This window comes from Mesorhizobium loti CJ3sym (assembly GCF_000472785.1).
In the GTDB taxonomy this organism is placed as follows: Bacteria; Pseudomonadota; Alphaproteobacteria; order Rhizobiales; family Rhizobiaceae; genus Mesorhizobium; species Mesorhizobium loti_E.
This window is the reverse complement of the sequence record NZ_AXAL01000002.1, coordinates 167,164-281,214: the sequence shown is the minus strand read 5'-3', so window position 1 is coordinate 281,214 and position 114,051 is coordinate 167,164. Positions and strand designations below refer to the sequence as shown.

The window sequence follows — 114,051 nt, the reverse complement described above, 5'->3', positions numbered from 1 at the left end:
CATCATAACCATTTGATTTTGCATCATTTAAAACGTTAACAGGCAAGCAATTCCTTGCCTGCCTGTTAACAATTGTTACGGCCCGTTAACGGCTCAGTTGGCCTGGCGGCGCAGGAACGCCGGAATCTCCAGCTGATCGTCGTCCTGAGTCGCCCTGGTCTGCGGCGTCAGGCGGCCCTGGTCATCCAGCTGGCCGCGGCGCGGTGCATAAAGCTGTGCGTCCTGGCTGGCGAGACGGCGCACTTCGGGTGCCGCCTGGCGCAGCTTGGGTTCACGCGGCTGCGCAGGCTGGAGCCGTGCCGGCTCTTCCTCGCGACGGGTCAGGCCGTTGGTCAGACGCTTCAGCAGGCCCATCGGACCGCTGTTCTCGTGGTCATGCGGACGGCTCTTGGCATCCACCTCGGCCTTTACGACCGGCGGAAAGTCCTCGACACGCGGCATGCGCTGCGGTGCCATAGCCACCGGCTGCTGGACCTCACGCAAGATTTCGCGCGGCTGCGGGGCCGGCTGCATCATCTGCTGGACGACCGGCTGCTGCATTGGCTGCGGCTGTGCTGGCGGCGCCTGGAAGATCTTGCTCTGCGGACGGAAATCGTCCGCATGCGCGACCGGAGCCGGACGAACCTGCGCCATGGCGGCGGCATTGGCTTCAGCAAGCTGGATGGCCTCGGCGACCGGATCGATGGCACGCGGCTCATACACGGCCTGCTGGACCGGCGCCTGCCGGCTTTCCACCGGGGCAACGGCCGGACGGGTGGCCTGCTTGGGCGGAGCCGTACGGATCGAGATCGGCGCGGACGCGATTTCAGCCGCTGTCTTGTCGATGCCTGTGGCAACCACGGAGACGCGGATAACGCCTTCGAGTTCTTCGTCGAACGTAGCACCCAGGATGATGTTGGCGTCCTGGTCGACTTCCTCGCGGATGCGGGTCGCCGCCTCGTCGACTTCGAACAGGGTCAGGTCGCGACCGCCGGTGATCGAGATCAGCAGGCCTTTGGCGCCCTTCATCGAGGTCTCGTCGAGCAGCGGGTTGGCGATAGCAGCCTCGGCAGCGGCCATCGCGCGGCCCTCGCCCGAAGCCTCGCCGGTGCCCATCATCGCCTTGCCCATCTCGCGCATCACCGAACGCACGTCGGCGAAGTCGAGGTTGATCAGGCCTTCCTTGACCATCAGGTCGGTGATGCAGGCGACACCGGAATAGAGCACCTGGTCGGCCATGGCGAAGGCATCGGCGAAGGTGGTCTTGTCATTGGCCAGCCGGAACAGGTTCTGGTTGGGGATGACGATCAGCGTGTCGACGCATTTCTGTAGCTCCTCGATGCCCATGTCGGCCGTCTTCATGCGGCGCTGGCCTTCGAAGTGGAACGGCTTGGTGACGACGCCCACGGTGAGGATGCCCTTCTCGCGGGCTGCGCGGGCAACCACCGGAGCAGCACCCGTACCGGTGCCGCCGCCCATGCCGGCGGTGACGAAGCACATATGGGTGTTGGTGAGATGGTCGAGGATCTCATCGATGCATTCTTCAGCGGCCGCACGGCCGACTTCCGGCTGCGATCCGGCACCGAGCCCCTCGGTGACATGCGCGCCAAGCTGGATCAGCCGACCGGCCTTCGACATGGTCAGCGCCTGCGCGTCGGTGTTGGCCACGACGAACTCGACACCGCGCAGACCAGCGGTGATCATGTTGTTCACGGCATTGCCGCCGCCGCCGCCGACACCGAACACGGTGATGCGCGGCTTAAGCTCGGTGATGTCCGGCTTCTGCAGATTGATGGTCATTGTCTCCGTCCTTTGCCTTTCACGCCGCTTCGCCGCCGCGGCCGCCTATGGGGCTGTCCCCGTCAATTAGAAACTGTCTCTCAACCACTGACTCATGCGATGCAGTTTTCCACCCGTTCCGGTCATCCTGAGACCGGAAATGCCTTTCGCCGGATGGCTTTCGAAATTCGCCATCTGCGGATAGATCAAAAGTCCGACGGCGGCCGAGAAAGCCGGTCCCTTCGCCGCTTCGGGCAGGCCCGCCACGCCGAGCGGACGGCCGATGCGCACATTGCGCCCCAGGATGCGGCGCGCCGCCTCCGGCAGGCCGGCCAGCTGGCTGGCACCACCGGTCAGCACCACACGCTTGCCGACAGCATTGCCGTAGCCGGACTTGTTCAGCCGATCGCGCAGCAGTTCGAGCGTCTCGTCGATGCGGGCGCGCACGATGCGCGTCATCACCGAACGCGGAATTTGCAACGGCACGTCGCCGTCGTCGCCAATCGGCTGGATCGAGACCAGGTCGCGATCGTCGGCGCTGCCCGGCAGCGCCGAACCATGCATGACCTTGAGCCGCTCAGCAGCGTCGAGCGAGGTCGAAAGCCCCTTGGCCATGTCAAGCGTGACATGGTTGCCGCCAATGGCGATGGCGTCGCCATGGACGAACTTGCCTTCCGAAAACACCGAAATCGTCGTCGTGCCGCCGCCCATGTCGATGCAGGCAGCGCCCATTTCCAATTCGTCGTCGACCAGGGCCGCCAGCCCGCTGGCATAGGGCGTCGCCACCATGCGCTCGACCGACAGATGCGAGCGATTGATGGAAAGCTCCAGATTGCGCATCGGCGCCGCGTCGCCCGTCAGCACATGCATGTCGACGCCAAGCGCATCGCCAACCATGCCGCGCGGATCACGAACGCCGCGCTCGGCATCCAGCGAGAAGCCCACGGGCAGCGAATGGATCACCTCGCGCTCGGCCTTCAACGCCTGCTTGGCGCCGGCGCCGAGCACGCGCTTGATATCGGCCGCGTCGGCCTCATGGCCGCCGAGATTGATGGTCGCCGAGAAGCTTTCGCTCTTCAGCCGGCCGGCGGTCATGTTGACGATGAGCGAATCGACCGTCAGCCCCGCCATGCGCTCGGCGGCGTCGACCGACAGCCGGATGGCATGTTCGGCGCGGTCGAGATCGACGACCACGCCCGACTTCACGCCCTGCGACTTCTGATGGCCGATGCCGATCACCTGGATGCGGTGCGAACGGCCGCGCAGAAGCTTGCCGTCATCGTTCGGCTTCAGCTTCGCCACCATGCAGCAAACCTTGTTCGAGCCAACGTCCAGCACCGTCAAGGTGCCGGACCGGCGCGACGCGGCATCGCCAGAACCGCCAAGCCAGCTCATATCTTCGTCTCCGGCTTGCGCTTGAGGGTCTTCGGTTTCTCGTTGAGGGCGGCCTCGCGCTGCGTCGCCGCCTCGGGCGTCAGTTCCACGACCAGCCGGTCTGTCAGGCGCATGTCGACAGCGACGATATCGCGCGACAGCAGCCCCTTGTCCTTGTCCATCTTGACGAGTTCGGCCAGCGCCTGGTCCTCGTCGTCCTCGGGCAGCTTGACGGTGATGCCGTTGTCCAGCTTCAGGTCCCAGCGCCGATCGCCAACGCGGATATAGCCTTTGACCCGGCTCGCGAGATCAGGATATTTTTCGATCTTGGCTAGGAAGTCCGGCGCCTTGGCCGGCGCGCCGTCGCCGATCAGCAGCGGCAAGAGCACCTGCTTGCCACCCGAGAACGGCGCGATGACGGCGCCATTCTTCTCGATGACCGAGAGATCATTGCCCTGCTGCCAGAGCGCGAAGGCGTCACGCTCCTCGACGCGCACTTCCAGCGTGTGCGGATAGACCTTGCGCACCGCCGCCACCTCGATCCACGGCAGGCCGGAGATGCGCTCGCGCGCGGCCTCGGCGTCGAAGCCGATCAGCGACGTCCAACCGTCGAGCTCGAGCCTGTCGAGAATGTCGATCTCGGAGGTCTGCCGGTTGCCGACCACCTTGACCTGATCAACGGCAAAACCTGTGCGGGCGGTGATGCTCTGGACGATGCCGTCGGCATGACCACCGAGATAGGCACCATAGGCGCCGCTCGAAGCAAGCAGCACCGCCGACATGATCGCAGCGGAGAAGCGCGGCGCCTCGAAGTCGCCATCGCCCAGGCGCGCCAGGATGCGCACCGGGCGGCGAAGCACGCGCGGCAGCACGAAATGGTCAAACGACAATGACAGGCCGAACAGCGACGGCACGGCCGCGCCCTTCCCCTTGCCTTGTCCCCATTTCAACGCAGACACGAAGCGTCCTCCACCATCCAACTCAACAATTCACCAAACGAATGCCCGGAATGGGCAGCGATTTCAGGCACCAGAGACGTCGGCGTCATACCCGGTTGGGTATTGACCTCGAGCCATACAACCTCGCCATTTTCGGAGTGACGATCGTCATAACGGAAGTCCGACCGGGAAACGCCCCGACAGCCGACAGCTTGATGAGCCTTGAGCGCCAGTGTCTGTATTTTTTGGTAAATATTTGATGAAACTTTTGCGGGGCATTCGTGTTTTGATCCGCCCGCGACATATTTTGAATCGTAATCGTAGAAGGAATGGCCCGTCGGGATGATCTCGCAGACGCCCAGCGCCACATCGCCCATGACAGCGCAGGTCAATTCGCGCCCATGGATGTAGCGCTCGACCATGACGGTATCGCCATATTTCCACTCGGACGACCCGACGACCTGGGGCGGATGCGACTGCCCCTCCGAGACGATGACGACACCAAAGCTCGACCCCTCATTGACCGGCTTGATCACATAAGGCGGCTTCATCGGGTGCTTGTTCTGGATGGCGAAGCGATTGGTCACTTTTGATTCGGCAACGGGAACACCGACCGATTTGACGATCTTCTTCGCCTGTTCCTTGTTCATGGCAAGCGCCGAGGCGAGCACGCCGGAATGGGTATAGGGGACGCCGAGATATTCGAGGATGCCCTGGATGGTGCCGTCCTCGCCGAAAGGGCCATGCAGCGCATTGAAGGCGACATCCGGCTTGAGTGCGGCAAGCACGGAGCCGACGTCGCGACCGACATCGACTCGGGTGACCTCGTAGCCTTCCTGCTCAAGCGCATCGGCACAAGCCTTTCCGGAAGACAAGGACACGGGCCGCTCGGACGAGAAACCACCCAGCAGGACGGCCACATGCTTGCTTTTCATTCCCCGTCATCCCCTCTCACGGCAGACCAAAAACCAAGATTTTCCGCAACATTGAGTCCGAGTCTCCCGGCAGGTTGCCCCCCAGACGGAAAACGCGGGTAACGCGTCGAACGACTCAAATCAGGAAACGCTTTAGGGCAGAGAATCAGAGAGTTGATTCACTGGCAAGTGCTTATGATTCCGAGAGATTCACTTTGTGAGAAAATGGCTGCGAAAACCGCTCGGCTGAGTCTTTGGAGCAACGGTTTCGCGCGTTTTGCGAGCGCGTTGAAGTTCATGCGTTACATGAACTTCATCAGACGCTACAGCAACTGGCCGAGAAACTCCTGGACGGCATGGCCGGGCCGGAAATTGCCGATGCGCTTGATCTCCCAGTGCAGCCGGATGCCGGAATGTTCGAGCACGCGGGCGCGCACCGTCTCGCCGAGATATTCGAGGTCGTAACCGGTCGCCGTTCCGGTGTTGATCATGAAGTTGCAATGCATCGGCGACATCTGCGCACCGCCGATCATCAGGCCACGGCAGCCCGCCTTGTCGATCTCCTTCCAGGCCGACGTGCCTTCCGGATTCTTGAAAGTCGAACCGCCGGTCTTCTCGCGGATCGGCTGCACGGTCTCGCGGTGGTTCTGCACCGCATCCATCGCCGCCTTGATCGTGGCCTTGTCCTCGGCAAAGCCTTCGAACACGGCGGAGGTAAAGATCAGTCCGGCTGGTGCGGCCGAATAACGATAGGCATAGCCCATCTCGGCATTGCTCAACGTGTGGACATTGCCCTGGCGGTCGAGTGCACGCACCTCGACGACGCGCTCGCGCGTCTCGACGCCATTGGCGCCGGCGTTCATCCTGAGCGCACCACCGATGGCGCCAGGAATGCCGTGGTAGAAATGGAAGCCGCCAATGCCGGCTTCCAGCGCCAGAGCCGCGACACGCTTGTCGGGCGTCGCGGCACCCGCCTTGATCCTGATCGGCGAAACGACTTCAGCCTCGCCAAAGCCCTTGGCCGAAAGCCGGATAACAAAACCCGGAATACCGCCGTCGCGGACCAGAAGGTTCGAACCGACGCCGACGATCGTCAGCGGGATCTCTTCGGGCACCGCACGCAGGAAGGCGGCGAGGTCCTCCTCGTCCGCCGGCTGGAACAGGGCTTCAGCCAGGCCACCGGCACGGAACCAGGTGATCTTGTCCATCTCGGCATTCGGCGTGAGACGGCCGCGCAAGCCGGCCAGCCGGTCGCCGAGTTTGTCGATCAGGGCCTGGCCGTGCATCATGAGGCGGCAAGCTCGTTGGGCAGAGCATAGGCCCATTGGGTGATGTTGCCGGCGCCGAGGAAGACGACGAAATCGCCGGGCTTGGCCAGATCGCGAATGATCGGTGCAATTGCCACGGGGCCTTCGATGTAGCGCGCATCGCGATGGCCGCCGGCGCGGATGCGCGACACCAGTTCGTCTGAGGTGACACCGTCGATCGGGTCTTCGCCGGCAGCGTACACCGGCGCCACCATCACCGTGTCGGCGTCGTTGAAGCAGGCGGAGAACTCGTTGAACAGATCATGGAGCCGGGTGAAACGGTGCGGCTGGGCAATGGCGATCACGCGGCCCTTGGTGGCACTGCGCGCCGCCTTCAGCACCGCCGAGATCTCGACCGGATGGTGGCCATAATCATCGAACACATCGACGCCGTTCCACGAACCTGTGTGGGTGAAGCGGCGCTTGACGCCAGCGAAGGACGACAGGCCCTTCTTGATCGCTTCGGCGGACAGGCCGAGCTCATGCGCGACCGCGATCGCGGCGGTAGCGTTGGAGACATTGTGGCGGCCAGGCATCGGCAGACGCAGGTCCGATATCGTTTTCTGGATGCCGGTCTTACGGTCGCGGATCACCACGTCGAATTCGGATGTCGCACCCGCCATGCGGTGGTTGGTGAAGCGCACATCGGCCTGCGCGTTCTCGCCATAGGTGATGACACGGCGGTCCTCGATGCGGCTGACCAGCGCCTGCACTTCCGGATGATCGGTGCACATCACGCCGAAGCCATAGAACGGCACGTTCTCGACGAACTGGCGGAATGCCTCGCGCACCTTGTCGAAGCTGCCATAATGGTCGAGATGCTCGGGATCGATGTTGGTGACCACGGCGATCTCGGCCGGCAGCTTCAGGAAGGTGCCGTCGCTCTCGTCGGCTTCGACCACCATCCATTCGCCGTCGCCCATGCGGGCATTGGTGCCGTAGGCATTGATGATGCCGCCATTGATGACGGTCGGATCGAGCCCGCCGGCGTCGAGCAGCGTCGCCACCATCGAGGTCGTCGTCGTCTTGCCATGCGTGCCGCCGATCGCCACAGCCTGGCGGAAACGCATCAGCTCAGCCAGCATCTCTGCGCGCCGCACGATCGGCAGCAGCTTCTCGCGCGCGGCCTTCAGCTCCGGGTTGGATTTCTTGATCGCCGTCGAGACGACCACGACCTCGGCAGCGCCGAGATTTTCAGCCTTGTGGCCAACGAAGCATTCGATGCCCTTTTCGCGCAGCCGCTGCACATTTGCGCTGTCGGCCTGGTCGGAGCCTTGCACCTTGTAGCCGAGATTGTGCAGCACCTCGGCAATGCCGCTCATGCCGATGCCGCCAATGCCGATGAAATGCACGAGGCCGATGGTCTGCGGCATCTTCATGCTTGCGTCCCCTTCCTGAAATCCGAAACGGTTTTTTTGGACGCAATAGCCTCTGTGAGATCGGCGAGCAACCGTGCCGCGTCCGGCCTGCCGGCCGATTTTGCGCCCGCCGCCATTGCTGCCAGCCGCTCGGGATTGTCCATCAGCCCGCCAATGAGGCCAGCGATGCTCTCCGGCGACAGCGAGGATTGCGGATGCACTTCGCCGCCGCCGGCTGCGGCAAGGGCTGCCGCGTTCGCCGCCTGGTCGTGGTCGAGCGCATAGGGATAGGGCACCAGCAGCGCCGGCCGACCGATGACGGCGATCTCCGAGACCGTCGAGGCGCCGGAGCGCGAGATCACCAGATGTGCCGCAGCGATTCGCGCCGCCATGTCGGTGAAGAAAGGCGAGACCTCGACGGCGACGCCAAGGGCGGCATAGGCCGCCTTCACCCGCGCCACGTCATCCGCGCGCGCTTGTTGGGTAATGACCAGCCGCTTGCGTTGCGCATCAGAAAGCAGCGCTATGGCGCCCGGCACGGCATCGGAAAAGAATTGGGCGCCCTGGCTGCCGCCGAACACCAGCAGGCGGAACGGATCTTCTCCACTCGATGCTGCATAGGGCGTCTTGGCCGCTTCCAGCACCGCAGGCCGAACTGGATTGCCTGTCGTTACCGTCTTTTCACCGGTGGCACTCGTATCCTGCGGCAGGAAGCCGCCGGCAATGGCATCGACACGGCCGGCCAGCGCCCGGTTGGCGCGCCCCATCACCGCGTTCTGCTCATGGATCAGCGTCGGCACCTTGCGCCGCGTCGCCGCGTAGAGCGGCGGCAAGGTCGGATAGCCGCCGAAGCCGACCACCGCATCCGGCTTGATCCGGCCAATGATGGCGGAGGCCTGGCGCACGCCGCGCCAGATCTTCCAGAAGGCGCCAAGCACGGCAATTGGATTTTTCGAGCCCATCGTCGCCGACTGGATCGGATGGATGGCGGCAGCCGGAAAGTGACCGGCAAACCGCTCGGCGCGGTCGTCGGTGGCCAGATGCACCGCCCAGCCGCGCTCGATCAGCTCATGCGCCAGCGCCTCGGCCGGAAACAGATGTCCGCCGGTTCCGCCCGCCGCGAGAAGGATGACACCCCTCGCCATGTCACTCCGCCGGCATGGCGCGCTGCGGCAGCGTGAAGCCCATCTGCTTGCGCTTTTCCGGCCGCTTGCGCGTCAGCGCCAGCACCATGCCCATCGAGATGGCAATGGCGATCTGCGAGGAGCCGCCATAGGAGATAAAGGGCAGCGTCATGCCCTTGGCCGGCACCAGTTGCAGGTTGACGCACATATTGATGACGGCCTGCAGGCCGAACACGGTGACGAGGCCGCCAACCGCATAGCGGGTGAAATCGTCATGCTCCTTCAGCGCCGAATTGAGGCCGCGCAGCACGATGAAGGCGAAGATCGACATGATGAAGAAGCACATGATCAGCCCGAACTCCTCGCCCGCGACCGAGAACACGAAGTCGGCATGGCTGTCCGGGATGACCCGCTTGACCGTGCCCTCGCCCGGCCCGACGCCGAACCAGCCGCCATTGATCAGCGCGTCGCGCCCCATGTCGACCTGGAACGTGTCGCCTTCGCCGGTGAGGAACTTGTCAATGCGCAAGGCCACGTGCGGGAACACCGTATAGGCGGCGAAGACACCGCCGACGCCGGCGGCGCCCAGCACGATGATCCACAGCCAGGGCAGCCCCGCCATGAAGAACATGATGCCCCAGGTGCCGGTCGTCAGCATGGTCTGGCCGAGGTCCGGCTGCGCCACCAGCAGCGACACGACCAGCACCAGGAGCAGCATGGCGAACAGATTGCCCGGAATATCGGGCTGGCGCTTGTGCTCGGCAAACAGCCAGGCACACATGATGACAAAGGCCGGCTTCAGGAATTCCGAAGGCTGGATCGACAGGCCGGCAAGCGATACCCAGCGCCGCGCACCCTTCACCTCGACGCCGATGTAGAGCACCGCCACCATCAGCACCAGCATCAGGCACAGCATGATCAGCGACATGCGCCGGATCTGCCTGGAATCGAGGAAGGACACGGCCAGCATGACGCCGAGCGCCGGCACGGTGAAGATGATCTGCCTGGTGGCGAAGTGGAAACTGTCGAGGCCGATGCGCTCGGCCACCGCCGGGCTGGCGGCGAAGGACAAGATGATGCCGAGCCCCATCAGCGACAGGAACGCCGCCAGGAACCAGCGATCGATCGTCCACCACCAGGTTGCAACCGGACTTTTGTCGAGACGGCTCTGCATTATCGTGCCCCTCCGATGGGTTTCACACCCTCGATAGCATTCGCAGCTTGCCTGAAGGCTTCGCCGCGAACTTCGAAATTCTTGAACTGGTCGAAACTGGCGCAGGCCGGCGACAGCAGCACCACCACCTCGCCGCTATCGTCCTTGGCCGCGTCATGCGCCGCATGCTCGACCGCAGCGGCCAGCGTGCCCGAGATCTCGTAAGGCACCGCCTCGCCCAGCGTCGCCGAAAAGGCGGGCGCCGCCTCGCCGATCAGATAGGCCTTGGCGATGCGCGGGAAGAAGCCGCGCAGCGGCTCGATGCCGCCTTCCTTGGGCAAGCCACCGGCGATCCAGTAGATGCGGTTGAAGCTCGACAGCGCGGGTGCCGCCGCATCGGCATTGGTCGCCTTCGAATCGTTGACGAACAGCACATGGTCCTTGCGGCCGACCTGCTCCATGCGATGCGCGAGGCCGGGGAAGCTTTCCAGCCCCGACTGGATCTCGCCGAGGTCGAGCCCGACCCTCAGGCAGGCCGTGACCGCGGCAAGCGCGTTCTGTGCATTGTGCTGGCCGCGCAGCGAGCCGATGCCTTCAAGGAAGGCGACCCGGCTGTAGCGGCCGTGCACGGCTTCCATCAGATTGCTGCCATCGGCGAAATAGCCGTCGGTCAGCGGCAGCCGTTTGGAAACGCGGATGACCTGCCGCCCTGCCCGCTCCAGCCGCTCGGCGATCTGCGCGCACCAGGAATCGTCGATGCCGATGATCGCCGTCTCGCTGCCCGCGACCAGCCGCTCCTTGATCGAGGCGTAGTGCTGCATGGTGCCGTGGCGGTCGAGATGGTCGGGCGTCAGGTTGAGCAGGATGCCGGCCGTTGGGTTGATCGAGGGCGCAAGGTCGATCTGGTAGGACGAGCATTCGACGACATAATGGCGATCGGGCTTCGGCGGATCGAGCGTCATCACCGCGCGGCCGATATTGCCGCCCATCTGGGTGTCGCGGCCGGCCGATTTGAGGATATGCGCCGTCAGCGCCGTGGTCGTCGACTTGCCGTTGGTGCCGGTTATCCCGATGAAGGGAGCTGTCGGCGCGCTGAGCGTCCGTTCGCGGCAGAACAGTTCGATGTCGCCAATCACCTCGACGCCGGCGCCACGCGCCAGTTCCACCGTCCAGTGCGGCTTGGGATGCGTCAGCGGCACGCCGGGCGACAGCACGAAGGCCGAGAATTTTGCCCAGTCGGCGCCGCGCAGATCGGCGGTGGCGATGCCGGTGGCGGCCGCCTTGGCGACGCTGTCGGGATTATCGTCCCAGGCCAGCACCTCAGCCCCACCCTCGATCAATGCCCGCGCAGTCGCGATCCCCGAGCCACCGAGCCCGAAGAGCGAAACGTGCTTGCCTGCGAAGGATGCGGCGGGAATCAAGGAGGTTTCCTATCTGAGCTTCAGGGTGGACAGGCCGACCAGCGCCAGGATGACGGCGATGATCCAGAAGCGGATCACCACCTGGCTCTCGGTCCAGCCGAGTTTTTCGAAATGATGGTGGATCGGCGCCATCAGGAACACCCGCTTGCCGGTCATCTTGAAGTAACCGACCTGAATGATGACCGACAGGATTTCGACCACGAACAGGCCACCGACAATGACCAGCACGATTTCGTGCTTGGTGGCGACCGCCACGGTGCCGATCAGGCCGCCCATGGCCAGCGAACCGGTGTCGCCCATGAAGATCGCTGCCGGCGGCGCGTTGAACCAGAGGAAGCCGAGGCCGGCGCCGATGACCGAGCCGAGCACGACAGCCAGTTCGCCGGTGCCGGGAACGAAATGGATCTGCAGATATTCGGCGAACACCGCGTTGCCGGAGAGATAGGCGATGACGCCGAAGGACGCGGCCGCGATCATGATCGGCACGATCGCCAGCCCGTCGAGGCCATCGGTCAGGTTCACCGCGTTGCCGGCCCCGACAATGACGAAGCAGGAGAACGGAATGAAGAACCAGCCGAGGTTGATGATGAATTCCTTGGCGAAGGGGAATGTCAGCGACGACGAGAACGGCGCCTGGCCGTTGTGCATGATCGCCCAGGCGGCGATGCCGGCGATGACGAATTCAAGCGCCAGCCGTGCCTTGCCGGAAAAGCCGAGATGCGACTGCTTGGTCACCTTCAGATAATCGTCGTAGAAGCCGATCGAGCCGAAGCCCAGAGTCACCAGCAGCACCACCCAGACATAGATGCTCGACAGGTTCGCCCATAAAAGCGATGAGCCGATGATGCCCGACAGGATCATCAACCCGCCCATGGTCGGCGTGCCGGCCTTCTTGAAATGCGTCTGCGGACCGTCGGCGCGGATCGGCTGGCCCTTGCCTTGCCTGAGCCTCAGCGAATTGATGATCGTCGGCCCGAAGATGAAGACGATCAGCGCCGAGGTTATCAACGCCCCGCCGGTGCGGAAGGTGATGTAGCGGAAGACATTAAAGACCGAGATCTTGTCCGCGAAATCGACCAGCAGTGTAAACATGCGCTTTCGTCCCCCGACCCTACGACTGACTGTTGGCTGTTGATTGAGCCGGGAACTTGCCCAGCAGTGCATCGACCAGTTTTGCAAAACCGATGCCCTTCGACGATTTGATCATCACCACGTCGCCCGGCTTCAGCGCGGCGAGCAGCACCGGCTTCAGTTCCTCGACGCCGGCGCGATATTCCGTCTTGATGTCGCCCGGCAGCGCTTCGGCCAGCGCCCGCATTTCGGGGCCGCCGAGAAAGATGGTCTGCGTACCGGTGCCAACGATGAGATCGGCAAGGGCGGCATGAAGCTTGGCCGAATGATCGCCAAGTTCGAGCATGTCGCCGAGCACGGCGATGCGGCGGCCCTCGCCCGTCACCGGCGTCGCGTTGAGCAGCGCCATGGCGGCGCCCATCGAGGCCGGATTGGCGTTGTAGCTCTCGTCGATCAGCGTGATCGGACCGCCGGAGTGGCGCAAGATATGCCGCTTGCCGCGCCCGCGTTCGGCGGAGAGATCAACCAGCGCGAGTGCTACCTTGTCGAGATCAGCGCCGACCAGTTGCGCCGCACCCAGCACCGCCAGCACGTTTTGCACCATGTGCCGACCGGGAGCGCCGATACGGGCGATCATGTCATGGCCGCCGATCCTGGCGGCGATGTCGGAATGGTCGGCATGCAATTCGCATTTGGTAAGCTTGAAGGTCGAGCGCGCATTCTCGCCGAAGCCATAGACATGCTCGACGCCGGCGGCATGCGCCATCTTGTCGAGAAGCTTGAAACGCGCGTCGTCGCGATTGAGGACAGCCGCACCGTCGGGCTCCAGCCCTTCGAAAATCTCGGCCTTGGCCTTGGCGATCTCGTCCAGATTGCGGAAGAAACCCAGATGCGCGGCCGCGATCATGGTGACGATGGCGACATGCGGCCGCACCATCTTCACCAGCGGCCGGATCTCGTCGGGATGGTTCATGCCGATCTCGAACACGGCGTAGTCGCAATCATCCGGCATGCGCGCCAGTGTCAGCGGCACGCCCCATTGGTTGTTGAAAGACTGCGCCGAGGCATGCACATTACCGACGGCCGACAGCACATGGCGTAGCGCTTCCTTGGTGGTGGTCTTGCCGGCGGAACCCGTCACCGCGATGATCTTGGCCTGAGAGCGGGTCCGCGCGGCGACACCGAGCTTTTCCAGCGCGACCAGCACGTCCTCGACGACAATGATCGGCGCCGTCAGCCGGCCAAGCGACGGCAATTTGCCTTCCGCCACCACCAGCACACCGGCGCCGGCCTTGATGGCCGCGGTGGCAAAGTCATGCCCGTCCATCGCCTCACCCTTGATGGCGAAGAATGCGTCACCCGGCTGCAGGCTGCGGCTGTCGATCGAAATACCCGATATGCCTTCCGGCATAGGGCCGAGCGGCCGCCCATCCATGGCGGCAACCAGCGCCTCGGATGTCCACAGCAAGCTCATGCGGCACGCTCCCGCAGCGCGTCGCGGACTTCCTCGTGGTCGGAAAAGTGCAGGGTTTGCGAGCCGATCGTCTGGCCTTCCTCATGGCCCTTGCCGGCGACGATCAGCGTGTCGCCGGCATGAAGCATCGCGACCGCCTCGTGGATCGCCTTGCGCCGGTCGCCGATCTCGATGGCGCCAGGAGCGGCGGCAAGAATGGCGGCGCGGATGGTTTCGGGCACTTCCGAGCGCGGATTGTCGTCGGTGACGATGACGACATCGGCAAGCCGGCTGGCGATCTCGCCCATGATCGGCCGTTTGCCCCGGTCGCGGTCGCCACCGCAGCCGAACACCACCATGACGCGGCCCGTCGTGAACGGGCGTACCGAGGCCAGCACATTCTCCAGCGCATCGGGCTTGTGGGCATAGTCGACATAAACCGGCGCGCCGCTGGCGGTGGTGCCGACGAGATCCAACCGGCCCGGCGCACCTTTCAATTTCTCCAATGCGGCCAAGGCCTTGGCGACAGGTGTTCCCGTGGAAATAGCAAGGCCCGCCGAAACCAGCGCGTTCGAAATCTGGAAATCGCCGGCCAGCGGCAGGTCGATTTCGTAAAGCACGCCATCGGCGTCGACCTCGGCGCGCTGGCGATGGCGTTCGTGCTCGACCCGCTTCAGCCTGAGGAAATCGCCGCGGCGGCCAACCGTCAGCACCTTGAGCCCGGCAGCTTGCGCCGCTTTGATCGTCGGCACCGACCACGGATCGTCGGCGAAAATCACGGCTGGCGCGCCTTTCGGCAGCAGCGTGTCGAACAGGCGCAGTTTGGCGCGGTGATAATCCTCGACCGTCGGATGGTAATCCATATGGTCGCGGCCGAGATTGGTGAAGCCGCCGGCGGCAAGCTTGACGCCATCGAGGCGGCGCTGGTCGAGCCCATGGCTGGAAGCCTCCATCGAGGCATGCGTGACGCCGGCATCCGCCAATTCCCGAAGCAGCTGGTGCAAGGCGACCGGATCGGGCGTCGTCAACGAGCCGTACTCGTTGCGGCCGGGCGCGACCACGCCGGTGGTGCCGATCGAAGCCGCGGCATAGCCCGCCTGCTCCCAGATCTGCCTGGTGAAGGCGGCGACAGATGTCTTGCCGCTGGTGCCGGTCACCGCGACCATGATCTCAGGTTGCTTGCCGAAAAAGCTGGAAGCACTTAGCGCCAGCGCCAGGCGCGGATCATCGACCGCCAGCACCGGAACCTGCAAGCCAGCAGCGGAACTACCTTTGCTTGTCACGATTGCAACGGCGCCACGCCTGGCCGCGTCAGCGGCATAGGCCGAACCGTCTGCCTTGGTTCCGGCAAGCGCGAAGAAGACAACGCCGGGTTTCACCTGGCGGGAATCGGACGAAATCCCGGTAACCTCCAGATCGGCGGAAGCTGTTCCTTCGACTGGCAAGATACCGGCTAAATCTCTGAGCTTCATCGAGTCCCGTTCACCGCAACAAAATAGCGCGCAGTTGCCGGCGCGCCCCAAGAATCACTGATAGGAAACCAGCGTTGCACCATTTTCATGGCTGAAATCTGGCTTCACGCCAAGCATGGCCGCCGAACGCCGGATGATATTGCCGGCCATGACCCCCGCATTGTTGGCGGCAACGTCCGTCATCCCAGGCTTTTCCGGGTGCGGAGCGTCGGCGATCGTAAACACCAGGTATTGCGGATCGTCCATCGGGAAGGCGGCGACGAAGGTGTTGAAATTCAGTTCCTTCGAGTAGCGGCCATTGATGACCTTCTCGGCCGTTCCGGTCTTGCCGCCAACACGGTAGCCGGGGACCCTGGCGTTCCTGGCCGAACCTTTCTCGGCGTTGAGCGAATAGAGGTAGCGCATGCCCTCGACGGTCTTGTCGCTCACCACCTTCTTGGCGATGGCCATCGCCTGCTCCTGCGTACGAACCAGGAAGGTCGGGTTCATCAGGAAGCCGCCATTCATCAGCGCCGCGCAGCCGACAGCCGCTTGCAGCGGCGTCGTCGACACGCCATGGCCGAAGGCGATCGTGAACGAATTGACCTGTTTCCAGACCTTCGGTTCGGTCGGGCGGGCGATTTCCGGCAATTCGGTCTGCATCCGCTCCAGAATGCCAAGGCGATGCAGGAATTCCCGGTGCCCCGCGATGCCGACCAGCTCGGCCTCCCGGGCCGACCCGATGTTGGACGAATAGAGGAACACCTCCGGCAGCGACAGCACACGGTTCTTGCCGTGGAAATCGTGGATGGCCTGATGGCCGACCCGGATTGGATGCGAGGCGTCGAAGCGGCTGTTCATCGTCGCCTTGCCGGAATCGAGCGCCATGGCCGAGGTGAAGCTCTTGAAGGTCGAGCCCATCTCATAGAGGCCCGCCGACATCCGGTTCAGCCGGTCCTTTTCCTGGGCATTGTAGGGATTGTTCGGATCGAAATCCGGCACCGAGGCCATGGCCACCACTTCGCCCGTCTTGACGTTCAGCACGACGGCGCCAGCGCCGATGGCGCGGTAGCGCTCCAGGCCGGCGGCGATCTCGTCGCGCACCACATGCTGGATACGCAGATCGATCGAAAGCCTGACCGGCTGCAGGTCCTTGGCCACCGCCAGGCCCGACGCCTGCAGGTCGCTCAGGCCCTGCTCGTCGATGTACTTCTCCATGCCGGAGATGCCCTGATTGTCGATGTTGGTCAGACCAACAACGTAGGACGAGGTTTCGCCACTCGGATAAAAACGGCGCTTCTCCGTACGAAAGCCGAACCCGGGAATGCCGAGCTGCATGATGTCGGCCTGCTGCTTGGGCGTCAGCTGGCGCTGCAGCCAGACGAAGCCGGCGCCGCTCTTGAGCTTGTGATAGGTCTGCTCGTAATCGATCTCGGGCAGCACGGTCGACAATTTCTCGATCGCCTCGTCGGCATCGACGATGCGGCGCGGCTCGGCGAACAGCGACGCCGTCTTGATGTCGGTCGCCAGCACTTCGCCGTTGCGGTCGACAATGTCGGGCCGCGAGGCGGTGATCCGGCTCTGCGGGCCGCCCGACAGGTCGGGCGACTGGAAGCCGAGATAGACCAGCCGCCCCGAAATGGTCGAGAAAATGCCGAAGAACACCGCCATCGTCATCACGATGCGCGCCTTGCCCTTGCCGCCGGTCGCCTTGCGGGCGCCCTCGACGACGATCGAGCCGTCTTCACCCGTCCTGGCACGGCGCTTCAGCAGTTTGCCGATCATTGGGCGATGTCTCCGGTCACGACGGGATCCTTGTCGCCAGACGGCGCCTTGTCGGAATTGTCAGCCATGCTGTCCTGGCGTCCTTTCAGGATGTCCTGAATGTCCAGGGCCTTGGCCGGCAGGTCGCTCAAGCCCACGATCTGGCGAGCGCTGACCGGCTCGAGGGCGAGCTGCGACTTGTAGAGTTCGGCGAGCTTCTGCAGCCGCGACGGCTGCGTGAGCAGGCTCCAGTCGGCCTTGAGCAGGTCGATCGTCTCCTCCTCATAGCGTATCTGGGTATGGATCTTCTGCACCGCCGCCAACTGATCCTCGGCCTCGCGCTTGGTCTTGTAGGTCAGGGCCGCCGCCGAAACCATGACGGCGATCAGGACAATGTCGCTGGTACGGAACACGTGCTTACCTCTCCCCCGGCAGGTTGATGCCGGGAAGCTTTGGAAGACCGAAAATCGAGAAATCACCTGCACGCGCCGGCGCTTCGGTGCGAATTGCGGCGCGCAGCCTGGCGGAGCGGGCACGCGGATTGGCAGCGACCTCGGCATCATCAGCCGTCACGCCGCCGCCAGCCTTGCGGAAGGTCGCGGTGCGCGCGTGCGCCTCGGGCAAGTGACGTGAGCCGGTGGCGACGTCGGCACGGTCGGCGATGAAGCGCTTGACGATGCGGTCTTCCAGCGAATGGAACGTCACCACGGCGAGCCGCCCACCGGGCTTCAGCGCGCGTTCGGCTGCAAACAGCGCCTTGGCCAGTTCGCCAAGCTCGTCATTGACGAAGATGCGCAGCGCCTGGAAGACGCGGGTCGCGGGATGGATCTTGTCCTTCGGCGCGCGGCCGATATGTGTCTCGATCGCGTCGGCCAGTTCCAGCGTGCGCTCGAACGGCTTCTTTTCGCGGCGCCCCTCGATCATGCGGGCGATACGGCCGGCGTGACGTTCTTCGCCGAGGAAGCCGAAGATGCGGGCAAGATCGCCCGGCTTGAAGCTGTTGACGACGTCCGCGGCGTTCAAGCCCGCCTGCGCCATGCGCATGTCGAGCGGCCCGTCATTGCGGAACGAGAAGCCGCGCTCGGCCTGGTCGAGTTGCATGGAGGAGACGCCAATGTCGAGCACGACGCCGTCGGCGCTCTCGACATGCTCATCCAGCGTCGAGAACGGCGCCTGCACCAGTTTCAGCCTGCCGCCCGACTGCACTTCCAGATCGCGCCCGGCGGCGATGGCATCGGGATCACGATCGATGGCGATGACGGAGGCTCCTGTCGCCAGGATGGCCCTGGTATAACCGCCGGCGCCGAACGTGCCGTCGATGATGATGTCGCCCACCGCCGGCGCCAGTGCCTCAAGCACTTCGCCAAGGAGGACCGGAATGTGGCGGACCGATCCGCCAACGGCGTGCCCACCTACAGCGTGAGGAAGGTCATCGCCGTGGTCCACCGTCATTCCGGTCGCTCCCCAGGCTTCGTCCCCTGCCGAAGCTGCAAAAGCCTGGCCCGCGCCTGCGCCCCATAGGCAGCAAGCCGTCCCGGCTCCCAGATCTGAAAGAAATTGCCGCGCCCGACAAAGGCCACCTCCGTTGCAATGCCGGTATGCTCGCGAATGAAATCGGTCATGGTGATGCGGCCGTCCTGGTCGAGCTTCAGGAACGTTCCATCGCCATGGCAGAAGAACGACATGTCGTCCGCCGTCTGCAGGAAGGGATCTTCCAGCGCGATGCGCTGCTCGTAGCGGTCGAGCAGGTCCAGCCCGCCGACATCCATCGCCGGCAGGTCCAGGCAACGCAGCGCATAGAGTTCCGAATAGCCGCGTTTCTGCACGACGGCACGGAAATGCGCCGGAACGGACACCCGTCCCTTCGCATCGATCCTGCTCACCGTGTTCGACAGAAACCGGTCCATTAAACGCTACAGCCGCTTGCGCCGCCGCACCCCTCTTCATCGTCTTGCACGCGCCACTGCTGCGCGTTCCCTGCCCCGCACCCATCCCGTCCACATGGCCAAGAAACGGCAAACGCGCAGCCGCCGCGGCTGCCCGATTGGCGTACGCTTTACCCTGACACGGAACGAAAGCTTGAGTGTTCGAATGGGATATCATGGGGCACTATGGGCGTCAACGGGAATAGGCTTCACAAACACGCGCATCGCGACCAATCCGAGCAGCCGTTTCGGCACGTCTCGTCTTTATGATCCATTAAGCCTAACGAAGCGTTTAGAGCGCTTTGGACCAACCGGAGGCGGCTTGCCGCGCACCGCTGCGGCGCATAGCGTCAGCCGTCTTTCTGATTAGCAACAAGGTTTGAAATCCATGTCCGAAACAGCCAGGTCACGCGCTGCGTCCCTCGCCCATCTGCGCCGCGACAGCCTTGCCAAAGGTGACCCCATTCCGTTGCCGCTGGCCATGGCCGCCATCTTCCACAACCCCGGAGATGGTGCGGGCTACAGCCAATATGGCCGCTACAGCAACACTACCTGGGATGCAGTCGAGCACATGCTGGCGCATCTGGAAGACGCGCAATGTGTCGGTTTCCCCTCTGGAATGGCGGCAATCTCGGCTGTGTTTTTCGGGCTGCTGAAATCCGGCGACCGCATCCTTTTGCCTTCGGACGGCTACCACGCCACACGGGCGCTGGCCGAACGCTTTCTGAAACCGTTCGGCATCGACTTCGACTTGCGGCCGACATCGACTTTCCTCGACGGCGGCTTCGACGGCTATCGCCTCGCCTATGTCGAAACCCCTTCAAATCCTCGATTGGACATCTGCGACATCACGGCCGTCGCCGAGGCTGCTCACCGGGCCGGCGCGATTGTCGTTGTCGACAACACGACCATGACGCCTTTCGGCCAGCGGCCGCTCGACCATGGCGCCGACATCGTCGTTGCCGCCGACACCAAGGCGCCCAATGGCCATTCCGACGTGCTGTTCGGCCATGTCGCCAGTCGCGACGAAGCGATCATCTCGGCCGTGAGAGGCTGGCGCGAGACCGCCGGCGGCATTCCGGGGCCGTTCGAAGCCTGGCTGGTGCATCGCGGCCTGGAAACGCTCGACGTGCGCTTCGACCGCATGTGTTCCTCGGCGGAAGTGATCGCGCGGCGGCTGCAAGGTCACAAGGCGGTCGGCGGCTTGCGTTTCCCGGGCCTCGAAAGCGATCCGTCGCACAACCTCGCCCGCGTCCAGATGGAACGCTTCGGCTTCCTCATCTCCTTCGAACTCGCCTCGGAGGACAAGGCCGAGGATTTCATCAACAACTGCGCGCTGCTGCAGGCCGCGACGTCCTTCGGCGGCGTCCACTCTTCGGCTGAGCGACGCTTGAAACGAGGCGATGCGGTTCCTGCCGGCTTTGTGCGCCTATCGGTGGGCTGTGAGCCCGTGGAGGAACTTTGGGCGGCGATCGAGGCATCGCTGGACGGGATCAGCGGCTGATCGAACCGATCACGACCCGAGATCGTCGGCTTCGATATTGCGACGGCCGTGCAGCACGCGAAGAATTTCGATCGCGTCGCCGCCGACCCGATACAGAGTGAGATAGTCGCCGACGACCAGATGACGGATGCCGGGCGCGATATCGTCGCGTGGCGCGCCTGAGAAGGGATGCAAGGTCAGCAAGTCCCAACGTCGTTCCAGCGCATCCACGAGCCGGACAGCGGCCCGTGGATCGTGAGCGGCGATGTAGTCACCGATGCTTTCGAGGTCGACCACTGCTTGAGGAAGCAGACGGTATCTCACTCCTGAAAGCCTTTGGCCTCGGCCATCTCTAGGTATTTGGCGCGCAGTCGTTCCATGATTGGCTGGCCGTCTTGCCCCGGCCCGCTGTCGATGCCTTCCTGCACCAGCTTGCGCAGCTCCTCCACCGTATAGCCATGCAGATCGCGACGGTCCTTCCATTGCCTCAATGCATCGCGGATGACCTCGCTCGCCGAGGCATATTCGCCGGCGGCGACCACATCGTCCACGGCTTGCGCCAGTTCCGGCGACAGCGTGATGCTACGTTTGTCGACCTGTCCCATGATAGGCTCCTGGTATCGTTGCCGAACCATGGTACGATTTAATCGCACCAGCTTCAAGCCGGGGCCGAGCCTGGTCGGTACAGGCAACACCTGAAAAGCCTTGAATCGACAGGCGCGCCCAAGGGCGCAACCTGCTGATTTCAAATGATTTCTCTTCGGGGAGAAACTGCCAGCTGGCCTGTAAGCCGGGTTCTGTATGGCCCTCGCCCCTTGCGAGACGAGAACGTGGCGGCCATTCATCTTGGGCACATGTTGCCATGCGCCTCACGCAACCTACCCGGACGGTGAGCCGGAAACAGCCCTCGAGGGTTTCCCCTCGCACCGCCCCTATTCGGTTTTGCTCCCGGTGGGGTTTACCGTGCCGCTCCTGTTGCCAGTCGCGCGGTGGGCTCTTACCCCACCCTTTCACCCTTACCCCGACAAAGTCGTGGCGGTTTGCTTTCTGTGGCACTTTCCCTGGGGTCGCCCCCGCCGGCCATTAACCGGCACCGTGTCTCCATGGAGCCCGGACTTTCCTCACTCGCGGCCTTTCGGCGTTTGCGAGTGCGGCCGCCCAGCCAGCTGGCAAGGCGTATAAAGGGGTTCAGCCGGGAAAACGCAATCGAAAAAGCCGGCTTGTCTGCCGGCTCTCGCAACTCGCAATCAAAGCGCCGCCATCTGAACCTTGACCTTGCTGCAATAGGCGGCCGAGATCGGGTTCATCCGCGTGGCGGCATGGCCGGCATTGTATTTCAGGATCGTGCCACAGGTCGTGCCACCACCAAGGTTCTGCGCCAAAGCGAGATACTTCATGCCGTATTTGATGTTGGTGTCGGGATCGAACAGCCCCTTGGCCGAGCCGCTATACCCCATCATCCGCGCCGTCGCCGGCTTGATCTGCATCAGGCCGATTTCACCGGCACCGCCGACCATGTTCGGCCGATAGTTGCTCTCAATGGTGATGACGGCATGAGCCAGCGAGACCGGAACGCCGTAGCTTGCCGCATAGCGGGCGACGATCGCGGAATACTGGCCGCTGCTGGCCACTGCTGCCGTCGGCAGCGCAACGCCCCTTGGACCGATCGATGCCGTTGTCATCATGTCGACGGTTTTGCGGCCGCGCTTCGTCTGCCTCGCGGATTTCTTCGCCTTGGTCCAGCTTGCCTTCTCCACCTTGGCGGAAGGCTGCTTCGTCGCCCTTGCACTCCTGCTGCTTTTGGCCGGAATGGCCTTGCCCTTGGCGGTCACCGCCACGATGCCCTGATCGGCCCGTGGGCTTACCGGCGCGGCGTCAGCCGCACTGAAGGCAAAAGTCATTACGCCGGCAGCAAGAGCTGCCGTTAAAACGGTCAATTTCTGCATGTGATCCTGTTCTGTCTGGGCCACGCGAAGATTTTCGCGCGGAGCTGCTTGATCAATATCGGAACATCTGGGGGCTAGAGGTCCGACAAACTGCACGGATTGCCCTTTGAAGCTCGAATTGGCGCCAATGAAGGCGTGGCAAGTCACTTTGAGTGACAGTTTGTAACTTAACGAAGGGAACGGATTACTTTGGCCGGGCCTTGACCCAGGGTCAATCCCTGGCCGAAGCAAGCAGTCTTTGCAGCGTGCGCATCGTCGAGCCGTCGGCCACGCCATCCACAAGGCGAGGCCGGAAATGCCGCTGGAAGGCCTCGACGACGATCAATGTCTGATGGTCGAAAATGCCCGATACCTCGACACCATAGCCGTAGAGCGCCAGCATCGACTGCAGCGCCTCGACATCGGCGCCGCTGTCACCGGGCTTCAGCGCGGCTCCGCGCTTCACCGGTGAGGCCGGCACGAAATGGCCGACACCGGCGCCAAACAGCACTGCCCACGGAAACTTCTCGCCCGGATCGATCTTTCGCCCCGGCGCCACGTCGGAATGCGCCAGCACCCGTTTGGCAGGAATTGCGTGCCGCGCGGCAATCCCCTTGCACAGGCCGATCACCGCCTCGATCTGGCGTCTGGGAAATCCTGGGTAACCCAGTGAATGGCCCGGATTGGCGATTTCGATGCCGACCGAGCAGGAGTTTATGTCGGTGCGTCCGAACCACGAGCTCTTGCCAGCATGCCAGGCGCGGTCGCTTTCCCTGACCATCTGCACGATGTGGCCGTTCTCATGGACGAGATAGTGTGACGAGACCTCGCTCACCGGATCGCATAGCCACGCTTCCGCCCCGGCACCCGTCGCCATGCCGGTATAGTGCAATACGATCATGTCGGGCTTGAGCGTGTCGCGCCTTGGCCCGAAATTCGGCGATACCCTGACCTCGGCGCTCGGCTCGTCGGGCAGGAAGCCGCTCATGCGTGCCGCAGGCCCCGCTCGATCATCTCATAGGCAGCGTTGATCGCCGCAACCCTGGTGGTTGCGATCTTGATGAATTCCTGCGGCAGGCCGCGTCCGATCAGCCGGTCCGGATGGTTGTCCGACACCAGCTTGCGATACCGCTTCTTGACCTCTTCAAATGGCTTGCCGCGCTCGATGCCGAGCACGACATAGGGATCGCCGGCGCCAAGATTGATGTGCCGCGCCATGATGGCTTCGTAATGCGCCTCATCGATGCGGAAGATTTCGGCAATACGGTGCAGGAAGATGCCCTCGCCCTCATGCACCACTCCGTCGGCCTTGGCGATGTGGAACAGGCCGTCCAGTATGTCTTCCAGCATCACACAGTTCGAATGCCCGGAGCCGCACATCTGCGCCATACGCTCGGCATAGATCTCGAAGCCGGCCACGTCTTGCTGGGCAAGTTCGAACAGCCGCGCCACATTGCGCGTCTCCTTCGGCGGCACCTCGAATATTTCCTGGAAGGCACGCACCTCGTCCTGAGTGACGATGCCGTCGGCCTTGGCCATCTTGGCCGAAAGCGCGATCATCGCCACCGAGAAGGCGACGCGCCGGCGCAGATCGGCATCGCCGGAGAAAACCGTGCGCACGGCCTCGACAACGTCGGCAACGCCCGACGTCGCTGAAGACGATACCCGTGTGATAAACTCGCCGAGGCGGTCCCAAATCGACATGGTCCGTTTCATAAAGCCAACCGGTCACCGCTATCAAGCCAATAACGGCGCATGGCTGCGATGTGAAGATAAGCAGCCTTGTCTGGTCGGATGGGTCGGGTCGGATGGTCGCCTCTACGAGAAAAGGCCGGCATGACGCCGGCCTTCCTCCCAAGACACGCTCTACAGGTACAAGCTACTGCGCGGGCGCAGGAGCAGGTGTTGCCGGAGCCGGCTCGGCGGGCTTGGTCGAATTGTCAGCCGGGGCCGCAGGCTTCATCGGCTGCTCGGCTGCCGGCGGATTGGTGCTCTGGGTGGTGGTTTTGTCAGTGCCGCTGTCGCTGCAGGCAGCAACGCCCATAAGGGCAATGGCGGACAAGGAAGCTAGAATGAGCTTTTTCATAACATCTCTCCTTCAATACACGCTCAAATTGCAGTGAGCGCTCGCAGAGACAATGCATCACCGGGCCATGAGTTTCGTAACGTTGCGTTTCCACATGTAACATCACCCGCACTTTTGCGATTGCCGGCCAGACAGCGCCGAACTAACACGATGCATTGAATGGAATTGAAGTGCCGGGAGCCGTCATGACCGCGAAATGGGATTTCTGGATCGATCGCGGCGGCACCTTCACCGATGTCATCGGCCGCGACCCGCAAGGCGGGCTGCATCCGCGCAAACTGTTGTCGGAAAACCCCGAGGCCTATGCCGACGCCGCCATCCAGGGCATACGCGACCTGCTCGGCCTTGAACCTGGCGCCGCGATACCCTCCGGCCAGATCGGCGACATCAAGATGGGCACCACGGTTGCCACCAACGCGCTTCTGGAGCGCAAGGGCGACCGCGTGCTCCTGCTCATCACCAAGGGGTTTCGCGACGCGCTGAGGATCGCCTACCAGGCGCGGCCGGACATTTTCGCCAAGGAGATCATCCTTCCCGAACAGCTCTATGAGCGCGTCATCGAGATCAACGAGCGCGTGCTTGCCGATGGCTGCGTCGAACGGCTGCTCGACATCGCTGCTTGCCGGCCGGCCATCGAACAGGCGAAGGCCGATGGAATCGATGCGGTGGCCATCGTCTTCATGCATGCCTGGAAATATCCCGATCACGAGAAGGCGGTGGCAAAGGTCTGCCGCAAGATTGGGTTCGGCCAGGTATCTGTCAGCCACGAGGTCTCGCCGCTGATCAAGCTGGTCGGCCGCGGCGACACCGCCGTGGTCGATGCCTATCTGTCGCCGATCCTGTCGCGCTATGTGCAGAGGGTCGCGGGAGAACTGGGCGCGGCCCCGATCTCCCAACCTGTGGGGGAGATGTCGGCGAAGCCGACAGAGGGGGGCGCTGTCCCGCCAGCGTCTCATTCTGTCACGCCCCCATCTGCCCTGCCGGGCATCTCCCCCACAAGGGGGGAGATCGGCCAATTTCCTCACCTCATGTTCATGATGTCCTCCGGCGGCCTTACCGCCGCCGACATGTTTCAGGGCAAGGACGCGCTGCTGTCAGGCCCGGCCGGCGGTGTCGTTGGCATGGTCGAGACGGCAAAGCTTGCCGGTTTCGACAAGGTCATCGGCTTCGACATGGGCGGCACCTCAACCGATGTCGCCCACTATGATGGCGAGTATGAGCGCGCCTTCGATACCGAAGTCGCCGGCGTACGCGTCCGCGCCCCGATGATGCGCATCCACACTGTCGCCGCCGGCGGCGGTTCGATCCTGCACTACGAGGCAGGCCGTTTTCGCGCCGGACCGGACTCCGCCGGTGCCAATCCTGGCCCCGCCGCATACCGGCGCGGCGGGCCGCTCGCCGTCACCGACGCCAACGTCATGCTCGGCAAACTGCAGCCCGATTTCTTCCCCGCGATCTTCGGCCGTGGCCAGGACCAGCCGCTCGACGTCGAGACCGTGCGCGCAAAATTCGTGGGACTGGCCGCCGAGATCGGTGACGGCCGCTCGCCGGAAGCGGTCGCCGAAGGTTTTATCACCATCGCCGTGGAAAACATGGCCAATGCCATCAAGAAGATTTCTGTCCAGCGCGGCTACGACGTCACCGAATATCTCCTGAACTGCTTCGGTGGCGCCGGCGGCCAGCACGCGTGCCTGGTCGCCGATGCGCTTGGCATGGAGGCGGTGCTGATCCACCCCTTCTCCGGCCTGCTTTCCGCCTATGGCATCGGCCTGGCGTCGGTGTTCGCCTCGCGCCAGCAGGCGCTGCTCAAGCCCCTTGCCGAGGAATCCAGAACGGAGATCGGCAACCTCATCGCCACCTTGAAAAAAGCCGTCATCGCGGAGCTGGCGGCGCAAGGCATCGCCGGGGATAGGGTTGCCACCAAGCCGGTGCTGCACATCCGCTATGACGGCACCGACACGACACTGCCGGTGAATTTCGAAAGTGACTCGATTTTCCAGGCCAGGCGGGATTTCGAAATTGCCCACAAGGCGCAATTCGGCTTCGTCTATGACGCCAAGCCGACGATCGTCGAGACAGTCGGCGTCGAGGGCATCGAAATCGGCGAGAGCAGCGCCGAGGCCTATGCGCCCGCCGGACCTGCAAGGGTTGAAGCTGGTGCTTCTGGAACGCGGCGCATCTACACCGAAGGCGGGTGGCATGAAGCCGGTATCCATCGTCGCGAAAACCTGCGCCCGTCCAATCTGGTCGCAGGCCCTGCGCTGATCATCGAACCGAACCAGACCATCGTCGTCGAGCCGGGCTGGCAGGCCGAAATCACCAATCTCGATCACGTCGTGATCCGTCGCACGCAAAGGAAAGCGCGCACTGCTGCCCTCGGCACATCAGCCGACCCGGTTATGCTGGAGGTCTTCAACAACCTCTTCATGTCGATCGCCGAGCAGATGGGCGTGACGCTGCAGAACACCGCCTACTCCGTCAACATCAAGGAAAGGCTGGATTTTTCCTGCGCCGTCTTCGACCACACTGGAGCGCTGGTCGCCAACGCGCCGCACATGCCGGTGCACCTCGGCTCGATGGACCGCTCGGTCGAGACCATCATCCGGCTGAACTCCGGCGACATCCACCCCGGCGACGTCTTTGCCCTCAACGCGCCCTATAATGGCGGCACGCATCTGCCTGACATCACCGTGGTGACGCCCGTCTTCGACGATGCCCAGGAAAACATCCTGTTCTGGGCGGCCTCGCGCGGCCATCACGCCGATATCGGCGGCACCGCCCCTGGCTCGATGACCCCGCTCGCCACTACGGTCGACGAGGAAGGCGTTTTGTTCGACAATTTCCGCATCGTCGATCGCGGAAAATTCCGCGAGACCGAGCTGCACAGGCTGCTCACCGACCACCGCTATCCCGCCCGCAACCCGCACCAGAACATCGCCGACCTCAAGGCGCAGATTGCCGCCAACGAGAAAGGCGTCGCCGAGCTGCGCAAGATGGTCGCGCATTTCGGCCTCGCAGTTGTCGAGGCCTATATGGGCCATGTCCAGGACAACGCCGCCGAAAGCGTACGCCGCGTGCTGGAGCGGCTGCCGGATAGCTCGCATTACGAATACCCGACCGATACCGGTCAGGTCATCAAGGTCAAGATCACGGTCGACCGGCAAAAGCGCGAGGCAACCGTCGACTTCACCGGCACGTCACCAGTGATGAAGAACAATTTCAATGCGCCGGAGCCGGTCGCCCGTGCCGCCGTGCTTTATGCCTTCCGCGTCATGGTCGAGGACATGATCCCGATGAATGCCGGGTGCCTCAGGCCGATCAACATCATCATCCCCGATGGCTGCATGCTGAAGCCCGCCTACCCCGCCGCCGTCGTCGCCGGCAATGTCGAGACCTCGCAGCACGTCACCAATGCGCTGTTCGGCGCCATGGGCGCGATGGCCAACGCACAAGGCACGATGAACAACCTCACCTTCGGCAACAAGCAGTACCAGTACTACGAAACCATCTGCTCGGGTTCGCCGGCTGGCCAGATGAATTCCGGCCGCGGCTTTGCCGGCACCTCCGGCGTCCATACCCACATGACCAATTCGCGCCTCACCGATCCGGAAGTGCTGGAACTGCGCTTTCCCGTGGTGCTGGAGGATTTCCACATCCGAGAGAACTCGGGCGGCAAGGGCAAGTGGAACGCCGGCGACGGCACCAAACGCACCATCCGCTTCCTCGAGAAGATGGAATGCGCGATCCTGTCCTCGCACCGCAACCGCCCACCGCAAGGACTGGATGGTGGCGGCGACGGCGAGGTCGGCTCGACGAAGGTTCGCCGCAAGGACGGCACGGTCGAGGTGCTGAAGGCCTGCGACCAGACGGTGCTCGATGCAGGTGAAGCCGTCATCCTGACGACGCCGACGCCAGGTGGGTTTGGCCGATAAAGGTAGGGGAATAGTTATTGGCTACACCAGACGCCAGCGCACCCAAAACTCGGTTGTTGGCTCAAGAGCACCGATAAACTCTGGGATGGCACGAAGCGCCAATGCGACGTCTACCCGCATGGCGTCATCCACTATGGGGCTAAGCTCAGTATATCGTGGCCAATCGCCGGCAAGCGCTGGATGCTTGTCACCAGGCTGGAGGTTTCCCGCGTGAAAATTCGCTTTGTATCGCTGCCAGATTAGCCAGCGTTCCTTCACGGCATTCAACTGCTCATTAGTGATCGGCGAGAGCAAGAAGGTTTCGCTCCAGTCATCACTCTGACCGTCCCACTCACATTCGTAGGCATGTGCCTTGCCACGATAGTCAGCTATGCCTTTACGCGGCCCATCATAGTAGTCGTGAAAGGTGTAAACAGCTTCCCAATCGTAATTCGGTTCGTTTTCCATCCACCAGATTAAGGTGGCTTTAGGATTGCCTGCAAGCTCGTTCGTCACCTCGACATTCGAGTCCATTGGTATTCAGCGCAAGGATTGCTTGACCGTCCTGAGGACGCGTCAACAGGCTGTCACCGGCCTGTCATGACCCTGGGGTACCCGCTTGCGACAAAGCAAATGGGGAATCACTTTGTCATGACGGACGTTTCCGCAGATCTGGTTTTTCGCCGCGGCAAGGAAGTTGGAAAAGCGGTCTACCAGAACCGCGCGCTTTCGAAAGCCGGCATCTCCGAGCGGCTGTTCGCCCTCCTGTTTTCCGGTCTGGTCTACCCACAGATCTGGGAAGACCCGGATGTCGACATGGAAGCCATGCAGCTTGGCCAGGGCCACCGTGTCGTCACCATCGCCTCGGGCGGCTGCAACATCCTGGCCTACCTCACCCGCTCGCCGGCACAGATCGACGCCGTCGACCTCAACGCCGCGCACATCGCGCTGAACCGCATGAAGCTGGAGGCGGTGCGCCGCCTGCCATCGCAGGGCGACCTGTTCCGCTTCTTCGGTGCCGCCGACACCAGCCACAATTCGGAAGCCTACGACCGGTTCATCGCGCCGCATCTCGATCCAGTCAGCCGCCATTATTGGGAACACCGCAGCTGGCGCGGCCGCCGGCGCATCAGTGTCTTCGATCGCAATTTCTACCAGACCGGCCTGCTCGGCCTGTTCATCGCCATGGGCCACCGCACAGCCAAGTTCTTCGGCGTCAACCCGGCCCGCATGATGGAAGCCAGGAACATTGGCGAGCAGCGCCGCTTCTTCAACGAGGAGCTGGCGCCGGTCTTCGACAAACCGCTGCTGAAATGGGCAACCTCGCGCAAGGCTTCGCTGTTTGGCCTCGGCATTCCACCGGCGCAGTATGATTCCCTGATCACCTCCGGCGACGGCACAATGGCCAGCGTGCTGAAGGCCCGGCTGGAAAAGCTAGCTTGCGATTTTCCCCTAGAGAATAATTACTTCGCCTGGCAGGCTTTTGCCCGGCGCTACCCTGAGCCGGGTGAGGCCGCCCTGCCCGCCTATCTGGAAAAGCAGAACTACGACACCATCCGCGGCAATATCGACCGCGTCGCCATCCACCATGCCAATCTGATCGAATTCCTGGCCGGCAAGGATGCGGGCGCTGTCGACCGCTTCATCCTGCTCGATGCGCAGGACTGGATGACCGATGAGCAGCTCAATGCGCTGTGGTCGGAAATCACCCGCACCGCTTCGGCCGGCGCCCGCGTCATCTTCCGCACCGCCGCCGAACCCAGCCTGCTGCCGGGCCGCGTCTCGACCTCGCTGCTCGACCAGTGGGACTATCAGGACGAGGCCTCGCGCGAATTCTCGGCCCGTGACCGCTCCGCCATCTATGGCGGCTTCCACCTCTATGTGAAGCGCCCGGCATGAGCACGACGGAGCTGCCGGCCAACCATGCCGAACTGATGGACGGCGTCTACCGCTGGCAGCGCCACATCTACGACCTGACCCGTAAATACTACCTGCTCGGCCGCGACCAGCTGATCGATGGGCTCGACGCGCCGAGAGGCGGCACTGTGCTCGAACTCGGCTGCGGCACCGGCCGCAACATCATTCTTGCGGCCCGTCGCTACCCCGACGCTCGCTTCTTTGGCCTCGATATTTCGGCTGAAATGCTGGAGACGGCCGGCAAGGCGATCGACCGCGAAGGCCTGTCCAGCCGCGTCACGCTGGCGCGAGGCGACGCCACCGATTTCGATGCTGGTGCACTGTACGGCATCGAACACTTCGACCGCGTCTTCGTCTCCTATTCGCTGTCGATGATACCCGGCTGGGAAAAGACTGTGTCGGAGGCACTCGCCTCGCTTGCCCCGACCGGCTCGCTGCACATCGTCGATTTCGGCCAGCAGGAAGGCCTGCCCAACTGGTTCCGCACTCTGCTGCGCGGCTGGCTCAGAAAATTCCACGTCTCGCCGCGTGAATCCCTGCGCGAGGTTCTGGAATCGGAATCTCGGCGAACCGGCGCAAGCTTCCGTTTCCGCACGCTTTATCGCGATTACGCTTGGCTGGCCGTGATCGGCGGGCAGAAGTAGGCGGTCATCAAGTCCGGGTCTTGCTGTCCGCCGTGTGCACCACGTCCCACGGAGCCAGCCAGTCTCCCGCGACCCGCAATTCGACGTTGGCGTCATCCTCGATGACCTTGCAGACGGTCATTTCGCCGGCGCTGAGACCGTAGCGTTCGCCTGCCAGCTTGAACCGGTCGTGCGTCGCACGTGTGAGTTCATTGCGCGTGCCGGTCTCGGCCATCAACTCCTCGATCAGCCCGAGATCCTTCAAGCATAGCGCGATTGGAAACGACGGATCGTAATGGCCGGCGAAGATCGACGGCACATCGTGCTGAAGCACGAAGCTGTCGGCGGCACCGCCTTTCATCACCTGCCACCAGACATCTGGCTCCAGCCCTGCCAGCTTGGCCGTCACCATCGCCTCGCCTATCGCGGCGGCATGGATTTTCCAGAGCTGGTTGTTGACCAGTTTGGCCACATAGCCATTGCCATAGGACCCGACACGTCGCAGTTCGCCCATGGCCTCGATGACCGGCCGCACCGCTTCGACATCGGCATCGGTGCCGCCAACAAACATCGGCATGTCGCCACGGATCGCGGCATCCACGGATCCGGTGACCGGCGCATCGACCGGTCCGCCACCCTTGGCCTGGAACTCAACGGCCAACGCACGCATCAGCTTCGGGCTGCTGGTGGTCATGTCGACCCAGTATTTGCCGGCACAGGACGTGGTAAGGAATCCATTTTCCCCGCGCACCACCTGTTCGATCTCTTTCGGGCCAAACACCATCGTCACCACGACGTCGCTGCGCGCCAGCACGTCGGCGGAGCTGGTGGCGGGCATCGCGCCGACGGCCGTCAGCGCATCCATCGACTGCGGACGGATGTCGTAGACGACCATCTCGAACCCGGCGCGCCTGACATTGAGCGCCGCGTTGCGCCCCATCGTCCCAAGCCCGATAAACCCCACGATCATGACGCATGCTCTCCCGGTTCCAGGACCGAGACTGCACCGTTCCAATGGGCGAGAGATAGCCTGAATGCGAATGAAAAGCGCTTATTTCAGCGCCTTCACCAACGCCCCCACCATCGCCTGCGGCCGGTAGCCGAACTTGGCGGGCGTCAGCCCCAACCGCACGATCACCAATTGCTGCGAAGGAATGATGGTGACTGTTTGCCCGTCATGCCCTTCCATCCAGAACGTATCCTTGGGCAGGCCTGCCGCGACACCGGCGCCGGGGCTGTCCTCGTCGCCAGGCCCTTCGATCCACAACTGGCCCTTGCCGTAAACTTTCGAGGCGGGTGCGGGTTCGCGCATCCAGTCGACGAAGCCGACGGGCAGCACCTGGTTGCCGTTCCAGACCCCGCCTTGCAGCAGGAACTGGCCGAAGCGCGCCCAGTCATGCGCGGTCGCATAGAGATAGGATCCGCCGACGAAGGTGCCCTGCTCGTCGGTCTCGAGCACGGCGCTGTGCATGCCGAGCGGCTCGAACAGCGCGCTGCGCGGCCATGTCAGCGCCTTGGCCTTGTCGCCGATCGCATCCTGCCACAGCCGCGACAGCATCACCGCCGTGCCACTCGAATAGGAAAACACCTTGCCTACCTCGGCCGCCAGCGGCTTGGATTCGGCAAAGCCCGCCATGTCGGGTTCGAGATAGAGCATGCGGGTGACATCGGCGACGTCGCCATAATCCTCGTTGAACTCCAGCCCGCTCGACATGGCCATCATGTCCGCAAGGCTGATGGCGGCACGGCCGTCGGCCTTCCAGGGCGCGAACAGGCCCTTGTTGTCGACCGCCATCTTGCCGTCCTTGACCAGCGTGCCGATGATCGCGGCATTCACCGTCTTGGTCATCGACCAGCCGAGCAGCGGCGTCTTGTCGGAAAAGCCATCGCCATAGCGCTCCGCCACGACGCGGCCGTTCTTGACCACCACAATCGCGCGCATCCCGGTGCCGGCCATCGCGGCATCGCCGATGATCTTCGTGATTTCGGGATTCTGCGAGGCATTGACCCGGTCTCCCTCCGGCCACAGATCGCCCTTGGCGGCGGCCGACGCTTCGGCAGGGATCGTCGTGCGCCGTGCCTTGCCGACATCGCCGTCCGGAACCGAGGCGCAGCCTAACCCCTCGCGCGCGACGGCAACGCTCTTGCCGAGGAATCCAAGCAGTCCGGCCGAGACGGTTCCCCGGTTCTTGTCGACCGAGACCCGCATCAGCCGCAGCAGCGGGTGCCCGGGCGCCTGCACGTCGACGGCAAGCACCTCGTTGGGGTCGCGCCCGGCGATGAAGACGTTCGAGCAGACGATCTTGGCCGAATAGCCGGAGCCGACGCGGATCAATTCGGGCGGCGCGATGTAAAGCCAGGCAAACAAAGCGGCGACCGCCAGCACGATCAGGCCAAGCAGCCATTTGATGATCTTGACGACGATCCGCATCTTTTCCGTCCCTGCTTTTCGGCCGCCGGTAGTTTCCGGCTCGATTTATGTCATCGATTTGCCGCCATTGCTTCCGCAAAATCGCGGCTGTTGTCGAGCGCCATCAACGGATTATCAACCATGATCGGCGATCACTAAAAATGGTATATTGAGTGATGCGTGGGGCGATCGCTCGAAGAGGCCGGATCGGCCACCAGTTCACAGACCCATCAGCGACCGGCTGATTCCGGCTTGGAAGTTGTGATGCGCCGTCTTGCGGCTCTTTTCATGCTGACGCTGCTCGGCGCCTGCTCGACCGTGGACGATCTGTCACCACTGTCGCCGTCCAGCAGCGCGACAGTCGCCGTGCGCGCGCCGCGCTTCGCCGATTCCAAGCCGCATGAATGGGACAGCGGTGCCCCGTGGAACTATGCCGTTCACGGCACCGACGTGTCCAAATACCAGACCTCGGTCGACTGGCCGACGGCCAAGGCCAGCGGCATCTCCTTCGCCTTCATCAAGGCGACCGAAGGCGGCGACCGTTTCGACGAGTATTTCAACGAGCACTGGGCGCGCACAAAGGCCTCGGGCGTTCCGCGGGCGGCCTATCATTTCTTCTATTTCTGCACCCCGGCGGCCCAGCAGGCGCGCTGGTTCATCCAGAATGTCCCGGTCGACCGCTCCGCGATGCCGCCGGTGCTCGACATGGAATGGAACCCGCAATCACCCACCTGCAAGTTGCGTCCGGACGCCGCCACGGTGCGCGCGGAAATGACCACCTTCCTCGAAATCGTCGAGCGCCACTACGGCAAGAAGCCGATCATCTACACCTCGGTCGACTTCTTCGATGACAACGAGCTGTCGAGCTTCCGCGGCTATCCCTACTGGCTGCGTTCCGTCGCCGGCCACCCGCGGGAGAAGTACGGCAGCCACCCCTTCACCTTCTGGCAATACACCGGAACCGGCATTGTTCCCGGCATGACCGGCAAGTCCGACATTAACGTCTTCAACGGCTCTGAGGCCGCCTGGAACAAGTGGCTGCGGCAGAACACCCGTTGACACCGGGCCTGCCGCCTGCTTTTCGACACAGCCAGCGGTAAAGAGTGCAACCGCGGGTAATCCAGGTCGTTGGGCTTCCCAGGCGAAGCACGATTGATTGCCTTGTTTGTTTCGAAAGGAAGCTGATGCGACTGCGTTCCCAAGCCCTCGCGGCGCTGTTCTTGTGCGCCACGGCCTTGCCGGCGATGGCGCAGGAATGCGGCGGCGATTTCGAAACCTGGAAACAGGGTGTAGCAGTGGAAGCCAAGGCGGCCGGGGTCGGCGCGGTCGGCCTCGATGCGCTGGAAGACGCCAAGATCGACGAAAGAGCCTTGGCGCGCGACCGCGCCCAGGGCGTCTTCACCCAGACCTTCATCGAATTCTCGAACCGCATGATCTCGGCCTACCGGCTGAAGCAAGGTGCGGCGAACATGAAGAAATACGCCGACGTCTTCGCCCGCGCCGACCAGCAGTTTGGCGTCCAGGCACCAGTCATCACCGCCTTCTGGGCGCTGGAGACGGATTTCGGCGCCGTGCAGGGCGATTTCCACACGCTGAGCGCGCTGGTGACGCTGTCGCATGATTGCCGTCGCCCGCAGTTGTTTCGCCAGCAGTTGGTGCCGCTTCTGGAGCTGATCGACCATGGCGTGCTGCCGGCCGACGTCCAGGGCGCCTGGGCTGGGGAGATCGGCCAGACGCAGATCCTGCCTTCGGACTATCTGGCCCGCGGTGTCGACGGCGACGGCGACGGCAAGATCGACTTGCGCAAAAGCGTGCCGGACGTGATCATGACCACGGCCAACAAGGTGCTGTCGCGCGGCTGGAAGCGCGACGAACCCTGGATCCAGGAAGTGCGCGTGCCAGACCAGATGCCCTGGGACCAGACCGGGCGCACCAACAAATTGCCGCTGACACAGTGGGCGCAATGGGGTGTCACCAATCCCGACGGCTCGCCGCTGGTCGACAAGGGCCTCACGGCTGGCCTCGCGCTGCCCATGGGCCGCAAGGGGCCGGCCTTCCTTACCTATGAGAATTTCGACGTCTATCTCGAATGGAACCAGTCCTTCACCTACGCGCTGACCGCGGCCAACCTCGCCGCACGGCTCGCCGGCGCACCGCCGCTTGATCCGCGCAACCCCGAGCCAGGCCTCAACAACGACCAGATGAAGGCGCTACAAACCAAGCTGGAAGCCCGCGGCTACGATGTCGGCACGGTCGACGGCATTCTGGGCACCAACACCCGCGAGGCGATCCGCAAGGAACAGATGCGGCTTGGATTGCCGGTGGATGGCTGGCCGACGCCAGAGTTGTTGGGGAAGTTGTAGCGAGTAGCGAGTAGCGAGTAGCGAGTAGCGAGTAGCGAGTAGCGAGTAGCGAGTAGCGAGTAGCGAGTAGCGAGTAGCGAGTAGCGAGTAGCGAGTAGCGAGTAGCGAAGAAGATAATTCCCTATTCGCTACTGGCTACTGGCTATTCCCTAATCCGCCATCGTCTCCAGACTCGCAAATCCCTGCGGCGCATCGCCCTCGTCGAAGGGCGTCGTCACCTCGACGAAGGTGTCGGGGTAAAAGCCGTTGAAGCGGGTGCGCAGCGACAGCGAATAGGCGCCGATATGGCCGATCTCAATCCAGTCGCCGGTGTCGACGGTTTCCGGCAGCCAGAATGGCCTGGACAGGATATCGACGGAATCGCAGGTCGCGCCGCAGACCTTGAATGGCACGATCTTGTTCTCATCGCCATTGCGGGTCCGGATCGCGGGATCCGGAATGAAGCGCGCCGGCAGCGTGATCTTGCCGGTCCATGAATCCGACAGCGATGCCCAGATGCCGTCATTGATGTAGAGCCGCTTGCCCTTGCGCAGCAGCACCCGCACGATCAGCGACAGGCAGCGCGCCACGATCACCCTGCCCGGCTCGGCCACCAACGGCATCTGGTCGAACTGGTATTCCTTCAGGTCACCGGAAAGCCGCGACATGATCTGGCCGAGCGACGGCATCTCGACCTGCTTGCGGTTCGGATCATTGCCATACTCGGCCGGAAAGCCGCCACCGACGTCGAGCCCGGCAATGTCGAAGGTCAGCCGGTTGCGTACCCAGTCGGCCGAGGCCAGTGCCCGCTCATAGGTGTCGGGATCCTCGATCTGACTGCCGACGTGGAAACACAGGCCAACCTTGTAGCCGGTGCGGTTCAGCCGCTCCGCCAATTCCACGGCATAGGCAGGCCCGGCGCCGAACTTTTTCGACAGCTCGTAAGCCGCGTGGCCCTTGGTCTGCACCCGCACGAACACGCTGATCGTGCCCGGGTCGATGTCCAGCGCCCGCACCACCCGCGTCACCTTGGTGATCTCGTCCTCATGGTCGAGCGAAATGACGCGGATGCCATATTTCTCCAGCGCCAGCTTGATATCCGATTGCGCCTTGACCGGATGCATGTAGAGCATCTCGGCATCGGGCGAGACCGCGCGCACGGCGGCGAACTCGCCGGGTGAAGCCACGTCGAAGGCCGTGACGCCGGCCTCGACCAGCGCCTTCAACACGATCGGCTCGCCATTGGTCTTGACCGCATAGGCGGTCTTGCCGGGAAACATGCCCATGAACTGCCTGGCATCGGCCTTCAGCACCTGCGGGCGGAAGCAATAGACCGGATCGTCCGGGCGAAGCGCCAGTGCCGCCTCGCGGGCATTCTCGAATCGCTGCATTGACGAATCCTCGATCTCGGCTGCGCACAATTAATCCAAGCTAGCGGCTAATGAAAACAATTCTGTGTCTCGTGTGCTTGACGCAGCGGCGCTAGGTCTTTGGCGGCACTGTTTGCCAGCGATCATGTTTCGGGTGGCCCTTGTCGCCAGACCCGATATGCCGTGTGTCTGACCGGCTGACATCCAGCGCGTCTTGGGGAGGACGATTCGCATGGCAGTGGCTGCCACATCAACACCACGCGGACCGATGACGCTCACCGACTGGGGGCAATTGCTGCTGCTCGGCGCGATCTGGGGCGGCTCGTTCTTCTTCGCCCGCATCGCGGTGGCGGAACTTCATCCGCTGGTGCTGGTGCTGTTTCGCGTCGGCATCGCCGCAATCGCGCTGCAGATCTATCTCGGCCTGCGCGGCCCGTCCTTCCGCCTCGCCCTTCCGCATGCCGGCCTGTTCTTCCTGCTGGCCCTCGCCAACAACGTCGTCCCGTTCTCGCTGATCTTCGCCGGCCAGACGGAACTTGGCGCCGGCGTCGCCTCGGTGCTCAATGCGACGACGCCATTCTGGACGCTGATCCTCGCCAATGCGCTGACATCGGACGAAAAGCTGTCCTGGAACAAGCTCGCCGGCATCGGGCTCGGCGTCGCCGGCACAGCTGTCATGATCGGTCCCGGCCTGCTTGCCGGGCTTGGCGGACCGGTCTGGGCCAAATTCGCGCTGATCGGCGCCTCCCTGTCCTATGGCGGCGCGCTGATGATCGCCCGCCGCTTCAAGGGCGTGCCCTCGCCGGTTCTCGCCACCGGACAGATGACCGCCTCGACCATCATCATGATCCCGATCGTGCTCTTCGTGCATGGTCCGGCCGGGCTGTTCTCGGCCTCGCCGCCAGTCTGGGCGGCGGTGCTGGCGCTGGCGCTGCTGTCGACCGCCTTCGCCTACATCCTCTATTTCAACCTCGTCGCCTCGGCCGGTGTTACCAACGCTTCGCTGGTCACGCTGATCGTGCCGGTCAGCGCCCTTCTGCTCGGCTTCCTGTTCCTGGGCGAGCGGCTGGAACTGTTCGAGATCGGTGGCGTGGTGCTGATCGCGCTTGGTCTTCTCACAATCGACGGACGTGTCCTTGGAAAACGTTAGTCTGAACCGCATTGGCAGCGAAAGTCGAAGTCGACTTTCACGGCGGTGGCGCTGCAATGACACTGTTGCGACACTTGACGCGAAAGTCGAAGTCGACTTTCACGGCGGTAGCGCTGCCGTGACATGATACCGACACCGTCCCGCCATATTTTATTCACAGGCCTGAAGCGGGTTTTTGCCGAGAAGTTTCAACGGCTAACGGCAAAAACAGAGTCGCAAATCCGGCATTCACGTCGCAATGCAGCACATTTTCCGCTTGCCTGTGGCACAAATGAACCTAGACTCCCAGGCATAGCTCTTTAAGAGGAGGCTATGTCATGGGACTTACGAGGCCTATCAACGCATTGATGATTTGTGCTGCGTTTGCCTTCATTGGAGCCCTTATTATGGGCTTTCTTCCCTGAACCCGCCAAGACGGGGAAGACCACCAGCAAATAGTCCAAACAAGCAAAAGGCCGGGTTTTACCCGGCCTTTTGCTTGTTTAGCCAGTGCTTATGCAGCGGCAGAGCCTGCCACCTCCGCCTCATGCGAGCGGATGCCGATCATGTGGCAGATGGCGAAGACGAGGTCGGCGCGGTTCATCGTGTAGAAGTGGAAATCGCCCACCCCGCGCTCGACGAGATCCAGCACCTGCTCGGCGGCCACGGCGGATGCCACCAGCGCATGGGTCTGCGGGTCGTTCTGCAGGCCGTCGAAGCGTTCGGCCAGCCATGCCGGCACAAGCGCGCCGCAGCGCGCCGAGAAATTCGCGACCTGGGTGAAATTGTGCACCGGCAAGATGCCGGGAACGATCGGGATGTAGATGCCGGCGCGGCGCGCGCGCTCGACATAGCGCTCGTAGAGATCATTGTCGAAGAAGAACTGCGTGATCGCCCGCGTCGCGCCATTGTCGACCTTGCGCTTCAGCATGTCGATGTCGGTGGCGAAGTCCGGGCTCTCCGGATGCTTTTCCGGATAGGCAGAAACCGAAATGTCGAAATCGCCGGCCTCCTTCAGTGCGCCGACCAACTCGGCACCATTGGCGTAGCCGTCCGCATGTGGGCGATAGGCGGTTCCCACACCGGCGGCCGGATCGCCGCGCAGGGCGACGAAGCGCTTCACGCCCATATCGGCGAATTCCTGGATCACCGCGTCGACCTGATGACGGGCGGCGTCGACGCAGGTCATGTGCGCCGCAGGCGTCAGGCTGGTCTCTTTCAGGATGCGGCCGATGGTGCGCGCGGTGCGCTCGCGCGTCGAGCCGCCGGCGCCATAGGTCACCGAGACGAATTTCGGCTTCAGCGGCTCCAGCCGTGTGACCGTGTCCCACAGCCTAGCCTCCATCTCGTCATTCTTGGGCGGGAAGAATTCGAACGAAACCTTGACCTTGTCGCCAATGTCGGGGCGGCGGGAAAAGCGGAACTGGTTCATCAGGCGATTTCCCCTATCGAGTTCACTTTGGTCTGCTCGTTGGCAGGATCGGCGATCAGCAGGCGCCGGTCGCGGCCAAGCCAGAGTTTTACGATAAGCCTGGCCTCGTTGCCGCCGCGCGGCTCGAACTCCTGGGCATCCTCGAGATCGAGGCCGGCCTCCGCAAACCACTCGCCGATCTGCCGGTCGGAAAAGCCGAGCCGCATATGGGCGTGCTCGTCGCGCAGGAATTCCAGCGTGTGCGGCGCGAAATCGACGATGACCAGCCGGCCCGCCGGCCGCAACAGCCGCGCCGCCTCGTGGATGGCGCGGGCCGGATCGTCGAGATAGTGCAGCACCTGGTGGATGGTGACGAGATCGAAGGCATCGCGCTCGACCGGCGGCGAGAAGATGTCGCCCTGCCGCACCTGCGCGTTCGAAATGCCTGATTTGTCGAGATTGGCGCGCGCCACGGTCAGCATCTCGCGCGACATGTCAATGCCGACGCCGCGCCGGTAGAGCGGCGAGAAGATTTCGAGCAGGCGGCCCGTCCCGGTGCCGAGATCGAGCATCGACTGGAACGGCCGCTTGCCGACCAGTTTCAGCATCGCGGCCTCGACGGCGCGATCCGGCACGTGCAGCGAGCGGATATGGTCCCAGCTTGCGGCGTTCACGGAAAAATACTGCGTCGCCCGGTCCTGCCGCTTGCGCTTGACCGAGGCCAGACGCTCAAGGTCGCGCTCGACCTGCGGATCGGCGCCGCGAATGCTGGAAACCAGCCCCATGACGAAATCGCGCGCCGAATCGGCATCCGACAGGCGGAAGAAGGCCCACGATCCTTCCTGGTAACGGCCAATCAGCCCGGCCTCGAGCAAAAGCTTCAAGTGGCGCGAGACACGCGGCTGCGACTGGCCGAGAATTTCGGTAAGATCGGAAACGGTGAGGTCGCCGCGCGACAACAGTGCCAATATGCGCAAGCGGCTGGATTCGGCCGCCGCCTTCAGCGTATCCACCATGGTGTCGAGCGAAACGTGCATGAGCGCATTCTCTTTGAAAAAGATATAAACATATGTTTATGTCGATTTTCAAAACCTTGCAAGCGCAATGTCGCTCCCGGACAAGAAAATGCCGCATGCGTGATTTCCCCCTGCATGGCGTCCAAAAATGTGTAGTGGGGTTGGGACAGTGACAGGCACCAAGGTAGAGATGGCCGGAATCACCGAGCCCCGCGAAATGTTCGAGGCGCGCGAAGGCGAGCAGAGGCTGGAACTGGATCCGGCAGCAATGCCGGCGGACGGAAGCATCGTCTTCATCGGCCGCATCGCCTCGCCATGGGTGACGCGGGAGAGCTGCCCGAAAAACATGCGCGCGGCCCGCGAGACCGGGCAACCGGCGGTTATCAGCATCGACGCGCCCTATCGCAGCGGCCTGCAGGGCCTGGAGCGTGCCAGCCATGTCATCGTCCTGTCCTGGCTGCACCACGCGCCGCGGAATCTGATTGTGCAGAAACCCCGCCATGCGGCTGAAGCCAAAGGCGTATTCGGCCTGCGCTCCCCTGCCCGGCCAAACCCGGTCGGCCTGCATGTGGCCAGGCTCGTCGGGTTGGACATCGCCACCGGACGCATCGATCTCGATGCCATCGACGTGCTCGACGGCACGCCGGTCATCGACATCAAGCCCTATTTCGCCTCGACCGACGCCATACCGGAGGCGACCATCGAAGGGCGTGATGAGCGCCAGCGGAATCAGCGATGACAGCGCCGACCGGCCGCCGCCGCGCCATCGCCAAGGCACTGACAGCCCTGCTGCCGCTGGCGCCCTATGCCGACATGGAAAAGATCCGTACTGACGCCGGCTCGGTGCATATGAAGACCTTGCCGCCGGGCATTGCCGTCTGGCTGGCGGCGATTGCCCATATCCGTCACATGCACACCGATTACGAAAAGCTGCTGGCCGAGGGCTATGACCGCGACTCGGCGCGATTCTTCGTCATCGAGCAGACCAACATCGTGCTCACCCGCTGGCGCGCGACACGCCTGCTCGACGCTGACGACGAAGAAGAATGAGAAGCCACTACCGTCGTGTCAGCACGGCGATCGCATTATAGGGCCTGCCGTCAGCCCGGCCGACCCAGGTCCAGGACAGGTTTCCCTTGAAAAACCTGACGGTGATATCGCCGCCATCGATGCATTTGTCCTGGCCGTAGGTGATGCTCTCGTGGAATTCCGCCGACGTCTCATCCCTCGACGTCTGCGACAGCGATCCGCCGCAGCCAAGTGAGGGATAATCGATCGATGCGCTGCCATCGCCAATCGTCATGGCGATCGACCAGTCGGCGCCGGCATCGCCGGCTGGGCTCTGGTGGCCGTTACCGACCCAAGTGCCGGTCATTGACTGTGCCGGCACATTCACGCCGCAAGGCACATTCTGGAAGATCGGCGTCAGTTCGCTGCCGGTCTTTTCGCAGCGATAGGTCTGGCCCTTCTGGCAAAGTTCGTCGCCCTCTTTCGTGCATTGCGCGCCGGCTTCGCCTGCAGCAGCAAAGATCATCATGGTTGCGATGACGGCCCCAAGCCTGCCCATATCCCCCTCCTCTTCCGAGTGGCCGGACTATAAGGCAACTCCAATCCAATGTATCGGCTCGCTCTGGAGGACGAACGGCGTCGAGCGGGTGGCTCTATACCCTCCGCGCGGTGCAGATAGGCTGTTGATCGGCCTTGTGCGACAGGAGGCTTCGATGGACCAGACGACGGCAACACGGACTTCAAAGCCGCTGCCTGCGGTGAGCGACCACCACGTCGATCCACATTCCTATCCCGACGGCATAGCCTTCCTCGACGGCCAGTATTTGCCGATGTCGCAAGCCAAGGTGTCGGTGCTGGATTGGGGTTTTCTGCATTCCGACGCCACCTACGACACCGTCCATGTCTGGAACGGCCGCTTCTTCCGCCTCGATCTGCACCTCGATCGCTTCTTCGGCGGCCTGGAAAAGCTGCGCATGACAATTCCCTTCGATCGCGACAAGGTGACCGAGATCCTGCACAATTGTGTCGCGCTGTCGGGACATCGCGCCGCCTATGTCGAAATGCTGTGCACGCGCGGCGCTTCGCCGACCTTCAGCCGCGACCCGCGCCAGGCGATCAACCGTTTCATGGCGTTTGCAGTGCCGTTCGGCTCGGTCGCCAATGCCGAGCAATTGCAGCGCGGCCTGCGCATCGCCATCAGCGACAAGATGCGTATCCCGCCGGCCTCGATCGATCCGGCGATCAAGAATTATCATTGGCTCGACCTCGTGCGCGGGCTCTACGACGCCTATGACCGCGGCGCCGAGACCGCGCTCATCCTCGACTTCAACGGCAATATCGCCGAGGGTCCGGGCTTCAACGTCTTCTGTGTCAAGGACGGCAAACTGTCGACGCCAGCCATCGGCGTGCTGCCCGGCATCACAAGGCGCACCGTTTTCGATCTCTGTGGCGAGGAAGGGCTCATCGCGGGGGCCGCCGATGTCAGCGTGCCCGCACTCAAGGCAGCCGACGAGGTCTTCATCACCTCGACTGCCGGCGGCATCATGCCGGTGACTGAGATCGATGGCGCGGCGATCGCCGACGGCAAGGTCGGGCCGATCACCAGCCGGCTGATGGCGCTCTATTGGCAAAAGCATGATCACCCGGCGTGGTCGTCTCAGGTGAATTATCCCTGATAGCTGGACGTCTTGTTCAAAAAGATTTCCCCGCGCCTCTGGAAAATCACGCGACAGGCCGTATATGCCCGAAAGCGGAGAAGCCTCCGCTTTCACCCGAAAATCACGCCCGCAGGGGCAAGGATTCCACATCATGACATCAAAGGTTTGGTTCATCACCGGATCGTCGAAGGGTTTTGGCCGTGTCTGGGCCGAGGCCGCATTGGCGCGCGGGGACAGCGTTGCCGCGACCGCCCGTGACGCCGGCACGCTCGCCGATCTCGTCGAAAAGTATGGCGACAACATCGCTGCTATAAAGCTCGACGTGAACGACAAGAAGGCCGTCGATGCCGCTGTCGCCGAAGCCCACAAACGCTTTGGCCGGCTCGACGTCGTCATCAACAATGCCGGCTATGGCCATTTCGGCGCCATCGAGGAAGTCAGCGAACAGGAAGCCCGCGACCAGATCGAAACCAATGTGTTCGGCGCGCTGTGGGTCACGCAGGCCGCATTGCCGATCATGCGGGCGCAGCGTTCAGGCCACATCATCCAGATCTCGTCGATCGGCGGCGTCAACGCCTTTGCCTCGCTCGGCCTCTACCACGCCTCGAAATGGGCGCTCGAAGCCTTCAGCCAGTCGCTCAGCATCGAGGTCGCGGAATTCGGCATCCATGTCACCCTGGTCGAGCCGGGCGGCTTCTCCACCGACTGGTCCGGCGCCTCCGCCAAGGTCTCGAAGCCGATCGAGGCCTATGCGCCGGCCCGCGCCAAGATGGCCGAGCGCCGTGCCAGTTCGGTCGCCGGCGATCCCGAAGCGACCGGTCCGGCGATGCTGGCCATCGTCGACGCTGCCGAGCCGCCGCTGCGGGTGTTCTTCGGCGATGGCGGCCTGCCGATGATCCGCCAGGAATACGCCAACCGCCTCGCCACCTGGGACAAATGGGACCACGTGTCCGTCATGGCGCAAGGCGCCAAGAAGAACCGCAAGGACTGACGATTGCAGTGTCCGCTACGCCGCTCAAAGGGCGGCGTAGCCCCCTGCCCTCAGGCCGGGAACGCGGCTATGCCTGGTAAATCCACTGCTCCGGCACCCGCGCCGAAATCTCTTCGCCGGCCCTGATCGTTCCCGGCTTCTCGACCCAGGCGACGAGACCACGCAGCCGCTTGGCTACTTTGGGAAAGAGCAGCGCGCCGGCTTCAATGTCGGCCATTCCTGAATTTTCAGCGATCGATCGCCCGGCGAGGCGACATGGCCCGTTCTGCGCGTCGACCTTGAGGGTCACGCCACCCTTGAAGAACAGCAGCGTGCCGGCCGGCAGCATCGACAAATGCGGCAAGCCTTCGGTCACCAGATTGGCTCCGATCCATTCCGGCTTGATCTCGGCCAGCCCCATCCGCTCGGCGACAATGGCCAGTTCATCTTCCGCCACGATCGACAGCTGCCGCTCATTGCGCATTTCGGTGCCGCGCGGATACCAGGGCTCGCGTCCGCCCGAGCGCCGCGTCGGTCCGGCATGGAAGTCTCCCGAAATGCCGTCGAAGCCGAGCCGCAATTCCTCCACCGGTCTTGTCTGGAAATGATCCGCTGGCGCGACATAGAGCGCTGCGGCGCGGGCGGAAAGTTTCTTGGCCGGGACGATGTCGACCGGTTTCTCGGCCTCGGGGAAGAGATCCAGCATGGCGTTCCGTCCTTGAATCATGCTCCCCGTTTTTGCCCTTCGGCCGGCAAGGCCGCAAGGGCGGTTTGAGCCAAAATACGCAACTCTTCGACCGAGGCGCCGTCCCGCGCCTGGATCGACATGCCGTTCATCACGCCGGCCAGATATTTGGCGAAGCCTTCGACCGAGAGGTTTTCGGGCAGATCGCCCGCCGCCCTGCCCTTGGCCAACCGCTCCGCGATCGCCGCTTCACTCGCCTTGCGATAGGCCTTGAGCTCATCGGCAATGGCTTGCGCCTGCGGCGAGGCTGCCAGCGCACCGCTGACGAACAGGCAGCCGCCCGGCTTGCCCGGCCTGGAATAGGCCTCGGCGGCGCCGAGCAGCAACCGCCGGATCGCCTCCCGCGTCGATACCGGCGCGCTCAGCGCGTCCAGCGCAAAGCCGATCTCGGTCTGGTGGTAGCGTATCAACGCCTTGCGAAACAAAGTCTCCTTGTCGGTGAAGGCGTTGTAGATCTGCGGCGGCGTCAGCCCCATCGCCTCGCGCAGCATGGCCAGCGACGTCGCCTCATAGCCATGCTCCCAGAACAGATGCATCGCCGCATCCAGTGCCCGGTCGGGGTCGAACGCGCGGGGACGACCGCCCCTGGCCTTTTCCAAATTATCCATAGTGATCGATACGAAACCTGTTGACTTGCTCGTTCCGCATAACGTAACAATTGATACGAAACATGGCAAGCCAGAAGCTCCCGGCGAGGCCGTGTAACGCGAGCACAAGGAAAGCCACATGCCAATCACCGTGACAGCGCCGGAAGGCGTGCTGACCCCGACCGGAGAACGCGAGATCCTGCCCCGCCTCAGTGCCGCCCTGATCGAAGCCTCCGGCGCCACCGGCAATTCCTTCTTCACAGCGATTGTCGGCGGCACCGTCCACGTCCTGGCGCCGCGCCACATCTATGCCGGCAGCGCCAACCGCCCTGTTGTCATGGTCGAGTTGAAATTGCCCAATATCGGCCTTGGCTCGGTCGAAGCCCGCAAGGCCTTCATCACCAATGCCGCTGGCATTGTCGCCGAACTCTGCGTACCCGAGCACAAGTCTGAAAACACCTGGATCAACATCGTCAACGCGCCCGATGGCGGCTGGGGCATTGGCGACAGGCAATATACCGGCGACGCGCTCATCACTGCAGCCACCGCCGCGCACTGATCTGATAGGAAAAGATAGAATGCGCCTCTCCCCTTCGCTGTTCTTCACCACCAATTGCGAGCCGGCGCTGGCCTTCTACGAACAGTGCGGCCTTGGCCGGGCCACAATCCTGCTGCGCTGGGGCGACAACAACATGCCGGTGCGAACCGAGGCCATGCGCGGAAAGATCCTGCATGCGCGCTTCGAGGGTCCGGGCGTGCTGTTCCACTCCTCCGACAATGACGATGCGGAGCCGATGAAAGGCTCCGCCATGATGCTGGAATTCGACGACCTGGCTGCGATGCGGGAGCTGTTCGATCGCATGGCCGTCGGTGGCCGCATCACCGTGCCCCTGGCGCGACAATATTGGGGAACCAGCTTCGGCATGCTGGTCGACGCCTTTGGCGTGCAGTGGATGTTCAGTTGCTCCCACGAATAATCGCGGATTTTATGGGGCGTCGGACTTCTCGCTCTCCAGCAGCGCATTCTTGATGGCGTGCGCCATGAACATTGCGTGGCCATGTCCAAGGCCAAACTCTTGCTTGAGCCAGGCGATCCGCACACCCGGTTTGATGGCGGGATCGCCGAGGCCCTTTTCGATGGCCAAGGCTAAGAAGTCTTCCGTGGTCTTCCCCGTCTTCTTCTCGATTCCGGGCAGATAGTTCAGATCAAGGGGCATGCTTGTGACCTCGATTTTGGGCGGCGGACCGCCCTGTCAGTAGCCGGGTTTGGGGCTGGCGATCGACCAGATGACACCAAAGCAGTCGACCAGCCGTCCAAACCCGCCGAACGCCATATTCTGCCAAGGCGTCAAAACCCGGCAACCGGCGGCCTTGCCGCGCGCCATCCAATCGCTGCCATCGGGCACCTCAAGATGCAACGCGATACTGGGCGTGGGCTGAAAAGCGGGTATCGGCTCCATGCTGAAATCCGTCAGGAAGACCGGGCCGCCATTGATCCGTACCTCCGCGTGACGCAGATGACCATTCTCTTCGACGGCCATGATCTCCTCCGCACCAAAGGCCCGGCCCCAGACCTCGATTGCCTCGCGGGCCCGGCCGGCGAGCGACAGGTATGGCACCACGCGGGTCGGCTCTTGATTGTCGGTCATGACTTTCCTTCCTCCAGTCGTATTTCGAGATAGCGCCTGAGATAGCCGAGGCTCGCACGCGCGCCTTGAGTGCCCCCTTCGGCCTTGGCGATGAGCAGAGAGCCCTGAATGGTTGCCTCGATATGGATAGCCAGGTCACGGGCCTCGCGGCTGTCGACGCCGAGCACCGCGGCCAAATCCCCTTCCAGCAATGCTGCCTGGGCGAGGATCGAAGCCGCGCTATCGGCGGCAAGCTCCGGGTGCGTGTCGTGCACCTCTTGTAGAACGGTGCCCACGTAGCAGGCATATGTGGCCACCGGGCCGGCAAGCAGCGAAATACGAAAGTCGATATAGGCCAGCACGCGCGCCGCGGGACTCTCCGGATCGCGGTGACGCGACCCGGCGAAGGCTGTTTGCGACTGAGTGCTCCAGTGGATGGCAGCCGCTCGCGCGCAGGCTTCCTTGGTCGCGAAATGATGAAAGAAACTGCCCTTCGTCACGCCCGCCGCCACCGCGATGTCATCGACACGCGTCGCCGCATAACCCTTGGTGCGGATCACGTCGATCGCCGCCGAAAGAAGCCGCTCTCTGCTGTTATGATGTTCTTCCACGCCACCATACTCGTTGGTATGGCGGAACCATACTCACCGGTATGGTCGTGTCAAGCGCCGATCGGATCACAAACTTCTGACCTCCGGCATGGCATGTTTGTTGGCGCGCCGCATTGCTGCCGCGCTGCACCCGCTTCATGCTGACGGTCCAGATAGGTCGGCGGAGGTTCATGATGCGTCCCGGGACGGCAATGGTGCTGCTTTGGCTGATCTGGGCCGTGTCGTGGGCCGCGGCCGCGTTCTGGGCCGACCAGGCGCAGAAGCGCGCCGGCTTTCGGGCCGAGGCACCCTACCGGGCGGTGCTGGTGCTCGGCGCCATCCTGTTCTTTATTCCGGCACACGGCTATGTCGGCCGCTTTCGCCTGTGGTCTCCCACGCTGGCCGAGGCCTGGATCTGCGTCGCGCTGGTTGCGATCGGCATCGCTTTTTGCTGGTGGGCTCGGCTGCATCTGGGCCGGCTGTGGTCGGGAACGGTCACCGCCAAAGCCGAGCACCGCATCATCGACACAGGCCCCTACGGCCTCGTCCGTCACCCCATCTACACCGGTCTGCTGCTCGGCCTCCTGGCCACCATGGCGGCGAAAGGCACCGTCTGGGGCGTCGCCGGGGTCATTCTTCTGACCATCGGCATCTTCATGAAAGCAAAGCTCGAGGAACGTTTCCTGCGCGGCGAACTCGGCAGCGCCTATGACGATTATGCCAAGCGGGTTCCGATGCTGGTGCCATTTGCTCCGGCCTGACCCGCCTCCCCGTTCTGCCTGACCACGTTTGGTGGCCTCGGATGCCCGAGCATCGAAGCTCGATGATCGTCGGTAAGGGAATAGACGAAGTTGTCACAGGCAAAGCGCAGCCCCGCCCAGGAAGGCTCGCTCAGGACAATATCCTCGCCACCCCTGGGGAAGTCGCTGTCGCTGGCAAAGTGGGACTGTACGACATGCCTTGCACCCATCGACTGGAACACAGGCCGTAGCCCGTAGTCCAGCGCCAGCACATGCGCCAGGCTTCCGCCCGTTGCCAGCGGCAGGACCACCTTGCCCGCAAAAGCAAATTGCGGCAGCGCGTCCAGGCCGGCTTTCAAAAGTCCGGAAAACGACGCCTTGTAGATTGGCGTCGCGACGATCAGGCCATGGGCGCCGACAACCTTGTCGCGAAATGCCGCTAGTGACGGCACCCGGAAATCAGCCGCCAACAGGGCGGCGGGATCGAGATCGCGCAAGACCAAATGTTCCGTATCGATGCCCTGGGCCCGCAACACTCCAAGAACTGCTTCGACAAGCCGGACCGTCTTGGACATCTCGGACGGACTTGCTGATATAGCCAGAACTTTTCGGCCGTTCATTGCATGAAACCTTTGCCGCCTTGTGCCCCGGGGAGCCATATGCGTCACCGGGCAGTATTACTCTTTGAATTCAGGTGGGCGACGACCGTTCAGGCGCGCGCCTGGACTGCTCCGCGCGCCGCGACGAAAGAGTTTCGCGGACGCGCCAATCCCAGCCGGTCACGCAACGTCCCCGGTTCATACTCGGTCCTGAACAGTCCGCGCCTTTGCAGCCCAGGAACAACCGTTTGCATGAAATTCATCCAGTCCTCGGGCAGCAGCGGGAACATCAGATTGTAGCCGTCGGCGGCGCCGGAGACGAACCAGGCTTCGAGCTGATCGGCGACTTGCGAAGGCGTCCCGACAACGAGCGGAACCGAGCCGGTATTGGCGATCTTGCGCGCGAGCTGTCGTATCGAGAGACCTTTGTTCGCGTCGTCTTTTACAAGCGCGAGCCAGGTCCGCCAGCCATTGAACGTGCCCTCGTCCGGCAGATCCGGGATCGGCCCGTCGAGCGGATAGACGGACAGGTCCACGCCCGCCCAGCTTGAGAGAAGATCGACGGCGACGGCGTCGAGCATCAGTGTTTCCAGATACTCCTGCTTCTCCTCGGCCTCGGACGCGGAGCCCGCGACAATCGGCAGGATGCCCGGCAACAGTTTGAAGCTCTCCGGTGTCCGGTCGAACCTGGCCAGTCGGTTGTTCATGTCGGCACGGTAGGCGAGGCCTTCCGCCTCGCTGCGCAGGATGGCGAAATGCACCTCTGCATGCGCGGCGGCCAGATTCTTGCCGGCCTCCGACGACCCCGCCTGAACGATAACTGGATGTCCTTGCGGCGGTCGCGGGACGTTGAGTGGCCCCCTGACCTTGAAGTGCTTTCCGTGATGGTTGAGGTAGTGGACATGCTCTGCATTGGCAAACTGTCCTGATGTCTTGTCGATGATCAGCGCATCGTCTTCCCAGCTATCCCACAGCGCTTTCGTGACATCGAGGAATTCGGCCGCCCGCTCGTAGCGAAGCGCGTGCTCGATATTGGAATCGCGCCCGAAATTGACGGCCTCCTCTTCGAGCGCCGATGTCACCACGTTCCAGCCGACACGGCCATTGCTGATGTGGTCGATCGAGGCAAACATGCGCGCCGTGTTGAACGGCTCGGTGTAAGAACTCGATGCCGTCACCATGAAGCCGATATCCTTGGTGACAGCCGAAAGCGCGGAGACGAGCGACAACGGTTCCAGCCGGGGGTTGGCATAGTGCGCCAATCCGCTGCCGAACGTGTCCCAGACGCCCAGATGGTCGGCGATGAAGATGGTGTCGAGCTTGGCACGCTCCGCCGCTTCCGCCAGGCCGCGATAATAGTCGAGGCCGAGAAATTCACGGCCCGGCGCACGCGGGTGCCGCCAGGAAAGGCGATGATCCCCCTGTGGATTGAAGAAGAAGCCAGCCAGGATCATGTTTCGACGCGGCATGCCAACTATATCCTTCTGCGATCGGCCATTTCGTCGGCGGCGCCAGCCTTGAAGGTCCAGCCGGCGCCTGACGACACCAACCTTAGGCAAGATCAGCCCTTCCCAAAAAAGATTATTTTTGCGAGAAAGATAAGCTCAGCTTATCCATGGTGATCAGATGGCAAGTGCCCCCTCCCTGCGCGGCCTGCAGGCATTCGAAGCTGCCGCGCGGTCGGGAAGTTTTGTCGCCGCGTCCGAGGAGCTCGCGGTTTCTGCCGCCGCGATCAGCCAGCTCATTCGCGCGCTCGAGGATCAGGTTGGGCGCAAGTTGTTCCACCGCATCAATCGCCGCGCCGTTCTGACCGAGGCCGGGGTGGAAATTTTCCCGAGGCTTGCCGCTGCGTTCAACGAACTGAGGAATGTCTCCCGCGAACTCAGTGGCGGCGAGCAGCGATCCTCGCTGATCGTGTCCGTGGCGCCTTCCGTGGCGATGGGCTGGCTTTCCTCGCGCTTGCCCGGCTTCGTCGGCATCCACGGTCCGGTCGATATCTCGTTGCGGGGCGAGGATGACCCGGTTCCGTTTGATCGCGACCTCATCGATATCCGTCTGTCCTACGGGCCCTCGCATTATTCGGAACACGTGACCGAAGAGCTTGTCAAAGATGCCGTCTATCCGGTGTGTTCGCCGGGCTTCCTGGCGAAGTATGGTCCGATGGCCTCTCCGGCGAGCCTTCACTCCGTCCCATTGATCCATACCGACTGGGGTCCTTCCGGCGCCTCCTTTCCATCATGGCGCAACTGGTTTGAGTCGGCGGATGTGACAGCGGGTCGTCATATCCAGCACGGAATGACGGCCAATTCCTCGATGGCGGCGCTCGATCTCGCGCGGGGCGGGCTGGGGGTGGCGTTGGCGCAGGGACTTTTCTGCGCCCGGCAGGTCGAAGACGGCGAGCTTGTCGTGGCTGTCAGCCACGTCCTCGAACTGGGCAATCCCTACTGCATCACGATACCGCACCGGAGTACGCAGCGTTCGGTGGTGACGGCGTTCAAGACGTGGTTCGCGGCCGAATGCGTCCGTTGCGTCAAATCGCCAGCCTTGGCCGCCGACGCATAAAGACCCGGCGCGCAAACGCGATTTGGCGGGGATATCGGTATCCGGGATCAAAGCATCCGGATAAGCGCGCCGCCGATCGAATACCCCGCGCCGAAGGCGCAGATCAGGCCGAAATCACCGGGCTTCATGTCGGCATGGTTCTCCGACAGCGCCACGATGGCGCCGGCGCCCGCCGTGTTGCCGAGCCGCTCCAGCACCATCGGCGCACGGTCGTGATCGACATCGTGGCCGAACGACAGTTTCAGGATCATCGCGTTCATGCGCGCATTGGCCTGATGCAGCCAGAAGCGCCGGACCGCTTGCGGCGTCAGACCGTGCTCGGCCAGGAACTCGACGATGAATTTCTGCCCGGCAACGGTGACTTCCTTGAACACCTTGTTGCCGACCTGTTTGATCAGATTGCCTTCCAAATTGATCATGTAGGGATCATCCTGGGCGGTGCGGGTGTGGTAGCCCAGATTGGTGCGGATGTTGTTCGACATCTGCGTCCAGATGCGCGTGTCCAGCACCTCGAAACGCCCAGGCCGTTTGTCGCCCTGAGCAAGGCCCTCCACCACCAGCGACACCGAGGCATCGCCGAAAATGAAATGTGTCTGCCGGTCGCGGAAATTGAGATGGCCGGTGATGATTTCGGGCGTGGTCACCAGGATGCGCTTGTGCGCGCCCGAGCGCACCAGATTGACCGCCATGTGGAGCGCCGCCGCCGCGGAAGAACAGCCTAGCCCCATGTCAAAGCCGGCGCCCGTCGTGCCCAGCGCCTCCTGCATTTCGATGGCGATCGCCGGATAGGGCCGCTGGTGGTGCGAGGCCGAGCAGATGATCAGGTCGATCTGCGACGGCTTCAGCCCCGCATGATCAAGCGCCTTTTTGGCCGAAGCGACGCCGAACTCCGCCTCCAGTGACAGCGCATCATCCGGCCGCGCCGGGATGCGCGGCGTCATGCGGGTCGGATCGAGAATGCCTTCGCGCTCGATCACATGACGGGATTTCACACCCGAGGCATGGACGATGAAATCGGCGTCGGACTTCTGCAGGAGCGGCTCGCCGGTGCCCTGGCGCCGCGCATTCTCTGTGTCGACCCAGCTGTTAAAACTCTCGACCAGCTCTTCATTGGTGATGACAGGTTCAGGAATTTCAGCGCCGATGCCGCTGATGATAACGCGATGCATGTTTCAGTCTGTCCATCCGCGGGCGTTACGGCTTCATGTGGGCGCCGAAACGCTTCGGCGCAACACTTTTCTCATCACGCCGGTTTACACCAGCTTAAACCAACGGCTCAGGCCGGCTTGGACCTCACCAGGCACACAGCTTGGTGTTGGTCTGCGGGTTGTTCCAGCAGGCGCCGTCGTCGCGGCTGCGCACATATTGTCCCGGCAACGGCACGTTGCGGCGGCCGAGATTGACATAGCCATAGGCAAAGCCCGGCCCGTCGATCTCCAGCACATAGGTCGGATAGCCTGGCGCCGAGATTCGGAAACTGCCGGCATCATCGATCGCGCGATAGCTGCACGCGAAATAGCCGTCATCCGTGGTGAAGCAGCGCGCCCGCTTGGCCTCGGCTGAAACCGAGAACGCCAGAAGTGCAGCCGCGCAGACGCCGCCGCCGTAAAGCAATCTTTTCAAAGTCATCATTACCCCCCTGCCACGCGGGTCCGTTCTAGACCCACGCGATAAATTGGGCACGGCCGCCAAACCGGGTCAAGCAGCGGCGGCCGGCTCTGGGCGAAGTGGGTAATTGTTTTCTATCCGGCCCGCTTGGCGACAATGAAGATGCGCGGGAAGCGCAGCAGAACCTTGCCGTTGGCCATTTTCGGATAGGCCTGTCTGATCTTGGCGGTGTAGCTGTCGAGGAACAGCTTGCGCTCCTCGGCGTCCAGAGGATCGAGGAATGGCTTCAGCCCCGTCGACTTCACCCATTCGACGATCGCCTCGGCATCGGCAAGCGGATGATTATAGGCCGTATGCCAGATATCCAGCCGGTCGGAGAGCGGCGACAATAGATCATAGTAGAATGACACTGGCGGCAACGGGCCGCGCGCGGCACCTTCCATCTTTGCGGCGAACGGCATTTCGGCAGCGGTTTCGCGCATCACCTGATGCGAAGGCTCAAGCAGATTGTCGGGAATCTGGACGGCTAGCGCGCCGCCGGGCGCCAGAAAGCCCATCAGCCGCTGGAAGACATCAGGATGCGTGGGCAGCCACTGGAAGACGGCGTTGGCGAAGATGACGTTGACCGGCTCAGCCGGCTGCCATGTCGATGCATCGGCGAGGTCGAAGCTGACATTGGGCAGGCGCGCCCTCGCCTTTTCGATCATGTCGGGAGAGCTGTCGAAGCCGCTCACCTGCGCATCCGGCCAGCGCTCTACCAGCAGCTCGGTCGAATTGCCCGGCCCGCAGCCGATGTCGACGACCCGGCGCGGGAAGTCGACTGGCACCTGGGCTGCGAGATCGCGCGCGGGTCGCGTGCGCTCATCCTCGAATTTCAGATATTGGGCGGCGGACCAATCGGGCTTTTGTGAAGCGGCGCTATTGTTCATCGATAGACCTCGCGACGGTTGCCTCCTTCCACAACCAAGACGACAAGCCTGCTGTCATGGAACTGAGTAATGATCCTGTAGTAACCGACGCGAAAACGCCAAGCCTCTTCCTTGGTCGCTGTAGGCGCTTGGCAAGCGCCCTCGGATTGGGATGCGCCGAAACTCTCTGATTCAAGAACTCCAGGATGCGCCGTTGATCTTTGGTCGAAAGCTGCTCGATGTCTCTCTCGGCGCGCCGGGTGAACTCGACGCGCCAAGTCATTCAGCAGCAGGCTTCTTGCTGCGCTCCTCGACCTCACGACGTTCAAGCTTGCGGATCATCTCCTTCAGCGGAATGCGAACACCGTCATCATCTCTCAGGCGTTCGTCCGCGATCTTGGCATCCTGCCAATCCTCGATGGCCTCGAGGATCGCATCAACCGCGACCTGATCGGCCGTTCGACCGCTGGCCTTGGCCATGTCGTCCAGAAGCTTCTCGGTCTTTGGCGGCAGTTTGAGTGTAATCATGGAAAGCTCCGTCAGCCCAATTTTAGGTCAAACGACGATCCCCTGCAACGATCCCTTACCGCGTCAGTCTCTTGTAGGTCATGCGGTGCGGATTGACGGCTTCGGGGCCGAGCCGGCGGATCTTGTCCTGCTCGTAGTCCTCGAAATTGCCCTCGAACCATTCGACATGGCTGTCGCCTTCGAAGGCCAGGATGTGCGTCGCCAGGCGATCGAGGAACATGCGATCGTGCGAGATGATGACGGCGCAGCCACCGAAATTTTCCAGCGCGTCTTCGAGTGCTGCCAGCGTTTCCGTGTCCAGATCGTTTGTCGGTTCGTCGAGCAGCAGCACATTGCCACCGGTCTTCAACATCTTGGCCAGATGCACGCGATTGCGCTGACCACCGGAGAGATTGCCGACCTTCTGCTGCTGGTCGCCGCCACGGAAGTTGAACGACGCGCAATAGGCGCGCGTGTTGGCCTCGAACTTGCCGAGCTTGACCACTTCGGCGCCGCCCGAGATTTCTTCCCATACCGTCTTTGACGGATCGAGCGCGTCGCGGCTCTGGTCGACATAGCCGAGCTTGACCGTTTCGCCGACGCGCACAGAGCCGGCATCCGGCTTTTCCTGGCCGGTGATCATGCGGAACAGCGTCGTCTTGCCAGCACCGTTCGGGCCGATGACGCCGACGATGCCGCCGGGCGGCAGCTTGAATTCCAGTCCGTCGATCAGCAGCGTGTCGCCAAAGCCCTTCGACAGGCCTTCCGCCTCGATCACCACATTGCCGAGGCGCTCGCCGTGCGGAATGACGATCTGTGTATCGCTCGGACGCCGCTTGTCGGCTGCATCCAAAAGGTCCTGGAACGCCTGGATACGCGCCTTGGACTTGGTCTGGCGGGCCTTCGGGCTCGACTGGATCCACTCGCGCTCGCGGCCGATGGCGCGCTGGCGGGCGTCGTCCTCGCGGCCTTCCTGCTTGAGGCGCTTGGCCTTCGCTTCGAGATATTTGGTGTAGTTGCCCTCATAGGGAATGCCGCGGCCGCGATCGAGTTCAAGGATCCAGCCGGTGACATTGTCGAGGAAGTAGCGATCGTGGGTGATGATCATCACGGCGCCCGGATAGGCGCGCAGATGCTTTTCCAGCCAGGCCGTGGTTTCGGCGTCGAGATGGTTGGTCGGTTCGTCGAGCAGCAGAAGGTCAGGCTGGCGCAGCAGCAACTGGCAAAGCGCGACGCGGCGGCGCTCACCGCCTGAAAGCTTGGTGACTTCCGAATCCTTGGGCGGGCAGCCCAGCGCTTCCATCGCCATCTCGACCTGCTGTTCGAGATCCCACAGGTTGAGCCGGTCCATCTCGTCCTGGAGCTTGGCCGACTCGTCGGCCGTCTCGTCGGAATAGTTCATCATCAATTCGTTGTAGCGCTCGATGATGGCGGTCTTGGCGGCGACGCCTTCCATGATGTTTTCGAACACCGTCTTATCAGCGTCGAGCGCCGGCTCCTGCGCCAGGTAGCCGACGGTGGCGCCTTCGGCCAGCCACGCCTCGCCGTTCCACTCCTTGTCGAGCCCGGCCATGATCTTGAGGATCGTCGACTTGCCCGAGCCGTTGGGGCCGAGGATGCCGATCTTGGCGTCGGGGTAGAAGGACAGATGAACGTTCTCAAGCACCTTCTTGGTGCCATAGGCCTTGTTGAGGCCGGCCATGTGATAGATGAACTGGCGTGCCACGCGCGCTTTTCCCTGAAAAATGACTGGATTTGTCGGATTGAATGGAGGTTGGCCGCTATGTAGGCGATGCGGGGCCGAACGGCAATCGCTTTTGCCATATCAAGCCGTCCACGCGGACAAGTGTGCACCGACCGTTAAGTTTTCCACCGGTCACAAGGCGCGATGAAATCTCCGGTTAACTCTTGCACGTCAAAACAGGATCGGGGTGGAATCGCTGGATTATCGCGATTTCGAGCGAGAGATCGGATCGACGGCAGTGCTGAACAGTTTCCTGCTCCTTGCCGAATCGGTCGTCTACTTCAGCGTCATGGTGACGCTTTTCCGGTTCCGCAAGCGCATTGGCCTCGGCGTCTTCATCTGCGCGCTCGGCGCCATGCATTTCCTGGAAACCTATCTCGCCAGCGTCTTTTACGTCGCTCTGCCGTTCGGCCTGGTTTCGCCCGGCTCGGCCGTGCTGTTTTCCGGTAAGCTGGTGATGCTCCTTCTCCTCTACATCAAGGAAGACGCCGCCACCGTGCGCCAGCCGATCTATGGCCTGCTGCTTGGCAATGCGCTGATGATCGGTCTGGGGGCTGTTGTTGCGCATGCATGCCATCGCGCCGCTTCCCGACGGCAAGATGCCCGACATCGGCTTCATCGACGAGATGGGCTGGCTGATGGTGTGGGGCACGACGCTGCTGTTCGTCGACGCCATCCTGATCATCCTGCTCTATCAGAAGCTCGGCCGGTATTTGCGCCAGGCGCAGTTCGCGCGCATCCTGATCTGCGTCGCCTGCGTGCTCACCTTCGACCAGGCGGGCTTCTTCACCGCGCTGCATTTCGTCGCCGGCGCCCCGATCGCGGTCTTCTTCGGCGGCTGGTTCGCCAAGATGGTGGCGGCGCTGACCTTCAGCGCCATGCTTGTCGCCTATCTCAGATGGTTCGAGGCCCGCGACGTTCCACTGCCGCGCGGCCTGACCGACATTTTCGAGACCCTGACCTATCGCGAGCGCTATGAAGCGCTGGTCGAGCATGTTGGGCGCGACGGCCTGACCGGCCTGCTGCATCGCGGCCGTTTCGACGCCGACGGTGAGGCAGCCGTCGAGGTCAGCCTGCGCACCGCCAGGCCGCTTAGCCTGCTGATCATCGATGTCGACCATTTCAAGTCGATCAACGATCGTTTCGGCCATGCCGAGGGCGACAAGGTGCTGAAAGCCGTTGCGGCCCTGCTTAGGGAAGTGGCGAGCGTCGAGGACCAGGTGTTCCGGATCGGCGGCGAGGAATTCGCCATCCTCAGTTCGCGCCCGCATCCGGTGGCCAGGCTGTTCGGCGAAAGCATCCGCTACGCGGTCAAGGCATCGACCGTCACCAGCCGCTTCGAGCTGACCGTCAGTGCCGGCGTTTCCAGCGTCAGCGAAACGACAACCTGCCTTGGCGACCTGTTCGCGCTCGCAGACCAGCGCCTCTACAAGGCGAAATCGACAGGACGCGACCGGATCGTCGGCGAGCCGGGCAGCCATGAGCCCGACACCGCGATCGCGTGGACCAAGTCTGCGCAGTTCTAGCTCTCTAGGATTTTCTCTGCCGCGCAACGCCGGTCAGCGTTGAGACCGCCATCAGCACGATTGCCACCCATTTCAGCGCGGTGATGATCGGTCCGGCCTGGATGTCATAGGCGATGAACAGCAGGATGCCCGGCACCAGCAGGCCGCACATGATCAGCATAATGCGGTTGATCTGCCACGACACCTTCGACGCCAGCGCCTGGTCGCCCGCTGCAGGCACCAGTGCCTCGCGCACCTTCTTGCCACCCACCAGCATGGCGGAGAGACGCATCGAGATCGGCAGGCCAAGTCCGATGATCAGGAAGGCGCAGGCGGCGAGCAGCATCGAAAACTTCAGCGCACTGGTTTCGGCCGGTATCGGAAACAGCAAGGTCGCCAGCGGCAGGAAAACGCCGAAGATGCCGAGAGCAGCGATGGCTATGAAGATGGCCGCGTTGACCATCGTGAACAGCTGATAAGTGCCGGCGCCGATCGGCTCGGACAGCGTGCGCATACGCGCCCACTCGGCATCGCTATAGGAAAAGCCCGGCCATTCCATCCGGGCATTATTGATCGAAACCATGCCCTTAGCCCAGAAAGCCAACCGCGCCAACCCGCTGCCCGTCAAACCATCCATTGCCCGCCCCCGCTGAATGATGTTCGACCCAACATAACACCGCTCGACGACCGAGCGACAGCCCGCTGGTCAACCTTCAAGATTTATTGAAATCCAATCGCATCGACTGTACCGGTCGGGCAGCCGGCCTTGTTGGTCGGCACCGAAGCCAGCAGCAAATCCTTGAGCGAGCTGTTCGGGCCGATCGGCCCGGCAAGGCCGAGCGTCAACTCGCCGATCAGCCGGCGGCCGCTCGACGGGTCTATGACGCAGGAGACGCGCACGCGGTCCCCTGCTCCAGCGCCGAAGGCCTGGTCGAAGGCGCCTCGGATCTGGTCGGCCGTCAGCTTGCCGCCAATGTTCTTGACGAAGAGATCGCGCACCGGCGAGCCGTTGACCTGCCGCATCAGGCCGAGCGCGTCGGAAAAATACTCCTGCTGGCTCTTGCCGTAGCAGGTGCCGTGCTTGATCCATTCATGCCGCTCAAGCTGGGAAGCCGTGCCCGGCATCACCTGATCGAGCTCCTTGCGGGTACCCGCGTCCAGATTGACCGGCGGCAGATCACTCCAGTGGGCCGGATTGTCATTGGCTTTGTCGCTTGCCGGCACCTGGCAATAGAAATTGCCGTTCGGCTGCGGCCACAGGCCGTGCAAGGTGAAATTGGTGGCATCGAACTCGTTCGGGCTCTGCGCCCTGCATTCGGTCTTGTTGGATTTGGTCTCGCAGAAGGCCGGCTGCCAGCTGAGCGCAAAGACATATTCGGGTTTGCCCGACGCAGCCGGCTTGCCTTGCCCGGCCGGCGCTACCGGCGGCGTCGCTGCACTGCTGCCCGAGAGATGGCCGCAGCTGACCTTCACCCAGCGGCGCTCGGGATCGGCTCCTGGCACCAGGATGAGGTAATGCGTCGGCGTGTCCTTGTTGCCGGCCAGCAGCTGATAACTCTGCCCGGCGTCGGTCGAGACATTGCCGGGGTTCTTGCCATTCTTGATGGCTTGCGTTGCCGGACAGGCAGCATCGGAAACGAAGGTTCCGCTCAGCTTGACCTCGGCATGCGCGGCATCGGCAAGCGACGCCGCCAACATGGCCAATCCGAAAACAACAGCAATGCGCATGAGCAAATCCCCGGCTGAAGAAAGTGGGTGACAGAGTGAAGCTGTCTCCATGTCAGAATTGCGATACTTTTCCGACCAAACGCAAGAAACATCGTTGCGCAAAAAGCAGGCAAAGCGGATTGACGCAAAATCGGCAGCAGCGCAAACCACATCAGGACAAGGGGGAGATCAAGCGGCCATGCCATTCAGCCAGCAGCGCACGGTCCGCTCACCGACAGGCGCCGACCTCAATCTCTTGGTCAAACAGGCCGATGGCCAGCCACGCGCCGTCGTCCAGATCAACCATGGACTGGCCGAGCACGCCGCGCGCTATGCCCGCTTTGCCGATTTCCTCGGGCCTCGTGGCTTTCACGTCTATGTCCACGACCATCGCGGCCATGGCGCGACCAAGGCGCCGGACGCGCCACTCGGCAGATTCGCCGACAGGGATGGCCCGGCCAAGGTGATCGCCGACGTCGACGCCATCCACGATCTCATCGCCACCGAACAACCGGGCCTGCCGGTTATCCTCTTTGGCCATTCGATGGGCGCGTCCGTGGCGCTGAACTACCTTCTGGCCCATTCGCCGCGTGTCCATGCCGCCGCGATATGGAACGGCAATTTTTCTCAAGGCCTGCTTGGACAGGTGGCACTCGGCATCCTCGCCTGGGAACGGATGCGGCTGGGCTCCGACGTTCCGTCACGCCTGCTGCCGAAGCTGACCTTCCAGGCCTGGGGCAAGGCCGTGCCCAACCACCGCACGCTGTTCGACTGGCTGTCGCGCGACGAGGCGGAAGTGGCGAAATACATCGCCGATCCGCTATGCGGCTGGGATGCCTCGATCTCGATGTGGCGCGACGTGGTCTCGATGGCGCTCAACGGCGGCAAGGATTCCGGCTTTGCCGGCGTCCGGCGCGAGCTTCCCGTCGCCATCGTTGGCGGCGAGAAAGACCCGGCTTCGGACTACGGCAAGGGCATCACCCACCTCGTCAATCGCATGCGCAAAATGGGCTTTTCGAATCTCGTTTCAAAGGTTTACGCCGAGACCCGCCACGAAAGCCTGAACGAGGTGAACCGCGACATCATCATGAATGATTTCGCCGCCTGGGCCGACAGCGTGCTGAAAGCATGAGGGATTGGCCCATTGCAAGGGCCGTGACAGCCGCAGCCCGGCTTGATAGAGCCTCTGCTCTCGCAGCAATCACGGTGATTTATGGCTGAACCCCCGCTGAAAGGCGTCCGCGTCGTCGAACTCGCCCGCATCCTTGCCGGGCCATGGGCCGGGCAATTGCTTGCTGATCTCGGCGCCGATGTCATCAAGGTCGAGAGCCCCGATGGCGGCGACGACACCCGCAAATGGGGCCCGCCCTTCGTCATGAGCCATGATGGCGAGAACCTGTCGGCTGCCTATTACCATTCCTGCAACCGCGGCAAACGCTCCATCGCCATCGATTTTTCGACACCGGAGGGTGCACAAACCATCCGCCGGCTGGTCGCCACATCCGATGTGCTGATCGAGAACTTCAAGCTCGGCGGACTGAAGAAATATGGGCTCGACTACGAGAGCCTGCGCCAGACCAACCCGCGTCTCGTCTATTGCTCGATCACCGGTTTCGGCCAGGATGGACCGTACGCGCCACGCGCCGGCTACGACTTCATCATCCAGGCCATGGCCGGAATGATGTCGATCACGGGCGAGGTCGGCCGCGAACCGCAAAAGGCCGGCGTCGCCATCTCGGACATCTTCACCGGCCTCTATTCCGTCATCGCCATCCAGGCAGCCCTGCGCCATGCGGACCACACCGGCGAAGGCCAGCACATCGACATGGCGCTCTTCGACACCCAGATCTCGGCACTCGGCAACCAGAACCTCAACTATCTCGTCTCCGGCAAGTCGCCGGTGCAGATGGGCAACGCACATATGAACATCGCGCCTTACGAAGTGGTGCCGGTCCGGGACGGCCACATCATCCTGGCGGTCGGCAATGACGGTCAGTTCGCCAAATTCTGCGCTGCCGTCGGGCTGGATGAACTGCCTGAAAATCCCGACTTCGCCACCAATCCCGCCCGCGTCGCCAACCGGGTCAGGCTGCGCGAGCATATGATCGAGGCGCTGAAGGTCTTTGATCGTGACCCGTTGCTGGCAAAACTGGAAGCAGCCGGTGTGCCGGCGAGCCCGATCAACACGATCGGCCAGATGTTCGCCGACCCGCAGACGATCGCGCGCAGCATGCGGCTCGACCTCGACGACGGCCACGGCAATCGTCTGCCCTCGGTGCGCGCGCCGATGGTCATGTCGGGCACACCGCTCGTCTATGAACGCCCCTCGCCACGCCTTGGGGAACACACCGAAGAAATCCTTGCCGAACTGGAGAGAGCAAAATGAAGACCGGCGGACAACTGATCGTCGATGCGCTCGAAGCCAACGGCACCGACCGCATTTTTTGCGTGCCGGGCGAATCCTACCTCGCGGTGCTCGACGCGCTGCACGATTCCAAAATCCGCACCATCGTCTGCCGCCAGGAAGGCGGTGCGGCGATGATGGCCGACTGCCAGGGTCGGCTGACCGGCAAGCCCGGCATCTGCTTCGTCACCCGCGGCCCCGGCGCCACCAATGCGTCGGCCGGCATCCACATCGCCATGCAGGATTCGATACCCGTCATCCTGTTCATCGGCCAGGTCGCCAGCCACGCCAAGGAGCGCGAGGCGTTCCAGGAGGTGGATTATAAGAGGTTCTTCGGCGACATCGCCAAATGGGTGGTCGAAATCGACGACGCCGCGCGCATCCCCGAATTCGTCACCCGCGCCTTCGCGGTGGCGACATCGGGCCGCCCCGGCCCGGTTGTCATCTCACTGCCCGAGGACATGCTCACCAGCGTCGTCGAGGCGCCGGCTGCCTTGCCGCACACGCCGGTCGAAACCCGGCCGGGCGAAGCCGAACTCGATGCGCTGGAAAAGCTGCTCAACGGCGCGAAACGCCCCTTCGTCATCCTCGGCGGCACACGCTGGGACGAAGAAGCGGTGGCGCGGATGCGCGCCATATCAGAAAAATGGTCGCTTCCGGTCGGCTGCTCTTTCCGCCGCCAGATGCTGTTCGATCATCTTCATGCGAACTATGCCGGCGACGTCGGCATCGGCATCAACCCGAAGCTGGCGGCCCGGATCAAGGCGGCTGACGTCGTGCTGCTGATCGGCGGGCGCATGGGCGAGATGCCCTCCTCCGACTACACGCTGCTGAAAAGCCCCTACCCTGACCAAGCGCTGGTCCACGTCCATGCCGATGCCGGCGAGCTTGGCCGCGTCTACCGGCCGACGCTGGCGATAAACGCCTCGCCCTCGGCCTTCGTCGAGGCTTTTGCCAAGCGCAAGCCGGCCGGCCCACCGTCCTGGGCAAGTGAGACGGCGAAAACACACGCCGCCTATCTCGAATGGTCGACGCCGCCTGAGACCGGGCCTGGCGCCGTCCAGATGGGGCCGATCATGAACTATCTGGAAAAGGTGCTGCCCGACGACGCCATCCTCACCAATGGAGCGGGCAACTACGCCACCTGGGTGCATCGCTTCCACCGCTCCCGCCGCTTCGCCACCCAGGCAGCGCCGACCTCCGGCTCGATGGGCTACGGCACGCCGGCAGCGGTCGCAGCCAAGGCGCTTTATCCGGATCGCACCGTGGTCGCCTTTGCCGGCGATGGCTGCTTCCTGATGAACGGCCAGGAGTTCGCCACCGCCGTACAGTATGACCTGCCGATCATCGTCATCGTCGTCAACAACGGCATTTACGGCACCATCCGCATGCACCAGGAGCGTGAGTACCCTGGGCGCGTCGTAGCCACCGATCTCAGGAATCCCGATTTCGCGGCCCTGGCCCGCGCCTATGGCGGCCATGGCGAAACGGTGGAAAAGACGGCCGATTTCGCGCCAGCCTTCGAGCGGGCCCGCGCCAGCGGCAAGCCCGCGATCGTAGAGATCAGGCTCGATCCGGAAGCAATCACGCCGACCCGGACAATGACCCAGATCCGCGACAAGGCCTGACTAAAAAGGGGCTGATATCAGCCCCTTTTTAGTCAACGCGTCTTGCGCTACTTCGCTGCCTCGATCTGGCCGCGGATCTCGCCATCCTTGTTGGCGGCGGTGTGGACGTTGACATAGTAGTTGCCGGCCGCCAAGTCAGCAGCCTGCGCGTCCGTCAGTGTTTCCGAACCCTTGAGCGGGCTCTTGAGCTTGCCTTTGAACGGGATGACGGGAGCGGCGTTCGCACCCATCGCCGCCGGTCCATGAATGTGCGCGGCGATCGCCGGCCCGCTGAGGCCGGAATATTTGACGTTCCAGCTGAGCTTCTTCTTGGTCGTGTCGAAGGTGAAAGTGGCCGTTCCCTTGCCCTTGGTGGTCACGGGCGGGCTTTGCTGGCTGCCATCGAGCGTCGCCTTGTATTTCACCACCTCCGCCATGGCCGGTGAGGCGAACATAAAAGCGGTCGAAATAGCCAGCGCCGAAAGCACCGGCAGGAAGGATTGTGTTCGCATGAAAGAACCTCCGATTGGATTTTCACATACGTCACGCCCCAATCCGGGGCGCGCGCATGCTTTAACCGGAACGGTTGAGCGGCGTAATGTATCCCGGCACACGTTTTTGTGACTGACCGCATCAGAAAGGCGGTTCACCCGCCTTCCTCGGCCTATAGCCATTCCAGGAAAAGTGTGAGCGGTTTTCCAGGGCAAAGCGCATAGCGCTTTGCCCTTGGGAATTGCGTAAAAACAAAGAGATAGAGTGGTTCGCCGTTTCCGTGAAACGGTGAAACGCTCGAGCTCAGACCGCCGCCAGTGCCTGCGTCAGGTCGGCGATCAGATCGTCCGGATGCTCGACGCCGATCGACAGCCTGACCGTTGTCTCCAGCACACCAATGCGCTGGCGCACGTCGAAGGGAATGCCCGAATGGGTCATCGCCGCCGGGTGGCTGGCGAGCGATTCCGTACCACCGAGGCTTACCGCCAGCTTGAAGATCTGCAGACCGTTGAGGAAGGCGAACGCGGCCTTCTCTCCACCCCTGATGTCGAAGGAGAAGGTCGAGCCGGCGCCGCTGCATTGCCTGATGTAGGCGCGGCCCGCTGGCGTGTCCTGCCCCAGGAACGGCAGGTAATGCACCTTCTCGACCTTGGCATGGTCGCGCAGGAATTGGGCGACCAGGCGTGCATTGTCGTTGGCTCGCTCCATACGGATCGACAGCGTCTCCAGTGAACGGCCGAGCATCCAGCAGGAATGCGGGTCGAGCTGCGTGCCGATCGCGCCGCGCAGCGCCTTGATCGGCTTGGAGACCGCCTTGCTGCCCATGGCCGCGCCGGCGATCAGGTCGGAATGGCCGCCAACATATTTGGTCAGCGAATAGACCGAGACATCGGCGCCGTGTTCGATCGGCCGCTGGAACACCGGGCCGAGCAGCGTGTTGTCGCAAACGATGATCGGCGTCGAGCCTTGGCTGGCGCCAATCCCGTCGGCGATCTTCCGCATCAGCGCGATGTCGACCAGGCTGTTGGTCGGGTTCGACGGCGTCTCGATCAGGATGACCGAGACACGCCCCTTCGCAACCGCTGCATCGGCGGCCGCCCGCACCGCCTTCTCGTCGACACCGTCGGCGAAGCCGACAGCGCCGATGCCAAGGCCGGACAGCGTGCGCGTCAGCAGCGTCTCGGTGCCGCCGTAAAGCGGCTGCGAATGCAGGACGACGTCGCCCGGGCGGGCATAGGCGAGCAGCGTCGTGGCGATCGCCGACATGCCCGAGGAAAACAGGACGCAAGCGTCCGTCCCCTCATAGATCGCCAGCCGGTCTTCGACGATCTCGCTGTTGGGATGGTTGAACCGCGAATAGACCAGACCCGACGCTGTGCCGCTCGGCGGCTCCTTGCGGCCGGACGTGTAGTCGAAGAAATCGCGCCCCTCCTCCGCCGATTTGAACACGAAGGTCGAGGTCAGGAACACCGGCGGCTTGACCGCGCCTTCCGACAGCTGCGGATCGAAGCCATAGCTCAGCATCAGCGTCTCCGGATGGAGCTTGTGGTTGCCGATATGGGTTTTCGACGGGCGTGGCGCGGTCATGGCTCTTCCTGCTTCCGAAAGGTTTCTTGCCGCAATTTATGCGATCCCGATCGGCCAGTCCTTGCTATTTTCGGCCTTGCATGGCTGCATCTCGGCAAGAAATTGCCTGGAGCGACGCAAAGTGCAGCAGAAGATAGCCGACGATTTCGACCTCAGGATTCTGCGCGAATTGCGAGCCGACGCCCGCATCACCAACAATGAGCTTGCCGAGCGCATCGGCCTGTCGCCGTCGCCTTGCCTGAGGCGGGTACGGCGGCTGGAGGAAACAGGCGTGATCAGGGGTTACACCACGCTGGTCGACCCGGCCGCGTTCGGCTGGAGCATGGTCGCCATCGCCACCATCCGCCTCAGCCGCCAGAACGAGGACGAGATCGTCATGTTCGAGGACGCGATCCGCGGCTGGGAAGAGGTGCTGGAGTGCCACCTCGTCACCGGTTCGCGCGACTATGTGCTGAAGGTGGTGACCGGCAGCCTCGAACAATATGAGCGCTTCATCAAGGAGAATATCGCGCGGCTGAAATGCGTCGCCTCGATCGAGACCAGCTTCGTCATGAACACCATAAAGGAACGGCGCCTGTAGAGGCGCCGTTCTCGAAGTCAGGATGTTTGGAGGCCGGCTTACTTCACGGCCTTGTCGGTGATCGCGGTGGTGTAGGCGCCTTTCGGCTCCTTGGTGATGATCTTCTGGTCGAGCAGCGCCTTGGCGGTGCGTTCGTAGGTGGCCGGATCGAGCTTGCCGTCGGCATTGTCGATCAGCTTGGCGACTTCGCTCATCATGCGCTTCTGGTGATTCTCGTCCTGGCCGCCGCCATCCATGACGATGCTTGCCGCTTCGTCATTGTGATCGATGGCGTATTTCCAGCCCTTCATCGAGGCGCGCACGAAACGCACCATCTTGTCCTCGAAGGCCGGGTCCTTGAGCTTGTCTTCCGAGGCATAAAGGCCGTCCTCGAGCAGGTCGTTGCCCATCGCCGAGTAGTTGAACACGGTCAGTTGTTCCGGCTTGTAGCCGGCGTCGATCAGTTGCCAGTACTCGTTGTAGGTCATGACCGAGATGCAATCCGCCTGCTTCTGGATCAGCGGCTGCACGTCGAAGCTCTGCTTGAGAACCGTGACGCCGTCCGGGCCGCCTTCGGTCTTCAGACCGAGCTTGTTCATCCAGGCGTAGAACGGATATTCGTTGCCGAAGAACCAGACGCCGAGCGTATGGCCCTTGAAGTCGGCTTCGGTCTTGATCGGGCCATCCTTCGGGCAGACCAGTTCCATGCCGGCCTTCTTGAACGGCTGGGCGATGTTGACCAGCGGCACGCCTTTTTCACGTGCGGCCAGCGCACCGCCCATCCAGTCGACGATAACGTCGGCGCCGCCGCCGGCAATCACCTGCTCGGGCGCAATGTCGGGACCGCCCGGCTTGATGTCGACGTCGAGGCCTTCGGCTTCATAGAAACCCTTGGCCTTGGCAACATAGTAGCCGGCAAACTGGGCCTGCGTGACCCATTTCAGCTGCAACGTCACCTTGTCGGCGGCCATTGCCTGGAACGCGGCCAGCGACATCGCGCCGGCCAGAACGGGAATAATCAGTCTTTTCATCTTTTTACCCTCTGAAGTTAGTGCCCTTAAACCCACCGCCCCTATCCACCACGGACAGAGGGATGCCAAAACGTGACGGCTCTTTCGACAAGAGCGACCACGCCATAAAAGACCGAACCCGCAAGTGCTGCAACTGCGATTTCGGCCCAGACCATGTCGATGTTCATCCGCCCGACCTCGGTCGAGATGCGGAAGCCCATGCCGACGACGGGCGTGCCGAAGAACTCGGCGACGATGGCGCCGATCAGCGCCAGCGTCGAATTGATCTTCAGCGCGTTGAAGATGAAGGGCGCAGCGGCCGGCAGGCGGAGCTTGATCAGCGTCGGCCAATAGCCCGACGCATAGGTGCGCATCAGGTCGCGCTCCATATGGCCTGACGCGGCAAGGCCTGCGACCGTGTTCACCAGCATCGGGAAGAAGGTCATGATGATGACGACTGCCGCCTTGGACTGCCAGTCGAAGCCGAACCACATCACCATGATGGGTGCGACGCCGATGATCGGCAGCGCCGAGACCATGTTGCCGATCGGCAGCAACCCGCGCCGCAGGAACGGCACGCGGTCGGCGAGGATCGCGGTGATGAAACCAGCGCCGCTGCCCACGACATAGCCGAACAGCACCGCCTTGAAGATGGTCTGCCGCACGTCGGCGCCGAGCACCGGCAGGGAGTTGGCGATGCGCAGGCCAATGGCGCTCGGAGGTGGCAGCAGGATGAAGGGGATGCCGGCACCTCGCGTCACCGCTTCCCAGATGATCAGGATCCAGGCGCCGAAGATGGCGGGAATGATCAGGCGCAAGGCCGTCCGCGCAGAGCTATCAAGGGGGCGCAGCGATGAAAGCACTGCCACGCAACGCCAGCCAAGCAACCAGGCCGCCGCAAGCAGCAGGAAGTACGGCGCCAGTGCGGTGCCTTCGAACCCTGCAATGCCCGAGATCAGCAGCCAAGCGACGACGTGGGCACCGATGAACAGCACCACAGCCTCGGCAAGCGGTGGAATCCTGACCATCGAGATCAGTGCCGCCAGCACGGCCAAACCGAACATCAAGCCCTTGGTGCCGAGATAGGGGTAGTTGAAACTCGCTGTCGGGTCGGCAAGTGCTGCCGCTTCCGGTTTCGACGGCGCGCCGAGCGCAATCGCGATCAGACATAACACAATCGCCAGCACCGCTTGCCAGGAAGGCTTCAGCCAGTTCATGCCGGCCTCCCGCCCATGGCGCGGTCAACGATGCGGCCGGCAATGCCGACCACCATGACCAGAAGTGCGGCCACGATCGAACCAGCGACCAGCGCCGACCAGATGTCGATGGACTGGCTGTAATAGGCGCCGGCCAAAAGCTTGGCGCCGATGCCGGCGACCGCACCGGTCGGCAGTTCGCCGACAATGGCGCCGACCAGGCTTGCCGCCACCGCTACCTTCATCGAGGTGAACAGGAATGGCACCGAGGCCGGTACACGCAGCTTCCAGAAGGTCTGCGAGCCGCTGGCATTATAGGTGTGCATCAGGTCGAGATGCATGATCTCGGGCGAGCGCAGCCCCTTCACCATGCCCACCGTCACCGGGAAGAACGACAGATAGGTCGAGATCATCGCTTTCGGAATCAGGCCACTGATGCCGACCGCCCCCAGCACGACGATGATCATCGGCGCCACCGCCAGGATCGGAATGGTCTGCGAGGCGATGATCCAAGGCATCAGGCTGCGGTCGAGCGTCGCCACATGGACGATGCCGACAGCGATGATGATGCCCAGCGCAGTGCCGAAGGCGAAGCCGAGCAGCGTCGACGACAGCGTCACCCAGGCATTGTAGACGAGGCTGCGGTTCGAATTTATGGGCCGCAGGAAAGTGTTCTCGAAAAAGTTCACCGCCACCTGGTGCGGCGCCGGCAGCGTTGGCTTCGGCTGCGACAGCGTCTTGCCGATGAGCTCGCTGAAGGTGGAAGTCTCATTCGCACGGCGGTCGAGATCGCGCTGGAACGGCGTGTTGAGGATAACGGCGAAGACGTACCAGAGGATGACGACGCCCAGGAGGATCGACGTGACGGGGACGAGCTTGTCGCGGAAGGTGTCCATCAGGGTCGCTCCCCTTCTCCTCTCCCCGCCGGGGAGAGGGTGGCCGGAGCGAAGCGGAGGTCGGGTGAGGGGGAGTGTATCTGCCCATCAAGCACCGCTAATATTGTATCCAGCACCGCCCGCCGCTCAGCCAGAACCTCGTGATTCCAGAAGCGAAGAACAGAATAACCATGCTTGTTCAGCCAAGCTGTTCTGCTTTCATCCGTCGCGGACTCGGCATGTTGGCTGCCATCGATTTCAACGATCAAGCTCTTCTCGCAGCAGAGAAAGTCGGCGAAGAACGGTCCGAGTGGCACTTGCCTTACGAACTTGTAGCCGTTGAGGTGACGCCCCCGCAGCTCGCCCCAAAGCCGGTATTCGGCCTTGGTTTCGTCAAGCCGCAGCTCTCGGGCGCGCTCCGTGACCCCGGCCCTCCTCTTGGTTGGATGCGTCGGCGCCGCCCCCTCACCCGACCTCCGCTTCGCTCCGGCCACCCTCTCCCTGATGGGGAGATGAGGAAGCTCATCGTGCGCGCCCTCAATCATCATAGCTATGCCCTGCCCTCAAGCCATCGCGCACGCGCGCGGCGATCGCCAGGAACTCCGGCGTTTCACGGATGTCGAGCGGCCGCTCCTTCGGCAGCGTCGATTCGATGATGTCGCTGACCCGGCCGGGGCGCGGCGACATGACGACGATGCGCGTCGACAGATACACGGCTTCCGGAATGGAGTGAGTGACGAAGCAGATGGTCTTGTTGGTCCGGCCCCACAGTTCCAGCAATTGCTCGTTGAGGTGGTCGCGCACGATCTCGTCCAGCGCACCGAACGGCTCGTCCATCAAAAGCAGGTCGGCGTCGAAGGCCAGCGCGCGGGCGATCGAGGCGCGCTGCTGCATGCCGCCCGACAGCTGCCAGGGATACTTCTTCTCGAAACCCGAGAGGTTGACGAGGTCGAGCGTGCGCTTGATGCGCTCCGCCTGCTCCGCCCTGGACAGGCCCATGATCTCCAGCGGCAGCCCGACATTGCGCTCGATCGTGCGCCAGGGAAACAGGGCCGCAGCCTGGAAGACATAGCCATAGGCGCGTTTCTCGCGCGCCTGTTCCGGCGTCATGCCGTTGACCGAAATCGTGCCCGAGGTCGGTTTCTCCAGGTCGGCGATGACGCGCAGCAGCGTGGTCTTGCCGCAGCCCGATGGCCCGATGAAGGAGACGAACTCCCCCTTGCCGATCGTCAGGTCGACATTGGACAATGCCTGCACCGGCCCGTCATTGGTCTGGAAGGTGAGGCCAAGTTTGCTTGCCGCGACGACGGCTGGCGAAATTCCCGTCATCGGCCGCTGCCTGCCTGTTCCCGCCACAGGGGCGCCGGCTGGAATCCGATTGCTTTTATCGCGATGTTGTTTTCCACTCGCCCAGTCCCATTGGTCTTTGTTCCACTCAATCGACGCCCGGAGTTTCCCCGATGTCGCCCAAACCCACTTGTCATCTTATCCGCCCTGAAAGCACTTATGAAGGCAAGCAGGGGTTGACCTATTTCGCCGGCATTGCCAAGGAGTCGGTCGGCTCGTCTGGCATCTGCATGCACGTTCTCACCTTGCCGCCGGGCGCGCGCGCCAAGGCGCATCTGCATGAGAACCATGAAACGGCGATCTACGTGCTCTCCGGCGAGGTCCACACGTGGTATGGCGACCGGCTCGAACACCACATCGTCGTCAAGGCCGGTGACCTCTTCTACATTCCGGCCGGCGTGCCGCATCTGCCGGCCAATCTGAGCAATGCTGCCTCTTCGGCCGTCATTGCCCGCACCGACCCCAACGAACAGGAAAGCGTCGTCCTGCTGCCGGAACTGGATGCGCTGGTCGCCTGACACTGACGGGACCGCCGTCATTTGCACCGCGAGACTTCTCCCATCAAATTGCCGTCCGCATCGGCGATTGTCAGCTTCTTGGCGTTCTTGGCACTGCGCTTGATGGTGAACGTGGTCGGCTCCTGTCCATCTTCGCCTTCCGCCTCGCATGTCGCTGTCACCACCAGCGATCCGTCAGCCTGCGCTTGCGTCTTCGTGAACGTGCAGGCGCTTGCGGCGGTGATCAATTCCTTGTCGGTCAAAAGCAGCATCTGGTCAGCGGCGACTTCCTGGCCGTTGCGGTTGATGCAGCCATATTTGTCGCCGTAGGGCTTGGACAGATCGATATTTGCCGCTGAAGCCTGACCAGCAGCCAAAACGACAACCATCGCAACAGACAGACCAAAACCACGCATGCTCATTTCCCCTTGCCCAAATTCAAGAACATGATTGCAGCGGCCCCAGTTCCTCAAGGCCGGGAATGGTGACGAAGAAGCCATCCTCTCCCTTGTCGGTGACCACGATGGTTTCGGTCGTCGTCCCCGCCTCACCCTCGGCGGAACAGGTCGAACTCACCGATTGCGCACCCGGCGCCGCCGTCAGCTGTTGCGCGAAGCGGCAGCCGCTGCCATAGGTCTCGATGCCTTCGGCCGTCAGCACGATATAGGCGTCGCTGTCCTGGTAGCCAGCCTTGACACCGGCACAGCCGACATCATTGCCCCAGGAGCCGGCGAGCATGCCAGCCGCACTTGCCGGACCACCGGCAACTGTCGCCAGGACCAGGACGATGAGCGCGGCGGATCGCGCCAAGCTCAGACGCCCGTCGCCGGAATGCCTGACCGTTCCACCTTGCGCGGTGCGGTAATGTCCTTCCACGTCGACAGCGCCCGATTGACCGCCGCATTCGGCTCGCGGCCAACGAACTGGCCGTGGCCGGGCTTGGCCTTCACCTCGGCTTCCTCGATCGACAGTTCGCCGCGCGAAAACACGAAGCGCGGCAGGCCTGTCACCTCGACGCCCTCGAAGACATTGTAGTCGATGACAGACTGCTGCTTTTTCGAGGTGATGGTCTTCTTGCGCTTGGGATCCCAGACTATGATGTCGGCGTCGGCGCCTTCGACGATGGCGCCCTTCCTGGGATACATGTTGAGGATCTTGGCGATGTTGGTCGAGGTCACCGCGACGAACTCGTTCATCGTCAGACGGCCGGTGTTGACGCCCGTCGTCCACAACACCGGCATACGGTCTTCGAGACCGCCGGTGCCGTTCGGGATCTTGGTGAAATCGCCGACGCCGTTGCGCTTCTGCTTGGTGGTGAAGGCGCAATGGTCGGTCGCCACCACTTGCAGCGATCCGGCCTGCAGGCCGGCCCACAGCGAGTCCTGGTGCAGTTTGTTGCGGAAGGGAGGGCTCATCACGCGGCGCGCCGCATGGTCCCAGTCCTTGTTGAAATACTCCGTTTCGTCGAGCGTGAGGTGCTGGACCAGCGGTTCGCCGAACACCCGCATGCCCTTCTGCCGCGCACGCCGAATGGCCTCGTGCGCCTGCTCGCAGGAGACATGCACGACATAGAGCGGCACGCCGGCCATGTCGGCGATCATGATGGCGCGATTGGTCGCCTCGCCCTCGACTTCCGGCGGACGCGAATAAGCATGCCCCTCGGGGCCGTTGTTACCGGCGGCGAGCAGCTTCTGCGACAGCGCTGCAACGACGTCGCCATTCTCGGCATGCACCAGCGGCAGCGCACCAAGGTCGGCGCAGCGCTGGAACGAGGCATACATCTCGTCGTCATCCACCATCAGCGCGCCCTTGTAGGCCATGAAGTGCTTGAACGAGGTGATGCCCTTGTCGACGACAGTGGCCATCTCGTCGAACACCTGCTTGCCCCACCAGGTGATCGCCATGTGGAAGGAATAGTCGCAGGCAGCCTTGGACGTCTTGTTATCCCACATCTGCAGGGCTTCAAGCAGTGATTGCTGCGGCGCAGGCAGGCAGAAATCGACCACCATCGTCGTGCCGCCGGCGAGCGCCGCGCGCGTGCCGGATTCGAAATCATCGGCCGAATAAGTGCCCATGAATGGCATTTCGAGATGGGTGTGCGGGTCGATGCCGCCGGGCATCACATAGCAGCCGGTGGCGTCGTACTCATGGTCGCCATGCAGGTCGGAACCGATGGCGACAATCTTGCCGTGACTGAACAGCACGTCGGCCTTCCACGAGCGGTCGGCGGTGACGACAGTGCCGTTCTTGATGACTTTGGTCATTTTCGTGTTCCCTTGTTCTCTTCGCGCTTCTTTGCGAGCGTCGTTTGGAATCTGGATCTCTCAGTTCACTCTACGATGACGGCCGTCTCCACCACCGCATGGAACAGCACATCGGCGCCCGCCGAGGCCCATTCCTTCGAAATCTCTTCAGCCTCGTTGTGTGACAACCCGTCAACGCAAGGGCACATCACCATGGCGGTCGGCGCGACGCGGTTGATCCAGCAGGCGTCGTGGCCGGCGCCGGAGACGAGGTTGCGGTGCGAATAACCGAGCCGTTCGGCGGCATCGCGGATTGCCTTGACGCAGCCGGCGTCGAAGGTGACGGGGTCGAACGCGCCGACCTGCTCGATCTTGTACTGGATATCGAGCGCCTCGCAGATCGTGTCGATGCCTTCGCGGATGCGGCCGTCCATCGCGTCCAGCACTTCCTTCTCGGGTGAGCGGATGTCGATGGTGAAGACGGTGCGGCCGGCAATGATGTTGCGTGAATTCGGGAACACTTCCATGTGGCCGACCGCGCCGACGGCGTCGGGCTGGTAGTCCATGGCGATCTCGTGCACCAGTTCGATGACGCGGGCCATGCCGAGACCGGCATTGCGGCGCTTGGGCATTGGCGTCGAGCCGGTATGCGCTTCCTTGCCGGTCAGCGTTACTTGCAGCCATTTCAGGCCCTGGCCATGGGTGACGACGCCGATGTCGATGTCTTCGTCTTCCAGAATAGGCCCCTGCTCGATATGCAGTTCGAAGAAGGCATGAATCTTTCGATCGCCGACTTTCTCGGTGCCCTTCCAGCCAATGCGCTCCAACTCCTCGCCGAATTTCTTGCCGGCCTTGTCGGTGTGCGCATAGACGTCGGCCTGGTCGAGCACGCCGGCGAACACGCCGGATGCCATCATCGCCGGGGCAAAGCGCGAGCCTTCCTCGTTGGTCCAGTTGGTGACGACGATCGGATGCTTGGTCTTGATGCCGAGATCGTTGAGCGAGCGCACCACTTCCAGCCCGCCAAGCACGCCCAGCACGCCGTCATACTTGCCGCCGGTCGGCTGCGTATCGAGATGGCTGCCGACATAGACCGGCGGCAGGCTGGGGTCGGTGCCTTCGCGGCGGGCAAACATCGTGCCCATCTCGTCGACGCCCATTTCGAGCCCGGCGGCCTCGCACCAGCGCTTGAACAGATGCCGGCCCTCACCGTCCTCGTCGGTCACGGTCTGGCGGTTGTTGCCGCCGGCGATGCCGGGGCCGATCTTCGCCATCTCCATCAGCGAATCCCACAAACGGTCTGAATTGATTCGCAGATTCTCGCCGGGTGCGGCCATTCAAAGTCCTTCCATTTTATTCAAAATCGGACGGCGGTTCCCAACGCCGTCCGACTTTATAGGCTAGAATAGGCTAGTCTATCGACCTCAGCACTTCACGCACATGGTCGATCAGTTCGTTGATCTGGCCCTTGGTGATGATCAGCGGCGGCGACAGCGCGATGATGTCGCCGGTGGTGCGGATCAAAGCGCCGCGCTCGAACGCCTTGACGAAGGCCGAGAAGGCCCGCTTGGTCGGCTGGCCGGCGATCGGTGCCAGTTCGATCGCGCCGATCAAGCCGATGTTCCTGATGTCGATGACATGCGGCTCATCCTTCAGCGAATGCAGCGCGTCTTCCCAATAGGGCGCCAGTTCCTCACCACGGGTCAGCAGGCCCTCTTCCTTGTAGGTGTCGAGCGTGCCGAGTGCGGCGGCACACGCGACCGGATTGCCCGAATAGGTATAGCCGTGGAAGAACTCGATCATGTGCTCGGGGCCGGTCATGAAGGCGTCGTGGATTTCCTTCTTCACGAACACCGCGCCCATCGGGATGACGCCGTTGGAGACACCCTTGGCGGTGGTCATGATGTCGGGCGTGACGCCGAAATAGTCGGCGGCGAATGGCGTGCCGAGACGGCCGAAACCGGTGATGACCTCGTCGAAGATCAACAGGATGCCATGCTTGGTGCAGATTTCGCGCAGCTTCTGCAAATAGCCCTTGGGCGGCAGGATGACGCCGGTGGAACCGGCGACCGGCTCGACGATGACGGCGGCGATGGTCGAGGCGTCATGCAGCGCAACGATGCGCTCCAGTTCGTTGGCGAGTTCCGCGCCGTATTCCGGCACGCCCTTGGAGAAGGCGTTCTTCTCCGGCAGATGCGTGTGCGGCATGTGGTCGACGCCGCCGAGCAGCGTGCCGAACATCTTGCGGTTGGTGACGATGCCGCCGACCGAGATGCCGCCGAAATTGACGCCGTGATAGCCGCGCTCGCGGCCGATGAGGCGGGTGCGCGAGCCCTCGCCCTTCACGCGGTGATAGGCGATCGCCATCTTCAGCGCGGTTTCCACCGATTCCGAACCGGAATTGGTGAAGAACACATGGTCCATGCCCTTGGGCGCCAGATCGACCAGGCGGTTGGCCAGTTCGAACACGATGGGGTGGCCCATCTGGAAGGCCGGCGCATAATCGAGTTCGGCCGCCTGATGCTGGATCGCCTCGGTGATCTTGGGCCGGCAATGGCCGGCATTGACGCACCACAGACCGGCGGTGCCGTCGAGCACCTTGCGGCCGTCGCTGGTGGTGTAATGCATGTCCTTGGCGGACACGAACATGCGTGGCGCCTGCTTGAACTGCCGGTTTGCGGTGAACGGCATCCAAAATGCGCTGAGATCGTTCGGCGTGACTTTCAGCCGGTTGGACATGAGCAGGACTTCCCCTTGTGAACTGTTTCGGTGCGTCCAACGCTTGGTCTTTGCCGCGCTTTCATGCTACGCAAATTTTTGACCGATTGGACAAACGTTAGCACCGCCCTGTCGGCGGTCAAGGGATTACTAGCGGAAATGCAGCTCCTGAAGTGCGTTCCACAGCCCGGGGAAAAACTGGTCCAGAGAATTGGTCCAGATCACCTTGAATGCGAGATTTGGCAACACGAGGGCTCGCAAAGGTGAGCACCGGCACGGAAGCCCCTCGCCGCACCCGCATTCAGCAGGAAAAGCGCGAGCTCATCCTGGAGGCGGCACTCGAAGTGTTCTCCACCAACGGCTTCCGCGGCTCGACCATCGACCAGATCGCCGAAGCCGCCGGCATGTCGAAGCCGAATTTGCTCTATTACTTCCGCCGCAAGGAGGACATTCACGAGACGCTGATGCAGCGCCTGCTCGACACATGGCTGGCGCCGCTCAGGGAACTCGACGATATCGGCGATCCCCTGACCGAACTCAGGAGCTACATCAGGCGGAAGCTCGAAATGGCGCGCGATTTTCCGCGCGAGAGCCGGCTGTTCGCCAACGAGATCTTGCAAGGCGCGCCGCGCATCATGCCGCTGCTGGCCGGTGAGTTGAAGACGCTGGTCGACGAGAAAGCCGCCGTCATCAGGGGCTGGATGCGCGCCGGCAAGATCGCCAGGACCGACCCGTGGCACCTGATCTTCTCGATCTGGGCCACGACGCAGCATTATGCCGATTTCGACGTCCAGGTCCGCGCTGTGCTGGGGCCAAACCGCGGCGGCGACGGCCGCTTCGAGGATGCAGCAAGGTTCCTGGAGCAGCTGTTCTTGGATGGACTGAAGCCGAAGGGCTAAATGGTTTCGTCATTCTAGGGCGAAGCAAGGAGCGAAGCGACGCGGCGCAGACCCTAGAATCCATGCCGCGACTTCAACGCGCCGCAACGGTACAAATTCTGCTCCGCTGCACCCTTCGACCAATGTCACGGAATGGATCGTCTCCGCGTCCGCTTCGCTCCCGCTCCGCCCGTGGATGACGAAGTTGAGGGGGCGCCAGCCAATCTCAAGCGCTGCGCCGCTCGGCCGGCAGCGCGTCCAGCAAGGACTGCATCTTGGCGATCGAGTTCTGCTCGGCGAGCGGCGTATAGACGATCAGCTTCATGTCCGAGCCGTCATCGATCGACAGGCTCATATGCTCGAACACCATCGCGCCAGCGATCGGGTGTCGCAGATGCTTCAGGCCGGACAGGCGGTGCACGACGTCGCGCTGCGGCCACCATTCACGGAATTCGGGACTTGAACGCATCATCAGCGCGATCAGCCGCTCGAAATCCGGGTCGCCGACATATTTCGCGCTCTCGGCGCGGAACGCGGCCAGAGTTGCGCGTGCGAGTTGTTCCCAGTCGACCAGCAGATGCCGCCGATGCGGATCGGTAAACACGCCATGGATGATGTTGCGGGCGTCACCCTCAAGCTGGCCGTAATCGCCGAAAATGGCAACGGCCCCGTCATTCCAGGCCAGCACGTCCCAGCGCGGGCCGACGACATAGGCGGGCTGCAGGACAAGGCTTTGCAGCATATGCAGCAAGGGGCCTTCGACCTTTGCCGGCCCAATGCGCCGCCGCTCGGGCTGCTGGCGGCCGGCAAGCGTGAACAGATGCCGCTTCTCGGCGGCATCGAGCCGCAGCGCCCCGCACAGCGCCGTCAGCACCTCCACGGAAGGCCTGACATCCCTGCCCTGTTCCAGCCAGGTGTACCAGGTGGTGCCGACGCCGGCGATCATCGCCACCTCTTCGCGGCGCAGGCCCGGCGTGCGCCGCCTCAGGCCGGTCGTGATGCCGGTTGCCGAGGGCGTTAGCCTTTCGCGGCGCGAGCGCAGGAAAGCACCGAGTTCGCGCCGGCGGCTGTCTTCAGCGGAATGTGAGGGAGCATCCATGACACGTATTATAGCAGTACTGATACCAGGATAAAGTTTGAACTGTTTGAGACCGGCCGGACGTCCCATCTTGCGTCTGGAGCAACAGACAGGAGGCTCCGGACATGGACCTGAAAGACAAGACAATCCTCATCACGGGCTCGACCGACGGCGTCGGCCGCGTCGTAGCGCAAAGACTGGGTGCCGCCGGCGCCCGCGTGCTGGTGCACGGCCGCGATGCGGCGCGCGGCAAGACAGCGGTTACCGAAATCGAAGCCGCCGGCGGCAAGGCCGAGTTCTTCGCCGCCGACCTCGCCTCGCTGGCCGAGGTACGCCGCCTCGCCGAGGCCGTGCGTGCCCGAACGGACCGGCTCGATATCCTCATCAACAATGCCGGCATCGGCACGGCTGGCGCCAAGAGACAGATCAGCGCCGACGGTTACGAACTGCGCTTCGCCGTCAACTATCTCGCCGGCTTCCTGCTGACCTCGGAACTTCTGCCATTGCTGAAGGCGAGCGCTCCGGCGCGCATCGTCAACGTTGCTTCGGCCGGCCAGCAGGCGATCGACTTCAGCGATGTGATGCTGACCCATGGCTATAGCGGCGTGCGCGCCTACTGCCAGAGCAAGCTGGCGCAGATCCTGTTCACCGTCGATCTGGCGGAACAGTTGAAGGGCACCGGGGTCACCGTCAACGCGCTGCATCCTGCAAGCTACATGAACACCACCATGGTCCGCCAGGCCGGCGTGACGCCATGGAGCTCAGTGGAGACCGGCGCCGAAGCCATCGTCAACCTCGCAACCTCATCTGCCCTCGAAGGCCCCAGCGGCCTCTATTTCGACGGCCTGCGCGAATCCCGCGCCGATGCCCAGGCCTACGACGCCAAGGCAAGACAACAATTGCGAAGCCTGAGCCTCGACCTTGTCGGGCTGGCTTCCCCGGAAAAGAAGGAACAGAATTCATGACCGACAGAACCGAACACACAGTCATCATCGGCGGCTCGTCCGGCATCGGCCTGGCAACCGCGCGCAAGCTGATTGGGCCTGGCATGAAGGTGACGATCACCGGGCGCAACCAGGACAAGCTCAACAGCGCCTGGAAAAGCCTCGGCGGCGCCGCCGACAAGGCCGCATTCGATGCGTCGAAGCCGGACGAGGTCCGCCAGTTCTTCGAGCGCCTCGGCCCGTTCGACCACCTCGTCCTGGCCGCCAGCGGCGGCAAGGGCCTTGGTCCCTTCGCGACGCTCGACCTGGCCGATATCGGCAGCGGCGTCGAGGAGAAGGTACGGCCGCAACTGTCCTGCCTGCAGGCCGCCTTGCCGACGCTCAACAAATCCGGATCGGTCACCTTCATATCGGCAGTGTCGGCTCAGGTCACCATGCCCGGCGTTGCCGGCATCGGTGCCGTCAACGGCATGCTTTTGACCGTGACGCCGATCCTGGCGGTCGAGTTGAAGCCGCTGCGCGTCAACGTCGTCGCGCCCGGCGTCATCGACACGCCATGGTGGGATTTTTTGCCCGACGAGCAGCGGCAGGCGGCCTTCGCCGAATATGCCGGCAAAACGCCCGTTGGCAGGATCGGCCATGCCGAGGACGTCGCCTCGGCGATAGCCTTCCTCGTTTCCAACGGCTTCATGACCGGCCAGGTGCTGACTTGCGATGGCGGGTTGCGGTTCGCGGCCTAGACCAGACAAAGGCGGCGGCTCGAGCCGCCGCCGCACCTGTCAGAGCTGTTGCGCCATCAGCGCCAGGAATCCACCGGTCAGCGCGATGTTGACGATGATGCCGTCGATACGCGTGGCCCGTTCCGGGCCCTGGTAATCCCAGAAATTGTGGAACATCGGCGTGGCAACGATCAGAAACAGGATCAGGCACCCGGCTGCCAGGGAGGTCCAGATGCCCGCGATCACCAGCGCGCCGGCAACGATCTGCAGGACGACACCGGCCCACAGCATCAGCCGCGCCTGCGGCACGCCGCGGCTTGCCATAGCCGGGTCAGGAAGCCATATTCGGAAGCTTGCGCAGGCCGGAGAAGACAAAGGCTTCTCCTATCAGCAGACGGGTGGCCAACAGAATCTAATTCTCAAAATTCGCGGTAATGGTCTTCATTCCAAAAAGGCGCGCGAAGCTGGAGCCCGCGCGCCGGTTCTCGCGGGTTACGCGGCTTTGGCCTTGTCGACCGGGTGAATGGCGTGGAACGGAATGCACAGCCGATTCCAGGTGTTGATCATGCCGAGCGCCACCGACAGCTTGACCAGCTCCTCTTCCGAGAAATGCTCCAGCGTGCGGGCATAAAGCTCATCCGACACGCCATTGTTGGCAATCAGGGTCACCGCCTCGGTCCAGGCGAAGGCGGCGCGCTCGCGTTGGGAAAACAGCGGCGATTCCTTCCAGGCCGCCACGAGATAGAGCCGCTGCTCGGTTACTCCGTCGCGCCGCGCCTCGCGGCTGTGCATCTCGACACAAAAGGAACAGCCATTGATCTGCGAGGCCCTGAGCTTGATCAGGTGCAGCAGGCTGACCTCGAGCCCGCATTCGTCGACCGCCTTGTTGAGCGCCGACACCGCTTTCATGATTTCGGGCGCCTTGGCGAAAAATTGCATCCTCTGTTTCATCTTGATGTCCTTTACATCTGCTTTGGGTTTTGCGGGGTTGAACTGGATTTCTGCGGCCGCTGGTGGCGTGCGACAAAGGCGCAGCTCGCGGCGAACGATCTCGGATCGCCTTCCGCCGCGTAGTCCGCCGCGATGTCGGACAGCTTTGTTTCGGCGAGCGCTGCCCGATAGGCGCGCTCAGCCCGGAGCATCGCGGCATTGATGCCGCAGGGTTTGACATAGGCCGAGGCATCGAGCTTGACCGGACCGTTGCGACGGATCTCGCCGCAACGAAACGCCGGTTCGCGCCCTTCGATAGCCAACACGATGTCGAGCAGCGTGATGCGTTCGGCCGGCCGTGCGAGACGATAGCCGCCCGCCGGACCCGGCACCGACTCCAGGATGCGCGCGGCGGTCAGCATGTTGAGATGCTTCAGGAGATAGCTCGGCGACAGGCCAAAGGACTCAGCAAGAGCAGCACCCGGCATGGTGCTGTTGCCCTCGACGCTCGCCAGCGTCGCCGCGCAGTGGATGGCCGCTTCAACGCCCTCACCCAGCTTCATGGTGCCGGCCTCCTATGCATGGATATCTTTTATCGTGGATAAATTTTATCTGCAATAGGGAGGTGCGGAAATCCATATAGTCGCGATGATGATTTGTTGTGCCGACGGTGGTGCGAGAAGCTAAGGGATTCGCCGCGCATTCCTTCGAGGTTAGCGCTGCCCCTCATTGCCCTGCCGGGCATTTCTCCCCGTAAACGGGGCGAAAGACGGCGTCATCGATGAATTCGCCAACTACCAACGTCGCAAGAAAAGGCGCCAAGGGCGCCGCAGCTTGCCTTCTCCCCGTTCACGGGGAGAAGGTGCCCGAAGGGCGGATGAGGGGCGGCGCTGACCTCTGAAATCGAAGCATCTCGCGCCACACGAAATCGCCCCATACCAAGGCACGGGGCGATTGAGGTAATCCTCGGGCGGAAACTCTACTCCGCGGCCACCTTGGCCATCGGGTTGTTTGGATGCGTGGTCCAGTTGGCGTAGATCGGCGACACCGGCTTGCCGGTGCGCTGATCGATCGCGCCGACGGCCAGCGGCTCCATGGTGATGCAATTGTCGACCGGGCAGACATTGACGCACAGATTACAGCCGACACACTCGGCCTCGATCACCTCGAAATGCCTGACGCCATCGACCATGTTGGTGATCGCCTGGTGCGAAGTATCCTCGCACGCGATGTGGCAGCGGCCGCATTTGATGCAGGCGTCCTGGTCGATACGCGCCTTGGCGATGTAATTGAGGTTGAGATACTGCCAGTCGGTGACGTTGGGCGTGGCGCGGCCGATGACATCGTCGAGCGTGCGGTGGCCTTTCTCGTCCATCCAGTTTTCCAGGCCGGCGATCATCTCCTGCACGATCTTGAAGCCATAAGTCATCGCCGCCGTGCAGACCTGCACGTTGCCGGCGCCAAGGGCCAGGAATTCGGCCGCGTCGCGCCATGTGGTGATGCCGCCAATGCCCGAGATCGGCAGGCCACGCGTTTCCGGATCACGCGCGATTTCGGCAACCATGTTCATGGCGATCGGCTTCACCGCCGGACCGCAATAGCCGCCATGCGAGCCTTTGCCGTCAATCGTCGGCATCGGCGCGAAACTGTCGAGATCGACGCCGGTGATCGAGTTGATGGTGTTGATCAGCGACACCGCGTCGGTGCCGCCGGCATGGGCGGCGCGCGCGGGCTTGCGGATATCGGTGATGTTGGGCGTCAGCTTGGTGATGACCGGCATGCGCGTGTACTGCTTGCACCAGCGCACCACCATTTCGATGTATTCCGGCACCTGGCCGACGGCGGCGCCCATGCCGCGCTCCGACATGCCATGCGGACAGCCGAAATTGAGCTCGATGCCGTCGGCGTTGGTTTCCTCGACCAGCGGCAGGATGGCTTTCCAGCTCGCCTCCTCGCAGGGAACCATGATCGAGGCGATCAGCGCCCGGTCCGGCCAGTCCATCTTGACCTGCTTCATCTCGCGCAGATTGGTCTGCAGGTCGCGGTCGGTGATCAGCTCGATATTGTTGAGGCCGAGAAGGCGCCGGTCGGCGCCCCAGATCGCGCCATAGCGCGGGCCGTTGACGTTGACGACAGGCGGGCCTTCCTCGCCCAGCGTCTTCCACACCACGCCGCCCCACCCTGCCTTGAAGGCACGGATGACGTTGTAGGCCTTGTCGGTCGGCGGCGCCGAGGCCAGCCAGAATGGATTGGGCGATTTGATGCCGACGAAATTGTTGCGGATGTCTGCCATGACAGGTCCCTTTCAGCCGAAACGAAGGATCAATTCGACGGGTGCGAGAATGCCGCCTTCAAGCGCGGCGGTGAGATTGGCGATCTTGGCGCGGGCGTTCTCGCCCATGATAAGCCCGACATTGGGCGGCGTCCTGCCTTCTGCCTGCGCGGCGGCCATGCCGGCGCGGACCGAGGCGAAGAAATCGATGGCGAAGGCGCCACGAGGGCGTTCTTCGATAACGGAAAAGCCCGCAGCCGTGGCAGCCGAACGGTAGTCGTCCGGCGTCGAGACGAACGACATGCTCTCGTCCGATGCCCATGGCAGCGGAAAGGTCAGCGCCCCGTCTTTCAGGCGCATCACATCATAGACGGCAAAGATGCCGCCCAGCTTGAGCACACGCGCCGCCTCGCTCATCAGCTTCGCTTTGTCGGGAAGGTTCATGCCGACATGCAGGATCATGGCCGCATCGAAGCTGGCATTGTCGAACGGCATGTCCAGCGCGCTGCCTTGCACGAAGTGCGTCGTGCCGGTCATACCGGTTCGGTTCGACAGGCTGGTCGCGATGTCGACATAGCTTTGCGTAAGATCGATGCCGGTGACGTCGACATCGCCGGTCGAGGCGACGAAACGTGCCGGACCGCCGACGCCCGAGCCGATGTCGAGCAGCCTGGACCCTGGCTTCAGCCCCATCTGATTGACGAGTTCCCTCGTGGCGACCACACCGCCAATGTGGAATTCGTCGACAGCTTCGAGATCGCTGGCACGCAGATTGGCAATGTCCACGCCCCTGTCGGCAAGCACGGAAAGGATCCGCTGCTCCAGGTCCGATACCTCGTAGTGACGGGCGATGCCCGGTTCCACCGTGGCCATGATCCCTATCCCTGCATCAGACTCCTGTTGATGCTTTCCGCGGCATCGCGGCCTTGCGCCACTGCCGAAACCGTCAGGTCGTCGCCGCCGAAGATGCAATCGCCGCCAGCCCAGACCTTGGCCAGCGAGGTGCGCCCTTCGGCATCGACCTTGATGCGGCCGGCTTCGAGCTCGATCGACGCGCCGCTGCCGTTGAGGGCAGCCGGGACAAAGCTCTGGCCGATCGCCTTGAAAACCTGGTCGGCGACAAGCGTCAGCGTCTCGCCGGTGCCGGCAAGCCTGTCGCCGTTCATGGCTGTGTATTCGAGTTCGATGGCGCTCACCTTGCCGCCTTCAGCGACAACCCGCTTTGGCTGCAGCCAGTGGCGGATGGTGACGCCGTTGGCGGCGGCAAGATCCTGCTCGAACCCGGAGGCGTTCATATGCTCCTGGCCGCGCCGGTAGCAGATTGTCACCTCCTCGGCGCCGAGCAGCTTCGACTGCACGGCCGCATCGATCGCCGTCATGCCGCCGCCGATGACGACGACACGGCGGCCGACCGGCAGGCCGGAGAGATCGCTGGCCTGGCGCAGCTCGGCAATGAACTCCACCGCATTGGTGACACCGGCGGCATCCTCGCCATCGGCGCGCAACGCATTGACGCCACCCAGCCCCATGCCGAGGAACACCGCGTCGTAATTGCGGATCAGGTCGGAGAGCTGGTAGTCGCGGCCGAGCGCCTTGCCGTTCTGGATGTCGATGCCGCCGATCGAGGTGACATAATCGACCTCGGCCTGGGCGAAATTGTCGACGCTCTTATAGGCGGCGATGCCGTATTCGTTGAGGCCGCCGGCCTTCGGCCGCGCTTCCAGGATGGTCACGTCATGGCCATGACGGGCGAGCCGGTGCGCGGCGGCAAGGCCGGCCGGGCCGGCGCCGACCACGGCAACCGTCTTGCCGGTTGGCTCCGGGCGCGGATAAAACTGCTTGTTCTCGGCCATGGCGACATCGGTGGCGTAGCGCTGCAGGCGGCCGATCTGCACCGGCTTGCCTTCCGCCACCTCGCGCACGCAGACCTCTTCGCACAGCGTCTCGGTCGGGCAGACGCGGGCGCACATGCCGCCAAGGATATTCTGGTCGAAGATGGTCTTGGCCGAGCCGATCGGATTGCCGGTCGAGATCTGGCGAATGAACAGCGGGATGTCGATCGAGGTCGGGCATGCATTCATGCACGGCGCGTCGTAGCAGAAATAGCAGCGGTCGGATTCGACCAGCGCCTCGTGATGATCGAGCGGCGGATGCAGGTCGGAAAAATTGTCCGCGTATTGGTCGGCCGCGAGCCGCCCGCCGACAATACCCTCTTTGAACTGGCCTTCTGGCATCGTCAGTTCCCCATGTTTTCGTTTTGGGGAAGGCTAGCACGTTTTATTTTTTTATCAATTGGTCAATTTTCGGCGTAAGGCATTGAAAAGGCTAAACAATAACATGATTTTTTTACTCATGTTATTGTTGTTCATCGCGCCTTCTCAAAAGGGTCGTGCGTGCTTGAACGTCAAAATAGCGGCAAGCTGTTCGAGGCCCGCGCGAAATGATAGGCGCTTGATCATAATGCGGTTTTACACAGACGGAGACGGTGATGACCTATGATCAGGAAACGGTTCAGCGTTGGGAGCCTGTGGATGATCTACCTCAGGCTGCCTGTCAGGTGTGGCGTCTGAAATCCGACAATTACTTTGAACTGACCGTCGAAGGCGACTTCTTTGTTGGGACGGCCGAACGGACCCTCAAGATCGACTTTCATGGAGTGCTGGTCCTTTCGGCTCATGATGACATGCTGGGGTTGGCGCATGTCCGCGATGGCAACTCGATCCCGTTGATAGATTCTGGCGCCCAAAACACCTACAGGTGGCCTATCCTGCGAGTGGAAAACTCGCATTGGTTGCGATCAATCCCGGGCCCAACAGACGGCTGCTCGCATTTTCTGTTGCTCAGCCTCGAATGCACGGTTGAGGTGATTGCTCGTGAAGCTTTAGTCGCATGGATTTGATTGTCCGTTGAAAGCAACAACTGCTCCAGGCGGCGGGACAGACCTGGGATTGTGTGGCCTGCCTCCACTCGGCTCGGAGCGGATATCAGAGTGCGCCTCGATGGATTGCTTTGACCTCATCCGCCACCAGTTCCTGCAAACGCCACAGATTGCGGTCATGGATGCCGAACGCTTCGAGATGGCTGACGGTGTTGTAGAGATATTCCGCGCCGGAGCCGATATGCCCGCAGGCCCTGGCCAACACGCTTGCCACCTTGTCCAGTGGCTGGTTCGGTGATGTCCCCCTGCCCTTCACGCCAACCCAGAAACCGAGCGCCCGCGGCGCGCCTTGCGCCGTATGCACCGGCAGCCACCGGACCGAGCTGATGCTCTCGTGGTCGCTGATCTCGCGCCTTAACAACCTTTCGATCTGGGCCGGTTTTTCGCCCTCCGGCAAACGGTAGATCACCCCGTTGCAGCATCCGCCGCGTTCGAGCGCCATCATCAGGCCCGGCTGCGCGGCACTGCCGCGCCAACGCACCATGTCAAGGCAGAAGGAGCGATGCCAGCCGAAGGCCGTGGCGAGCTGTTGCTCGACCGATTCGAATTCCGGCTTCCAGATCAGCGAGCCATAGGCGAACACCCAGAGCGGCCCCGCATCCGCCTCAGCGGCAAGCCGCATCGCAAGGGTCCGGAAATCCTCGTCGTTCAGCTGCGTCCAGCTCGGATCCGGGCCGGGATCGGCCTCCTCCCTGTGGCACAGTGCGACAAGCTCAGGCGTGAGCGAAATAAGGCGCATGAAACGACAATCCCTCTTCCGCCAGAGAAATTGAAAAGGGCTGGCTGCGCAACCGGGAACACCCGTCATGGGCCTACATTATTGTTCGGGCGATTGTCGGATTTCCATCGCCAGGATCGTCCTTGGAAGGATCGGACAACGATCGATGCTGAACGGTGAGGAGACCGACCATGGCAAAATCCCCGATGCCCTTCTTCTGGTACGAGCTGATGACAACAGACCTCGACGCCGCCGAAGCCTTCTACACCAAGGTTGTCGGCTGGACGGCCGAACCTTTCGACAAGGCGCCGGGCATGCCGCGCTATATCGTTGTAAATTCCGCCGAACGCGGCGTCGGCGGGCTGATGACGATGCCCGATGACGCCGCCAAGATGGGTATGCCGCCGGCCTGGGTCGGCTATATCCACACGAGAGATGTCGATGCCTCGACGGAGGCGGTGAAGGCCGCCGGCGGAGCTGTGCACCGCCAGCCCGACGATATCCCTGGTGTCGGCCGCTTCTCCGTCGTGGCGGACCCGCAAGGTGCGACCTTCATGTTCCTGCAGCCCAATCTCGCCGATCAGCCGACCCTGCCGTCCACGACGCCAGGCCATGTCGGTTGGCACGAGCTCTACGCCTCGGACCGGCAGGCTGCGTTCGACTTCTATTCGGGCCAGTTCGGCTGGACCAGCGCAGGCGATTTCGATATCGGTGAAATGGGTGTCTACCAGACCTTCAAGGCGGGTCCTGAATCAGGCGGCGGCATTATGAACAAACCGCCGCAGCTCGCCGTTCCCGTGTGGCTGTTCTACTTCAACGTCGCCGCCATCGACGCCGCGACCAAACGCATCACCGACAATGGCGGCAAGCTCGTCATGGGTCCGATGGCGGTGCCGACCGGCCAATGGATCGTGCAATGCCAAGATCCGCAAGGCGCGTATTTCGCGCTTCTGGCGCCAATGCGATAACACTGTCCTGGCAAAGCCACCGCAACGATCGGTCTCCCCCAAGGTGGGGGAGACGTCGGGCACGAGAGCAGCGCTCTCCGTCTACCCCGGACTGCTTACTCCGGCGTCAGCACCGCGACCTTGAGCTCAGCCTTTTTCGCGCCACTGAACTGGACGGTGGCCGGGCCGGCCGCGAGCTTGAAACGCACGCTTTTGCGGATACCCGGGCAGGTTTTCACGCCGCTGTAGCCTACCGATTTGACGGCTTTGCCGTCCTGGATCACATCGATCCAGGCCTCACCCGACAGGCTGATCTGAATGGCCCCCTCGGCCGGCACCTGCACGCTGGCGACCGCACCGAACGTGTCTGCTGGGGGAGCATGTTCGGGCGGTAGCGTGAAACCGGCTTTCTCCGTAGGGACCAATGCCAGATCCGCGGCAGCCCCCACCGCCAGCGTCGCTCCGGACGGCGTTGCTGGCGGTGCGGCAAACAGCGCCTGTTCGCGCGTGACCGGCCATTTGAAGGCCTCGCAGCCGGCGTCCTCCGCCATGGCCAAGCTGGTGCCTGCAAGGAGTGCGAACAGGCTGATGACGACTTTTTTCATGGCAGCGGAAATCCCATTCTTGGTGCGCTCATAACAATACAACCATAGCGATATAAATACAACCCTGGAGAGAGCGCTATGAAAGGTCAAACCGGGGAACATTTCCAATCACCGATTGTTGATGGCATGCCATGGGAAGTGAATGGTCCATGGCCCGGCGATAATCTATGGCCGGGCCGGGAGGGTGAAAATGGAGTTTCAGATGAAGCTTTTTGAAGGCCTTTCCAGATACCAGCCGCAGGCGCTCGGCGTGCTGCGCATCATGACCGCGCTGCAGTTCGTCGAGCATGGCAGCCAGAAACTGTTCGACTTCCCCGTCAGCGCCCAGCCTCACGCCCTCACCGGGCTGACCACGGCTGCCGGCATCCTTGAATTCGCCGGCGGCATCCTCTTGGCGCTTGGCCTGTTCACGCGGCCCGTGGCATTCCTCCTGGCCGGCGAAATGGCGATCGCCTACTTCATGGCGCACATGCCGCGCGACTTCTTCCCGGTCAACAACAGCGGCGATGCGGCAATCTCGTTCTGCTTCATCTTCCTCTATCTGGTCTTCGCCGGCGCCGGTGCCTTCGCGCTGGACAACCGCGGCAAGGGCTGAGGTCCCATACGGGGGTGAGCCCTCACCCCCGCATCCGTTCGAAATTCGCATCGAACAATGGCGCTGCCTGGATGCGCGCCGCATGGCGTTTGCCCAGCAACTCGATTTCGAACCCCTCGCTCTCGTCGGCGATCTCCTTCGGCACATAACCGATAGCAACCGACTTTTTCGAATGATGCGCATAGCCGCCCGACGTCACCCAGCCGCGCACGGCGCCGCCGAACCAGATCGGCTCGTCGCCGATGACATCGGCGTCGTCCGCATCGACGATGAACGCCCGCAACCGCAATTTGCCACCCTGCTTGCGCTCGGCCAGCGCCGCTGCCTTGCCGATGAAATCCGCCTCCTTGCCATAGGCGACGAAGCGGTCGAGCCCGGCCTCCAGCGGTCCGTAGATCGGCCGGTATTCGCGCCCCCATGAACCGTAGTTCTTCTCCAGCCTGAGCGCATTCAGCGCGCGCGAACCGAACAGGCCGATGCCGAACTCCGCGCCGGCTGCCATCAATGCATTGAACGCGGCGCGCTGGTATTCCGGCGCCACCCAGATCTCGTAGCCGAGATCGCCGGTGTAGCTGACACGGCCGACCAGGCACGGCGCCATGCCGACATCCATCTTCGCCACCGCCATGAACGGAAACGCCGTGTTGGAAACATCAGCGCGGCTGACCTTGGCCAGCACCTCCCGCGCCTTCGGCCCGGCAATCGCAAGGCCAGTGAGTTTCGCGCCCATCGCCTCGATATGGACCGAGCCATCTCCGGGCAGATGCGCCTCGAACCAGCGCATGTGGTACTGTTCGGCGATGCCGGAACCGGCGAGGAACCAGCCTTCCTCCCCCAGATTGGCCAGGGTGAAATCGCCGATCAGTCTGCCGTCTTCCTTCAGCATCGGCGCCAGCGTCATGCGGCCGGGCTTCGGCAGCTTGCAGGCAAGCATCTTATCGAGCCACGCAGCCGCCCCCTCGCCAGTCACCTTGTATTTGGCGAAGCTCGAAATCTCCGACAGGCCGACGCCGTCGCGAACCGTCGCAACTTCCGTGCCGACATGGGAAAAGTCGCTGGAACGGCGCCACGAGAACTCGTCCTTGATGCCTTCCGGCGCGTACCAGAGCGGCACCTCAAGCCCGTAGGCTACGCCAAACTGCGCCCCCTTCGCCGACAACAAATCATAGACGGGCGTGGTCTTGAGCGGCCGTCCGGCGGGCAGTTCCTCATTCGGGAAGCGGATTGAAAACCGCCTGGAATAGTTCTCGCGCACCTTGGCGTTGGTATAGGCCATCGTCGCCCAGTCGCCGTAGCGCGCCACGTCCATGGCCCAGATGTCGGCGCCGGGGTCGCCCTCGATCATCCAGTTGGACAAAGCGAGGCCCACGCCACCCCCCTGCGAAAAGCCCGCCATGACGCCGCAGGCGACCCAGAAGCCCGGCAGGCCGCGCACCGGCCCAACCAGCGGATTACCATCCGGCGCGAAGGTGAAAGGCCCGTTGATGATCTGCTTGATACCGGTGTTCTGAAAGGCCGGGAAATGCCGGAACCCGACCTCCAGCGAGGGCGCGATGCGGTCGATATCGGGTGCCAGCAGTTCATGACCGAAATTCCACGGTGTCTGGTATTCGGACCATGGCTTGTTGGCCTTCTCATAGGTGCCCATCAGCATGCCGCCACGCTCCTGGCGCAGATAGAGTTCGCCGTCGAAGTCGACGGCATGCATGATCTCTTCACCTGTCTTGGCGTTCCAGGCAGCGACTTCCGGCATGTCCTCGGTGATCAGGTACATGTGCTCCATCGCCAGCACCGGCAGTTCGAGCCCGACCATGCGGCCGACCTCGCGCGCCCACAGGCCGCCGGCATTGACGACATGCTCGGCCACCACCTCGCCCTTGTTGGTGATGACGCGCCACATCCCGTCGGGCCGCCGCACGATGTCCTCGACCTTGGTGAAGCGCTCGACTTCCGCCCCAAGCTTCCGCGCGGCCTTGGCATAGGCATGGGTGACGCCGGAGGGATCGAGATGGCCGTCCTCCTTGTTTCTGACGGCGCCGACGAACTGCTTGGGATCGAGCAGCGGCATCAGTTCGGCCGCCTCCCTGGGCGAGATTTCTTCCAGCTCGATGCCGAGATAGCGCCCCTTGGCGACGACACCGCGCAGCCAGTCGAGCCGCGCCTCGGTCGCGGCGAGCAGCACACCGCCGGTCAGGTGCACGCCGGTCGCCTGGCCCGACAGCTCCTCGATCTCCTTGTAGAGGTTGATCGTGTATTTCTGCAGCTTGGCGACGTTGGGGTCGCCATTGATCGTATGCATGCCGCCTGCAGCGTGCCAGGTCGAACCTGAAGTCAGCTCGTCGCGCTCCAGCAGCACCACGTCTGTCCAGCCGTGGCGGGCAAGATGGAACAGCACGGAACACCCGACGACACCGCCGCCAATGACCACGACCTTTGCATGCGATTTCATGGATTTTTCTCTGATATCAGTGAGTTGGATGGGTGAGTGGATTCAAGATGGGAGGCTTCACGGCTCGCCCTGCCCGATCGCTTCCTTGCGCTTGGCCATGTAGGCCTCCAGCGCTTCGCGCACGGTGATATCCATCACCGGCTCGACATAGTCTTCCAGCGCCTTCTTCCACAGCCGCGTCGCGCGCGCGGTGGCATCAAGGCTGCCGGCCTCCTGCCAGGCTTCGAAATTCTGCCAGTTGGACAGCATCGGCTGGTAAAAGGCGGTGGCGTAGCGCTCCAGCGTGTGCGGCTCGCCGAAGAAATGGCCGCCGGTCGGCACCGCGCCCAGCGCTTCGACGGCAAGCTCGGCCTCGTCGACCACGATCGGCCGCAGGAACTCCATCATGTGCTGGATCATCTCGACATCGATGATGAATTTCTCGAACGACGCTGTCAGCCCGCCCTCCTGCCAGCCGGCGGCGTGATAGACGAGATTGCCGTGGCCGAGCACCGCGCCCCACAGCGCCATCAGCGTCTCATAGGCGCCTTGCGCATCGGCGGCATTGGAGGCTGAGCCCGGCGTCGTACGGTAGGGCAGCCCGTAGCGCCGCGCCAATTGCCCCGACGCGATATTGGCCTTGGTATTCTCCGGCGTGCCGAAGGCCGGCGCGCCCGATTTCATGTCGACATTGGAGGTGAAGGCGCCGTACATCACCGGCGCGCCGGGGCGCACCAGTTGCGTCAGCACCACGCCGAACAGCGCCTCGGCATTCTGCTGTGCCAAAGCACCCGCAAGCGTCACCGGGCTCATCGCCCCCATCAGCGTGAACGGCGTCACCGCCACCGACTGGCCGAACTCGGCCATCGTCATCAGCCCCTCGGCCATCATCTCGTCGAAGCGGCGCGGCGAGTTGACCGAGATGATGGTGGCAATGCCAGGATCGTCGCGCAGCTGGTCCAGCGTCAGCCCACGCGCGATCGCCATCATCTCGATGCCGTCCAGCGCCCTGCCCCGGCCGATTGCCGAAACATGGAAACTCTTGTCGGTCAGCGTCAGATTGGTGAAGTAGGTGTCGAGATGGCGTGAGTTGGCCGGCAGCTCCACCGGCGCGCAGACTTGGTTGCCAAGCATGTGGACGCAGTTGAAATGCTGCGCCAGCCGGGTCAGATCGGCATAGTCGCGCAGATTGCCGGCACGGCGTCCGCGCTCCATGTCGTGCACATTGGGCGGCCCGGCAACGAGCGTGAAGTTGATGGTGTTGCCGCCGAGATGGATTGACTTGGCCGGATTGCGCGGGGTCAGCGTATAGTTGGACTGGGTCGTCTTCAGCGCCTCGTCGATCATGCCGCGATCGATGCGGACATTCGCCGTTGCGTGATCGACTTTTGCGCCCGCCTTCTCGAACAGCGACAGCGCGCGCGGGCTCATCACCTCGATGCCGAAATTTTCCAATATGTGCATCGACGCCTGATGGATCGCCTCGATCTGGTCTGATGACAGCAACGCCATCGGCGGATAGGGATTGGTCACACGCCTTTGCGGCAGCTGCGGGATGGGCACTGGCCCCCTGTTGCTGGTGCGCTCGGCGCCGCGCTTGCGTCTTGGCTCGTTCATGTGAGGCATCAAAGCCTCGGCAAACAAAGCGAGCTGTCAGAAATACGCCGTTTACAGGCGTGATTTTAGCCAAGGCGGCATTTCGGCAGCACCCTTTTATAAGAAGCGACAAGGAGCGTCGGAATATCAACATGCCCTTTTCCCGAGCGCTCGGGCCGACGAAGCGTTAACGGAGACAGCAAGATTCCTTTTATGATTTCGGCCTATTGCTCATCCAATGCGTAGGTCGAGTTTTAGTAAAATTGTAGCGGTTGGTGTGCTGCTGGCTCTTTCGGCCTGCGCGACCGCGCCCAGCCACATCAACAATGTCTGTGCCGTCTTCGACCAGAATGACGGCTGGTTCGACAATTGGCAGTCGGCCGCCGAACGGGCCTCTCGGACATATGGCGTCCCCGTGCCCGTGCTGATGGCGACGGTGCGCAAGGAATCCGGCTTCAAGAGCAATGCCCGGCCGCCGCGCACCAAGCTGCTCGGCTTCATTCCGTGGAAGCACGTCTCGACGGCCACCGGCTTCTCGCAGGCGCTGGACGGCACCTGGTCGCAATATCAGCGCGAAACCGGCAACTGGGCAGCGCGGCGCACGAAGTTCGCCGACGCTGTCGACTTCGTCGGCTGGTATCATTCCAAGACGGCGGACACCTACGGCATCGCCCGCACCGACACCTACAATCTCTATCTCGCTTACTATCTCGGCTGGACCACCTATGGCCGCGGCAACCGCGGCGATGCCGGCGTTCAAGGCTATGCCCGGGCGACGGAGAAGATGGCGCGAGACTATGACGCGCAGCTAAGGCAGTGCGGTAATTAACTGCTCGGGATCAGGTGAAGGATCGGCTTTCCTCCCACTATTGCGGCTGTCGACAGCTTTCGGTCAAAGGTCGCCAACTTGCCGTCACGTGCCTTGGCCAGTCCCAGCAGATAAGTGTCCGTTATTTGCGCCGAGGTTAGGATCCTGGCTGTATCGATATCGTTGGAACCGACGAGACTGATATCGTCGGACCAGAAATGGTGCCCTGAAAGCGCATGCAATTTGCTCACAATCTGCGCAACGATAGCAGGCGAACCCGGAGAATTGGGGTATTTTGGGTTGCTCAGAATCCTGATGACGCCATTCTCCGTAATGGGACATGTAGCCCACGATAAATGACCCGTGGATTGGAACCACCTATGGGCATCGTCATGCGCGACGTGAGCCGGATCGATCAATGCAATCAAGACATTGACATCGAGCAGGAAGCTCACGGCAGTTCATCGCGAAGCGCATTGACCATTTCAAGATCGACAGTCGGGCCATCGGGCCGCGATGAAAGCAAGGGGATGCCGTTGCGTTCGCCGCCGGCGTGCGGCCTGCGCAGGGACCGGCGAACCAGATCGGAAATCACCTCGCCAACGCTGCGATCCTGCTGTCGCGCCATGGCCTTGGCGGCAAGAAGGACATCGTCATCAATTGCAAGCGTCGTTCTCACAACACGCTTCCTCGCTGCGCATCAAACATCACGCATCAAATAGGGCAGTATACGGATATATTCAAGCGAACGTAGCCTGTCATTGCTTTACGTGTGAGATACGAGAGCCGTGAAGGCAATGCGCCACCGAATGGCATTGCCTCCTCTTGGCCGTCAGCTCGGCTTCTTGCCGTGCGGCCGCTCGGGCGGCGCGCTAGCTGAACCCGGACCGTCGCCATGCTGCGCGTCTTCCGGCACGCCCTCATGCGCGGCGTGGTCCTTGTCGAACTTGATCACCGGCTCCATCGTCGCCAGCACATCGTCCGACAGCCAGCACAGGCTCATATGGCCGTCGCCGAGATGCTTCACCGGCGGCACCTTGGTTTCGCACAGATTGTCCGGCACCAGTTTCTTGTAGCCGCACCGCGTCTGGAACGGACAGCCGGATGGCGGGTTCATCGCCGACGGGATGTCGCCCTCCAGCACGATGTGCTTCTTGACCACGCTGGTGTCGGCGATCGGGATCGCCGACAGCAGTGCCTCCGTATAGGGATGATAGGGCGGCGCGAATATCTGGTCGGTCGTGCCTTGCTCGACGATATAGCCGAGATACATGACGACGACACGGTCGGCGATGTAGCGCACGACCGAGAGATCGTGGCTGATGAACAGCATCGTCGTCTTGTTCTTGCGCTGGATGTCCATCAGCAGTTCAGTCACCGCCGCCTGCACCGACACGTCGAGCGCGGAAACCGGCTCGTCAGCCACCACCACCTTGGCGTCGCCGGCAAAGGCGCGCGCCACGCCGATGCGCTGCTTCTGGCCGCCCGAGAGCTGGCGCGGCTTGCGCGTCTCGAAGGCGCGCGGCAGCTTCACCAGGTCGAGCAGTTCCAGCATCCGCTTGCGGCGGTCGGCGACGGTCTTGCCGACGTTGAATTTCTCCAGCGTCCGAATGATCTGCGAACCGACCGAATGGCTGGGGTTCAGCGTATCGAACGGGTTCTGGAACACCATCTGGATCGACGACACGGTGTCGACGCTGCGCTTCTCGATGCCGATCGACTGGATTTCCTTGTTGCCCAGCGTGACCTTGCCAGAACTTGCCGTCTCTAGGCCGAGCAGCACCTTGGCCAGCGTCGACTTTCCGCAGCCGGATTCGCCGACAATGGCGACGGTCTCGGATTCGCGCGCCATGAACGAGATCGTCTCGTTGGCTTTGACGACGCGGCCTTCGCTTGAGCCGAACACCTCGCCGCCGCCGACCTTGTAGTATTTCCTGAGGTCTTCGATCTTGAGCACCGGCGCGCCGGGCACGACGCGTTCATTGACCTTCTTGGCACCGGGCGGCAGGGCCTCCCAGTCGATCTCGTTGAAGCGCACGCAGCGCGAGAAATGGCCGTCATGGCCGGCGACCTCGATCATCGGGATTTCGGCGGCGTTACAGACGCCCTCGACGAAATGGTGGCAGCGCGGGCCGAAATTGCAGCCCTTGGGCCGTTCATGCGGCAGCGGCAACTGGCCGGGAATGGCAATCAGCGGCCGCGAATTCTTGTCGGCGCCCGGCAGCGGGATCGAACGGAACAGGCCTTGCGTGTAGGGATGGCGCATCCGATCGAACACGTCCTTGATCTTGCCGGTCTCCACCGCCTCGCCCGAATACATCACCGTGATGCGGTCGCAGGTCTCGAGGATGAGGCCGAGATTGTGCGACACGAAGATCATCGAGGTGCCGAACTTCTCGCCCAGCCCCTTGACCAGTTCGACGATGCCCGCTTCCACCGTCACGTCGAGCGCGGTCGTCGGCTCGTCGAGCAGAAGCAGTGCCGGCTTCGACAGCAGCGCCATGGCAATGACGATGCGCTGCTGCTGGCCGCCGGAGAGCTGGTGCGGATAGGAGCGCATCATGCGCTCGGGATCGGGCAGCTTGACCGAACGGACCATTTCGACCGCTCTTTTATAGGCTTCTTCCTTCGACACCTTGTCGTGGATCAGCGGCACTTCCATTAGCTGCTGGCCGATCTTCATCGCCGGATTGAGGCTTGCCATCGGCTCCTGATAGATCATGGCGATCTTGTTGCCACGGATGGCGCGCAGTTCCTCGTCGGAGAGCTCGCCCATGTCCTTGCCCTGGAACTTGATCTTGCCGCCGACGATTTTTCCGATGTTGGAGAGGTCGCGCATGATGCCGAGCGACACTGTCGACTTGCCGCAGCCGGATTCACCGACAATGCCCATCGCCTCGCCGGGCATGACCGTGCAGGAAAAATCCATGACCGCCGGTATCTCGCCCTTGCGGGTGAAGAAGGAGATCGACAGGTTTTCGATCTCGATGATCGGTTCTGCGGGATTTCGAACTGCCTCGTTCATGGGTCGCTCCAATCCAAATTTTACCAGACGCGGGCAAGAGCCCGTCAATCAGTCTTTCATCGATTGCTCACGCAGCGAGTCGGCCAGCAGGTTCAGCCCCAGCACGAACGACATCAGCGCGAATGTCGGCGGCAGCGCCGGGTGGATGAAGGAGCGCAGCAAGCGGCTGGCGTCCTTGATCGCGGTGCCCCAGTCGGGGCTTTCCGGCGCGAGACCCAGGCCGAAATAGCCCAGCGTCCCGAGCAGGATGGTGGTGTAGCCGATACGCAGGCAGGCATCGACGATCAGCGGGCCGCGCGCATTGGGCAGGATTTCCCACAGCATGATGTACCAGGGCGATTCGCCGCGCGTCTGCGCCGCCGCCACATAGTCGCGCGTCTTGATGTCCATCACCAGGCCGCGCACGATGCGGAACACGCCCGGGCTGGAGGCGAACACCACCGCCACGAAGATGTTGAGCTGGTTGGGATCGATGTGGACGATGTGCAGCGGGTCTCTGTCGAAGACCAGGCCGAGATAGATCCAGCCGCCTATGATGAGCGTCAGACCGAGCAGGATGTAGATCCGGTCGGGCCGGTTCTTGTAGCGCGTCCAGAACAGCACGCTGAAGAAGATGATCGGAAACAGGAAGAAGACACCGGCCAGCGCATAGGGGATCGGCGTGTCCATGATCCCCGGCGTCACCAGCAGGTAGAACAACAGGATGACCGGGAAGGCCAGCACGAGGTTGGCCAGGAACGACAGCACGGTATCGATCTTGCCGCCGTAATAGCCGGCAGGCAGGCCAAGCGTGATGCCGACCATCAGCGCGAAGCCGGTCGCCGCCGGCGCGATGATCAGCACGATCTGGCTGCCATAGACCATGCGCGAAAACACGTCGCGCGCCAGCTTGTCGCCGCCGAAGAGATAGACGAGCCCCGATTGCGGCTCGATGGCGCCAGGCAGCGTGTCCTTCATGATCGGGATCTGGCCGAGCGGATCGAAGGGCGAGATGGTCGAGGCAAAGATAGCCGTGAACAACCAGAACAGGCAGATGAAGACACCCGCTATGCCGACGCCGCTGTCGAATAGCTGGCCGTAGAGCGCAAGTTTTTTCTTGTAGAGGAAGCTCGCTCCCATGACGATGATGAGCGCGATCCAGACCGGCCAGAAGCGCGACAGCACTTCGAGAACGACGGTGAAGGCACTGATATATTGGACCTGCATCCGCTTCGCCCCCTACTGAACTCTGATACGCGGATTGAGAAAAGCGTAGCCGACATCGGAAATGAGCTGCGTGATCAAGACGATGAACACCGAGACCAGCGAGCAGCCGAGCAAAAGATCGATGTCGTTGTTGCCGGCGGCCTCGACCAGCGTGTAGCCAAAACCCTGGTAGCGGAACATCACCTCGACGATGACGACGCCGGTGAGCAGCCAGGGAAACTGCAGCATGATGACGGTGAAGGGCGCGATCAGCGCGTTGCGCAGCGCATGTTTCACCACCACACTGCCGAAGCTAAGGCCCTTCAATCGGGCGGTGCGGATATATTGCTGCGTCATCACCTCGACCATCGAAGCGCGCGTCATGCGCGCGATGTAGCCGATGCCGTAGATCGCCAGCGTCATGACCGGCAGCGTGAAATTGTAGAAGGTGATGCCTTGGCTCGCCGACGCGGCCGAGCCGTTCAGCCAGCCAAGCCACGAGGCGAAGATCACGGTGAAGATGACACCCGACACATATTCGGGTGTCGCCGTCGAGGCGATCGAGGCCACCGACAGCACCCGGTCGGTTCGCGAGCCCTCGCGCATGCCAGCCAGGATGCCGATCAGGAGCGAGATCGGCACCATCACCACCAGCACCCAGAACATCAGGATGCCGGTCGCGCCAAGGGCGGGGAACAATTTCGAGGCCACCGTTGCCTTGAACTTGGTCGAGCAGCCGAAATCGCCTTCGAGGACTCCGGCGAAGGTCGGCACGACCGGGTCATTGCAGAAGGAGAAACGCTGCGCCGGCTTGCCGGTCGCCGGGTCGGTCACTGGCTGCTTGGGCATGACGCCCAGCCACTGCCCATAGCGGATGAAGAAGTTCTGCCGGTAGCCATGCTCGACCAGCCAGCTCTCGAGCTGCTCGGCCGACGTATGCATTTCGGTCTGGCTGATCGCCAGCTTCTTCAGATTGGGTTGAAGGTTGATCAGGAAGAAGACGACCATGGTCAGGCACAGCATCGTCAATGCCATGGTGCCAAGACGCCTGATAACGAAGGAAAGCATGGCGGCCCCCTGCCGACGGGTTGGGGTTTGAGCCGGCTATGAAAGCCAACCCTGCCGTGCCTGGCGAGGCTGGCCGTCAAACAGGCCTTCGGATGCGATCAACCCTGTTTTTGTTGCATGACCTTGCCCGGGAGTCCGCAACTTTTTTAGAGAAGCGCGGACCAACGGGGACAGATGATACAAACAGCAGGGAAAGGGGCTGAGGCCCCCTTTCCCTTATCTGTGCGATCAAGCCTGGTCGAGCCAGACCTTGCCGTAGTCACGCTCGAAGGTCGGGTGCATCTTGTAATTCTGCACCGCCTTGACCGAATGGCTGTAGAGCTTGCGCCAGTAGGGTTGGATCATGATGCCGGAATCCTGCAGGATCTGCTCGATATCCTTCATCATTTCCTTGCGCTTGGCGGCATCGGCAACAGCGAGCGCCGCATTGAGCTTGGCATCCCACTCGGGGTTCGACCAGGCCGCCTCGTTCCAGGCCTCGCCGGTGCGATAGGCGATGGCCAGAACCTGGACGCCGAGCGGGCGCATGTTCCAGTTGGTCATCGATAGCGGATACTTCGTCCAGTCGTTCCAGAACGTCGAGCCCGGCAGCACCGTGCGCTTCACCTTGATACCGGCATCGCGCAACTGGGCGGCAATCGCGTCGCCGGTGTTCTTGTGCCAGTCCTCGTCAACCGTGATCAGCTCATGTTCGAAATCGGCCTGGCCGGCTTCCGCCATTAGCGCCTTCGCCTTGGCCGGATCACGGGCAACCTTCGGCAGCTCGTAATATTCGGGATGAATCGAGCAGACATGGTGGTTCTCGGCGACTGAGCCGGCATTGCCATAGCCGAGCTGGAGGACGACATTGTTGTCGACCGCGAGCTGCAGCGCGTTGCGCACCTTCTGGTCGCCATAGGGCTTGTTGTTGACGTTGGTACGGCAGACGATGGTCGAAGCCGTGACGATCTCCGACTTGACCAGGTCCATCTTGTCGAGGATCGAGACGTAGTCGGCCGACGTTTCGAAGTTGGTGTGCACTTCGCCAGCCTCGAAAGCGCTGACCATGGCCGCCGGATCGGTGCCGTAGTCGATAAATTCGATCCCATCGAGAAAGACTTCGCCGTCCCACCACTTGTCGTCTGTGCGGCGTTTGTAGACCACTTTCTGGCCGACGTCGTAGGACACGAGCTCGAACGGACCGGTGCCGATCGGGCAGGATTTGAAGTCGCCGCCCTTCTCGTCAAAGCTCTTATGGACGATCAGACCGGGATAGTCGCACATGTTGGGGATGAGCGCGATGTCAGGCTTGCCGAGCTTGAGCACGACGGTGTGGTCGTCCGGCATGGTCACGGCGCTTTCGTCGAGCTTGTCATCCTTGACCAGCGTGCCGAGACGGCCGGGCATCGAATTGCCTTCGGCCTTCTTGTCGGCCCAGCGCTTCAGGTTGAAGACGACATCAGAGGCTGTGAAGGCGTCGCCGTTCGACCAGGTCACACCCTTGCGCACATGCAGCGTGTACTGGGTGGCGTCGTCGTTCACATCCCAGCTTTCCAGCAGATAGGGGCGGAACGTATATTCGGTGGTGTACTTGACCAGAGGCTCGAGCGCCTGGCGCTCGGCATTGGCGATTTCCGACCAGTCGGCCTTGCGTGGGTCCTTCGGATCCTTGATCCACTGCGCGACCTTCAGCGTGCCGCCCTTTTTGCCTTTTACCTCTTCAGCCTTGGCCGGGGTCGGGTCGGCGAGGCCGAGCAGGCCATAAGCCATCGCCGTCGAGGCCCCGAAAACGCTTGCCATGGCCAGGAATTCGCGGCGATCGACCTTGCCTGCCTTGGCTTCTTCGGCCATGGCCAGGATGTGATCCGGCACGCGATCGCCATTACTCTTATAAATTGTCATGACTAACTCCCATTGTTGGCTTTCCGCCGATTAACATTCCGCATCCAGGCCACGATGTCAAAGACAGCTTGGATTGGGAACATGTTAGCGAATGTGCAACTTTGAAAAGGGAGCGGTACGCGCGATAGCGACAGTCTTGACGCAAAATTGCTAGTGCGCCCAGATTCCGCCAAAATCTACTCGGAGCGATTAAACTGAGACATTGGCGCGGGCTGCGACAGCGCCAGTGCTGGCCAGGATGAGGGCCAGCGCCTCACCCGGGATGAGGGCCAGCGCCTCAATATTCCTTTTCGTAGAAGATGCCGCCCTTGGCTTCGCCGGCGTCCGTCGCCTCGCCGCGCAGCTTGACGCCGCGCCCGACATTGAGGTCAATCGTGGCCTTGCCCGAACCCGGCTTGTCGCCCTTCTGGATGGTCACATAGGTGCGGTCGTTCAGGTATTTGCCGGCCGAGACCGCCGTGCCGCCCTGGCTGTCCGTGGTCACGTCGAGATCGTCGACGCCGATGGCGCTGCGCAGGTTCTCAAGCAGGGATGTCGAGCCGCCAACGCCGGCCAATTGCGCGGCTGCCTCGGCCAGCTGCGCGATCTGCAACGGCGACAGGTTCGACATCGACCGGCCGAAGATCAGTTGCGCCAGCACCTCGTCCTCGGGCAGCGCCGGCACCGAGGAGAAGGTGAATTTCGGATTGGTCGCCTCGCCCGACACCACGATGGTGACGGTGGCGCCGGTCGTCGTCGTTGTCGCGGTCAGGTTGAGGTAGGGCACCAGCGAGCCGGAGAAGCCGACCGTGCCTTCGGTGAAGGTCAGCCGCTTGCCGAGGATCGACAGCCGGCCACGCTGCAGGGTGAAGGTGCCGACCGCTTGCGGCGACGAGGCCGGGCCGGTCAGCCTCAGCGAGCCGCCGAGTTCGGCATCGACGCCCCTGCCCTGGATAAAAATCTGGTTCGGCGCGTTGACGGTGACATCGAGCGCAAGACCATTGCCGCCGCTCTTGCCTGATGTCGTGGCGGGACGCAGCGCCTTGTCCTGCGCCTTGACAGCTCCCGGTGCGTTCTTGTGCTTGACGTCGAGCGCGGCGAGCGAGCCCGGCAATTTGTCTGGAACGGTGACCACGGTCTTGGCGAGATTGACGGTGCCGGCGATGACCGGCGCGGAGACGAGCGGCCCCTTGATCGTCAGGTCGCCGCCGAGATTGGCGGTCACCACGCGCCCGTCCGTGTAGCGGCCATCGGTAAGCTTGATCGACAGGTCGGCCGGGAAACCTTGTGCCGGGTTGATGCCGACCGTGCCGCTGGCCGACAGGCTGCCGCGCGTCGACAATGTTCCCGTCAGTCGGTTGATCCTGGCGACGCCGCTGCCGATCGAGACATCGAGAGCGATGTTGTTGACCGCAAGGCCCGAATTGGCATCCACCAGCCGTGCGCCAGACGCGCTCACAGTGCCGCCGATGACAGGCGATGTCGCCGGACCGCGCACCTGAACGTTGACGTTGGCGGTTCCGGTCAGCGACAGGCCCTGCGCGGCCAGCTTCTCGCTGAGGATGCCGAACGGTACGGCGCCATTGAAGTCGAGTACCAATGCCGGCGTGCCTGCGGTCGTCACCGTGCCGCCGCCCTTGAGGCCAAGGCCGGCGCCGTCGCTCAGATTGGCGTTGAAGGTCAGCTTGTTGCTGGCAAAGGTGCCCGACGAGGAAACACTCACCGCCCCGACACCGGCACCTCGAGTCTGTGACGTCTGCACGCCGGCTGCATTGATGTTGAAGGCAACTGCGGGACTGGCAGGTGCGCCCGTCACTTTCGCCGTGCCCGAGATCGAGCCGGCTGCATCGAGGCCCGGCGCAAAACTGTTGGCGAGCGACATCGGCACTTTCGCCAGCGTCGCGTTGATGTCGAGCGCCTGCCCGACCTTGCCGGTCACCGTCGCCGTGCCGCCGCCAAGGTTGAGCACCAGCCGGTCCAGCGTCGTGGTGCCATTGGCGATGCTGACGGTCGAAGCCTGGGCTATGGCCGCCTTGATGCCCTGGACAGTCGCCTGGCCGGAAGCGAGCTCAATGGTGGTGGTGCCATTGGCGACCTTCACGCGGCCAGCGGCCTGCGCCGGAATGCCCTTGACGGTGGCGCCGCCGGAAAAGCCGGTCCAGTCGCCGTCACGCTTCAAATCGACATCGATGCCGCTGATGACAGTACCGCCCGATGTGACGGTGTCAGCACGGATCTTGCCGGAAATGACTGGAGCGGCGAGATAGTTGGCAATCAGCGCATCGATGGAAACGGCCTTGGCCTGCAGATCGCCGCGCGTGATCGAAGCGGTCGTTGCCTTGACGGCGACCTGCGGCGCCGCGCCGTTCCTCGAGAACGCGATCGTGCCGCGCACATCGCCCTCGGCCTTTTCCAGTGCAAGCGCGGCGAGCGGGCCGATATCGGGCAGGTCGAGCGAGATGGTGCCTTCCGGCACGAACTTGTCGTCCAGTGCCAGATCGCCGGAAATCCGGTTCTTGCCCAGCGACAGGAGCAGGCCGTTGATGGCGCTCTTGCCGTCCGCTGTCGCCAGCACCGCGCTGCCTTGCAAGGCCTGTCCCGCGACATTGCCGGTCAGTTGCACATTCGCCGCCGGGTTGGCCGCATCCGCCTTGCCGGTGGCGGTGAGCTTCAGACCAGTGATCTCGCGCGACGCCACCAGCAACCGATCGCTGTTGACCGTCAGCGACAGATCAGGCGCGATTGCCGGCCCCTGAGCGTTCAGTGCAAAGGCGATAGCGCCCTTGGCATCCTTGGACAACAGCGAGATGTCGGCGAGAGCACCGGTGATGTCGGCGGCCACCTTGTTGTCGGCAAGGCTCGCCTGCCCCTGTGCACTCAGCGCGCCGGAGACCAGCTTCAGCCCCTCGACATTGATGCCGCCATTGGGGTCGCGCTTCAGCGTGGCGCTCATCTGCGCGCGTTCGCCAAGCACACCACGCGCCGCCGCCGGCAAGGCCGATGAAGGGGCATCCGCACTCAGCTTGAGGTCGATTGTGCCGTCACGCAGGGACACTTGGCCCGCGACCTGGCTGTTCAACGCATCGCTTTTGAGCGAGCCGCTGTCGATGGAAACGGCGTCTGATGTCAGCCGGGCATTGAGCGCGGCCGTGACCTTGCCGGCGATCAGCGGTGCGATCGCGGCGTTGTCGAGACCGACCTTATCCACCGACACCGTGCCGGACACCGGTCCGGCGCGGCTCTTGAGGTCGAACGCATCCGAATGCAAGGTCAAGACAAGTCCATCCACCTTGGCCGGGCTGGTGGTGACCGAAGGCAGGATCGCGGAGACATCGAGGCGAGCCTGCGTGCTCTCGCCCGCCACCCTTGCCGATAAAGACTGGATCTCGATCTTCACCGGGCTCGCAGCACTGCCGAAGGTCAGCGGCAGGCTCGGCCCCGACGATGTAAGATCCAGTGCAAAATCGCTGGCGCCGTTCGGATTGATAGTGCCGGCGGCCTTGCCGGAAATCTTGTCGCCAGACAGCGTCGCATGGTCGAGGGCGACGCCACCGGCCAAGGTATAGGCGCCGGCCGCATCGACAGCGAGCGGTCCGAGCCCTGCCTGGCGGGTCTGGCTGGTTTCGACGCCGGCGAGTTGTGCGTTGAACCGAACCTCGGGAGCGGCCGGCGTTCCCGTCACCTGCGCCGTGCCGCCGAGCGTGCCTACGGCATCGAGGCCGGGCGCAAAATCATTGGCAAGGGCCGCCGGCAGCGCGGAAAACTGTGCCGCGAGATCGAGCGTCTGGCCTGCGGTGCCCGACAGTGTCACCGCGCCGCCACCGACATTCAAAGCCAGCTTGTCGATGCTGGTCGTGCCATTGGCGATTGTCAGGGCAGAGGCTTCGGCGATTGCCGCCTTGATGCCGCGAACCGTGGCTTCGCCCGAAGCGATCTCGACACTGGTGGTACCCTGGGAGATCTTGACCCGGCCGGCCGCCGTCGCCGGAATGCCCGCTATGGTGGCGCCGCCGGTGAAATTGGTCCAGTCGCCGTCGCGCTTCAGATCGACGCCGATGCCGCTGATTTCGGTGGCGCCCGAGGTGACGCTGTCGGCCTTGATCGAGCCAGCGATGGCCGGCGCCTTGAGATAGTTGGCGATCAGCGCATTGACCGCGATCGTCTTGGCCGTCACCTCGCCGCGCGCGATCGACGTGCTCTTGGCATCGATGGCAACAGAAGGCGCGTCGCCCTCCTTGGCGAAGTTGATGGTGCCGTTGATGTCGCCGGTCACCGTCTGGCCGGCGAGTGCCGCCAGCTGGTCGATTGCGGGTGCTGCAAGCGTCAGCGTGCCGAGCGGCATGAACTTGTCATCCAGCGCCAGGTCGCCGGAAACCTTGTTGTCGCCAAGCGAGACAAGGAAGCCGTTGATCGAGCGCTTGCCCTCGCTCGTCACCAGCGCCGCCTTGAGGTCGAGCGGCTGGTCGTTGACCGACCCGGTCAGCGACACGTTGGCCGAGGGACTTGCTATGTCGGCCTTGCCGCTCGCCGTCAGCTTGATCGCCTTCACCGTGCGGCCCGAGGCCGTCAGGCTGTCGCTGTCGGCGCTAACAGTGAAATCCGGTGCCGACCTGGCGCCGCTCGCCGACAGCGCGAAATCGACGCCGCCGGCAACCGGCACGCCGACCATCGGCGACAGCACCGAAACATCGCCCAGCGTGCCCTTGATGTCGGCCTGGATGTCGGTCCCCTGCGCGCTGGCGGTGCCGCTTGCGCTGAGCGAGCCGGAGGTAAACGAGATCGAATTGGCGGCAAAGGACCCCTGCGGATCGCGGGTCGCAGCGGCCGAGAACTTCACCCGCTCGCCGAGCACCGAGCTGATCTGCGGCGGCAAAGCGGTCGATACCGCATCCGCATTCATCTTGAGCTGCATCGAGAGATCCGCAAGCGCCACCGTCATGGTCAGCGAGGCGTTGAGCGCATCGGAGCGCAGCGTGCCCTGGTCGATGGTGATGGCGTCCTTGCTGAGCGCTCCCGCGAGATCGACATCGACCTTGCCGGTGATCAGCGGCGCCAGTGTCGCCACGTCGGTTTTCAGGCCGCCTGCCGTCAGCTTGACGGCAAATGGCCCGGCGCGGTTCTGGATGTCGAAGCCGTCTGAATGGATCTGCGTCGAAAGATCGTTCAGCTGCGTGCCGCCAGCCACCACCGAAACCAGCGAGGCGCCGATGTCGATGATCGGCGCCCTGCCGTCGCCAAAGGCGCGGGCAGTGATGTTCCGGATGACCACCGTGATCGGCTGTGCCGCACTGCCCATGGTGATCGGCACGGGTGCGCCCTTGGCGGCAATTTCAACCGACAGGTCGCTGGCGCCGGCAGGGTCAGCGATGCCGGTCGCGGTGCCATGTATCGTATCGCTTTCGATGTTGGCCCGGTCGACGCTGATGCCGCCGGCCGATGTCGCGGTGCCCGCGACATCGAAGCTGGTCTTGCCGGCAAACAGCGGCCTCAGATTTTCGGGCAGGAAGGGCGCGAACTCGCCGTCGCCCTTGGCCTCGACGTGATTGCCCTTGTCGGTAGACTGGTGGCGGCCGGTCAGCTGGGTGACGATCTTGCCGTCGACCGTGAACGTGGCGATGCCGTTCCAATTGGCGAGCGGTCCGGTGCCCGAGACGGCTAAGTCGACCGGCGGCGCATTGGGCAGCTTGAGCAGATTGGCGATGATGCCGCCTGATGGTTCCGACGCCTTGAGGTCGAGATCGAGCCTGTTGTCATCAGGCGCAAAGTGGATCTTGGCGTCGACATTGCCTTGCTTGCCGTCATGGCGGGTGACGTTGAGCACTGTCTCGACCGCCAGCGGCGCGGCATCGGCCTTGAGCATTCCCTTGGCGGCAAGCTCGGCGATGCCGCTGCCGGCCAGTTGCTGGCCAAGCGCGATTTCCGGCAGGTCGATCAGCTTGATGTCGATGGAAACCGGCAGCGTCGCCGTACCGCTCTGCGCCGGCTGTTGCTGACCTGCCACCGGCAGGCGTGCCAGTTCGATGCGCTCGGCCGCGATGCGGTCGGCGCTGAAACTTTTCGACAGCAACGAAAGCGGCGACCAGTCGACCGCCACTTTGCGCGCCACCAGCCATGCGCCTTGGCGGTCTTCTACAACGACATGGTCGACGCTGAGCGCGCCCGACCAGATGCCGTCAATGCCGCTGACGGTGATCTTGCGATCGTCGCTGGAGGCCATCTGCGAAATGATGCCGGCGAGATTGTCGCGTCCGCGCTCGGTCTTGGTCAGCACAACCAACGCGCTGATGGCGCCCGCGACCACGATCAGCAGCGTGTAGAGGACAATGCGAAGGATGCGCCAGACCGTTTTCATCGTCAGAATGCCTGTCCGATGCCGGCATAGATGCCGAAATGCGGATCGCTGGGATCGCGGTTGAGCGGAATGGCGGCGTCGATGCGCAGCGGCCCGAACGGTGTGACGTAGCGCAGGCCGACGCCGGCGCCGACCTTGACGTCGGAGAAATTCGGCACCGACTTCGTCGACACCGTGCCGGCATCGACGAACGGCACGATGCCGATCGTGTCGGTTATGGCGATGCGCATTTCCACCGAGGTCTCGAAGAAGGACAGGCCGCCGATCGGCTGGCCGTTGAAATCCTTGGGGCCGATGCCCTGATAGGCGTAGCCGCGCACCGAGCCGCCGCCGCCGGAATAGAAGCGCCGGTCGGCCGGAACGTTCTGCAGCCCGGTGCCGACGATCGACCCGGCGGCAACGCGCTCGGCCAGCACGAACTTGGAGGCCGTATCCAGCGACTGATACGCCGATCCCTCGCCCTTCACCTTCAGGAAGGCCGCACCGCTCAATATGTCATAGCTCGGCTCGGCATAGGCCAGCACCCGGAAGCCGCTGGTCGGGTTCAGCCGGTTGTCGCGGTTGTCGTAGACATATTGCAGCGGAATGCTGGCGATCAGGTATTTGTGCTTGCCGAAGGCGTCATGGATGCGTGAGTAGTCGAGCGCCACCTCGGCCGAGACGGTCTGCTTCTTGTCGAGCTCATAGGACAGGCCGGTGCTGCCCTTGACCGAGAAATGATCGTACGCGTCCGGATGCTCCAGCACGGTCTTGACGCTGGCAAAGAACTTCGACGCCGGCCCGATCACGCCGGGTTTCTCGAACATGATGCCGGCATTGTAGTTCAGCTCGGACAGATTGTTGCTGCCGATACCGCTGATGGCGCCGTCGATGCGCAGCTTTTCGGCGTGACCAAACAAATTGCGGTGGCCCCAATAGCCCTCCAGGCCCAGCCCCTCGGTGTTGGAAAAAGTACCGCCCAGGCCGAAATAGCGCGGCTTGCGCTCGCTGACCTGGACGCCGATCGGAATGTTGCCGTCGGCATCGAGTTTCTCGGCTTCCTTGAACGTCACGCTGTTGAAAACCTCGAGCGCCAGCAGCCTGTCGCGCGCATCGCTGATCTCCTGCGGCGAGTACTGCTTGCCGCGTTTCAGCCCTGTCATGTATTCGGTAAAGTCGCGGTCAACCTTCTCGGTGCCTTCCACCGTCGTCGCGCCATAGCCGGCAACCGGCCCTGCCGCCACCGTCAGCGTCACATCAAGCGTCGAGGTGGCATGGTCGGCGACGATCTGCCGGTCGGTCACCTTGGCCAGCGGCCTGCCCTGCTCCTTCAGCGTCCGCACGATCAGCGCCTCAGCCTTGAGCACGGCGCCGGAACCGGCGTCGCCACCCGATATCAGGCCGTAATCGGCGCTCATTAGCCCCGCCGCGTCGCCCTCCAGCCGGATGGTGCCAAGGGTGAATTTGGGGCCGGCGGCGACAGTGACCACCACCGGAATCGGCTGCGGACCCTTGAATTCGGCGTCCGGCGGCAAGTCGTCGATCGGTTTGCCGTCAATGGTGATGGTGACCACGCCTTCATAGCGGGCATCGGCGTAAAGGGCGGCGACCAGTTGCTCACGGTCGCTGCGCGCCTTGGCCATCAGCCCGAGCGAGCCGGACACGGGGCGATCCACATCACTTTTCAGGGCCGAAGCGTTTTCGAGCTTCTTGATCAGATCCTTGTCGGCGTCTGGAGCCGTGATGGTTACGGCATAGCGCAGCGGGTCGACGATATCGGCGTCCGGGTCGCTGGAAGAGCCCCACAGCTTGATACCAAAGATCGAGAAGGCAGCCGCCGGCCGTGATTCGGCGGCCAACGCGGCCCAGCAGATCGCAGCCAAAAGCAGGGCGCGCGGAAGGGCGCGCCCTGGCGCGGTCCTTCCTGACATCTGCTTTTCATGCGCCGGCATTAAGACAACCTAGGTTACAAAACTAAAATTGGAATGAAGTTCTGAAGCGCTCGTAAAGGAGCCACAATCCAATTGTCTGAAATAGGACGGGCTTGGAATTCACACCTTCTGCGTTTCCGCAAGAAAGCGTGATCCCCTATCCCGTGGAGGTTACTGCTCGCATACCGGTCCTTGGCCGGGAAATAAACCGTTGGCAGGCGGAACCTGCCTCGTTCGCGCGTTGACAAGCTTGGCTGAAGCTTGAACATGCCCGCACGATTGCACTGTCTGGAGGGTGTTATGGCAATGCGCGCGGCTCGTGGTCTGTCGATCCTGATCCTTCTTTTCTTCGCCTGGGCCAATGTCTTAACCTGGAACGGCGTCGCGCAAGCGGCCGAAGCCCGGCGAATCGCAACGACCGACAATTCCGATTATTTCGGCTTTGATCTCAGATCCGACCAGAATGTCACGCTCGACCAGTGCAAGACGACATGCCTTGGCGATCCGGCCTGCCGCGCCTTCACCTACAACACCAAGGCCAAATGGTGCTTTCTCAAATCCGACTACAACCAGTTGAAGCCGTTCAACGGCGCCGTCGCCGGCAAGATCGTCAACATTGACGGCGATCCCGATATCGGCGCCCCGCCAGCACTGGCCTTCTTCCCCAACTGGATGGCCGATCAGGCCCAGCAATACCGCAACACGCTGCTCGGTCCGGCCTATAACAAGCCCACCGAAGGCATGGCGGCCCTGATCGGCTCTGCCGAACAGGCGGTGCAGACCGGCGACCATCGCTCCGCCATGCAGAAATACGAGGCCGCGGTCTCGGTGATGCCCGACGATGGCCAGCTCTGGCTCAATCTGGCGCGCGAAACGCTGGCCGTGCAACCCGTAGCCAGCACCGCGGAAGTATCGACTTTGCCGATGAACGGCACTTCGGCCGCTTTCAACGCCTACAAGCTGCTGCGCACCACCAAGACCCGCGCCGACGTGCTGGCCCTGCTCGGCGCCGGCCTCGACAAGCGCGATCTCTACCGCCCTGCCCTGCAGGCCTATGAGGCGAGCCTTGCGCTGGTAACGTCGCCGGCCGTCCAGGCCGACTATGCCGATCTGAAGGCCCGCAAGGGTTTCCGTGTCATCGACCACAGCGTCGATGCCGACACCAGCGCGCCGCGCATCTGCGCGCAGTTCTCCGAGGAACTGGTCAAGACCGGTGTCGACTACGCGCAGTTCGTCACCGTCGACAATGCGCCGCCGAAGGGCGTCGAGGCCAAGGACAAACAGATCTGCGTCGAGGGCCTGGAGCATGGCCAGCATTACGACGTCACCTTCCGCGCCGGCCTGCCGGCGGCAATCGGCGAAGTGACCGCCGCTCCCGTGGTGCTGTCGATCTACGTGCAGGACCGCGCGCCGTCCGCCCGCTTCACCGGCGACAGCTTCGTGCTGCCGGCCGGCGCACGCCGTGGCATCCCGATCGTCACCGTCAACATGAACGCCGCCGAGATGAAGCTCTACCGCATCGGCGACCGTTCGCTGGCGCAGCTTCTGTCGGGTTACCAGTTCCTGCACCAGCTCGACAGCTATGACATCTCCAACATTACCGAGCAGATGGGCGCGCCGGTCTGGCAGGGCCAGATCGACATCGTCAACGACCTCAACAAGGAGGTCACCACCTCCTTCCCGGTCGACCAAGCCCTGCCGCAGCGCAAGCCCGGCGTCTATGTGCTGACCGCCAAGGCCGTCAACGACAAGAGTGACGATTCCGGTCAGATGGCCACGCAGTGGTTCGTCGTCTCCGACATCGGCCTGTCGACCTATACCGGCCAGGACGGGCTCAATGTCTTTGCCCGTTCGCTGGGCAGCGCCAAACCGATTGCCGGCGCCGAACTGACGCTGGTTGCCAGGAACAACGAGGTTCTCGGCACCGCGACCTCGGATGCCGACGGCCATGCCGTCTTCAACCCCGGCCTGACACGTGGCGACGGCGGCATGGTGCCGGCCGTGCTGATGGCCAAGCAGGGCGACAATGATTTCGTCTTCCTCGACATGTCCAAGGCCGGCTTCGACCTGTCCGACCGTGGCGTCACCGGGCGCGCGGCTCCCGGCGCGCTCGACGTCTATGCCTGGACCGAGCGCGGCATCTACCGCGCCGGCGAGGATGTCCATGTCGCGGCCCTTGCCCGCGATGGTGCCGCCAAGGCGGTCGAAAACCTCCCGCTGACCTTCATCTTCTCGCGTCCCGACGGTGTCGAGGACCGCCGCATCGTCAGCGACGGCGCTTCGGCCGGCGGCCATGCCGTCGACCTGCCGCTCGAACCCAATGCCATGCGCGGCACCTGGTCGGTATCGATCTACACCGATCCCAAGCAGCCGGCGGTCGCCACCCAGATGTTCCTGGTCGAGGACTTCGTGCCGGATCGCATCGAATTCGACATGAAGGCCGACAAGCAGGAAATCGAGCGGGGCGAAACCGCCAACATCAACATTGACGGCCGCTTCCTCTATGGCGCGCCGGCGGCGGGCCTGGCCCTGGAAGGCGAACTGACGCTGTCGACGGCGCGCGACTGGGACCGCTTCCCCAACTTTTCCTTCGGCCTCGCCGACGAGCAGTCGGCGCAGCCCACGGTCACACCGCTGACCAACCTGCCGGTGGTTGGCGATGACGGCAAGGCGACCTTCCCGATTTCCGTCGACCAGTTGCCCTCGACCACCAAGCTGGTCAACGGCAAGGTGACGGTACGGATGCGCGAAACCGGTGGCCGCGCCATCGAGCGCTCGCTCAACATCGGCATCCGCCCGCAAGGCCATATGATCGGCATTCGTCCGGACTTCGCCGACGGCGAAGTGCCGCAGGGCGGCACAGCCAAGTTCAGCCTGATCGCGGTCGATCCAGCCGGCAAGCGTGAGGCACTGAAGGGCGCGCAGTGGTCGCTGGTCAAGGTCGAACGCAATTACCAGTGGTACCGCTCCAACAACTCCTGGAACTACGAGGCGGTCGACCTCACCAAGTCGATCGCCAACGGCCAGATCGACCTCAGCGCCGATGGCGACGCCACCGTCTCCGTGCCGGTCGATTGGGGCCAGTATCGGCTCGAGGTCGAGACATCTGATCCCGAGGGGCCTGCCACCAGCTATGAGTTCGATGCCGGCTGGTATGTCGCCTCGACCACCACCGAAACACCTGACGGCCTGGAGATCGCCCTCGACAAGGACAATTATGCCGCGGGCGAAGTGGCCAAGCTGAAAATCTCGCCGCATTTTGCCGGCGAACTTCTGATCAACATCGGTTCCGACAAGCTGCTGAAGACCATCACGGCAACCGTGCCGGTCGGCGGCAGCACCGTCGACATTCCGGTCGGTGACGACTGGGGTGCCGGCGCCTATGTCACGGCAACCCTGTTCCGGCCGGGCGATGCGCAGGAAACGCGCATGCCGGCCCGCGCCATCGGCGTGAAGTGGCTGACGGTCGATCCGGGCTCGAAGAAGCTTGCCGTCACGCTGACGCCGCCGGACAAGACGATGCCGCGCCAACAGTTGTCGATCCCGGTTTCCGTGGCCGGCGTGCAGCCGGGCACCAACGCCTATGTCATGGTTGCCGCGGTCGATGTCGGCATCCTCAACCTGACCAACTATAAGGCACCGGATCCGGAGAACTGGTTCTTCGGCCAGCGCATGCTGGGCATGGAGATCCGCGACATCTATGGCCGCCTGATCGACGGCTCGCTGGGCACCACCGGCAAGCTCAGGACCGGCGGTGACGGCGCCAACATGCAGACGCAAGGCAGCCCGCCCACCGAAAAGCTGGTCGCCTTCTTCTCCGGCCCGGTCCAGCTCGACTCTGACGGCAAGGCGCGGGTCGACTTCGACATCCCGCAGTTCAACGGCACCGTGCGCGTCATGGCCGTCGCCTGGACCAAGGAAGCGGTCGGCCATGCCCAGTCGGATGTCATCGTGCGCGATCCCGTCGTCATCACCGCCGGCCTGCCGCGCTTCCTGGCACCTGGCGACAACGCCGTCATGCGGCTCGACGTGGCCGACACCGACGGCCCGGCCGGCGACTATGCTTTCTCGATCGACACGACGGGCGACCTGTCGACCGGCGACAAGCCCCTGCCCCAGAAGCTGACGCTCGCCCAAGGCAAGCGCCAGACACTGACCGTGCCGTTGATCGCAAAGACGGCGGGCAATGCCTCGCTCACCATAAAGCTGGCGCACGCCGACGGCACCAAGGTCGAACAGACGCTATACGTGCCGGTGCGCCCGGCGCAATTGCCGGTCACCACCCGCCTTGTGGTCGACCTCAAAGGCAATGGCGGCGCATTGCGCGTCGACAAGGAACTCTTGGCGGCAAGCCTGCTGGAAGGCGCTTCGGTCAGTGTCGGCGTTTCGCAGGCCGCGGCCTTCGACGTGCCGTCATTGCTGATGACGCTCGACCGTTACCCCTATGGTTGCGCCGAGCAGACCACCAGCCGCGCCATGCCGCTTCTCTATGTCAATGACATGGCTTCCGGCATCGGCATGGAAAGCGACCCCGACTTGCACGGCCGCATCCAGGATGCCATCTACAAGGTGCTGAGCTATCAGTCCTCGTCCGGCAGCTTCGGCCTGTGGGGCCCGGGCTCCGGCGATCTATGGCTCGACGCCTATGTCAGCGAGTTCCTGACCCGGGCACGCGAGCGGAAATACGATGTGCCGGCTCTCGCCATGAACCAGGCGCTGAGCAATCTGCAGAACTCGCTAGGCTACGACCAGAGCGTCCAGGACCGCGGCAGCGAGATCGCCTACGCCCTCTACGTTCTGGCCCGCAACAAGAAGGCCTCGATCGGTGATCTGCGCTACTATGCGGACACCCAGCTCGAAGCCTTCTCGAGCCCGATGGCCGTTGCCCAGCTGGCGGCGAGCCTTGCGCTCTATGGCGACACCCAGCGCTCGGAAGCAACGTTCAAGACAGCGCTGCAGC

The 114,051-nt window shown here is 62.9% G+C and carries 102 protein-coding genes, 1 other RNA gene and 1 pseudogene (1 of these 104 only partly in view); 29 read left to right on the top strand and 75 right to left on the bottom strand.

The window, feature by feature from the left end; translation table 11 throughout:
- Positions 1-93 precede the first annotated feature (93 nt).
- The 16 genes from ftsZ to mraZ form a co-directional block, all read right to left on the bottom strand.
- Positions 94-1,779, bottom strand: coding sequence for a cell division protein FtsZ (gene ftsZ, locus A3A9_RS0105925; RefSeq protein WP_027057949.1), 1,686 nt, complete (start codon positions 1,777-1,779; stop codon positions 94-96).
- A 66-nt stretch (positions 1,780-1,845) separates the two neighbouring features.
- Positions 1,846-3,153, bottom strand: a complete 1,308-nt coding sequence (ftsA, locus tag A3A9_RS0105920) for a cell division protein FtsA (RefSeq protein WP_027057948.1) — start codon at positions 3,151-3,153, stop codon at positions 1,846-1,848.
- Positions 3,150-4,091 carry a cell division protein FtsQ/DivIB gene (locus A3A9_RS0105915; RefSeq protein WP_027057947.1) on the bottom strand — a complete coding sequence of 314 codons (942 nt, stop codon included), beginning with the start codon at positions 4,089-4,091 and terminating at the stop codon, positions 3,150-3,152. Before A3A9_RS0105915 ends, ftsA begins: the two co-directional genes overlap by 4 nt.
- Positions 4,079-5,005: a D-alanine--D-alanine ligase gene (locus A3A9_RS0105910; protein WP_027057946.1), complete on the bottom strand. Its 927-nt coding sequence runs from the start codon at positions 5,003-5,005 to the stop codon at positions 4,079-4,081. The genes A3A9_RS0105915 and A3A9_RS0105910 overlap by 13 nt, the downstream gene beginning before the upstream one ends.
- A 302-nt stretch (positions 5,006-5,307) precedes the next feature.
- On the bottom strand, positions 5,308-6,273 hold the full coding sequence (gene murB, locus A3A9_RS0105905) for a UDP-N-acetylmuramate dehydrogenase (RefSeq protein WP_027057945.1): 966 nt from the start codon (positions 6,271-6,273) through the stop codon (positions 5,308-5,310).
- Complete coding sequence (gene murC, locus A3A9_RS0105900; RefSeq protein WP_027057944.1) at positions 6,270-7,670, bottom strand: UDP-N-acetylmuramate--L-alanine ligase; 1,401 nt, start codon at positions 7,668-7,670, stop codon at positions 6,270-6,272. The genes murB and murC overlap by 4 nt, the downstream gene beginning before the upstream one ends.
- Positions 7,667-8,794, bottom strand: a complete 1,128-nt coding sequence (gene murG / locus A3A9_RS0105895; RefSeq protein ID WP_027057943.1) for an undecaprenyldiphospho-muramoylpentapeptide beta-N-acetylglucosaminyltransferase — start codon at positions 8,792-8,794, stop codon at positions 7,667-7,669. Before murG ends, murC begins: the two co-directional genes overlap by 4 nt.
- 1 nt (position 8,795) lies before the next feature.
- Entirely contained in the window at positions 8,796-9,947 is a 1,152-nt protein-coding gene (ftsW, locus tag A3A9_RS0105890) for a putative lipid II flippase FtsW (RefSeq protein WP_027057942.1), read from the bottom strand.
- Positions 9,947-11,347 (bottom strand): UDP-N-acetylmuramoyl-L-alanine--D-glutamate ligase, encoded by a 1,401-nt coding sequence (murD, locus tag A3A9_RS0105885; RefSeq protein WP_027057941.1) that lies wholly within the window; start codon positions 11,345-11,347, stop codon positions 9,947-9,949. The genes ftsW and murD overlap by 1 nt, the downstream gene beginning before the upstream one ends.
- Positions 11,348-11,356: 9 nt before the next feature.
- On the bottom strand, positions 11,357-12,439 hold the full coding sequence (gene mraY / locus A3A9_RS0105880) for a phospho-N-acetylmuramoyl-pentapeptide-transferase (protein ID WP_027029717.1): 1,083 nt from the start codon (positions 12,437-12,439) through the stop codon (positions 11,357-11,359).
- 19 nt (positions 12,440-12,458) lie between these two features.
- Positions 12,459-13,892, bottom strand: coding sequence for a UDP-N-acetylmuramoylalanyl-D-glutamyl-2,6-diaminopimelate--D-alanyl-D-alanine ligase (locus tag A3A9_RS0105875; protein ID WP_027057940.1), 1,434 nt, complete (start codon positions 13,890-13,892; stop codon positions 12,459-12,461).
- Positions 13,889-15,343 (bottom strand): UDP-N-acetylmuramoyl-L-alanyl-D-glutamate--2,6-diaminopimelate ligase, encoded by a 1,455-nt coding sequence (locus tag A3A9_RS0105870; protein WP_027057939.1) that lies wholly within the window; start codon positions 15,341-15,343, stop codon positions 13,889-13,891. Before A3A9_RS0105870 ends, A3A9_RS0105875 begins: the two co-directional genes overlap by 4 nt.
- A gap of 54 nt (positions 15,344-15,397) precedes the next feature.
- A complete protein-coding gene (locus A3A9_RS0105865) occupies positions 15,398-17,107 on the bottom strand; it encodes a peptidoglycan D,D-transpeptidase FtsI family protein (protein WP_027057938.1) in 1,710 nt (569 codons plus the stop codon).
- Positions 17,104-17,499 carry a cell division protein FtsL gene (ftsL, locus tag A3A9_RS0105860; protein WP_027057937.1) on the bottom strand — a complete coding sequence of 132 codons (396 nt, stop codon included), beginning with the start codon at positions 17,497-17,499 and terminating at the stop codon, positions 17,104-17,106. The genes A3A9_RS0105865 and ftsL overlap by 4 nt, the downstream gene beginning before the upstream one ends.
- A gap of 4 nt (positions 17,500-17,503) precedes the next feature.
- Positions 17,504-18,538, bottom strand: coding sequence for a 16S rRNA (cytosine(1402)-N(4))-methyltransferase RsmH (gene rsmH, locus A3A9_RS0105855; RefSeq protein ID WP_027057936.1), 1,035 nt, complete (start codon positions 18,536-18,538; stop codon positions 17,504-17,506).
- Entirely contained in the window at positions 18,535-18,993 is a 459-nt protein-coding gene (gene mraZ, locus A3A9_RS0105850; protein ID WP_027057935.1) for a division/cell wall cluster transcriptional repressor MraZ, read from the bottom strand. The genes rsmH and mraZ overlap by 4 nt, the downstream gene beginning before the upstream one ends.
- 406 nt (positions 18,994-19,399) lie before the next feature.
- Here mraZ and A3A9_RS0105845 point away from each other — a divergent pair, with 406 nt between their 5' ends.
- Positions 19,400-20,515 carry a cystathionine gamma-lyase gene (locus A3A9_RS0105845; protein WP_027057934.1) on the top strand — a complete coding sequence of 372 codons (1,116 nt, stop codon included), beginning with the start codon at positions 19,400-19,402 and terminating at the stop codon, positions 20,513-20,515.
- Between the two features lie 9 nt (positions 20,516-20,524).
- Here A3A9_RS0105845 and A3A9_RS0105840 read toward each other — a convergent pair whose 3' ends face one another.
- From A3A9_RS0105840 to A3A9_RS0105815, 7 genes are all read right to left on the bottom strand, one after another.
- Positions 20,525-20,818: a type II toxin-antitoxin system RelE/ParE family toxin gene (locus tag A3A9_RS0105840; protein WP_027057933.1), complete on the bottom strand. Its 294-nt coding sequence runs from the start codon at positions 20,816-20,818 to the stop codon at positions 20,525-20,527.
- Positions 20,815-21,099, bottom strand: coding sequence for a type II toxin-antitoxin system ParD family antitoxin (locus A3A9_RS0105835; protein ID WP_027057932.1), 285 nt, complete (start codon positions 21,097-21,099; stop codon positions 20,815-20,817). Before A3A9_RS0105835 ends, A3A9_RS0105840 begins: the two co-directional genes overlap by 4 nt.
- A 165-nt stretch (positions 21,100-21,264) precedes the next feature.
- Positions 21,265-21,664, bottom strand: an RNA gene (gene rnpB / locus A3A9_RS41720) — RNase P RNA component class A.
- 77 nt (positions 21,665-21,741) lie between these two features.
- Positions 21,742-22,440 carry a lytic transglycosylase domain-containing protein gene (locus A3A9_RS0105830; protein WP_027057931.1) on the bottom strand — a complete coding sequence of 233 codons (699 nt, stop codon included), beginning with the start codon at positions 22,438-22,440 and terminating at the stop codon, positions 21,742-21,744.
- 211 nt (positions 22,441-22,651) lie between these two features.
- The gene (locus A3A9_RS0105825) at positions 22,652-23,407 is read right to left on the bottom strand and encodes a peptidoglycan recognition protein family protein (protein WP_027057930.1); all 756 of its coding nucleotides are present in this window, start codon (positions 23,405-23,407) and stop codon (positions 22,652-22,654) included.
- Positions 23,404-24,123, bottom strand: a complete 720-nt coding sequence (locus A3A9_RS0105820) for a J domain-containing protein (protein WP_027057929.1) — start codon at positions 24,121-24,123, stop codon at positions 23,404-23,406. The genes A3A9_RS0105825 and A3A9_RS0105820 overlap by 4 nt, the downstream gene beginning before the upstream one ends.
- A gap of 175 nt (positions 24,124-24,298) precedes the next feature.
- Positions 24,299-24,505: a hypothetical protein gene (locus tag A3A9_RS0105815; RefSeq protein WP_027057928.1), complete on the bottom strand. Its 207-nt coding sequence runs from the start codon at positions 24,503-24,505 to the stop codon at positions 24,299-24,301.
- A 185-nt stretch (positions 24,506-24,690) separates the two neighbouring features.
- Here A3A9_RS0105815 and A3A9_RS0105810 point away from each other — a divergent pair, with 185 nt between their 5' ends.
- On the top strand, positions 24,691-28,437 hold the full coding sequence (locus A3A9_RS0105810; protein WP_027057927.1) for a hydantoinase B/oxoprolinase family protein: 3,747 nt from the start codon (positions 24,691-24,693) through the stop codon (positions 28,435-28,437).
- Positions 28,438-28,458: 21 nt separating this feature from the next.
- On the opposite strand, the gene A3A9_RS38355 is transcribed toward A3A9_RS0105810, so the two are convergent.
- Entirely contained in the window at positions 28,459-28,950 is a 492-nt protein-coding gene (locus tag A3A9_RS38355; protein ID WP_051370777.1) for a hypothetical protein, read from the bottom strand.
- 66 nt (positions 28,951-29,016) lie between these two features.
- On the opposite strand from A3A9_RS38355, the gene A3A9_RS0105800 reads away from it, so the two are divergent.
- A complete protein-coding gene (locus tag A3A9_RS0105800; protein ID WP_027057926.1) occupies positions 29,017-30,315 on the top strand; it encodes a DUF3419 family protein in 1,299 nt (432 codons plus the stop codon).
- A complete protein-coding gene (locus tag A3A9_RS0105795) occupies positions 30,312-30,977 on the top strand; it encodes a class I SAM-dependent methyltransferase (RefSeq protein ID WP_027057925.1) in 666 nt (221 codons plus the stop codon). The genes A3A9_RS0105800 and A3A9_RS0105795 overlap by 4 nt, the downstream gene beginning before the upstream one ends.
- Before the next feature lie 7 nt (positions 30,978-30,984).
- Here the strand turns inward: A3A9_RS0105795 and A3A9_RS38350 are convergent, their stop codons facing one another.
- Together A3A9_RS38350 and A3A9_RS0105785 are read right to left on the bottom strand one after the other, a co-directional pair.
- Complete coding sequence (locus tag A3A9_RS38350; RefSeq protein WP_082221893.1) at positions 30,985-31,926, bottom strand: NAD(P)-dependent oxidoreductase; 942 nt, start codon at positions 31,924-31,926, stop codon at positions 30,985-30,987.
- An 81-nt stretch (positions 31,927-32,007) separates the two neighbouring features.
- A complete protein-coding gene (locus tag A3A9_RS0105785) occupies positions 32,008-33,387 on the bottom strand; it encodes a serine hydrolase domain-containing protein (protein WP_027057924.1) in 1,380 nt (459 codons plus the stop codon).
- A 243-nt stretch (positions 33,388-33,630) separates the two neighbouring features.
- Between A3A9_RS0105785 and A3A9_RS0105780 the strand changes: the two genes are divergently transcribed.
- Positions 33,631-34,425 (top strand): glycoside hydrolase family 25 protein, encoded by a 795-nt coding sequence (locus tag A3A9_RS0105780; protein WP_027057923.1) that lies wholly within the window; start codon positions 33,631-33,633, stop codon positions 34,423-34,425.
- Positions 34,426-34,550: 125 nt separating this feature from the next.
- The gene (locus A3A9_RS0105775; protein ID WP_027057922.1) at positions 34,551-35,729 is read left to right on the top strand and encodes a lytic murein transglycosylase; all 1,179 of its coding nucleotides are present in this window, start codon (positions 34,551-34,553) and stop codon (positions 35,727-35,729) included.
- Positions 35,730-35,878: 149 nt separating this feature from the next.
- Here A3A9_RS0105775 and A3A9_RS0105770 read toward each other — a convergent pair whose 3' ends face one another.
- Entirely contained in the window at positions 35,879-37,099 is a 1,221-nt protein-coding gene (locus A3A9_RS0105770) for an alanine racemase (protein WP_027029738.1), read from the bottom strand.
- A 211-nt stretch (positions 37,100-37,310) separates the two neighbouring features.
- Here A3A9_RS0105770 and A3A9_RS0105765 point away from each other — a divergent pair, with 211 nt between their 5' ends.
- Positions 37,311-38,228: a DMT family transporter gene (locus A3A9_RS0105765; RefSeq protein ID WP_027057921.1), complete on the top strand. Its 918-nt coding sequence runs from the start codon at positions 37,311-37,313 to the stop codon at positions 38,226-38,228.
- 493 nt (positions 38,229-38,721) lie between these two features.
- On the opposite strand, the gene metF is transcribed toward A3A9_RS0105765, so the two are convergent.
- Both metF and A3A9_RS0105755 read right to left on the bottom strand, forming a co-directional pair.
- Positions 38,722-39,639, bottom strand: a complete 918-nt coding sequence (gene metF, locus A3A9_RS0105760; RefSeq protein WP_027057920.1) for a methylenetetrahydrofolate reductase [NAD(P)H] — start codon at positions 39,637-39,639, stop codon at positions 38,722-38,724.
- Positions 39,639-40,655, bottom strand: a complete 1,017-nt coding sequence (locus A3A9_RS0105755) for an ArsR/SmtB family transcription factor (protein ID WP_027057919.1) — start codon at positions 40,653-40,655, stop codon at positions 39,639-39,641. The genes metF and A3A9_RS0105755 overlap by 1 nt, the downstream gene beginning before the upstream one ends.
- Before the next feature lie 196 nt (positions 40,656-40,851).
- Here A3A9_RS0105755 and tsaA point away from each other — a divergent pair, with 196 nt between their 5' ends.
- On the top strand, positions 40,852-41,373 hold the full coding sequence (gene tsaA / locus A3A9_RS0105750) for a tRNA (N6-threonylcarbamoyladenosine(37)-N6)-methyltransferase TrmO (protein ID WP_033838382.1): 522 nt from the start codon (positions 40,852-40,854) through the stop codon (positions 41,371-41,373).
- On the top strand, positions 41,370-41,684 hold the full coding sequence (locus tag A3A9_RS0105745) for a DUF2293 domain-containing protein (protein ID WP_027057917.1): 315 nt from the start codon (positions 41,370-41,372) through the stop codon (positions 41,682-41,684). The genes tsaA and A3A9_RS0105745 overlap by 4 nt, the downstream gene beginning before the upstream one ends.
- A gap of 7 nt (positions 41,685-41,691) precedes the next feature.
- Here the strand turns inward: A3A9_RS0105745 and A3A9_RS0105740 are convergent, their stop codons facing one another.
- Complete coding sequence (locus tag A3A9_RS0105740) at positions 41,692-42,201, bottom strand: hypothetical protein (RefSeq protein WP_027057916.1); 510 nt, start codon at positions 42,199-42,201, stop codon at positions 41,692-41,694.
- A 154-nt stretch (positions 42,202-42,355) separates the two neighbouring features.
- Between A3A9_RS0105740 and A3A9_RS0105735 the strand changes: the two genes are divergently transcribed.
- Together A3A9_RS0105735 and A3A9_RS0105730 are read left to right on the top strand one after the other, a co-directional pair.
- Positions 42,356-43,318, top strand: a complete 963-nt coding sequence (locus A3A9_RS0105735) for a D-amino acid aminotransferase (protein ID WP_027057915.1) — start codon at positions 42,356-42,358, stop codon at positions 43,316-43,318.
- 133 nt (positions 43,319-43,451) lie between these two features.
- Positions 43,452-44,291 (top strand): SDR family oxidoreductase, encoded by an 840-nt coding sequence (locus A3A9_RS0105730; RefSeq protein WP_027057914.1) that lies wholly within the window; start codon positions 43,452-43,454, stop codon positions 44,289-44,291.
- A gap of 67 nt (positions 44,292-44,358) precedes the next feature.
- Here the strand turns inward: A3A9_RS0105730 and A3A9_RS0105725 are convergent, their stop codons facing one another.
- Positions 44,359-44,976, bottom strand: coding sequence for an MOSC domain-containing protein (locus tag A3A9_RS0105725; RefSeq protein ID WP_027057913.1), 618 nt, complete (start codon positions 44,974-44,976; stop codon positions 44,359-44,361).
- A gap of 17 nt (positions 44,977-44,993) precedes the next feature.
- Positions 44,994-45,551, bottom strand: a complete 558-nt coding sequence (locus A3A9_RS0105720) for a TetR/AcrR family transcriptional regulator (protein ID WP_245278982.1) — start codon at positions 45,549-45,551, stop codon at positions 44,994-44,996.
- 190 nt (positions 45,552-45,741) lie between these two features.
- Here A3A9_RS0105720 and A3A9_RS0105710 point away from each other — a divergent pair, with 190 nt between their 5' ends.
- Together A3A9_RS0105710 and A3A9_RS0105705 are read left to right on the top strand one after the other, a co-directional pair.
- Complete coding sequence (locus A3A9_RS0105710; protein WP_027057911.1) at positions 45,742-46,161, top strand: hypothetical protein; 420 nt, start codon at positions 45,742-45,744, stop codon at positions 46,159-46,161.
- A 19-nt stretch (positions 46,162-46,180) separates the two neighbouring features.
- Positions 46,181-46,579: a VOC family protein gene (locus A3A9_RS0105705; protein WP_027057910.1), complete on the top strand. Its 399-nt coding sequence runs from the start codon at positions 46,181-46,183 to the stop codon at positions 46,577-46,579.
- Between the two features lie 9 nt (positions 46,580-46,588).
- On the opposite strand, the gene A3A9_RS38345 is transcribed toward A3A9_RS0105705, so the two are convergent.
- The 3 genes from A3A9_RS38345 to A3A9_RS0105690 are packed head-to-tail and all read right to left on the bottom strand — an operon-like array spanning position 46,589 to position 47,841.
- Entirely contained in the window at positions 46,589-46,819 is a 231-nt protein-coding gene (locus A3A9_RS38345; protein WP_051370773.1) for a DUF4287 domain-containing protein, read from the bottom strand.
- A 36-nt stretch (positions 46,820-46,855) separates the two neighbouring features.
- Positions 46,856-47,251 (bottom strand): VOC family protein, encoded by a 396-nt coding sequence (locus A3A9_RS0105695; protein WP_027057909.1) that lies wholly within the window; start codon positions 47,249-47,251, stop codon positions 46,856-46,858.
- A complete protein-coding gene (locus A3A9_RS0105690; protein ID WP_027057908.1) occupies positions 47,248-47,841 on the bottom strand; it encodes a TetR/AcrR family transcriptional regulator in 594 nt (197 codons plus the stop codon). Before A3A9_RS0105690 ends, A3A9_RS0105695 begins: the two co-directional genes overlap by 4 nt.
- 173 nt (positions 47,842-48,014) lie before the next feature.
- Between A3A9_RS0105690 and A3A9_RS0105685 the strand changes: the two genes are divergently transcribed.
- Entirely contained in the window at positions 48,015-48,581 is a 567-nt protein-coding gene (locus tag A3A9_RS0105685) for a methyltransferase family protein (protein WP_051370797.1), read from the top strand.
- Here A3A9_RS0105685 and ssuE read toward each other — a convergent pair.
- Positions 48,536-49,180, bottom strand: a complete 645-nt coding sequence (gene ssuE / locus A3A9_RS38340; protein ID WP_082221891.1) for an NADPH-dependent FMN reductase — start codon at positions 49,178-49,180, stop codon at positions 48,536-48,538. The genes A3A9_RS0105685 and ssuE overlap by 46 nt on opposite strands.
- 89 nt (positions 49,181-49,269) lie before the next feature.
- Complete coding sequence (locus tag A3A9_RS0105675; protein ID WP_027057906.1) at positions 49,270-50,628, bottom strand: LLM class flavin-dependent oxidoreductase; 1,359 nt, start codon at positions 50,626-50,628, stop codon at positions 49,270-49,272.
- Positions 50,629-50,785: 157 nt separating this feature from the next.
- On the opposite strand from A3A9_RS0105675, the gene A3A9_RS0105670 reads away from it, so the two are divergent.
- Complete coding sequence (locus A3A9_RS0105670) at positions 50,786-51,721, top strand: LysR substrate-binding domain-containing protein (RefSeq protein ID WP_027057905.1); 936 nt, start codon at positions 50,786-50,788, stop codon at positions 51,719-51,721.
- Between the two features lie 47 nt (positions 51,722-51,768).
- On the opposite strand, the gene A3A9_RS0105665 is transcribed toward A3A9_RS0105670, so the two are convergent.
- The 5 genes from A3A9_RS0105665 to ettA all read right to left on the bottom strand — a co-directional run bounded on the left by A3A9_RS0105665 (position 51,769) and on the right by ettA (position 56,470).
- The gene (locus tag A3A9_RS0105665; RefSeq protein ID WP_027057904.1) at positions 51,769-52,890 is read right to left on the bottom strand and encodes a beta-ketoacyl-ACP synthase III; all 1,122 of its coding nucleotides are present in this window, start codon (positions 52,888-52,890) and stop codon (positions 51,769-51,771) included.
- A gap of 124 nt (positions 52,891-53,014) precedes the next feature.
- A complete protein-coding gene (locus A3A9_RS0105660) occupies positions 53,015-53,350 on the bottom strand; it encodes a hypothetical protein (RefSeq protein ID WP_027029754.1) in 336 nt (111 codons plus the stop codon).
- 113 nt (positions 53,351-53,463) lie between these two features.
- The gene (gene tam, locus A3A9_RS0105655; RefSeq protein WP_027057903.1) at positions 53,464-54,258 is read right to left on the bottom strand and encodes a trans-aconitate 2-methyltransferase; all 795 of its coding nucleotides are present in this window, start codon (positions 54,256-54,258) and stop codon (positions 53,464-53,466) included.
- A 258-nt stretch (positions 54,259-54,516) separates the two neighbouring features.
- Positions 54,517-54,765 (bottom strand): DUF6290 family protein, encoded by a 249-nt coding sequence (locus A3A9_RS38335; protein ID WP_033838360.1) that lies wholly within the window; start codon positions 54,763-54,765, stop codon positions 54,517-54,519.
- A 55-nt stretch (positions 54,766-54,820) separates the two neighbouring features.
- Positions 54,821-56,470 carry an energy-dependent translational throttle protein EttA gene (ettA, locus tag A3A9_RS0105645; protein WP_027057902.1) on the bottom strand — a complete coding sequence of 550 codons (1,650 nt, stop codon included), beginning with the start codon at positions 56,468-56,470 and terminating at the stop codon, positions 54,821-54,823.
- A 256-nt stretch (positions 56,471-56,726) separates the two neighbouring features.
- On the opposite strand from ettA, the pseudogene A3A9_RS41085 reads away from it, so the two are divergent.
- Positions 56,727-58,014 (top strand): annotated as a pseudogene (locus A3A9_RS41085) (diguanylate cyclase).
- 4 nt (positions 58,015-58,018) lie between these two features.
- On the opposite strand, the gene A3A9_RS0105635 reads toward A3A9_RS41085, so the two are convergent.
- Positions 58,019-58,630: a hypothetical protein gene (locus tag A3A9_RS0105635; protein WP_152536069.1), complete on the bottom strand. Its 612-nt coding sequence runs from the start codon at positions 58,628-58,630 to the stop codon at positions 58,019-58,021.
- An 83-nt stretch (positions 58,631-58,713) separates the two neighbouring features.
- On the bottom strand, positions 58,714-59,721 hold the full coding sequence (locus tag A3A9_RS0105630; protein WP_027057900.1) for a ribonuclease T2 family protein: 1,008 nt from the start codon (positions 59,719-59,721) through the stop codon (positions 58,714-58,716).
- Between the two features lie 178 nt (positions 59,722-59,899).
- Between A3A9_RS0105630 and A3A9_RS0105625 the strand changes: the two genes are divergently transcribed.
- From A3A9_RS0105625 to A3A9_RS0105615, 3 genes are all read left to right on the top strand, one after another.
- Complete coding sequence (locus A3A9_RS0105625) at positions 59,900-60,832, top strand: alpha/beta fold hydrolase (protein ID WP_027057899.1); 933 nt, start codon at positions 59,900-59,902, stop codon at positions 60,830-60,832.
- 81 nt (positions 60,833-60,913) lie between these two features.
- On the top strand, positions 60,914-62,086 hold the full coding sequence (locus tag A3A9_RS0105620; protein ID WP_027057898.1) for a CaiB/BaiF CoA transferase family protein: 1,173 nt from the start codon (positions 60,914-60,916) through the stop codon (positions 62,084-62,086).
- The gene (locus A3A9_RS0105615) at positions 62,083-63,732 is read left to right on the top strand and encodes a thiamine pyrophosphate-binding protein (protein WP_027057897.1); all 1,650 of its coding nucleotides are present in this window, start codon (positions 62,083-62,085) and stop codon (positions 63,730-63,732) included. The genes A3A9_RS0105620 and A3A9_RS0105615 overlap by 4 nt, the downstream gene beginning before the upstream one ends.
- A 47-nt stretch (positions 63,733-63,779) precedes the next feature.
- Here A3A9_RS0105615 and A3A9_RS0105610 read toward each other — a convergent pair whose 3' ends face one another.
- Together A3A9_RS0105610 and A3A9_RS0105605 are read right to left on the bottom strand one after the other, a co-directional pair.
- The gene (locus A3A9_RS0105610) at positions 63,780-64,223 is read right to left on the bottom strand and encodes a CHRD domain-containing protein (protein ID WP_027057896.1); all 444 of its coding nucleotides are present in this window, start codon (positions 64,221-64,223) and stop codon (positions 63,780-63,782) included.
- A gap of 283 nt (positions 64,224-64,506) precedes the next feature.
- Positions 64,507-65,790, bottom strand: a complete 1,284-nt coding sequence (locus A3A9_RS0105605) for a cystathionine gamma-synthase family protein (protein WP_027057895.1) — start codon at positions 65,788-65,790, stop codon at positions 64,507-64,509.
- A 121-nt stretch (positions 65,791-65,911) separates the two neighbouring features.
- On the opposite strand from A3A9_RS0105605, the gene A3A9_RS0105600 reads away from it, so the two are divergent.
- Positions 65,912-66,370, top strand: a complete 459-nt coding sequence (locus tag A3A9_RS0105600) for an Lrp/AsnC family transcriptional regulator (protein ID WP_027057894.1) — start codon at positions 65,912-65,914, stop codon at positions 66,368-66,370.
- 38 nt (positions 66,371-66,408) lie between these two features.
- Here A3A9_RS0105600 and A3A9_RS0105595 read toward each other — a convergent pair whose 3' ends face one another.
- Genes A3A9_RS0105595 through A3A9_RS0105575 form a run of 5 tightly spaced genes read right to left on the bottom strand, consistent with a single transcriptional unit; the run spans position 66,409 to position 70,759 of the window.
- A complete protein-coding gene (locus tag A3A9_RS0105595; protein WP_027057893.1) occupies positions 66,409-67,380 on the bottom strand; it encodes an ABC transporter substrate-binding protein in 972 nt (323 codons plus the stop codon).
- Between the two features lie 41 nt (positions 67,381-67,421).
- Positions 67,422-68,576: an ABC transporter permease gene (locus A3A9_RS0105590; protein WP_027057892.1), complete on the bottom strand. Its 1,155-nt coding sequence runs from the start codon at positions 68,574-68,576 to the stop codon at positions 67,422-67,424.
- Positions 68,573-69,451 carry an ABC transporter permease gene (locus tag A3A9_RS0105585; RefSeq protein ID WP_027057891.1) on the bottom strand — a complete coding sequence of 293 codons (879 nt, stop codon included), beginning with the start codon at positions 69,449-69,451 and terminating at the stop codon, positions 68,573-68,575. The genes A3A9_RS0105590 and A3A9_RS0105585 overlap by 4 nt, the downstream gene beginning before the upstream one ends.
- Entirely contained in the window at positions 69,451-69,975 is a 525-nt protein-coding gene (locus tag A3A9_RS0105580; RefSeq protein WP_082221913.1) for an endonuclease domain-containing protein, read from the bottom strand. The genes A3A9_RS0105585 and A3A9_RS0105580 overlap by 1 nt, the downstream gene beginning before the upstream one ends.
- A complete protein-coding gene (locus tag A3A9_RS0105575) occupies positions 69,968-70,759 on the bottom strand; it encodes an ABC transporter ATP-binding protein (RefSeq protein WP_027057889.1) in 792 nt (263 codons plus the stop codon). The genes A3A9_RS0105580 and A3A9_RS0105575 overlap by 8 nt, the downstream gene beginning before the upstream one ends.
- Positions 70,760-70,890: 131 nt before the next feature.
- On the opposite strand from A3A9_RS0105575, the gene A3A9_RS0105570 reads away from it, so the two are divergent.
- A complete protein-coding gene (locus tag A3A9_RS0105570; protein WP_027057888.1) occupies positions 70,891-71,295 on the top strand; it encodes a cupin domain-containing protein in 405 nt (134 codons plus the stop codon).
- Positions 71,296-71,312: 17 nt separating this feature from the next.
- Here the strand turns inward: A3A9_RS0105570 and A3A9_RS0105565 are convergent, their stop codons facing one another.
- The 5 genes from A3A9_RS0105565 to A3A9_RS0105545 form a co-directional block, all read right to left on the bottom strand.
- Positions 71,313-71,690: a hypothetical protein gene (locus A3A9_RS0105565; protein WP_027057887.1), complete on the bottom strand. Its 378-nt coding sequence runs from the start codon at positions 71,688-71,690 to the stop codon at positions 71,313-71,315.
- A gap of 22 nt (positions 71,691-71,712) precedes the next feature.
- The gene (locus A3A9_RS0105560) at positions 71,713-72,084 is read right to left on the bottom strand and encodes a hypothetical protein (RefSeq protein WP_027057886.1); all 372 of its coding nucleotides are present in this window, start codon (positions 72,082-72,084) and stop codon (positions 71,713-71,715) included.
- Positions 72,085-72,086: 2 nt separating this feature from the next.
- Positions 72,087-73,538 (bottom strand): dihydropyrimidinase, encoded by a 1,452-nt coding sequence (gene hydA, locus A3A9_RS0105555; protein WP_027057885.1) that lies wholly within the window; start codon positions 73,536-73,538, stop codon positions 72,087-72,089.
- Positions 73,539-73,603: 65 nt separating this feature from the next.
- Positions 73,604-74,854: a Zn-dependent hydrolase gene (locus tag A3A9_RS0105550; RefSeq protein ID WP_027057884.1), complete on the bottom strand. Its 1,251-nt coding sequence runs from the start codon at positions 74,852-74,854 to the stop codon at positions 73,604-73,606.
- Between the two features lie 73 nt (positions 74,855-74,927).
- Positions 74,928-76,256, bottom strand: coding sequence for an aspartate aminotransferase family protein (locus A3A9_RS0105545; RefSeq protein WP_027057883.1), 1,329 nt, complete (start codon positions 76,254-76,256; stop codon positions 74,928-74,930).
- Between the two features lie 242 nt (positions 76,257-76,498).
- Between A3A9_RS0105545 and A3A9_RS0105535 the strand changes: the two genes are divergently transcribed.
- Positions 76,499-77,134: a TetR family transcriptional regulator C-terminal domain-containing protein gene (locus A3A9_RS0105535; RefSeq protein WP_027057881.1), complete on the top strand. Its 636-nt coding sequence runs from the start codon at positions 76,499-76,501 to the stop codon at positions 77,132-77,134.
- Positions 77,135-77,339: 205 nt separating this feature from the next.
- On the opposite strand, the gene A3A9_RS0105530 is transcribed toward A3A9_RS0105535, so the two are convergent.
- On the bottom strand, positions 77,340-78,212 hold the full coding sequence (locus tag A3A9_RS0105530) for a helix-turn-helix transcriptional regulator (protein WP_027057880.1): 873 nt from the start codon (positions 78,210-78,212) through the stop codon (positions 77,340-77,342).
- 104 nt (positions 78,213-78,316) lie between these two features.
- Here A3A9_RS0105530 and A3A9_RS0105525 point away from each other — a divergent pair, with 104 nt between their 5' ends.
- Positions 78,317-79,156: an SDR family oxidoreductase gene (locus A3A9_RS0105525; protein WP_027057879.1), complete on the top strand. Its 840-nt coding sequence runs from the start codon at positions 78,317-78,319 to the stop codon at positions 79,154-79,156.
- Positions 79,153-79,875: an SDR family oxidoreductase gene (locus A3A9_RS0105520; protein WP_027057878.1), complete on the top strand. Its 723-nt coding sequence runs from the start codon at positions 79,153-79,155 to the stop codon at positions 79,873-79,875. Before A3A9_RS0105525 ends, A3A9_RS0105520 begins: the two co-directional genes overlap by 4 nt.
- Before the next feature lie 39 nt (positions 79,876-79,914).
- Here A3A9_RS0105520 and A3A9_RS41080 read toward each other — a convergent pair whose 3' ends face one another.
- From A3A9_RS41080 to A3A9_RS0105490, 6 genes are all read right to left on the bottom strand, one after another.
- On the bottom strand, positions 79,915-80,178 hold the full coding sequence (locus A3A9_RS41080) for a DoxX family protein (protein WP_343286126.1): 264 nt from the start codon (positions 80,176-80,178) through the stop codon (positions 79,915-79,917).
- Positions 80,179-80,346: 168 nt separating this feature from the next.
- Positions 80,347-80,805, bottom strand: a complete 459-nt coding sequence (locus A3A9_RS0105510) for a carboxymuconolactone decarboxylase family protein (protein WP_027057877.1) — start codon at positions 80,803-80,805, stop codon at positions 80,347-80,349.
- An 11-nt stretch (positions 80,806-80,816) separates the two neighbouring features.
- Positions 80,817-81,347, bottom strand: a complete 531-nt coding sequence (locus A3A9_RS0105505; protein WP_027057876.1) for an RrF2 family transcriptional regulator — start codon at positions 81,345-81,347, stop codon at positions 80,817-80,819.
- Between the two features lie 416 nt (positions 81,348-81,763).
- Positions 81,764-83,077 (bottom strand): NAD-dependent dihydropyrimidine dehydrogenase subunit PreA, encoded by a 1,314-nt coding sequence (gene preA, locus A3A9_RS0105500; RefSeq protein ID WP_027057875.1) that lies wholly within the window; start codon positions 83,075-83,077, stop codon positions 81,764-81,766.
- Between the two features lie 12 nt (positions 83,078-83,089).
- Complete coding sequence (locus tag A3A9_RS0105495) at positions 83,090-83,929, bottom strand: class I SAM-dependent methyltransferase (protein WP_027057874.1); 840 nt, start codon at positions 83,927-83,929, stop codon at positions 83,090-83,092.
- Positions 83,930-83,934: 5 nt separating this feature from the next.
- Positions 83,935-85,290 (bottom strand): NAD(P)-dependent oxidoreductase, encoded by a 1,356-nt coding sequence (locus A3A9_RS0105490; protein ID WP_027057873.1) that lies wholly within the window; start codon positions 85,288-85,290, stop codon positions 83,935-83,937.
- A 254-nt stretch (positions 85,291-85,544) separates the two neighbouring features.
- Between A3A9_RS0105490 and A3A9_RS0105485 the strand changes: the two genes are divergently transcribed.
- Entirely contained in the window at positions 85,545-85,955 is a 411-nt protein-coding gene (locus A3A9_RS0105485) for a hypothetical protein (protein ID WP_027057872.1), read from the top strand.
- 85 nt (positions 85,956-86,040) lie between these two features.
- Here the strand turns inward: A3A9_RS0105485 and A3A9_RS0105480 are convergent, their stop codons facing one another.
- Positions 86,041-86,733 carry a gamma-glutamylcyclotransferase gene (locus A3A9_RS0105480; protein WP_027057871.1) on the bottom strand — a complete coding sequence of 231 codons (693 nt, stop codon included), beginning with the start codon at positions 86,731-86,733 and terminating at the stop codon, positions 86,041-86,043.
- Between the two features lie 170 nt (positions 86,734-86,903).
- Here A3A9_RS0105480 and A3A9_RS0105475 point away from each other — a divergent pair, with 170 nt between their 5' ends.
- On the top strand, positions 86,904-87,680 hold the full coding sequence (locus tag A3A9_RS0105475) for a VOC family protein (RefSeq protein WP_027057870.1): 777 nt from the start codon (positions 86,904-86,906) through the stop codon (positions 87,678-87,680).
- Positions 87,681-87,775: 95 nt separating this feature from the next.
- Here the strand turns inward: A3A9_RS0105475 and A3A9_RS0105470 are convergent, their stop codons facing one another.
- Entirely contained in the window at positions 87,776-88,264 is a 489-nt protein-coding gene (locus tag A3A9_RS0105470) for a hypothetical protein (protein WP_027057869.1), read from the bottom strand.
- A gap of 202 nt (positions 88,265-88,466) precedes the next feature.
- On the opposite strand from A3A9_RS0105470, the gene A3A9_RS0105465 reads away from it, so the two are divergent.
- Entirely contained in the window at positions 88,467-88,859 is a 393-nt protein-coding gene (locus A3A9_RS0105465) for a DoxX family protein (RefSeq protein ID WP_027057868.1), read from the top strand.
- Positions 88,860-88,881: 22 nt separating this feature from the next.
- Here the strand turns inward: A3A9_RS0105465 and A3A9_RS0105460 are convergent, their stop codons facing one another.
- Positions 88,882-91,308: a GcvT family protein gene (locus A3A9_RS0105460; RefSeq protein WP_027057867.1), complete on the bottom strand. Its 2,427-nt coding sequence runs from the start codon at positions 91,306-91,308 to the stop codon at positions 88,882-88,884.
- Between the two features lie 57 nt (positions 91,309-91,365).
- Entirely contained in the window at positions 91,366-92,904 is a 1,539-nt protein-coding gene (locus A3A9_RS0105455) for a trimethylamine methyltransferase family protein (RefSeq protein WP_027057866.1), read from the bottom strand.
- Positions 92,905-93,121: 217 nt separating this feature from the next.
- Between A3A9_RS0105455 and A3A9_RS0105450 the strand changes: the two genes are divergently transcribed.
- A complete protein-coding gene (locus A3A9_RS0105450) occupies positions 93,122-93,712 on the top strand; it encodes a transglycosylase SLT domain-containing protein (protein WP_027057865.1) in 591 nt (196 codons plus the stop codon).
- On the opposite strand, the gene A3A9_RS0105445 is transcribed toward A3A9_RS0105450, so the two are convergent.
- The 8 genes from A3A9_RS0105445 to A3A9_RS0105410 form a co-directional block, all read right to left on the bottom strand.
- Entirely contained in the window at positions 93,709-94,146 is a 438-nt protein-coding gene (locus A3A9_RS0105445; RefSeq protein ID WP_027057864.1) for a TA system VapC family ribonuclease toxin, read from the bottom strand. The two genes, A3A9_RS0105450 and A3A9_RS0105445, sit on opposite strands and share 4 nt — an antisense overlap.
- A complete protein-coding gene (locus tag A3A9_RS0105440) occupies positions 94,143-94,370 on the bottom strand; it encodes a CopG family transcriptional regulator (RefSeq protein ID WP_027057863.1) in 228 nt (75 codons plus the stop codon). The genes A3A9_RS0105445 and A3A9_RS0105440 overlap by 4 nt, the downstream gene beginning before the upstream one ends.
- Before the next feature lie 153 nt (positions 94,371-94,523).
- Positions 94,524-96,716: an ABC transporter ATP-binding protein gene (locus A3A9_RS0105435; RefSeq protein WP_027057862.1), complete on the bottom strand. Its 2,193-nt coding sequence runs from the start codon at positions 96,714-96,716 to the stop codon at positions 94,524-94,526.
- Positions 96,717-96,764: 48 nt separating this feature from the next.
- Positions 96,765-97,922, bottom strand: coding sequence for an ABC transporter permease (locus tag A3A9_RS0105430; RefSeq protein WP_027057861.1), 1,158 nt, complete (start codon positions 97,920-97,922; stop codon positions 96,765-96,767).
- A gap of 12 nt (positions 97,923-97,934) precedes the next feature.
- Complete coding sequence (locus A3A9_RS0105425; protein WP_027057860.1) at positions 97,935-98,969, bottom strand: ABC transporter permease; 1,035 nt, start codon at positions 98,967-98,969, stop codon at positions 97,935-97,937.
- A 228-nt stretch (positions 98,970-99,197) separates the two neighbouring features.
- Positions 99,198-100,850, bottom strand: a complete 1,653-nt coding sequence (locus A3A9_RS0105420; protein ID WP_027057859.1) for an ABC transporter substrate-binding protein — start codon at positions 100,848-100,850, stop codon at positions 99,198-99,200.
- A gap of 277 nt (positions 100,851-101,127) precedes the next feature.
- Positions 101,128-107,181, bottom strand: a complete 6,054-nt coding sequence (locus A3A9_RS0105415) for a translocation/assembly module TamB domain-containing protein (RefSeq protein WP_027057858.1) — start codon at positions 107,179-107,181, stop codon at positions 101,128-101,130.
- Between the two features lie 2 nt (positions 107,182-107,183).
- Positions 107,184-109,112 (bottom strand): autotransporter assembly complex protein TamA, encoded by a 1,929-nt coding sequence (locus tag A3A9_RS0105410; RefSeq protein ID WP_027057857.1) that lies wholly within the window; start codon positions 109,110-109,112, stop codon positions 107,184-107,186.
- Between the two features lie 279 nt (positions 109,113-109,391).
- Between A3A9_RS0105410 and A3A9_RS0105405 the strand changes: the two genes are divergently transcribed.
- Positions 109,392-114,051 carry the 5' portion of an alpha-2-macroglobulin family protein gene (locus tag A3A9_RS0105405; protein WP_027057856.1) on the top strand. 839 nt of this gene lie beyond the right edge of the window, so 4,660 of the gene's 5,499 nt are visible here — the first part of the coding sequence; the start codon lies at positions 109,392-109,394; the stop codon falls past the right edge of the window.

Bases quoted from the DNA above. Each gene is read 5' to 3' on its own strand.
- A3A9_RS0105425 (WP_027057860.1), bottom strand. From the start codon at position 98,969: ATGCTTTCCTTCGTTATCAGGCGTCTTGGCACCATGGCATTGACGATG.
- hydA (WP_027057885.1), bottom strand. From the start codon at position 73,538: ATGACCAAAGTCATCAAGAACGGCACTGTCGTCACCGCCGACCGCTCG.
- A3A9_RS0105570 (WP_027057888.1), top strand. From the start codon at position 70,891: ATGTCGCCCAAACCCACTTGTCATCTTATCCGCCCTGAAAGCACTTAT.
- metF (WP_027057920.1), bottom strand. From the start codon at position 39,639: ATGAACCAGTTCCGCTTTTCCCGCCGCCCCGACATTGGCGACAAGGTC.
- A3A9_RS0105465 (WP_027057868.1), top strand. From the start codon at position 88,467: ATGAAGCTTTTTGAAGGCCTTTCCAGATACCAGCCGCAGGCGCTCGGC.
- A3A9_RS0105550 (WP_027057884.1), bottom strand. From the start codon at position 74,854: ATGGCCGCACCCGGCGAGAATCTGCGAATCAATTCAGACCGTTTGTGG.
- A3A9_RS0105720 (WP_245278982.1), bottom strand. From the start codon at position 45,551: ATGCATCTGTTCTGGGAGCATGGCTATGAGGCGACGTCGCTGGCCATG.
- ssuE (WP_082221891.1), bottom strand. From the start codon at position 49,180: ATGAACGGCCGAAAAGTTCTGGCTATATCAGCAAGTCCGTCCGAGATG.
- preA (WP_027057875.1), bottom strand. From the start codon at position 83,077: ATGGCAGACATCCGCAACAATTTCGTCGGCATCAAATCGCCCAATCCA.
- A3A9_RS41080 (WP_343286126.1), bottom strand. From the start codon at position 80,178: ATGGCAAGCCGCGGCGTGCCGCAGGCGCGGCTGATGCTGTGGGCCGGT.
- A3A9_RS0105660 (WP_027029754.1), bottom strand. From the start codon at position 53,350: ATGACTTTGAAAAGATTGCTTTACGGCGGCGGCGTCTGCGCGGCTGCA.
- A3A9_RS0105595 (WP_027057893.1), bottom strand. From the start codon at position 67,380: ATGAAAAGACTGATTATTCCCGTTCTGGCCGGCGCGATGTCGCTGGCC.
- A3A9_RS0105505 (WP_027057876.1), bottom strand. From the start codon at position 81,347: ATGAAGCTGGGTGAGGGCGTTGAAGCGGCCATCCACTGCGCGGCGACG.
- A3A9_RS0105635 (WP_152536069.1), bottom strand. From the start codon at position 58,630: ATGGATGGTTTGACGGGCAGCGGGTTGGCGCGGTTGGCTTTCTGGGCT.
- tam (WP_027057903.1), bottom strand. From the start codon at position 54,258: ATGAACAATAGCGCCGCTTCACAAAAGCCCGATTGGTCCGCCGCCCAA.
- murB (WP_027057945.1), bottom strand. From the start codon at position 6,273: ATGATGCACGGCCAGGCCCTGATCGACAAACTCGGCGACCGGCTGGCC.
- murG (WP_027057943.1), bottom strand. From the start codon at position 8,794: ATGGCGAGGGGTGTCATCCTTCTCGCGGCGGGCGGAACCGGCGGACAT.
- A3A9_RS0105580 (WP_082221913.1), bottom strand. From the start codon at position 69,975: ATGATTGAGGGCGCGCACGATGAGCTTCCTCATCTCCCCATCAGGGAG.
- A3A9_RS0105495 (WP_027057874.1), bottom strand. From the start codon at position 83,929: ATGGCCACGGTGGAACCGGGCATCGCCCGTCACTACGAGGTATCGGAC.
- A3A9_RS0105630 (WP_027057900.1), bottom strand. From the start codon at position 59,721: ATGCGCATTGCTGTTGTTTTCGGATTGGCCATGTTGGCGGCGTCGCTT.
- A3A9_RS0105410 (WP_027057857.1), bottom strand. From the start codon at position 109,112: ATGCCGGCGCATGAAAAGCAGATGTCAGGAAGGACCGCGCCAGGGCGC.
- A3A9_RS0105520 (WP_027057878.1), top strand. From the start codon at position 79,153: ATGACCGACAGAACCGAACACACAGTCATCATCGGCGGCTCGTCCGGC.
- A3A9_RS0105780 (WP_027057923.1), top strand. From the start codon at position 33,631: ATGCGCCGTCTTGCGGCTCTTTTCATGCTGACGCTGCTCGGCGCCTGC.
- ftsA (WP_027057948.1), bottom strand. From the start codon at position 3,153: ATGAGCTGGCTTGGCGGTTCTGGCGATGCCGCGTCGCGCCGGTCCGGC.
- A3A9_RS0105695 (WP_027057909.1), bottom strand. From the start codon at position 47,251: ATGACCGACAATCAAGAGCCGACCCGCGTGGTGCCATACCTGTCGCTC.
- A3A9_RS0105785 (WP_027057924.1), bottom strand. From the start codon at position 33,387: ATGCGGATCGTCGTCAAGATCATCAAATGGCTGCTTGGCCTGATCGTG.
- A3A9_RS0105530 (WP_027057880.1), bottom strand. From the start codon at position 78,212: ATGGATGCTCCCTCACATTCCGCTGAAGACAGCCGCCGGCGCGAACTC.
- A3A9_RS0105415 (WP_027057858.1), bottom strand. From the start codon at position 107,181: ATGAAAACGGTCTGGCGCATCCTTCGCATTGTCCTCTACACGCTGCTG.
- A3A9_RS0105420 (WP_027057859.1), bottom strand. From the start codon at position 100,850: ATGACAATTTATAAGAGTAATGGCGATCGCGTGCCGGATCACATCCTG.
- A3A9_RS0105800 (WP_027057926.1), top strand. From the start codon at position 29,017: ATGACCCTGGGGTACCCGCTTGCGACAAAGCAAATGGGGAATCACTTT.
- A3A9_RS0105730 (WP_027057914.1), top strand. From the start codon at position 43,452: ATGACATCAAAGGTTTGGTTCATCACCGGATCGTCGAAGGGTTTTGGC.
- A3A9_RS0105480 (WP_027057871.1), bottom strand. From the start codon at position 86,733: ATGCGCCTTATTTCGCTCACGCCTGAGCTTGTCGCACTGTGCCACAGG.
- A3A9_RS0105795 (WP_027057925.1), top strand. From the start codon at position 30,312: ATGAGCACGACGGAGCTGCCGGCCAACCATGCCGAACTGATGGACGGC.
- A3A9_RS0105575 (WP_027057889.1), bottom strand. From the start codon at position 70,759: ATGACGGGAATTTCGCCAGCCGTCGTCGCGGCAAGCAAACTTGGCCTC.
- A3A9_RS0105870 (WP_027057939.1), bottom strand. From the start codon at position 15,343: ATGAAGCTCAGAGATTTAGCCGGTATCTTGCCAGTCGAAGGAACAGCT.
- A3A9_RS0105755 (WP_027057919.1), bottom strand. From the start codon at position 40,655: ATGCACGTTTCGCTCGACACCATGGTGGATACGCTGAAGGCGGCGGCC.
- A3A9_RS0105545 (WP_027057883.1), bottom strand. From the start codon at position 76,256: ATGTCCAACCGGCTGAAAGTCACGCCGAACGATCTCAGCGCATTTTGG.
- A3A9_RS0105770 (WP_027029738.1), bottom strand. From the start codon at position 37,099: ATGCAGCGATTCGAGAATGCCCGCGAGGCGGCACTGGCGCTTCGCCCG.
- mraY (WP_027029717.1), bottom strand. From the start codon at position 12,439: ATGTTTACACTGCTGGTCGATTTCGCGGACAAGATCTCGGTCTTTAAT.
- A3A9_RS0105585 (WP_027057891.1), bottom strand. From the start codon at position 69,451: ATGGACACCTTCCGCGACAAGCTCGTCCCCGTCACGTCGATCCTCCTG.
- tsaA (WP_033838382.1), top strand. From the start codon at position 40,852: ATGTTCGAGGCGCGCGAAGGCGAGCAGAGGCTGGAACTGGATCCGGCA.
- A3A9_RS38335 (WP_033838360.1), bottom strand. From the start codon at position 54,765: ATGATTACACTCAAACTGCCGCCAAAGACCGAGAAGCTTCTGGACGAC.
- A3A9_RS0105775 (WP_027057922.1), top strand. From the start codon at position 34,551: ATGCGACTGCGTTCCCAAGCCCTCGCGGCGCTGTTCTTGTGCGCCACG.
- mraZ (WP_027057935.1), bottom strand. From the start codon at position 18,993: ATGGACCGGTTTCTGTCGAACACGGTGAGCAGGATCGATGCGAAGGGA.
- A3A9_RS0105430 (WP_027057861.1), bottom strand. From the start codon at position 97,922: ATGCAGGTCCAATATATCAGTGCCTTCACCGTCGTTCTCGAAGTGCTG.
- A3A9_RS0105565 (WP_027057887.1), bottom strand. From the start codon at position 71,690: ATGCGTGGTTTTGGTCTGTCTGTTGCGATGGTTGTCGTTTTGGCTGCT.
- A3A9_RS0105910 (WP_027057946.1), bottom strand. From the start codon at position 5,005: ATGAAAAGCAAGCATGTGGCCGTCCTGCTGGGTGGTTTCTCGTCCGAG.
- A3A9_RS0105490 (WP_027057873.1), bottom strand. From the start codon at position 85,290: ATGCCAGAAGGCCAGTTCAAAGAGGGTATTGTCGGCGGGCGGCTCGCG.
- A3A9_RS0105470 (WP_027057869.1), bottom strand. From the start codon at position 88,264: ATGAAAAAAGTCGTCATCAGCCTGTTCGCACTCCTTGCAGGCACCAGC.
- A3A9_RS0105670 (WP_027057905.1), top strand. From the start codon at position 50,786: ATGGCAAGTGCCCCCTCCCTGCGCGGCCTGCAGGCATTCGAAGCTGCC.
- A3A9_RS0105610 (WP_027057896.1), bottom strand. From the start codon at position 64,223: ATGCGAACACAATCCTTCCTGCCGGTGCTTTCGGCGCTGGCTATTTCG.
- A3A9_RS0105590 (WP_027057892.1), bottom strand. From the start codon at position 68,576: ATGAACTGGCTGAAGCCTTCCTGGCAAGCGGTGCTGGCGATTGTGTTA.
- A3A9_RS0105865 (WP_027057938.1), bottom strand. From the start codon at position 17,107: ATGATCGGCAAACTGCTGAAGCGCCGTGCCAGGACGGGTGAAGACGGC.
- A3A9_RS0105665 (WP_027057904.1), bottom strand. From the start codon at position 52,890: ATGCATCGCGTTATCATCAGCGGCATCGGCGCTGAAATTCCTGAACCT.
- rsmH (WP_027057936.1), bottom strand. From the start codon at position 18,538: ATGACGGTGGACCACGGCGATGACCTTCCTCACGCTGTAGGTGGGCAC.
- A3A9_RS38355 (WP_051370777.1), bottom strand. From the start codon at position 28,950: ATGGACTCGAATGTCGAGGTGACGAACGAGCTTGCAGGCAATCCTAAA.
- A3A9_RS0105735 (WP_027057915.1), top strand. From the start codon at position 42,356: ATGGACCAGACGACGGCAACACGGACTTCAAAGCCGCTGCCTGCGGTG.
- A3A9_RS0105475 (WP_027057870.1), top strand. From the start codon at position 86,904: ATGGCAAAATCCCCGATGCCCTTCTTCTGGTACGAGCTGATGACAACA.
- A3A9_RS0105725 (WP_027057913.1), bottom strand. From the start codon at position 44,976: ATGCTGGATCTCTTCCCCGAGGCCGAGAAACCGGTCGACATCGTCCCG.
- A3A9_RS0105825 (WP_027057930.1), bottom strand. From the start codon at position 23,407: ATGAGCGGCTTCCTGCCCGACGAGCCGAGCGCCGAGGTCAGGGTATCG.
- A3A9_RS0105815 (WP_027057928.1), bottom strand. From the start codon at position 24,505: ATGAAAAAGCTCATTCTAGCTTCCTTGTCCGCCATTGCCCTTATGGGC.
- A3A9_RS0105435 (WP_027057862.1), bottom strand. From the start codon at position 96,716: ATGAACGAGGCAGTTCGAAATCCCGCAGAACCGATCATCGAGATCGAA.
- A3A9_RS0105830 (WP_027057931.1), bottom strand. From the start codon at position 22,440: ATGCAGAAATTGACCGTTTTAACGGCAGCTCTTGCTGCCGGCGTAATG.
- A3A9_RS0105620 (WP_027057898.1), top strand. From the start codon at position 60,914: ATGGCTGAACCCCCGCTGAAAGGCGTCCGCGTCGTCGAACTCGCCCGC.
- A3A9_RS0105685 (WP_051370797.1), top strand. From the start codon at position 48,015: ATGCGTCCCGGGACGGCAATGGTGCTGCTTTGGCTGATCTGGGCCGTG.
- A3A9_RS0105455 (WP_027057866.1), bottom strand. From the start codon at position 92,904: ATGAACGAGCCAAGACGCAAGCGCGGCGCCGAGCGCACCAGCAACAGG.
- A3A9_RS0105460 (WP_027057867.1), bottom strand. From the start codon at position 91,308: ATGAAATCGCATGCAAAGGTCGTGGTCATTGGCGGCGGTGTCGTCGGG.
- A3A9_RS0105835 (WP_027057932.1), bottom strand. From the start codon at position 21,099: ATGGGACAGGTCGACAAACGTAGCATCACGCTGTCGCCGGAACTGGCG.
- A3A9_RS0105485 (WP_027057872.1), top strand. From the start codon at position 85,545: ATGACCTATGATCAGGAAACGGTTCAGCGTTGGGAGCCTGTGGATGAT.
- A3A9_RS0105625 (WP_027057899.1), top strand. From the start codon at position 59,900: ATGCCATTCAGCCAGCAGCGCACGGTCCGCTCACCGACAGGCGCCGAC.
- A3A9_RS0105510 (WP_027057877.1), bottom strand. From the start codon at position 80,805: ATGAAACAGAGGATGCAATTTTTCGCCAAGGCGCCCGAAATCATGAAA.
- A3A9_RS0105710 (WP_027057911.1), top strand. From the start codon at position 45,742: ATGCCAATCACCGTGACAGCGCCGGAAGGCGTGCTGACCCCGACCGGA.
- A3A9_RS0105745 (WP_027057917.1), top strand. From the start codon at position 41,370: ATGACAGCGCCGACCGGCCGCCGCCGCGCCATCGCCAAGGCACTGACA.
- A3A9_RS0105450 (WP_027057865.1), top strand. From the start codon at position 93,122: ATGCGTAGGTCGAGTTTTAGTAAAATTGTAGCGGTTGGTGTGCTGCTG.
- A3A9_RS0105845 (WP_027057934.1), top strand. From the start codon at position 19,400: ATGTCCGAAACAGCCAGGTCACGCGCTGCGTCCCTCGCCCATCTGCGC.
- murC (WP_027057944.1), bottom strand. From the start codon at position 7,670: ATGAAGATGCCGCAGACCATCGGCCTCGTGCATTTCATCGGCATTGGC.
- A3A9_RS0105615 (WP_027057897.1), top strand. From the start codon at position 62,083: ATGAAGACCGGCGGACAACTGATCGTCGATGCGCTCGAAGCCAACGGC.
- A3A9_RS0105875 (WP_027057940.1), bottom strand. From the start codon at position 13,892: ATGAGCTTGCTGTGGACATCCGAGGCGCTGGTTGCCGCCATGGATGGG.
- A3A9_RS0105740 (WP_027057916.1), bottom strand. From the start codon at position 42,201: ATGGGCAGGCTTGGGGCCGTCATCGCAACCATGATGATCTTTGCTGCT.
- ftsW (WP_027057942.1), bottom strand. From the start codon at position 9,947: ATGCAGAGCCGTCTCGACAAAAGTCCGGTTGCAACCTGGTGGTGGACG.
- A3A9_RS0105605 (WP_027057895.1), bottom strand. From the start codon at position 65,790: ATGACCGCGCCACGCCCGTCGAAAACCCATATCGGCAACCACAAGCTC.
- A3A9_RS0105675 (WP_027057906.1), bottom strand. From the start codon at position 50,628: ATGCCGCGTCGAAACATGATCCTGGCTGGCTTCTTCTTCAATCCACAG.
- A3A9_RS38350 (WP_082221893.1), bottom strand. From the start codon at position 31,926: ATGATCGTGGGGTTTATCGGGCTTGGGACGATGGGGCGCAACGCGGCG.
- A3A9_RS0105705 (WP_027057910.1), top strand. From the start codon at position 46,181: ATGCGCCTCTCCCCTTCGCTGTTCTTCACCACCAATTGCGAGCCGGCG.
- ftsZ (WP_027057949.1), bottom strand. From the start codon at position 1,779: ATGACCATCAATCTGCAGAAGCCGGACATCACCGAGCTTAAGCCGCGC.
- A3A9_RS0105810 (WP_027057927.1), top strand. From the start codon at position 24,691: ATGACCGCGAAATGGGATTTCTGGATCGATCGCGGCGGCACCTTCACC.
- A3A9_RS0105525 (WP_027057879.1), top strand. From the start codon at position 78,317: ATGGACCTGAAAGACAAGACAATCCTCATCACGGGCTCGACCGACGGC.
- A3A9_RS0105765 (WP_027057921.1), top strand. From the start codon at position 37,311: ATGGCAGTGGCTGCCACATCAACACCACGCGGACCGATGACGCTCACC.
- A3A9_RS0105820 (WP_027057929.1), bottom strand. From the start codon at position 24,123: ATGTCGATTTGGGACCGCCTCGGCGAGTTTATCACACGGGTATCGTCT.
- A3A9_RS38345 (WP_051370773.1), bottom strand. From the start codon at position 46,819: ATGCCCCTTGATCTGAACTATCTGCCCGGAATCGAGAAGAAGACGGGG.